Below are 80,930 nucleotides of genomic sequence, written 5' to 3' on the forward strand. Positions count from 1 at the left end.
ACCGGACTGACCGCCGACGAGTCCCGCGCCCTGTTCATCCTGGCCGCGCAGGGCGCCCACGCCGCCCTCGGCCTCGACGCCGCGCTCGGTTCCGCGCTGCGCAAGGTGATGGCCGCGCTGCCCGCGCCCTACCGCCCGGCCGCCGAGGTGACCTCCCGGCGCATCCTCGTCGACGCCACCCGCTGGAAGGGCGGGCCCCAACCCGCCGTGGATCTGGACGTGTTGCAGGACGCGGTCTTCGCCGACCGGCGGCTGCGGCTGCGCTACCGGCACAGCGGGGCGAAGGACCCGAGCACCTACACCGTCGACCCGTACGGCCTCGTCTCCAAGGCCGGTGTCTGGTACCTCGTCGCCGACCGCAGGGCCCGCCCCCGCCTCTTCCGCGCCGACCGTGTGCACGCGGCGACCCTCCTGCCCGACCCGGTGAAGCGACGTCCGGGCGTCGAACTCGCCGACGCCTGGGAGGAGTTGCGCCGCCAGGTGGAGGAACGCCCCGGCGGGCTCGACGTCACCGTCCGCGTCCGCCGCTCCCGCCTCGACATGTTCGTCCGCCTCAACGCCTCCTCCCTCGCCCGACTCCCCGAGGACGACGGGGAGAAGGAGTGGGTGACGGTCCACCTGTCGTACGGCGTCGTGCGCGAGGCGCGTCAACTGCTCCAGTTCGCGGACGCGTTGGAGGTCGTGTCGCCGCCGGAGGTGCGCGCCGAGGTCGCCGCGGCGGCTGCCTCTGTCACGGAGCTGTACCAGCGAGCAGGCGGCCCATCCGAGTGAACTCGCAGGTCAGCGGCTTCTCTTGAAGCGTCCTTTGCCGGACGCACAGGCGTGGGACAGGGCGCCCCAAAGCATCCCCTAAACGGCGTTGATTGGCTGCCCGCCTCAACACTCCCTCATCGTTTTTGGAGTTGTTTCTCATGAAGCGTGTACGGCTCGTCCCCGCCGTGGCCCTGCTGGTCCTCTCGCCCCTGGCCCTGGCGGCCTGCGGCTCGGGCGACTCGTCGTCGTCCGGCTCGGGCAGCGGCAACTCCGGCTCCACGCAGTCCTGTTCGGCCTCCGGCATGCCCACGGGCAATGCCACGGCACGCCCCAGCGGCTCCCCCTCCGGCGCGCCCACGGGCGCCGCGGCCTCGGGCCGGCCCACGGGCATGCCGACCGGCAACGCCTCGGGGATGCCGACGGGCGCACCCGGCGGAGGGGGCGGAGCGGGCGGCCAGGGCGGCGGCCCCGGTGGCGGGTGCGGGGGCGGTCCGGGCGGTGGCGGGATGAGCGGGGCCCCGCAGCAGGGCTGACCGCGCGCCCGCACGGCAGGGGCGGCCCGTCCGGACACCGGGCGCGCCGCCCCTGACGTATGTCCGGGTACCGGTTTCTCAGCCGAGCCAGTGGCGGCGGCCGACGCTGATCAACCGCATCTGACGTTCGGCGAGTTGGGCCACGCGCTCGCGCTCCTCGGCCGGCTCCTCCAGCGCCTCCAGGAAGAGCGAGGCGGTGATGAGCATCTGGTCGACATAGAGGTGGGCCAGCATCAGCAGGTCCTCCTCGGGCCATCCCGCCGACTCCGGGTCCTTGGCGAGTTCGGCCTTCACCTCCTCGGCGAACCGGGCGAGTTGCTCCCGGATCTCCTCCCGGACCGGCTGGACCCCACCGTGCCGTTCGCGGGCGATGAAGCGCACGTGGGCCGGGTGCGAGTCCACGTGGTGGGCGATCAACTCGACGGCGCGGGTGATGCGTTGGGCGCTGTCGGTGGGGGCCACCGTCTGCCGGATCATCGGGTGCAGGCTGCCCAGCGCCTCCTCGACGAGTGCGACCCCGAGGTCGGCCGTGGAGCGGAAGTGCCGGTAGAAGGCGGTCGGGGCGACGCCCACCGCCCGGGTGACCTCGCGCAGGCCGAGACTGCTCAGGCTCTGCTCCTCCAGCAGTCCCAACGCGGCGTCCAGCAACGCCTGTCGGGTCTTCTGCTTCTGTGCCTGCCGGATGCCGAGGGTGTGACTCATGTCATCCAGTTAACAACTGTTCTCCGTATTTTAAAAGCCGTCGGACGGGATAGACTCAAGTTCAGTGAACAAGTGTTACTACAACCGTTCACCGAAACGTAACGAGAGTCGTCCCGGACATCTCGGAGGGGGATTCATCCCATGCTGTTCCTCGTCGTAGCGCTCCTGCTGTTCGGCGTCGTGGTGGGCACCGTGGCCCACGCGCCGCTGGCCTTCACCGCCGTCGCCGCCGCGGTCATCGCCGTATGGCTGGGCATCTTCGCGCTCCGTGAGCGGCACGGCCGCCGCGGCCGTCCGTCCGCCAACTGACCGTCCGCAGCCGCCCGTCGGCCGCCCGACCCACCGCCCGCCCGATCATCGGGAGCTGAACTTCCATGCAACTCACCGCACCGGCACGCGGCACCACCACCGCCGTCAAGCCCACCGGCCGGCGTGACGCCGACGGCATGGCCGTCGCGTCCTTCATCCTCGGCCTCGTCGGCCTGCTCGTGCTCAACGTCTTCCTCGGCCCGATCGCCATCGCCCTGGCCGGCGCGGCGCTGTGGCGCGGCACCGCCCGTCGCGGACGTGCCTTCCTCGGCCTCGGCCTCGGCATCGCCGATCTGCTGGTCCTCGTCGCCTTCATGCAGCTGGACAGCACCGTCTCCTGGAGCTTCTAGGAGACGGGTCGGGTCCCGTCGAGGCGCCCGCCCCTCCGGGGTGCGCACCGGGGCCCGTAGAATCGGCGTCACCATGGCATACCTCGACCACGCCGCGACCACCCCGATGCTTCCCGAGGCAGTCGAGGCGATGACGGCCCACCTGAGCATCACGGGCAACGCCTCCTCCCTCCACGCGTCCGGCCGCACGGCCCGCCGTACGGTCGAAGAGGCCCGGGAGACCCTCGCCGAGGCGCTCGGCGCGCGACCCAGCGAGGTCGTGTTCACCTCCGGCGGCACCGAGGCCGACAACCTCGCGGTGAAGGGCCTGTACTGGTCCCGCCGCGACGCCGACCCGGCCCGCACCCGGGTGCTGGCAAGCCCCGTCGAGCACCACGCCGTCCTGGACGCCGTCCACTGGCTGGGCGAGCACGAGGGCGTCACCGTCGAGTACCTCCCTGTCGACTCCTACGGCCGCGTCCACCCCGAGGTGCTGCGCGAGGCGATCGCCCGCAACCCCGACGACGTCGCCCTGGCGACCGTGATGTGGGCCAACAACGAGATCGGAACGGTCCTGCCGGTCCGCGAACTCGCCGACGTGGCAGGAGAGTTCGGGGTCCCCCTGCACGCCGACGCGGTGCAGGCCTTCGGCCAGGTCCCGGTCGACTTCGCCGCCTCCGGACTCGCCGCGGCCACCGTCTCCGGCCACAAGATCGGCGGGCCGTACGGCATCGGGGCCCTGCTGCTGGGCCGCGAGTACACCCCCGTGCCCGTCCTGCACGGCGGCGGCCAGGAACGCCATGTCCGCTCCGGCACCCTCGACGTCCCCGCCATCGCCTCCTTCGCGGTCGCCGGCCGCCTCGCCGCCGAACAGCGCGAGTGGTTCGCCCGCGAGATCGGCGCCCTGCGCGACGACCTCGTCACGGCCGTCCGTACGGCGGTCCCGGACGCGATCCTCGGCGGCGACCCGGTGCACCGGCTGCCGGCCAACGCCCACTTCACGTTCCCCGGCTGCGAGGGCGACTCCCTGCTGCTCCTGCTCGACGCCCAGGGCATCGAGTGCTCCACCGGCTCCGCCTGCACCGCGGGCGTCGCCCAGCCCAGCCACGTCCTGCTCGCCACCGGCACCGATCCGGACCTCGCCCGCGGCACCCTGCGCTTCTCCCTCGGCCACACCTCCACGGAGGCCGATGTGGAGGCCGTGGCCAAGGCGATCGGCCCGGCGGTCGAGCGGGCCCGCGCCGCCGGACTGACCTGACCCGGGGACGGACAAAACCGGGGAGAGCCCGTCAGGTGCTCTCCCCGGTCTTGTCCGTCCGGCGTCCATGGGGGAGGCCGACGCCGGACCTCGGACGACCTTGCCGTGAGCGGGACTAGCCGTCCGTGGCGGAGGCGCTGGGGGTCGCCGTCGCGGTGGAGTCGTCCGTCGCGGAGGCGGAGGCACTCGCGGACGCGCTCGCGCTCGCACTGGCCGTGGCCGTGGAGTCGGTGCTGTCGGTGGTGCTCGTGCCGGTCACCATGAGGGAGGCCATCATGCCCTCGTCCTCGTGCTGTAGGAGATGGCAGTGGAGCATGTACATATAGGTGTCGTCGGCGAAGTCGGTGAACTCCATGGCGATCTTGATCGAACCGCCGCCGACCACCTCGTAGGTGTCGTACCAGCCGAGCTGGACCCCGGTCGGGTCCTCGCCGTTGACGGCGATCAACTGGTAGGGCACGTCGTGCAGATGGAACGAGTGCTCCAGCTGGGTGGCGTTCTGGATCGTCCAGATCTCCTTCGCGCCGACCGTCGTGCTGATCATCGCCATCGCGGCCATGGTCGTACCGATGGCCCCGTCGATCTCCATGTTGGCGCCGCTCTGGCTGAGCGTGATCGTGCGGGCGGTGAAGTCGCTCGTGTCGTAGCGGTCGATGGTGTTGAGCGTGGTGGGCAGGTCGGCCGGGGTGTCGGTGCCACTGGCCGTCACCGCGAGGACGTCGTACGTGCCGCTGCCGCCGCGGATCCAGCCGGTGGTGATCACGGCCTGGAGGGTCGCGTCCGCGGTGAGGTCCATGACGAACTCGGCCCGGGCGCCGGCCACCAGACGGATCGTGGTCACCTCGGTTGCCTCGGTCAGATAGCCCTGGTCGGTGCTGATCTGGGTGAGCGTGCCGCCGTCGCTGCGCTGGAGCACGATGATGTCGGACGGCGAGGCGTTCAGCGCGCGGAACCGGGTCCGGGTCTTCGTGGCGGTGAAACCCAGCGTGGTGGAGTCCACGTTGGTCCCGTTGAGCAGGAGGGGGAAGGTGGTGGTGCTCAGCCGGTAGCCGGCCGCGTCGTACTTGATGTCTCCGCCGGTGTCCACGGCGAGGGACTGGAAGATGAGCGGGACGTCGTCGACGCCGTAGTCGCTGGGCAGCGCGGCGGACGCGTCCGAGGAGTCCTCGACGATGATCATCCCGGCCAGGCCGTGCACGGCCTGCTTGGCGGTGGTGCCCAGGGCGTGCGGGTGGTACCAGAGGGTGGTGGCCGGGTCCTTGACGGTGAACGTGGGCGACCAGGTCGTGCCGTCGGCGAAGGCGACCTGCGGGCCGCCGTCCATCTTCGCCGGCACATGGGCGCCGTGGAAGTGGACGGTCGTGTCCTCGCCGATGTCGTTGGTGATGTTGAGCAGGACCGTGTCGCCGTTCGTCCACTTCAGGGTGGGGCCGAGGAAGTCCTGGTTGTAGCCCATCGTCTTGCTGGTGACGCCCGAGATCACCTCGTGGGTGCCGGTCTTGGCCTCCAGCGTGAACGTGGTGACCCCGCCGGAGGTGGTGCCCTCCAGGAGGTCCGGGACGACCAGGGTGCTGTCCGCCGCGGACGCCTTGTTCTTCGCCGCGTCGTTCAGCAGCGAGAAGGCGCCTCCGGCCGCGGCGACCGCCGCGATACCTGCCCCGGCCATGCCGCCGAGGAACTTGCGCCGGTGCAGGCCCTTGCCCCGGGCCGCACTGTCCTTGCCGTGGTCGCGCTTCTCCGCCGCGCTCTTGCGGTGGTTGCCCTTGGTGTCTCTGTTCTGATCCGACGCGGGCTCGCTGGTGTGTGTCATGCGCCAGAGATTTGGCCTAAGGGCTGTGTAAGGACTGGGCGACACTTAGTGGTCAGCAGGGCAAGCTGTGAAAGGTGAGCGTGCCCGCTCTCTCCCCAACTCCCCTGGACGCTCTGCCGAGTTGGCGTGCCCCAGGTCACTTTCGGGGCAGGGGACGCATCGGACACCGCCGTGACTGAAACGACTCATAGCCAGAGCGTGGTGTGACCTGGGTCACGCTTGTGTCCGGTGTGCCCGCGTTACGAGGTTCATGTACCGGTCCCAGTCCCAGTACCGCCCCGGGTCCGTGTGATCGGTCCCCGGCACCTCCACATGACCGATGACATGGTCCCGGTCGACGGGGATGCCGTACCGCCCGCATATCTGTGCCGTCAGCCGCGCGGAGGCCGCGTACATCGCGTCGGTGAACGACGACCTCCGGTCCACGAAGCCCTCGTGCTCGATGCCGACACTGCGTTCGTTGTACTCCCTGTTCCCCGCGTGGAAGGCCACGTCCAGCTCGCGGATCATCTGCGTGACGGCCCCCTCCTTACGGACGATGTAGTGCGCCGCCGCCTGGTGGGCGGGGTCCTGGAAGGCCTTCACCGCGCTGTCGTAGCCGCCCTGGGTGACGTGGACGATCACCCGGTCTATCGCGTAGTCGTCAGGACGGTCGGCCCGCCGGTAGTTCGCCGACGAGGCCGCCACCCAGGTCGCGCCCCCGAAGTCGACCGCGCCCGGCGTCCGAGGCTTCTCCACGCCCGGCATCCGCCACCACAGCCGCGACAGCTCGTCCCGCGCCAGCACCGCCGTCCCCACGGCCGCCGCGGCCCCGCCGATCAGCAGAGCGCGCCGCCCGAGCCGCCGCCCCGCCGCTTCTCCGTCGTCTTTCGTCTCCCCCATGTGATCGTCAACGGATACTCGCGGGTCCCGGTTCCCGATGCCCCGTACTCTGGAGGGGTTATGACTGAGACCTCCTCGCAGCGCCCCCGCCCGCTTCGCGTACTCGCCGCCATGTCAGGCGGAGTCGACTCCGCCGTGGCCGCCGCCCGGGCCGCCGAAGCCGGCCACGACGTGACCGGCGTCCACCTCGCGCTCTCCGCGAACCCCCAATCGTTCCGCACGGGCGCGCGTGGCTGTTGCACCATCGAGGACTCACGGGACGCCCGCCGTGCCGCCGATGTCATCGGCATCCCGTTCTACGTCTGGGACCTCGCCGACCGCTTCCGCGAGGACGTCGTCGAGGACTTCGTCGCCGAGTACGAGGCCGGCCGCACCCCGAACCCCTGTCTGCGCTGCAACGAGAAGATCAAGTTCGCCGCGCTCCTCGACAAGGCGCTCGCCCTCGGCTTCGACGCCGTCTGCACCGGCCACTACGCCCAGGTGATCGTCAACGAGGACGGCAGCCGCGAACTGCACCGCGCCTCCGACATGGCCAAGGACCAGTCCTACGTCCTCGGCGTCCTGGACGAGAGGCAGCTCGCGCACGCCCTCTTCCCGCTCGGCGACACCGTGACGACGAAGGACGAGATCCGCGCGGAGGCCGAGCGCCGCGGCCTCGCGGTCGCCAAGAAGCCCGACTCGCACGACATCTGCTTCATCGCCGACGGCGACACCCAGGGCTTCCTCGCAGGCCGCCTGGGCAAGGCCGAGGGCGCCATCGTCGACGAGTCCGGCGAGGTCATCGGCTCGCACGAGGGCGCGTACGGCTTCACCATCGGCCAGCGCAAGGGCCTGCGCATCGGCACCCCGGCCGCCGACGGCAAGCCGCGCTACGTCCTGGACATCTCCCCGGTCGACAACACCGTGACGGTCGGCCCGGCCGCCTCCCTGGACGTCAGCGGCCTGACCGCCGTCCGCCCCCGCTGGTGCGGCACGGCCCCCACCGGCCCCGGCACCTACACCGCCCAGCTCCGCGCCCACGGCGGCGAGACCGAGGTCACCGCCGAACTCGTCGACGGCACCCTGGAGGTGTCCTTCAGCGAGCCGGTGCGGGGCGTGGCCCCCGGGCAGGCGATCGTGCTCTACGACGGCACGCGCGTGGTGGGGTCGGCGACGATCGCGACGACCACGCGCGCGGCCACGGCGATGGCCTGACCCGCACGGCTGATGCCGGGCCCGGCCGTGGCCAAGTGGGGCCGGTGCGCGGCTAGTCGGAGAAGAACTCCATGAGCAGCGGTGCCAGGACGGTCGGGTCCACCATGTGGGTCTGGCCGTCCAGGACGCGGTACGTCCCGTCCTGCGCCACGTCCGCCGCCTGCCGCGCGGCCTGACGCATCCACTCCGGGCTCGCGCCGCCCGCGATCGTGAGCACCGGGACGGACAGGGACGCCAGCCGCTCTACCGGGACCAGACCGTCTCCCAGGGCCGCGTCGTCGTAGGCGAGGGTGGGGGCGATCGCCTCCATGCCGGGCCACATGGGGGAGCGGCGGGCGCCCTCGATCATCTCCGGGGGCGCGCCCGTCAGCGCCATGAACAGCTCCACGGCGTCGCCCCGGCGGTCCTCGGCGAGGAGTTCCGTCAGCCGCTCGGTGTACTCGGCGCGCTCCTTGGCACCGCTGCTGTCGAGGGCGAACGGCGGCTCGTAGAGGGCGACTTCGGTCACCGCCAGGCCGCTCGCCGCCGCGTGCACGGCAAGGGCGGCGCCCGAGGAGTGGCCGTAGAGCGCGGCGCTGCCGCCCACGGCGTCGATCAGCGCCGCGATGTCCTCGACCTCACGGGCCACGGCGAACGGCGCCGTGTCGCCGCTCGCGCCCCGGCCCCGACGGTCGTACGGGACCGCCCCGAACCGGTGCGCGAGCTGCGCGGCGAGCGGCAGCAGCCCGTCGCCCGTGGTCATCGCGCCACCGACCAGGACGACGGGCGAACCCTCACCGATGCGTTCGTACGCGATGGCGGTGCCGTCGCGCGAAACAGTCTTCTTGTCCATGGAACGGAGACTGCCGCACGCGAGGGAACTAATCGGTCACAACACTTCTACTTCGTAGAAGCAGAGGTGGTCCTTGATCTGCGCGACGTCCGGCTTGGGCTCGGGGTAGGCCCACACCAGGTCGGTCGCGTCGGGGAGGGACCAGTAGGACGCGTCCCCCTTGAAGGGGCAGTGGGTGTGGGTCTCGGAGGGGGTCAGGAGGTCCAGGCGCACGTCCTCCGGAGGGAGGTAGTAGCGCACGGGACAGCCCGTCTCCTTCAGGATCAGGGGGCGGTCGCTCTCCGCCAGCACCTGGTCGCCGTGGACGACGCGTACGCGGCGGTCGCCCTGCTCGATCGTGATCGTGTGTCCGTCAGCCATACCGGAGAAGCACTCGCGGGCCCCTGGTTCTTCCCGCGTACGGTGACGACATGAAGATCTGCGTGTTTCTCTCCGCCGCCGACCTGGACGAGCGCTACACCCGCCCCGCGCGGGAGTTCGCGGAACTGCTGGGCAAGGGCGGGCACACTCCCCCACTGCCTTGAGGGCGTGGGGGGACCCCCAGTGTGGGGCGGCTCCGAGTCCGGGCTGATGAAGGTGGTCGCCGACGGCGTCCAGGCGGCCGGCGGACGGCTCGTGGGCGTCTCGGTGACCTTCCTGGCGGCGTCCGCGCGGGCGGACGCCGACGAGATGGTGATCGCGGCCGACCTCGCCGAACGCAAGCGGCTGCTCCTGGAGAAGTCCGACGCCGTGGTGATCATGGTGGGCGGCACCGGGACGCTGGACGAGGCGACGGACATCCTGGAGCTGAAGAAGCACGGCCACACCGACAAGCCGGTGGTACTGCTCAACACGGCGGGCTTCTACGACGGCCTCAAGACCCAGTTCCAGCGCATGGAGGACGAGGGGTTCCTGCCCGTCCCGCTCACCGACCTGGTGTTCTTCGCCGAGGAGCCGGTCGGGGCGCTGGCCTACCTCGAGGAGTCGTTCGGCACACCGTGATGCGAGCATGGCGGGCATGGCTACACATGTGATCACCGGGGCCGGTTCCGGCATCGGCGCGGCCGTCGCCCGCCGGCTGCACGCGCGCGGGGACGACCTCGTGCTGCACGCGCGCGACGCGGGCCGCGCGAAGGAACTGGCGGCGGAGTACCCCGGGGCGAGCACCCTGGTGGGCGACCTGGCGGACCCGGACAAGCTCAGCTGGGCGTTCTCGCACCAGAGCCTGCCCGACCGGGTGGACACGCTGCTGCACATCGCCGGGGTCGTCGACCTCGGCCCGGTGGGCGAGCTGACCCCGAAGACCTGGCGCCACCAGCTCAACGTCAACCTCGTCGCCCCCGCGGAACTGACCCGCCACCTCCTGCCCCAACTCCGCCTGTCCGGCGGCCACGTCCTCTTCGTGAACTCCGGCGCGGGTCTGCGCGCGAGCGCCGACTGGTCCGCCTACGCCGCCTCCAAGCACGGCCTCAAGGCCCTCGCGGACTCCCTCCGCCAGGAGGAACACCCCAACGGCGTCCGCGTCACCTCCGTCTACCCCGGCCGCACCGCCAGCCCCATGCAGGCCAAGGTCCACCAACAGGAGGGCAAGGCGTACGACGCGGCCCAGTGGATCGACCCGGAGTCGGTCGCGACGACGATCCTCATGGCGATCGACCTGCCGGGGGACGCGGAGGTCAACGACCTGACGGTGCGACCGGGCCGCTAAGAAGGCCCTTTCGGGGGCGGGGTGGGGGTCTGGGGCGCAGCCCCCAGGGGCGCTGCCACACCCCCGGAGGGTTCCGTAGTCTTCCGGGGTGAGCAACAACAGCCAGTTCAGCTTCGGTGCCGCCACCGGTGTCGGTTCCCTGCCCGGTGGTGACGCCCGTGAGGCCGCCCGGACCGCCACCGGGGCCTTCGAGGACTTCCCGTTCCTGCCCGAGCTGCCCGCCCGGGGCCCCGGCGCGGACATGATCGGCCGGACCGCGGGACTCCTCGTCGAGGTGTACGCGCGCGTGGAGCCCAGCGGGTGGCGGGTCGGCGACCGTCCGGGCCGGGACACCAAGCGGGCGTGGGCCTGGCTGGGAGAGGACCTCGACGCCCTGGAGGAGTTCACCCAGGGGTACGAGGGCCCCCTCAAGGTGCAGGCCGTAGGACCCTGGACCCTCGCCGCCGGCCTGGAGCTGAGGAACGGCGAGTCCGCGCTCTCCGACCTCGGCGCCAGCCGGGACCTCGCCGGCTCGCTCGCCGAGGGCCTGCGTAACCACCTCGCCGACGTCCAGCGCCGCGTCCCCGGCGCCCAGATCGTCCTCCAGCTCGACGAACCCTCCCTCATGGCCGTCCTGCGCGGCCACGTCAGATCGGCCAGCGGCTACCGCACCCACCGCGCCGTGGACCGCCAACTCGTCGAGGACACGCTCCGCGAGGTCATCGGCGTGCACGGGAGCGGCCCGGTCGTCGTCCACTCCTGCGCCCCCGACGTCCCGTTCGCCCTGCTGCGCCGCGCGGGCGCCGCCGGGGTCTCCTTCGACTTCTCCCTCCTCACCGAGCGTGACGACGACGTGATCGGCGAGACGGTCGAGGCCGGCACCCGGCTCTTCGCCGGTGTCGTGCCGGGCACGGACACCGCATTGTCAGACCCTGCCGGTAGCGTCATGGGTGTCAGGACGCTGTGGCGCAGGCTGGGGCTGCGACCGGGACTTCTCGCGGAGGCGGTCACCATCACCCCGTCGTGCGGACTCGCGGGGGCTTCTCCGGAGTACGCGCGCCATGCCCTCGCCCACTGCGTCCGGGCGGCGAGATCCCTCGCGGACAACCCTGAGTGACGGAAGGACAACACGGTGGCCGGCGACAGGCAAGCGGAGACGGCGGTGCCCGCAGAGGCACGGGAGAAGCACGCGCAGCTCGCTGAGCAGATCGAGGAGCACCGCTTCCGGTACTACGTGAACGACGCACCGGTCGTCAGCGACGCGGAGTTCGACAAACTCCTGCGCGCCCTGGAGGCGCTGGAGGAGGAGTACCCCGAGCTGCGGACGCCGGACTCCCCGACCCAGAAGGTCTCCGGGGCCTACGAGACGGAGTTCACGTCCGTCGTCCACCGCTCCCGCATGCTCTCCCTGGACAACGCCTTCGACGACCTGGAGCTGGCGGCCTGGGCCGAGCGCGTCCAGAAGGACATCGGCACCCCTGACTACCACTTCCTGTGCGAGCTGAAGGTCGACGGCCTCGCGGTCAACCTGACGTATGAGCACGGCCGCCTCACGCGCGCGGCGACCCGCGGTGACGGCCGCACGGGCGAGGACATCACGCCCAACGTCCGCACGATCGCGGAGATCCCGGACCGCCTCACCGGCGACCGCGTCCCCGGCCTGGTGGAGATCCGCGGCGAGGTCTACTTCCCGATGGAGAAGTTCGAGGAGCTGAACGCTCGGCTGGTCGAGGCCGGAGACAAGCCCTTCGCCAACCCCCGTAACGCGGCGGCGGGTTCACTCCGCCAGAAGGACCCCCGCGTCACCGCCACCCGCCCTCTGCACATGGTCGTGCACGGCATCGGCGCCCTGGAGGACTTCACCCCCCTCACCCGCCTCTCCGAGGCCTACGACCTGCTGAAGACCTGGGGCCTGCCGACCTCCCCGTACAACAAGGTGGTCGACGACCTCGACGCCGTAAGGGAGTTCATCCGGTACTACGGCGAGAACCGCCACTCCGTGGCGCACGAGATCGACGGCGTGGTCGTCAAGCTCGACGAGATCCCCCTCCAGGGACGGCTCGGTTCCACCTCCCGCGCCCCGCGCTGGGCGATCGCGTGGAAGTACGCGCCCGAGGAGGTCAACACCAAGCTTCTCAACATCCGCGTGGGCGTGGGCCGTACGGGCCGGGTCACCCCGTACGCCCAGGTCGAGCCGGTGACGGTGGCGGGCTCGGAGGTCGAGTTCGCGACGCTGCACAACCAGGAGGTCGTCAAGGCCAAGGGCGTCCTCATCGGCGACACGGTGGTGCTGCGCAAGGCCGGTGACGTGATCCCGGAGATCCTCGGCCCGGTCGCCGACCTGCGGGACGGCAGCGAGCGGGAGTTCGTGATGCCGACCGAGTGCCCCGAGTGCGGTACCGCGCTGCGGCCGATGAAGGAGGGAGACATCGACCTCCGCTGCCCGAACGCCCGCACCTGCCCCGCCCAGTTGAGAGAGCGGCTCTTCTACCTCGCGGGCCGCAAGGCGCTGGACATCGACCACTTCGGCTATGTGTCGGCCGCCGCCCTCACCCAGCCCCTGGAGCCGGCCGACCCGCCGCTGAAGAACGAGGGAGACCTGTTCGACCTCACCATCGAGCAGCTGCTGCCCATCAAGGCGTACGTCCTCGACCAGAACAGCGGGCTGCCCAAGCGCGATCCGAACACCGGCGAGGAGAAGATCGTCACGGTCTTCGCCAACCAGCAGGGCGAGCCCAAGAAGAACGCGCTGGCGATGCTGGAGACCATCGCCGCCGCCAAGGACCGTCCGCTCGCCCGCATCCTCACCGGCCTGTCGATCCGTCATGTCGGCCCGGTCGCGGCCGAGGCGCTGGCCCGCGCGTTCCGGTCGATCGACCGCATCGAGCAGGCGAGCGAGAAGGAGCTGGCGGACACCGACGGCGTCGGCGGGATCATCGCCGCCTCCCTCAAGGAGTGGTTCGCCGAGGACTGGCACCAGCAGATCCTGCGCAAGTGGCGGGCGGCCGGGGTCCGGATGGAGGACGAGGGGTCCGGCGAGGACGAGGGCCCGCGCCCGCTCGAAGGCCTGACCGTGGTGGTCACCGGCACCCTCGAACACTTCACCCGGGACGGGGCGAAGGACGCCCTCCAGAGCCGCGGAGCGAAAGTGACCGGTTCTGTTTCGAAGAAGACGTCTTTCGTCGTCGTAGGTGACAATCCTGGTTCCAAGTACGACAAGGCGATGCAGGTCAAGGTGCCTGTTCTGAACGAGGACGGCTTCACCGTCCTGTTGGAGCAGGGCCCCGAGGCCGCCGCCGAAGTCGCGCTTCCGGTCGAGGAGTAGCGAGGAGCAGCGGTTGAAGGTCACCCGATCGGCGCATACCAGATGCATACGGGTGGCCGGGTCGCATTCGGGCAACCGTCTACGACCGCTGCCCGTGGAAGCCTTCTGCGGCCTACTGTTGAGGTGTGCACCTGCCGTGCCCAGCTGCGGTTGGGGCAACCCCCTGCTCTTGGTGAGCAGGGGGAGGGGATTTCCAAACACGGTGCCGTTGACGGAAGTCGGGCAGCGGACCGCGTGGCGTGGGCACCGCCGGCTGTGAGAGGGACGGGAATGGAACCGACCGAGAGCGCCCCCCCGGACTCACTGCTGCGCCGGGTCACCGGCGCCTGGCGGGAGAGCCGTTGGGGAGCGCGACCCGTGGAGCGTCCGGGCGCCCAGCCGCGCGCCACCGGACAGTACTCCACACCGGACGCGCGCCACTCCGTACCACTGACCTCCGACCCGACCGCCGGACTCCCCGGCGGCGAGTCCGGGCGGCATCCGAGCTGGCCCGCGCTGCCGACGGGGGTGGTGGCCGCGGCGGGCTTCGTCCTCGGCGCCGGCTTCTTCCGGGCGTTCACCGGCGACCACGCGCTCTTCCCGTCCGGCACGGTCGGCTGGTCGCTGGCCGTCCTGACCGGCATCATCGTCGGCCACCTGGTCGCCCTCGGCCGCGCCCGCTGGTGGGGCGGCACCGGCTCGGGCGCCGCCCTCACCCTCGGCGTCCTGCTGCTCTACGGCTGGGTCGCCGCCGGCATGGTCAGCCTCACCGTCGTCGTCCTGGTCGGCATAGCCCGCCGCAACCGCTGGCGCCAGGGCGTGCTGCACGGCGCGGTGGACATCCTCGGCATCGCCGCCGGCGCCCTCGTGCTGGGCTCCTTCGGCCGGGTGCCGTCGGTCGAGAAGCCGTGGAACCCCGCCAGTTGGACGGTCTACACCGCCCCCGAAGTGGTCCTCGTCGCCGTCGCGTACCTCGCCGTGACCCGCACCCTGCTCTGGTACCTGCACGCCCCGCGCAACGGCGGACTGCCCACCGTCGCCCGCACCGCCCTGCTCCGACAGGGACTGGTCGCCGTGGCCCTGCTCGGCATCGCACCGCTCATCTGCGTGGTCGCCATGGCCCAGCCGGTGCTGCTGCCGCTCTTCTCGATCCCGCTCATCGCCCTCGACTCCACCCTGTGGATGGCCCGCGCCAGGGCCGAGGAGCAGCTGCGCGACCCGCTCACCGGGCTGCCCAACCGGCAGTGGCTCCTGGAGCGCATCTGGACCGCCCTGGACGACGCCGAGCGCATCGGCGCCAAGGCCGCCCTCATGCTCATCGACCTCGACCGGTTCCGGTCGGTCAACGACACCCTGGGCCATCTCGCCGGTGACCGGCTGCTGTTGCAGATCGCCGACCGGCTGCGGGTGGCGCTGCCGCGCGGGGCGGAGGCCGCGCGGCTCGGCGGTGACGAGTTCGCCGTCCTGCTGCCCGTCGCCGACTCCACCACGTCCGCGACCCGGGTCGCCCGCAACCTCGTCGCCGCGCTCAGCTCCCCGCTCGACCTCGACGGGCTCACCCTCGTCCTGGAGGCCAGCGCGGGCGTCGCCGTCTTCCCCGACCACGCCCTCGACGCCGAGGGACTGCTGCGCCGGGCGGACGTCGCGATGTACCAGGCGAAGCGGGACCGTACGGGCGTAGAGGTCTACGAGTCCAAGCGGGACTCCAACACCCCGGACCGGCTCGGTCTGTTGGGGGATCTGCGGCGTGCCCTCGACGCGCACGAGGTGCAGCTGCACTACCAGCCGAAGGTCCGTTTCGACGGTCAGGTCGCCGGGCTGGAGGCGCTGGTGCGGTGGGTGCATCCGGAGCGCGGGAAGGTGCCGCCGGACGAGTTCATAGCGATCGCCGAGTCGTCCGGGCTGATGCCGCATCTCACCGAGTACGTGCTCGACACCGCCCTCGCCCAGGTCGCCAGGTGGAGGGCCCAGGGGCTGTTCGTGCCGGTCGCGGTGAACGTCTCGCCCCGCGATGTGCACACGCCCGGGTTCGCGGGGTCCGTCGCCGCGCGGCTCGCCCGGCACGGTGTCCCCGCGGGGTCGCTCCAGCTGGAGATCACCGAACACGTCCTCCTGGAGGACCCCCAGCGCGCCGCCGACACCCTCAACGGACTGACCGGGCACGGCGTGAAGATGTCGCTCGACGACTTCGGCACGGGGTATTCGTCGCTGGTGCATCTGCGGCGCCTGCCGGTCAGCGAGCTGAAGATCGACCGGTCGTTCGTGGCGCGGCTGGCGGTGGACACCGAGGACGCGGAGATCGTCCGGTGCACCGTCGATCTCGCGCACTCCCTCGGGCTGCTGGTCGTGGCCGAGGGGGTCGAGGACGACGAGACGTGGGAGCGGTTGCGGGATCTCGGGTGTGACGCCGTGCAGGGGTGGCTCGTCGCCGCGGCGATGCCTCCCGAGGACATGACGGCGTGGCTGCGGGCGCGGGGGTCCCGGGGGTGGCAACGGCCGCGCGCCGCGCTGCCCGCGGCCCTGCCGTCGGCCGCGGCCGACGATCCGGGCCGGATCGGGTGAGGTGTCCGGTGCGGGCCCTCTGCGGCCGGTCGCGCCCACGCGGCGGAGCCGCCCATGGACACATCCCGCGCCCCTGACGCGGGTCAGCTGGCCCGCGTCGTGAAGTGACTGATCAGTAGCGCCAGGCGCTCCTCGTGTGCGCCCTCCGGCAGCCGGCCACTGCGCATCAGCGTCACCAGACCGTGCAGGCCCGCCCAGTACGTCTCCGTCAGCAGGGCCGGGTCCTCGCCCTTCGCCGCGATCGGTTCGACCGCCTTGAACAGTTCGCCGAACGCCTCCTGAAGCGGCGCCGGTGCCTCCGGGGTCGCGAACGGCAGGTCGACGATGTGGGTGAACATCGCGTCGTAGAGCGCGGGGCGGCGGCGGGCGAACGAGGTGTACGACTCGCCCACCGCGGTCAGCGCCTCCCGTGTGCCCCGCGCCGCGGCGCGGGCCGTGCGCATCTCGGCCGCGAACTCCTCGCAGCCCTGGACCGCGACCGCGGCCATGATGGCGCCCTTGTCCTTGAAGTGGCTGTAGAGGACGGGCTGGCTGTACTCGATCTCGGCTGCCAGGCGGCGGGTCGTCACCGCGTCCCAGCCCTCCGTCTCGGCGAGTTCCCGTGCGGCCGAGACGATCAGCCGCTCCCGTTCCGCCCGCTCGCGCTCCCGGCGCGTCTGAATCGTCATGCCCTGGATTCTAGCACCGCTAGCGTTCCTGTCGTCGCTCTGCTAGCTTTGCTCTTGTCGCTAGCGCCGCTAGCGAACGAGACGGGAGAAGTGGCATGACCATCACCGCGTACACCCTGGCTATCGCGCTCGACCTGTTCTGCCTGTTCCTCGGCTACCGCTTCCTGTTCCGGCCCGGCCCCGCCGCCGCCGGGTACGGAGTGCCGGCCGATCCCGCCGGTGACGCCGGCGCCTACCTCACGATCAAGGGCGTCCGGGACGGCACGCTGGGCCTAGTCGGCCTCGCGCTGCTGGCCTTCGCCGGGGCGCATGCCGAGGCCTGGTTCATGCTCTGCGTCGCGGTCGTCCCGTTCGGCGACACCGCCATAGTGCTGCGGCACGGCGGAGCGAAAGCCGTGGCGTTCGGGATCCACTTCGCCACGGCGATCGTTGTACTGATCAGTGCCGTCCTGCTCTTCCTCGCCTGAGCCGTGCTCCTCCGGCTCTTCCCGCTCCTTCGACTCCTCCGGCTCTTCCGACTCTTCCGAACGGGGTTCCGAAATGTCGCTGCTCGTACCGAAGTCCGGTGAGTCCGGTCAGCCCGGTCAGTCCGGCGAGTCGGTGATCGTCCGTGATGCCGAGGCCGAGGTGGTGGGCCGGGCGCCGACCACCGTGAAGCTCCTCGCGGACAGCAGCGCGACCGGCGGCGCGCTGTCCACGCAGCGCGTCACCCTCACGGGGGGAGCGGACGGCGCGAAACCGCACTGGCACGGAAAGTCCGCCGAGATGTTCTTCCTGCTCGACGGCGCCGCCGAGATCCTCTCCGGCGACCAGGTCGTCACCGCGGGCCCCGGCGACCTGGTCGTCGTACCGCCCGGCCTGCCCCATGCCTTCGCCGCCGCGCCCGGTGCCGACGCCGACCTCCTCATCGTCCTGACCCCCGGCGTCGAGCGCTTCGAGTACTTCCGCCACCTGCAACGCATCGCCCTCGGAGAGGTCGGCCCGGAGAGCCTCCTGGAGGTGCAGGAGCTGTACGACAACCACTTCACGAAGAGCGTGGCGTGGGACGCGCGGAACCGGTGACCGGTCTCCCGGGGAAACCGTTTAACGGCTGAGGGTCCCCGCCCCATAGGATTGGGGACTGGCGTCACATTTCCGCCTGCCACACACCACACACACTCACCCCAGAGGAACGCCGCATGCCTGGCATCACGCGCGAGGAGGTCGCCCACCTCGCCCGGCTGGCGCGTCTGGAGCTGAAGCCCGAAGAGCTCGAGCACTTCGCGGGACAGCTGGACGACATCATCGGCGCGGTCGCCCGCGTCAGCGAGGTCGCCGACCAAGACGTACCGCCGACCTCCCACCCGCTGCCGCTGACGAACGTCATGCGCGCGGACGAGGTCCGTCCCTCGCTCACCCCCGAGCAGGCGCTCTCCGGCGCCCCGGCCCAGGAACAGCAGCGTTTCAAGGTGCCGCAGATCCTGGGGGAGGACTAGAACATCATGACGGACAGCAACATCATCAAGCTCACCGCAGCCGAGATCGCCGGGAAGATCGCCGCGGGCGACCTCACGGCGGTCCAGGTCACCGAGGCCCACCTGGCCCGGATCGAGGCCGTGGACGAGAAGGTGCACGCCTTCCTGCACGTCGACCGCGAGGGCGCCCTCGCGCAGGCCCGAGCCGTCGACGAGAAGCGGGCCAGGGGCGAGCAGCTCGGTCCGCTGGCCGGCGTACCGCTCGCGCTCAAGGACATCTTCACCACCGAGGGCATCCCGACCACGGTCGGCTCCAAGATCCTCGAAGGCTGGATCCCGCCGTACGACGCGACGGTCACGAAGCGGCTGAAGGCGGCCGACGTCGTTATCCTCGGCAAGACCAACATGGACGAGTTCGCCATGGGGTCGTCGACGGAGAACAGCGCGTACGGCCCGACCGGCAACCCCTGGGACCTCACCCGGATCCCCGGCGGCTCCGGCGGCGGTTCCTCCGCCGCGCTCGCCTCCTACCAGTCGCCGCTCGCGATCGGCACCGACACCGGCGGCTCCATCCGCCAGCCGGCCGCCGTCACCGGCACGGTCGGCGTCAAGCCGACGTACGGCGCGGTCTCCCGCTACGGCATGGTCGCCTTCTCCTCGTCCCTCGACCAGGGCGGGCCCTGCGCCCGTACGGTCCTGGACGCGGCGCTGCTGCACGAGGTCATCGCCGGACACGACCCGCTCGACTCGACGTCCATCGACGCCCCGGTCCCGCCGGTCGTCGAGGCCGCCCGCAACGGCAGCGTGCGGGGCATGCGCGTCGGCGTCGTCAAGCAGTTCCGCGGCGAGGGCTACCAGGCCGGCGTCATCCAGCGCTTCGACGAGGCCGTCGAGGTCCTGAAGGAACTGGGCGCCGAGATCGTCGAGCTGGACTGCCCGTCCTTCGACCTCGCCCTGTCGGCGTACTACCTGATCGCGCCCTCCGAGTGCTCCTCCAACCTCGCCCGCTTCGACGGCCTGCGCTACGGCCTCCGGGTCGGCGACGACGGCACCCACTCGGCCGAAGAGGTCACCTCGCTCACCCGTGAGGCGGGCTTCGGCCCCGAGGTCAAGCGCCGCATCATGCTCGGCACGTACGCGCTCAGCTCCGGCTACTACGACGCGTACTACGGCAGCGCCCAGAAGGTCCGTACGCTCATCACCCGCGACTTCGAGAAGTCGTTCGAGAGCGTCGACGTGATCGTCTCCCCGACCACGCCGACCACCGCCTTCCCGATCGGCGAGCGCGCCGACGACCCGATGGCGATGTACCTCGCGGACCTGTGCACCATCCCGACCAACCTCGCGGGCAACTCGGCCATGTCGCTGCCCTGCGGCCTCGCGCCGGAGGACGGCCTCCCGGTCGGGCTCCAGATCATCGCCCCGGCGCTGAAGGACGACCGGCTTTACAAGGTCGGCGCCGCCGTCGAGGCCGCCTTCGTGGAAAAGTGGGGCCACCCGCTGCTTGAGGAGGCACCGTCGCTGTGAGCAACGCACTGTCGAAGGCCAAGGGCTTCAAGAAGTCCAAGTCCGGCACCTATGTGTCCATCGCCACCACCGCGTTCGGCGCGCTGGGCGTCGCCAAGCAGATCAAGAAGGCGCGCACCGAGCACGACACGCTCCGTCTGATCGACGCCACGGTCTCCGCCGTCGCGATCGTCACCGGCCTCGCCATCCTGTACCGCGAGCTGAAGCGGCTGGGCGACGACGACGTCCTGCTGGGCTGAGAGGGAAAGTTCACCGTGACCACCACGACCGACCTGGAGTCGTACGAGGACGCCCTTGCGTCGTACGACCCCGTCATGGGCCTTGAGGTCCATGTCGAACTCGGCACCAAGACCAAGATGTTCTGCGGCTGTTCGACCGAGCTGGGCGCCGAGCCCAACTCGCAGACCTGCCCGACCTGCCTCGGCATGCCCGGCGCCCTCCCGGTCGTCAACGCGATCGGCGTCGAATCCGCGATCAAGATCGGCCTCGCGCTGAACTGCGAGATCGCCGAGTGGTGCCGCTTCGCCCGGAAGAACTACTTCTATCCGGACATGCCGAAGAACTTCCAGACCTCCCAGTACGACGAGCCGATCGCCTTCGACGGCTACCTCGACGTACAGCTGGAGGACGGCGAGACCTTCCGGGTGCAGATCGAGCGCGCCCACATGGAGGAGGACACCGGCAAGTCGCTGCACGTCGGCGGCGCGACGGGCCGTATCCACGGCGCCTCGCACTCGCTGCTCGACTACAACCGCGCCGGCATCCCCCTCATCGAGATCGTCACCAAGCCGATCGAGGGCGCCGGTGAGCGCGCTCCCGAGGTCGCCAAGGCGTACGTCGCCGAGCTGCGCGAGCTGATCCGGGCGCTCGGGGTCTCCGAGGCCCGCATGGAGCAGGGCCAGATGCGCTGCGACGTGAACCTGTCGCTGCGCCCGCACGGCCGGGAGAAGTTCGGCACCCGCAGCGAGACGAAGAACGTCAACTCGCTGCGTTCCGTGGAGCGCGCCGCCCGTTACGAGATCCAGCGCCACGCCGCGGTGCTGAACTCCGGCGGCACGATCATCCAGGAGACCCGCCACTTCCACGAGGACACCGGGTCGACGACCTCGGGCCGCGTGAAGGAGGAGGCGGAGGACTACCGGTACTTCCCGGAGCCCGACCTGGTGCCGGTGGCTCCCTCGCGCGCGTGGGTCGAGGAGATCCGCGCCGGACTGCCCGAGCAGCCGCTCGCCCGCCGCAACCGGCTGAGCGAGGAGTGGGGGATCACCGCGTTCGACATGCAGTCGATCCTCAACGCCGGTGCCATCGACCCGATCGTCGCCACGATCGACGCCGGTGCCGACGCGGCCTCCGCCCGCAAGTGGTGGATGGGTGAACTCGCCCGCAGCGCCAACGAGTCCGGCAAGGCGCTCGACGAGCTGCCCATCACGCCGGAGCAGGTCGCCCGGGTCACCGCCCTGGTCACCGCGGGCGACCTGAACGACAAGCTGGCCCGCCAGGTCATCGAGGGCGTCCTCGCCGGCGAGGGCACCCCGGACGAGGTCGTCGAGAAGCGCGGCCTGAAGGTCGTCTCGGACGACGGCGCCCTCACCACCGCCGTCCAGGAGGCCATCGCCGGCAACCCGGGCGTCGCCGACAAGATCCGCGGCGGCAAGGTGGCCGCGGTCGGCGCCCTGGTCGGCGCGGTCATGAAGGCCACCCGCGGCCAGGCCGACGCGGCCCGCGTCAAGGAACTCATCCTGGAGCAACTGGGCGTCAGCGAAGGCTGAGGCAGTACGCCGTGCACGGCCCCGGAGACTCGCTCTCCGGGGCCGTTCCCGTCACACCCGGCGGCCCACGACCCGGGTGAAGCCGAGGAGCCGCCCCTGGTCGGCCTTCACCAGTTCCACCGAGTCACGGGCCATGTCCGCCATCCACGTGTACGGACTCTCCTCGGCGCACACCTCGCTCCACAGCAGCCAGTCCTTCCAGCCGTCGGGCTGCCAGTCGGCCGTCTCGACCTCCACGGTGCCGCCGCGGATCCAGTGGCGGCGCCACCAGGCGGGGGAGTGGAACGCCCAGAAGCCGGGGTCCCAGAAGGGCCTGAGGTGCTCCGGGGGTGCGTCGCCCGCCAGTTCCTCCCGGAGGGCGGGCATGACGACCCCGATCCGGCCACCCGGCTTCAACAGCCGTGTCAGGGTGGGCAGATAGAGGTCGGCGGTGCCGAAGTACTGATAGGCGTCGATCGACACGATCGCGTCGAACGTGCCCTCCCCGAAGGGGATGTCGTGCGCCTCCACCCGGAGGGGGAGCACACGGTCGGAGACACCTGCCTCGGCGATCCGTACGGCGTTCTCGTCCGGTTTCACCCACAGGTCGGCGGCGGTGACCTGGAGGCCGTACTCCTTGGCGAGGAAGACCGAGGTCATGGCGCGTCCGCAGCCCAGGTCCAGGACACGGGCGCCCGGCGGCAGGGTGTCCAGGCCGAGGGCCGGGGCCACCCATTCCAGGAGCCACAGGGCGTGCGGGCCCATCTGGTTCTCGATGGTCCAGCGGGCGTCGTAGGTGTTGCTGCGCGGGTAGTCGGGATGGGTCAGGCGCGTGGTCAGGCCGGTGTCGGACATCGGTGAACGGGGTCCTCCGGTTCTGCGTAGGTTGCTGTGAGGAAGCAACGAGATTGTGGAGGGCGTCGGTTGGCCGCGCATCAGGTTTCTCGGGCGGAGGCGCTGCCCCCGCCCGCCATGGACGGACGCGGGGATTCCGAGACGCCGGACGCCGAGGACGCGGCGCTGGACGCGCGCCGGGCCCGCTGGACGGCCGCGCTGACCGGGGCCGTGCTGGCCCTCGCCGGGGTGGCCGCGGCGGCGCTGCGGGCGAGCGGGTCCGCGCCGGCGCTCGTCCCGGCCGCCTATGCCCTCGGCGCCGCGGTGTGCGGGCTCGCGTCCGTGCTCGGGTCCAGGGGCCGTACCAGGCGGGCGCTGTGGCTGCTGGTCGTCGGGGCGATGGTGATGGCACTGGGCGACCAGTTCGACTGAGGCGGTGCCCAAGGCGGCAGCCAGGGCTACAGAGTTGCCGTTACTGTCCTGTGATCTGGCTCCCACTCCCGTGATGGAGCGCACGAACGTCGTAAACGATCATTTTCTGCTGCAAGAGTGGGCCTCGTACTGCTCATGCGTTCTTTGCGGGCTGTTCATCCCTTGAACGAATTCTCCCGGTCAAAGATCCACAAATCACCATCCCCGGGAGCACGTTCGTGGCAGCCCTTGCACACTGGTGTGTTCGGCACCGCCTCGTCGCCGTCCTGCTGTGGCTCGTCGCGTTCGGCGGGGTCACCGCGGCCGCCGCGGTCACCGGCTCGGCGTACTCGAACGACTACGAGGCCCCCGGCACCGAGTCGGGCCGCGCCACCCAACTGCTCAAGGAGAGCTTCCCGGGGCTCGGCGGCGACAGCGACACCGTCGTCTGGCGCACCTCCCCCGGCTCCGTCCGCGCCGCCGACGTCGAACAGACCATGACCGAGGCCCTGGACAGGATCGCCAACCTGCCCGGGATCGCCTCCGTGGTCAGCCCCTACGACGGCCAGGGCGCGGGCCGGATCAGCGCCGACGGACGCACCGCGTACGCGACCGTCACCTTCGCGCACCAGGCCGAGGACATCGACAAGGCGGAGGCGCAGGCGGTCGTGAGCGCGGCCAAGGCCGCCCGGACAGGCGGGCTCCAGGTCGAGCTGGGCGGCAGCGCCATCGCGCTCACCGAGTCGTCGAGCGGGCACACCGCCGAGATCGTCGGGGTCGTGGTCGCCGCCCTCGTGCTGTTCCTCGCCTTCGGCTCGCTCGCCGCGTCCCTCCTGCCCATCGGCACCGCCCTGGTGAGCGTCGGCACCGCGTACGGGGCGATCGTCCTGCTCGGGCACATGATGACCGTCGCCGACTTCGCGCCCATGCTCGGCATGCTGATCGGGCTCGGCGTCGGCATCGACTACGCCCTGTTCATCGTGACCCGGCACCGGCGCGGGCTGAAACGCGGGCTGTCCGTCACCGAGGCGGTCACCAACGCGGTCGTCACCACCGGCCGCGCGGTCGTCTTCGCGGGCGCCACGGTGTGCATCGCCCTCCTGGGGATGCTGATCCTGCGCCTCGGCTTCCTCAACGGGGTCGCGATCGCCGCCTCGCTGACCGTGGTGCTCACCGTCGCGGCCTCCGTGACGCTTCTCCCGGCCCTGCTGTCCCTCATCGGCCCCCGCGCCCTCAGCCGCCGCGAACGGCGCAGGCTGGCCGAGCACGGGCCCCAGCCGGAGCTGCCCACCGGCCTCGCCGCCCGCTGGTCCGCGTTCGTCGAGCGCCGGCCCAAACTCCTCGGCACCCTCGCCCTGATCGTCATGGCCGTCCTCGCCCTGCCGACCCTCTCGCTCCACCTGGGCACCTCCGACCAGGGCAACGACCCCAAGACATCGACCACCCGCCAGGCCTACGACCTCCTCGCCGGGGGCACCTCCCGCTCGAAGAGTGGGGGAGGCTTCGGCCCCGGCATCAACGGCCCGCTCACCCTCGTCACCAGGATCGACGGCGCCGAGGACAAGCTCACCCTCGACAACCTCGACGCCACCCTCCGCACCACCGAGGGCGTCGCCTCCGTGACCCCGGTGACCTACGACAGCACCGGCTCCACCGGGTACTTCAGCGTCGTACCGGACTCCGCACCGCAGTCCCAGCGCACCAGCGACCTCGTCGACAGGCTGCGCACCGAGGTCCTGCCCCGGGCCGAGACCGGCACCTCCCTCGACATCCACGTCGGCGGCGTGACGGCCGGCTACGACGACTTCGCCGACGTCATCGTCGGCAAGCTCCCGCTGTTCGTCGGGGTCGTCATCTCGCTCGGCTGTGTGCTGCTCCTGCTCGCCTTCCGGTCGATCGGCATCCCGCTCAAGGCCGCCGCGATGAACATCGCCGCCGTGGCCGCCGCCTTCGGGGTCGTCGTCGCGATCTTCCAGTGGGGCTGGGGGAGCGAGTTCCTCGGCCTGGGACGCGCCGGGCCCATCGAACCCTTCCTCCCCGTGATCATGGTGTCGGTCCTCTTCGGGCTCTCCATGGACTACCAGGTCTTCCTGGTCAGCCGGATGTACGAGGAATGGCTGGAAACCGGCGACAACCGCCGCGCCGTCCGCGTCGGCCTCGCCGAGACCAGCCGGGTGATCAACTCGGCCGCCGTCATCATGATCTCGGTCTTCCTCGCCTTCGTGCTCAGCGGCGACCGCGTGATCGCCATGTTCGGCATCGCGCTCGCGTCCGCCGTCGCCCTGGACGCCTTCGTGCTGCGCACCCTCCTGGTGCCCGCCCTCATGCACCTCCTGGGCGGTGCCAACTGGTGGCTGCCCCGCCGCCTCGACCGCGTCCTGCCCCGCATCAGCATCGAGCCCCCCGAGTGCCGCGCCGCCCATGAGAGGCTGGCCGCCGCGACGGACGCCGAGGTGGCGGACGTCCTGGCGAAGGAGCAGGAGCAGGATGTACGCGATACCCCTGGGTGACGACGGAGCCGAACTGCGTCCCCTGGAGCCGTGGCACGCCGAGGAGTTCCTCGCCCACCTGGACCGCGGCCGCGAGTTCATCGGGCAGTTCATCACCTTCGGCTCCAAGGCGACGGACGCCGACTCCGCGCGGGCCATGCTCCAGCGCTACGCCGACCTCCGCGCCGCCGACGAGGCGTCCCTGCACGGCATCTGGCTCGACGGAAAGCTCGTCGGCGGGGTCCTCTTCCTGAACTTCCACGCCGACCAGGGCAACTGCGAGGTCGGCTGCTGGCTGGAACCCGCCGCCGCCGGGCGCGGGCTGATCACCCGCGCGATGCCGGTTCTCATCGACTTCGCGATCGAGCGGCGGGGAATCCACCGCGTCGAATGGCACGCCGCCGCGGGGAATGAGAAGAGCCTGAATGTCGCGCGCCGCATGGGCATGACCAGGGACGCGGTCCTGCGCGAGTCACACGCCCACGGAGGCGTACGGCACGACATCGAGGTGTGGTCCGTGCTCGCACCCGAGTGGCGCGAGGCACGCGCGCGTGTCTCACACAGCGATCATTAAGGAACTTCTCAGACTTCACCCCTACCGTGCGCAGCATGGGTACCAAGACTGTTGACGAGGCCGCGAACGAGGCCACCGAGGTGAAGAGCGACGCGGAGACCGTCGACGTCACCAAGACCGACGACGAAGTGACCGCGCGGGAGGCGGATCACCAGGCGGAGAACGCCGAGACCGAGGACGACCTCACCGAGGAGGAGTACGCGGCCGAGCTCGCGAAGCTCCACCAGGAGGAGGGCCCCACCGGCGTCGGCCAGGGCGCCGCGGCGGTCGTCTCCGCCGCGCTCGGCTTCATCTCCCTCTCCGGCGGCTGGATCGGCAGCGTCGCCGCCGCCCGCGAGACCCTCGTGGGCCAGCTCCACACCGCCTCCACCGCGAGCGTGGGCACCCAGATCAAGGAGGTCTACGGCGACGCCTGGCACACCACCGCGCTGTGGGCCGGCATCTTCGCCCTGGTCGCCGCGCTCGTCGGTGTCGGGGCCCTCATCCGGCCCGCGTTCGGCACCCCGGGCAAGCCGCAGGCCACGTGGATCAAGTCGGTCGCGTGGGCGGGCGTCGCCCTCGGTGTCGTAGGACTGCTCCTGGCCGTCCTCAAGTACACCGACGTCCTGCTCAGCCTGCCGTCGGCCAGCTGACGACCGGAACACGTCACCGCACGTCATCAGGGGCCTCAGGCTCTTCGTAAGCACCTTACGAAGAGCCTGAGGCCCCTTACGTGCGTCTAAGGCCCGCCCGCCGCCGCAAGATGCGGAACTCTCCCGATGTGGCGGACCCCCCTGGGAGACGAAGGTAGGGGCATCGCAGAAAGCGAAGCCGAAAAACCGCCTCTTCCAAGGGACTTCAGATGTACGAGTACGAACTCCACCAGATCCGTTCCGCCGAGCTGCGCCGCGAGGCCGCGGACGAGCGGCTGGCCCGCGAGGCCCTGCGCGGCGCCCGCGCCGCCCGCCGCGAGCAGGCCCGGCAGGCCGCCGAGAGCGAGGTGCATACCGAACGCCCCCGCAGGCACCTGTTCGCCCGCGCGTGGTGAACGGTCCGGCACGGGAGGGCGGCGGCGCTCTCCTGTCCGCGGTCGCCCTCCCGTCGGGCGCCCTGCCGAAAACCGGTGCCGCGTTGTCAGAGCCGCGTGACATGCTCGGGGCCGTGGAGACCAGGTCCGTCAGTCCCGTCTTCGTCGGCCGCGCCGATGAACTGGACACGCTGAACGAAGCGCTCGCCCGCGCCGCCGCGGGCGAGCCGCAGGCGTTGCTGCTGGGCGGCGAGGCCGGCGTCGGCAAGACCCGGCTCGTCGAGGAGTTCGCCACCGCCGCCTGCCGGCAGGGCGCCGTCGTCGCCCTCGGCGGCTGCGTCGAGATCGGCGCCGACGGACTGCCCTTCGCCCCGTTCTCCACCGCCCTGCGCGCCCTGCGCCGCGCGCTGCCCGAGGAGCTGACGGCGGCGGCATCCGGCCAGGAGGAGGAACTCGCCCGACTGCTCCCCGAGTTGGCCGAGACGGCCACCCTTCAGCGGACCCGCCGGCACGACGAGGAGGGCATGGCCCGCCTCTTCGAACTCACCGCGCGCCTCCTGGAGCGCGTCGCCGCCGACCGCACGGTCGTCGTCGCCCTGGAGGACCTGCACTGGGCCGACGCCTCCACCCGCCACCTCCTCGCCTACCTCTTCCGCACCCTGCGCACCGGCCGCCTCCTCGTCCTCGCCACCTACCGCGCCGACGACATCCACCGCCGCCATCCGCTGCGCCCCCTGCTCGCCGAACTCGACCGGCTCCGCACCGTCCGCCGGATCGAGCTGAGCCGCTTCAACCGGCAGGAGGTCGGCCGCCAGATCGCCGGCATCCGCGCAGCCGAACCGGACCCCGCCCAGGTCGACGAGATCTTCGAACGCTCCGACGGCAACGCCTTCTTCGTCGAGGAACTCGCCGTCGCCGCCCACGACGGCTGCCGCTCCAGCCTCACCGACTCCCTGCGCGACCTGCTCCTCGTCCGGGTCGAGTCACTCCCCGAGAGCGCCCAGCGGGTCGCCCGGATCGTCGCCGAGGGCGGCTCCACCGTCGAGTACCGCCTGCTCGCCGCCGTCGCCGGGCTCGCCGAGGACGACCTCATCGAGGCGCTCCGGGCCGCCGTCGGCGCCAACATCCTCCAGGCCGCACCCGGCGACGACGGCTACCGCTTCCGCCACTCCCTGGTCCGCGAGGCCGTCGGCGACGACCTGCTGCCCGGCGAGCGCTCCCGCATCAACCGCCGCTACGCCGAGGTCCTGGAGGCCGACCCGACGCTCGTCCCCGCCGACCAGCGCGTCATGCGCCTGGCGAGCTACTGGTACCACGCCCATGACGCCGCCAAGGCCCTCCCCGCCGTCCTGGACGCCTCCGTCGCCGCCCGCGGCCGGCACGCCCACTCCGAGCAACTACGGCTCCTGGAGCGGGCGATGGAGCTGTGGGACACCGTCCCCGACGCCGTACGCGCGAGCCTGCGCCCCGTCGACTACACCGAGGTCTACCCTCCCTGCGGCTGCGACCCCGAGACCACACCCCTGCGCTACCTCGACCTGATGGCGGAGGCCGCCGTCGCCGGACGGCTGAGCGGGGAACGCGAGCGCGCCCTGAAGATCACCAAGCGGGCCCTGCACCTCCTGGAGGACGAGGAGGACCCGCTGCGGGCCGCCTGGTTCTGGGTGCAGCGCTCCGTCCTGGTCCGCTCCCAGGCCCGCGGTGACGGCTGGCCGGAACTCGCCGCCGCCCAGGAACTCGTCCGCGGACTCCCGCCCTCCGAAGTGCACGCGGAGGTGCTCGCCAAGGTCGCCGGCTGGTCCATGGTCCACGTCCCGGGCCCCGACGCCTACGTCGCCGCCGAGCGCGCTGTCGAGTACGCGCACATGGTCGGCGCCCGCGAGATCGAGATGGACGCCCGCCTCACCCTGGCCGGGCTCATGGTCGCCTCCGGCGACGTCGAGGCGGGCCTCGCCGAACTCGTCGACGTCAACGAACGCACGGTCGCCGAAGGCATCACCGTCGTCGCCGGCCGCAGCTATGTGAACCTCCCCTCCTCCCTCGAGACCGTCGGCCGCTCCCGCGAGGCCGTGCCCATCCTGGAGACCGGGCTCGCCTTCGCCCGGAAGTTCGGCCAGTTCGACAAAGAGGCCTGGATCTGGGGGAACCTCGCCGAATCCCTCTTCACCCTCGGCCGCTGGACCGAGGCCGCCGAGGCCGCCACCAAGGCCGAGCGGGTCGGCCAGAGCGCCCAGCCCCGCGGCTTCCACGCCCGGATCCACGCCGAACTCGCCCTGGCCCGCGGCGACATACCCGAGGCCGGCCGCCAACTGGCCGCCGCCCGCCGGCACTTCGGTACGCATGACGTGGCACCCCAGCACCACCAGCCCCTGGAGCGGATCGAGATCCAGATCGCCGCCGCCGAGGGCCGCGTCCTCGACGCCCGCGCCACCCTCGAACGCGTCCTGGACTCCGGCTTCCGCCCCGGCACCCAGTTCGGCGCCTGGCCGCTGCTCGTCACCGCCGCCATCGCCGAGACCCAGGCCGTCGGGCTGGCCCTCGCCGACCCCGGCCGCCCCAAGATCCTGGAGCGCATCCGGGAAGCCGCCAAGCCCGTCGCCACCAACGTCCCCGTCTGGCAGGCCCACGAGCGCTGGCTCCGCGCCGAACTCCTGCACGCCGAGGGCCGCGCCACCCCGGACGACTGGTCCGAGGCCGTCGCCGCCTTCGAACTCCTCGACCGCCCCTACGACCTCGCCCGCGTCCGCCACCGCCTGGCCGAGACCCTGCTCTCCGACCCGGCCGGAGACGACGACGAGCGGAATCGCGCCACCGAACTGCTCCGGCTCACCGCAGCCGTCGCCCAGCACCTCGGCGCCCGCCCCCTCGCCGACGCCGTCGCCCTGCTCGCCCAGCGGGCCCGGCTGACGCTCACGAAGGTCCCGGCGCGCAGAGCGGTCCCCGCCGATCCCGTCGAGGCGCTCGGCCTCACCAGCCGTGAGCGGGACGTCCTGCGGCTGGTCTCCGCCGGCCGCACCAACCGGCAGATCGCCGAGGAACTCTTCATCTCCCCGAAGACCGCGAGCGTCCACGTCTCGAACATCCTCGGCAAGCTCGGCGTCTCCGGCCGGGGAGAGGCCGCGGCCGTCGCCCACCGCCTGGGCCTCTTCCCGCCGGACCCGCTCACCGTGCGTTCCGCGGGATGAGTCGTACGCTGTAGGGGACCGGCACAGGGGAGGCGCCGTGTTCAACATGTTCGAGGAGTTGTTCTCACCGGGCCGCAAGCACACCCAGGACGAGGCCAACCGCCTGGAGATGACCAGAGTCGACGTCGCCGACGGAGACCCCGGGCGAGGGCCGATAGACCTGGAGTCGGGCAGGGTGGTCGTACGCCTGCCCGAACCCGAGGCCGAGCCTGCTGTCGAGCCCGAGGCTGAGCCGGCTGCTGAGCCGGAGTCCGCGGCTGAACCCGAGGCCGTTGCTGAACCTGAGGCCGTTGCTGGGCCCCGGTCCGAGCCCGCTGCTGACCCCGAGTCCTAGCCCGAGTCGGTTCAGGCGTCGGAGAGTCTGCTCGGTCGTCCGGGGTCGCTCCCTCGCCCGGACCCGGCACAGCGCGATCGCGCCTCCCGTGGCTACGACACCTGGATCTCCAGAATCCGGTCGTCGCCCGGCTTGGGCGTGCCGCGGCCGTCCGTGTTGCTGGTCATGAGCCACAGCTTGTCGCCGCCGGCGGAGACCACCGTGCGCAGGCGGCCGTACTCGCCGGTGAGGAAGGCCTGTGGGGCGGCGGAGGTCCTGGTGCCGTCCAGGGGGATGCGCCAGAGGCGTTGGCCCTTGAGGCTCGCCATCCAGATGGAGTCCTCGGCGTAGGCGATGCCGCTGGGGGAGGCGTCGTCGGTGTGCCACTGGGTGATCGGGTTGTGGTACTTCGGGTTGTTCCCCTTGCCCTCCGCGTTCGGCCAGCCGTAGTCGTCGCCCGGCTTGATCGCGTTCAGCTCGTCCCAGGTGTCCTGGCCGAACTCCGAGGCGAACAGGCGCTGTTCGGGGTCCCAGGCGAGGCCCTGCACATTGCGGTGGCCGTACGTGTACACCGCGGAGTCCGGGAACGGATTGCCCGGTGCCGGATCGCCCTCCGGGGTCAGCCGCAGGATCTTGCCGCCGAGGGACTTCTTGTCCTGGGCCAGGCCCCGCTGACCGCTCTCGCCCGTACCCGCGTACAACATGCCGTCCGGGCCGAAGGCGATGCGGCCACCGTTGTGGATGTAGCCCTTGGGGATGCCCTTGAAGACGGTGTCGGGCGCCCCGAGCTGCTCGCCGGCGGGCTTCTCGGGTTCGTAGAGCATGCGGGCGATGCGGTTGTCCGAGGCGGTGGTGAAGTACGCGTAGATCATGTGGTCGGAGGCGTAGTCCGGGGAGAGCGCGATGCCGAGGAGGCCGCCCTCGCCGGCCGCGGACACCCCGGAGACCTGGCCCAGTTCGGTCTTCCTGCCGGTCGCCTCGGCGATCCGGGTGATCGTGCCGTCGTCGCGGGAGGAGACGAGAAGGTTCCCGTCGGGCAGCGGGGCGAGGCCCCACGGGGACTTCAGGCCCTCGGTGACCGTGCGCAGCACCTTGACCGTGCCCTTCGCGGGCGGGGTCTGCGCGGTGGCCTGCCGGGAGGGCGCCGACCCCGTCGCCGTACCGCTGCCGCCGGACGGCGCGCTCGTGCCGTCACCCGGAGACCCTCCACCGTCGGAGGAGCAGCCGCCCGTCAGCAGGAGCGCGGTCACGGCCAGGGCGGCCGACACGACTCGACGTTGCACGATCAGGTCCTTTCGACGGGCGGGTACCCACCCGTGGATACGGCGGGTTCTGGCGGCGGACTCACGGCCGGTCTCTGTGGCCGGTTCTCCTTTTCATACTCCGCCCGCCCCTCCCAGGTTCCCGATCACCACCCACCGACGCACGATCGAGCCGTCGGGCCCGGAGAACCGGGAGAAGCCCTGCACCCAAGGCAGGAGAAGCTCCCCGCCCCCCCGTGCCCCCTTCAGTCCCAAGACCCCAGCGCCCCCGGCAACCCCGCCACCTCCGCCAGATCCTCCGAGGTCAACCGCACCTCCGCCGCCCCGGCGTTCTCCGTCACCCACCGCTCCCGCTTGGTGCCCGGTACCGCCACCACGTGCGCTCCCTGGGCCAGCACCCACGCCAGGGCGATCTGGGCCGGGGTCACCTCCGGGCCGTGGCGGCGGGCGACGCGGCGCAGGCCGGCCACGATGGGCTGGTTGGCGGCGGTCATCTCGGCGGTGAAGCGGGGGTGGCGGGCGCGGACGTCGTCCGGTTCGAAGCCCTCGCCCGGGGTGAGGGTGCCGGTGAGGAAGCCGTTGCCCAGGGGCATCGCGGCCAGGAAGCCGATGCCGCGTGCCGTGCACCACGGGAGCAGCTCGTCCAGGGCCTCCGGGGACCACACCGACAGTTCGGCCTGTACCGCCGTCACCGGGAACACCTGTTGCACGCGCCGGAGTTGGCGGATCGTTCCGTCATGGAGGCGCGCCCCGGGGCGGCGGGCGGAGCGGGCGCCGACCGCGCAGAAGCCCAACGCCCGTACTTTTCCGGCCTGTACGAGGTCCGCCATCGCACCCCAGGTCTCCTCGACGGGGACCTCGGGGTCGGCGCGGTGCAGTTGGTAGAGGTCGATCACGTCCGTCTGGAGGCGGCGCAGTGACGCGTCACAGGCCCGTCTGACGTAGCCGGGGCGGCCGTTGGCCACGATGTGCTGCTCGCCGACCAGGAGGCCGACCTTGGTCGACACGAACGCGTCCGCGCGCCGCTCCTTCAACACCCGCCCCAACAACAGCTCGTTGGTGAACGGGCCGTACATGTCGGCGGTGTCCAGAAGCGTCACGCCCAGATCGAGCGCCCGGTGCACGGCCCTGACCGACTCGTCACCCCGTCGCCGCGACCCGCTGTACGCCCAGTTCATCGGCATGCAGCCGAGTCCGACGGCCCCCACAGCGAGCGCACCCGCACCGATCGTCCTGCGCTCCACCTGGTCGTGACCCTCCCTCTTCCGGCACCCCAACCTAACCTCTACGCGCGCGTGGCCCTGACATAGCCTCCTGAGCATGACTGTCGACGTATGGCTGCCCATCCCGCCGGAGGAGATCGAAGGGCTCCCCGAGGGGCCCAACTACCTGTTCTGGGACGGGGGTGAGGACGGCGACCAGGAGTTCCCCGGCGATCCCGCGGACTGCGTCCTCTACGTCGTGCCGTACATGAAGCGGCAGCCCGTGAAGACGCGGCCCCTGGAGCGGATGCGGAACCTGCGGGTCATCCAGACGCTCACCGCCGGGATCGACGACATGACCGCGAGCCTGTCGTCGATCGCCCCGGGTGTGCGGTTGTGCAACGCGCGGGGCGTGCACGAGGCGAGCACCGCCGAACTCGCGCTCGCGCTGACCCTGGCCTCGCTGCGCGGCATCCCAGGGTTCGTGCGGGCACAGCAACAGGAGCGCTGGCTGGGCGGATTCCACCCCGCGCTCGCCGACCGGTCCGTGCTGATCGTCGGCTACGGGGCGATCGGGTCCGCCATCGAGGACCGGCTCACTCCGTTCGAGCTCACGCGGGTGGCGCGGGTAGCGCGCTCCGCGCGTACCACCGCGCGCGGGCCCGTGCATCCGCTCGCCGAACTGCCCGCCCTGCTCCCGGAAGCGGACGTCGTCATCCTGTCGACGCCGCTCAACGAGACCACCCGGCACCTGGTCGACGCCGAGTTCCTGGCCCGGATGAAGGACGGGGCGCTGCTGGTCAACGTGGCCCGCGGTCCGGTCGTGGACACCAAGGCGCTGCTCGCGGAGCTGGAAAGCGGCCGTATCACCGCGGCGTTGGACGTCACCGACCCCGAACCCCTGCCTCCGGGGCACCCGTTGTGGCATGCGCCGGGGGTGCTGATCAGTCCGCACGTCGGCGGGCCCACCTCCGCGTTCCTGCCGCGGGCGAAGCGTCTGGTCGCCGACCAGTTGGGACGGTTCGTGAACCAGGAGCCGCTGCGCAACGTGATCCTTACGACGGGGCCGGCGGAGTAGTCGCAGCACGGGTTCATCCGCTTCCGGTACCCTCCGCGACCTTCCGGAAGCGGGGTGTGTACGTATCTCCGCTGGTCGTCACGGAGCGTAGAGGAACTATGTCCCTGAGTGACGAGACTGGTGTATCGTCCCGGCAGGGGCTGCGCCGCGGACCGTTCGGCGCCGGGGATGGACATTGCAGACTGTGAGGGGGGCGACGGGCGATGCACGGCCTATGGACGAGCGATCCGACGCGGCGGGGCCGCCGACGGCGACCCTGGCGCACCGCCGCGCACGGCCGCGGCCAGCACGCGGGCCACTGCGGTCATGGCGGCCACGGCGGACATCACGGCGGCCACAGCCCTCACCACCGCAGGCCCAACAGCCGCCGCAGGCACGCTCATCCAGCGCACCGGTGCCCGCGGGACCCGGGAGCGACACGGACCGGGTGGGGCCGGTGAGTTCCCCGCCGTCTTCGACGACCACCCTGAACGGGGCGCTCCGGCACCGGACTTCGCCGGGAGCGCGGCAGCCGTGCCGGCCGGGATCAGGCGGCGCGCGGAGCCTGGTCCAGCAACTCGTCCTGGCCCTGGTGTGCGCGGGATACACCGTCGGTTCCGCGCTCGACTGGGGCTCGCACCAAGTCGCCACGATCATGGGCGACTTCGGGCTCAGCGCTGCGGCCGGGACCGCGGCCGTCTCGTGTTTCCTCTACGCGCGCAACCGCCGTGTCCGCTTTCGACCCGCCTGGCTGCTGTTCTCGCTCTCCTCGACGATGGCGGCACTGGGCAACGGCGTCTGGGGGTGGTACGAGGTCGTGCTCGATCAGACCGTGCCCCGCTTCAGTTTCGCCGATCTGTTCTTCCTGTGCTTCGCGCCGCCCGCCATCGTCGGGCTCCTGGTGCTCGCCAAGAGGCCCGTCACGAAGGCCGGTTGGGTCTGTCTGGCGCTCGACGCCTGGCTGATCGGGGGCTCGCTGCTCACGCTGTCGTGGAGCCTCGCGCTGGCCCAGGCCGCCAAGTTCGACGGGCCGAGCGTGGCCTCCACCGCGCTGTCGCTGGCGTACCCGCTGCTCGACATCGCGCTCGTCAGCATGGTGCTCGCGCTGCACTTCCGGCGCTCCTCGGTCAACCGCACCGCGGTGAACACCGCGATCGGCGCGCTGGCCCTGACGGTGATGTGCGACGCCCTGTTCACCTCGCCGCTGCTCCACAACAGCTACCACTCGGGCCAGTTGCTCGACGCGGGCTGGTTCGCCGGCTCGCTGCTCCTCGCCTACGCCCCCTGGGCCGCGCCCCGGCACACCCGGTCCGAGGACGAGGGGCGCTCGCGTGTGGTGCACGAGCACCGGCCGGGACCGCGGGTCGGCATCCCCCAGGTCTCCGTGCCGGAGGTCTCCGCGCCGGGCGGCGAGCAGGTCGGCGGCGACCCCGGTCGCTATCCGGCCACCCGGCCCATCGCGAGTTCGCTGGGCGCGCTCACCCCGTATCTCGCCGCCGCCGTCTGCACGTTGGGGATTCTCTACAACGTCCTCAACGGCCGCAGCCCCGACCGCGTGGTGCTCATCACCGCGGGCTGCGTGGTGCTCGCCCTCGTGGTGCGCCAGGGCATCATGCTGCTCGACAACATCACCCTCACCCAGGAACTGGCGCAGCAGGAGAACCACTTCCGCTCCCTGGTGCAGGGTTCCAGCGACGTCATCATGATCGCCGCTCCGAACGGCATCCTCCGCTACGTCTCCCCGGCCGCGGCCGGTGTCTACGGCAAGGACGCGGAGGAGCTGGTCGGCACCGAGCTGGCCTCGCTGATCCACCCGGAGGACCTCGGCTGTGTGGTGCACGAGGTGCGCCGCTTCCTCACCGCCAACCCCCTCGACGAACCCACCACCCGCATCGAATGCCGCTTCCGCTCCGGCGGTGGAAGCGCCTCCCGTTCGGGCGGAGCCGAGAGCGGGGGAGGCTGGCTCAACGTCGAGTCGACGGTCAACCGCCACCACGGCGGCCTGATCTTCAACAGCCGGGACGTGACCGAACGGGTGCGCCTCCAGGCGCAGTTGCAGCACAACGCCGAGCACGACCCGCTCACCGACCTGCCCAACCGCGCGCTGTTCACCAAGCGCGTCCAGCAGGCCCTGTCCGGCCGCCGCTCCACCGACCGGGGCACGGCCGTGCTCTTCATCGACCTCGACGGCTTCAAGGCCGTCAACGACACCATCGGCCACCAGGCCGGTGACGAACTCCTCGTCCAGGCCGCCCACCGGCTCCAGTCGGCGGTCCGGCACGGCGACACCGCGTCCCGGCTCGGAGGCGATGAGTTCGCGGCCCTGATCGTCGGCGACGGCACCCGGGACCGCTCCGCCCGCGAGCGGCACATCATGGAGCTCGCCGACCGCCTGAGGATCACCCTGTCCCAGCCGTACCTCATCGACGGCAACGATGTCCGCGTCGCGGCCTCCATCGGCGTCGCCTTCGCCGAACCGGGCCTGGGCGCGGGGGAGTTGCTGCGCAACGCGGACCTCGCGATGTACCGCGCCAAGGGCGCGGGCAAGGGCCGCGTCGAGCTGTACGCACCGCAGATGCAGCAGGACGTCGTCCGGAAGGCGGAGCTGGCCACGCGGCTGCGGGCCGCACTGCACGACGGCGAGTTCGCGCTGCTGCATCAGCCCGTGGTGTCGCTGGTGGACGGCCGGATCGCGTCGGTGTCCACCCAGGCGCGCTGGCGCTCCTCGCAGGGGGTGCTGTTCACGCCGGCCGAGTTCCTGCGGGTGGCCGAGGACAGCGACAAGACCGCCGAGCTGGGGCGCTGGATGCTGGAGGAGGCCGTGGAACAGGCCGCCGAGCGGACCGCGACCGGGCTGGCCGTGCCGGTGGCCGTCAGGATGAGTGCGCGGCGGGTGCTGGACCGGTCGATGCCGCTGGGTTCCATCGAGGCGCTGCTGACCCGGCACGGGCTGCCGTCGGGGTCGCTGGTGATCGAGCTGTCCGACACCGATCCACGGGTCTCCCTGGACGAGCTGGAGCGCCGGCTGACCGCGCTCAGGCGGCTCGGCGTCCGGATCGCCCTCGACGGGTTCGGGAGCGGCTACGCGGCCATCACGACGCTCCGGCGGCTCCCCGTCGACGTACTGAAACTGGACCGCAGTCTGGTCGAGGGCGTCGTCGAGTCCGCGCGGCTGCACAAGATCACCAGCGGGCTGCTGCGGATCGCCTGCGATCTCGGGCTCCAGTCCGTCGCCGACGGGGTCGATCTGCCGGAGCAGGTGGTCGCCCTGCGCGCGATGGGCTGTACGCACGGACAGGGCATGGCCTTCTCCGGGCCGCTCGACGAGTACCGGCTGCGCCGGGCCCTGGCGCGCGGGAACTACCCGGTGCCGCACGGCCCGGCCGAACCCGCGTTCGCCGGGGTGTACACCAGTGGTGTGCCCGCGGTTTTCGGTGGCGGAACGGCCCTCCGTTCACATAATGAGACTCCCGTCCCACCCACTTGACAGTGGATGCGTGCCGGGGGGAGGGTCATTGCCATGCGCACCCGAATTCTCGTACTTGGAAAGCGCGTCGGCTGAAGCTGGTGACGTCCGGACGGACCCGGAACTCCCAGCGACCGCACCCGGCGCGCTCCCCTCGCTTGCCTCACGGCACGAGGGGTTTTTTGTTGCACAGGCACCAGTCGTGCAGCAGTAGAACCCCGCACAAACCTCGCAAAAACCCTCAGCATCGAGAAGAGAATGACGATGACCGAGCAGGCCACCGGGGCCCATCCGCAGCCGCGGCCCCGATCCGGAGGACAGCAGTCCGCCCCCGAGCACGTCACGGGCGCGCAGTCCCTCATCCGCTCTCTTGAGGAAGTCGGGGCCGACACGGTATTCGGCATCCCCGGGGGCACCATCCTGCCGGCGTACGACCCGCTGATGGACTCCACGCGAGTGCGCCACGTGCTGGTCCGCCACGAGCAGGGCGCCGGCCACGCGGCCACCGGTTACGCGCAGGCCACCGGCAAGGTCGGGGTGTGCATGGCCACTTCCGGGCCGGGCGCCACCAACCTGGTCACCCCCATCGCGGACGCGAACATGGACTCCGTGCCGCTGGTCGCGATCACCGGGCAGGTCGTCTCCGCCGCGATCGGCACGGACGCCTTCCAGGAGGCGGACATCGTCGGCATCACCATGCCGATCACCAAGCACAGCTTCCTGGTCACCAAGGCGGAGGACATCCCCCGGGCGATCGCCCAGGCCTTCCACATCGCCTCCACCGGCCGCCCCGGCCCGGTCCTGGTCGACATCCCCAAGGACATCCTCCAGGCCAAGACCACCTTCTCCTGGCCGCCGGTCATGGACCTGCCCGGCTACCGCCCGGTGACCAAGCCGCACGCCAAGCAGATCCGCGAGGCCGCCAAGCTGATCACCTCCGCGAAGCGGCCCGTCCTCTACGTCGGCGGCGGTGTCCTCAAGGCACACGCCACCGCCGAGCTGAAGGTCCTCGCAGAACTCACCGGAGCGCCCGTCACCACCACCCTGATGGCGCTCGGCGCATTCCCCGACAGTCACGAGCTGCACGTGGGAATGCCGGGCATGCACGGTGCGGTCACCGCCGTCACCGCGTTGCAGAAGGCCGACCTGATCGTCGCCCTCGGAGCCCGCTTCGACGACCGCGTCACCGGCAAGCTGGACAGCTTCGCGCCCTTCGCGAAGATCGTCCACGCCGACATCGACCCGGCCGAGATCGGCAAGAACCGCGCCGCCGACGTGCCGATCGTCGGGGACGCCCGCGAGGTCATCGCCGACCTCGTCCAGGCCGTCCAGAAGGAGCACAGCGAAGGGCACACCGGCGACTACAGCGCCTGGTGGAACGACCTCAACCGCTGGCGCGAGACCTACCCGCTCGGCTACGAGCAGCCCGACAACGGCTCGCTCTCCCCGCAGCAGGTCATCGAGCGCATCGGCCAACTCGCCCCGGAGGGAACGATCTTCGCCGCGGGCGTCGGCCAGCACCAGATGTGGGCCGCGCACTACATCCAGTACGAGAAGCCCGCGACCTGGCTCAACTCCGGCGGCGCCGGGACCATGGGCTACGCGGTCCCGGCCGCCATGGGCGCCAAGGCCGGCGCCCCGGACCGGACGGTCTGGGCGATCGACGGCGACGGCTGCTTCCAGATGACCAACCAGGAACTCACCACCTGCGCCCTGAACAACATCCCGATCAAGGTCGCCATCATCAACAACGGCGCCCTCGGCATGGTCCGCCAGTGGCAGACCCTGTTCTACAACCAGCGCTACTCCAACACCGTGCTGCACAGCGGCCCGGAGGCGGACGGCAAGCAGCCGAGCGCCGGCACGCGCATCCCCGACTTCGTCAAGCTGGCGGAGGCGATGGGGTGTTACGCGATCCGCTGCGAGTCCCCCGACGACCTGGACAAGGTCATCGAGGAGGCGAACTCCATCAACGACCGCCCCGTCGTGATCGACTTCATCGTCCACGAGGACGCCATGGTGTGGCCGATGGTCGCCGCCGGCACCTCGAACGACGAGGTCATGTTCGCCCGCGACGTCCGCCCCGACTTCGGCGACAACGAAGACGACTGAGCGAGAGAGACGAAAGAGAAATGTCCAAGCACACGCTCTCGGTCCTGGTCGAGAACAAGCCGGGTGTCCTCGCCCGGATCACCGCCCTGTTCTCGCGGCGCGGCTTCAACATCGACTCCCTCGCCGTCGGTGTCACCGAGCACCCCGACATCTCCCGCATCACGATCGTGGTGAACGTGATCGAGGCACTCCCGCTCGAACAGGTCACCAAGCAGCTCAACAAGCTCGTCAACGTGCTGAAGATCGTCGAACTGGAGGCGGGTTCCGCGGTTCAGCGCGAACTCGTTCTGGTGAAGGTGCGCGCCGACAACGAGACGCGCTCCCAGATCGTCGAGATCGTCCAGCTGTTCCGCGCCAAGACCGTCGACGTCTCTCCGGAGGCCGTCACCGTCGAGGCCACCGGCTCCAGCGACAAGCTGTCCGCGATGCTCAAGATGCTGGAGCCGTACGGCATCAAGGAGCTGGTCCAGTCCGGCACGATCGCCATCGGCCGCGGCGCCCGCTCCATCACCGACCGCTCACTGCGCGCGCTCGACCGCTCCGCGTAGCACCGTCTGCGGGCGGCCCCGGCCGCCCGCATTCCGAGACCCCCGGACTTCGATTCCGCCCCCCGTCATACGGTGGGACGCAACACCTGCACACCAAGGAGAGAACCCAAAGTGGCCGAGCTGTTCTACGACGCCGACGCCGACCTGTCCATCATCCAGGGCCGCAAGGTCGCGGTCATCGGCTACGGCAGCCAGGGCCACGCCCACGCGCTGTCGCTCCGTGACTCGGGTGTCGACGTCCGGGTCGGTCTGCACGAGGGCTCCAAGTCCAAGGCGAAGGCCGAGGAGCAGGGCCTGCGCGTGGTGACCCCCTCCGAGGCCGCCGCCGAGGCCGACGTCATCATGATCCTGGTCCCGGACCCGATCCAGGCCCAGGTCTACGAGGAGTCCATCAAGGACAACCTCAAGGACGGCGACGCGCTGTTCTTCGGCCACGGCCTGAACATCCGCTTCGACTTCATCAAGCCGCCGGCCGGCGTCGACGTCTGCATGGTCGCCCCCAAGGGCCCGGGCCACCTGGTGCGCCGCCAGTACGAGGAGGGCCGCGGCGTTCCGTGTATCGCGGCCGTCGAGCAGGACGCGACCGGCAACGGCTTCGCGCTCGCGCTGTCGTACGCGAAGGGCATCGGCGGTACCCGCGCCGGCGTCATCAAGACGACCTTCACCGAGGAGACCGAGACCGACCTGTTCGGTGAGCAGGCCGTCCTCTGCGGTGGTACGGCCGCGCTGGTCAAGGCCGGTTTCGAGACGCTGACCGAGGCCGGTTACCAGCCGGAGATCGCGTACTTCGAGTGCCTGCACGAGCTGAAGCTCATCGTCGACCTCATGTACGAGGGCGGCCTGGAGAAGATGCGCTGGTCGATCTCCGAGACCGCTGAGTGGGGCGACTACGTCACCGGTCCGCGGATCATCACGGACGAGACCAAGGCCACGATGAAGCAGGTCCTCGCGGAGATCCAGGACGGCACGTTCGCGCGTGAGTGGATGGCCGAGTACCACGGTGGCCTGAAGAAGTACAACGAGTACAAGCAGAAGGACTCCGAGTCCCTGCTGGAGACCACCGGCAAGCAGCTCCGCAAGCTGATGAGCTGGGTCGACGAAGAGGCGTAAGTCCTGCGGCACAGGGGCTGGAGCGAACGCTCCGGCCCCTTTGTCCAACCCGTCCAGCCACGGACGGGTGATCCTTCCGCAGAGGCGTAAGACGCCCCTCGCCGCGCCACTACACTGCCGTACTAATACGCGTCAGGCCCACAGCGTCGTGCGTCTCCACGCGGCCCCATAGCGACACCGAGGAATGGCAGGCACACCCCCGCGCCGCCCGGCACGCACTCTCGCCGCACCGGACGAAGGCCCTGGTAGCTCCGCTACGAGAACCTTCGTCCGGCACACCGAGAGCACGCACCGAACGACGCGGGAGCGCACCCGACATTCCCCGGCGCCGCTGCCTCCACCGCCTGCGGCCGTCGGGACGGCCGTCCGCACGCAATGGACTTGTGAGGACTCACGTGAGCTCGAAACCTGTCGTACTCATCGCTGAAGAGCTGTCGCCCGCGACGGTGGACGCCCTCGGCCCGGACTTCGAGATCCGGCACTGCAACGGCGCCGACCGAGCCGAACTGCTCCCCGCGATCGCCGACGTCGACGCGATCCTGATTCGCTCGGCCACCAAGGTCGACGCCGAAGCGGTCGCCGCCGCACGGAAGTTGAAGGTCGTCGCACGAGCCGGCGTCGGCCTGGACAACGTCGACGTCTCCGCCGCCACCAAGGCCGGCGTGATGGTCGTCAACGCACCCACCTCGAACATCGTCACCGCCGCCGAGCTCGCCTGCGGTCTGCTGCTGGCGACCGCCCGCCACATCCCGCAGGCCAACGCGGCGCTGAAGAACGGCGAGTGGAAGCGCAGCAAGTACACGGGCGTCGAGCTCGCCGAGAAGACCCTCGGCGTCGTCGGCCTCGGCCGCATCGGCGCGCTGGTCGCGCAGCGCATGTCCGCGTTCGGCATGAAGGTCGTGGCCTACGACCCCTACGTCCAGCCTGCACGGGCCGCGCAGATGGGCGTGAAGGTCCTGTCCCTGGACGAGCTGCTCGAGGTCTCCGACTTCATCACCGTGCACCTCCCCAAGACCCCGGAGACGGTCGGTCTGATCGGCGACGAGGCGCTGCGCAAGGTCAAGCCGACCGTCCGCATCGTCAACGCCGCGCGCGGCGGGATCGTCGACGAGGAGGCGCTGTACTCCGCGCTCAAGGAGGGCCGCGTCGCCGGCGCCGGCCTCGACGTGTACGCGAAGGAGCCCTGCACGGACTCCCCGCTGTTCGAGTTCGACCAGGTCGTCTCCACCCCGCACCTCGGCGCCTCCACGGACGAGGCCCAGGAGAAGGCCGGTGTCTCGGTCGCCAAGTCGGTGCGCCTCGCGCTCGCCGGCGAGCTCGTCCCCGACGCGGTGAACGTCCAGGGCGGCGTCATCGCCGAGGACGTCAAGCCCGGCCTCCCGCTCGCCGAGAAGCTCGGCCGCATCTTCACCGCGCTCGCGGGCGAGGTCGCGGTCCGCCTCGACGTCGAGGTCTACGGCGAGATCACCCAGCACGACGTCAAGGTGCTCGAACTCTCCGCGCTCAAGGGCGTGTTCGAGGACGTCGTCGCCGAGACCGTGTCGTACGTCAACGCCCCGCTGTTCGCGCAGGAGCGCGGCGTCGAGGTGCGGCTGACGACCAGCTCGGAGTCCGCCGACCACCGCAACGTCGTCACCGTGCGCGGCACGCTCGGCAGCGGCGAGGAGGTCGCGGTCTCCGGCACGCTCGCCGGCCCCAAGAACCTCCAGAAGATCGTCGCGGTCGGGGACTACGACGTCGACCTCGCCCTCGCCGACCACATGGTGGTGCTGCGGTACGAGGACCGTCCGGGCGTGGTCGGCACGGTCGGCCGGGTCTTCGGCGAGGCCGGGATCAACATCGCCGGTATGCAGGTGTCGCGGTCGGTCGCGGGCGGCGAGGCGCTGGCCGTCCTGACCGTCGATGACACGGTCGCGGCGAACGTGCTGGCGGAGGTGGCCGAGGAGATCGGCGCGACGTCCGCCCGCTCGGTGAACCTGGTCTGAGGTTCCTGACGTTTCACGAGAACGCCGGGCGGGTCGAGGAGTTGATCCTCGACCCGCCCGGCGTTTCTGTGTGGCAGGGGGTCACGCCTCCGCCTTCTGATCCTCCGTCACCACCGGTTCGGGCACCGGGACCTGGACGCCCCGCAGGGTCCGCGCCGCCGCGAACGCGGCCCCCAGCAGCAGCACCGCCCCCGCGATCGCCGCCCCGTGCATGCCGTCGGTGAAGGCGTCCCGGGCGGTGGCGCGCAGGGCGTCTCCCGTGCGCCCCGGCAGCTGGTGGGCGACGGCCAGGGCGCCGCCGAGGGTCTCGTGGGCCGGGGCGGGGGCCGTGGCGGGGATGCCGTGGCGGTAGATCGCCGTACCGATGGAGCCGAGGACGGCCATGCCGAGGGCGCCGCCGAACTCCGAGCCCGTCTCCATCAGGGAGGACGCGACGCCGGCCTTGCCGACCGGGGCGCTGCCCATCGCGAGGTCCATGATCAGGGACATCACCACGACGATCCCGGAGGCGAGGACACCGGCGGCGGCCAGTGCCTGCCAGAGGGAGTCGGTGCCGGTGAGGGCGAGCAGGACGTAGCCGCAGGCGGCGACGGTGAAGCCGGACGCGACGACGTGGGCGCGGTCGACTCCCTTCTGGACCAGGGTCGTTGCGAGCGGGGCCGCCATGCCGATCGGGACCGAGGGGAGCAGCGCCCACAGGGCCGCCTCCATCGCGCTCTTGCCGAGCACGGACTGAAGGTACTGGGTGGTGAAGAAGGCCGAGCCGAGCATCCCGAAGGCGGAGAGGAGGTTGAGGACGAGGGAGGGCCCGAAGCCCCGGCCGCGGAAGAGGGTCGGGTCGATCATCGGGGACGCGGTCGTGCGCTGGCGGTGGACGAAGAGGGCGGCGAAGAGCAGGCCGACGGTGACCGAGACGACGTACTGCGGGTGCCAGCCCTCGGAGGGGATCTCCTTGAGGCCGTAGATCACGGGCAGGACGGCGGCCATCGACAGCGGGACGCTCGGCCAGTCGAAGCGGCCGGGGGCCGGGTTCCTGGACTCCGGGAGCAGGAACGGGCCGAGGAGCAGCAGCAGCGCCATCGCGGGCAGGTTGACCAGGAAGACCGAGCCCCACCAGAAGTACTGGACGAGGACACCGCTCATCACCGAGCCGAGGGCGATGCCGCCGGTCATCACGCCGGACCACAGACCGATCGCCTTCGCGCGCTGGCCGGGGTCGGTGAACATCGTGCGCAGCAGCGCCATCGTCGACGGCATCAGGGTCGCGCCGCCGATGCCGAGGACCGCGCGGGCGGCGATGAGGGTCTCGGCGCTGGTCGCGTAGGCCGCGATGACGGAGGCGGTACCGAAGGCGGCGGCGCCGATCAGGAGGAGCCTGCGGTAGCCGATGCGGTCACCGAGCGAGCCCATCGTCATCAGCAGGCCGGCCAGGACGAAGGCGTAGATGTCGAAGATCCACAGCTGCTGGGTGCCGCTGGGCTCCAGGTCCGCGCTGATCGCCGGGATGGCGAAGTAGAGGACGGAGACGTCCATCGAGACCAGGAGCAGGGGGAGCATCAGGACGCCGAGAGCGGTCCATTCGCGGCGTCCGGCCCGGGAGTTCGGGGTGCTCGGAGGGTTCGGCGAGTGCGTCGGGTTCGTCATGACAGCGAATGTACGCACGTCTTAAACGCTTGTCTAGAACGATTGTATAAGTCATGCGTCTAGGACGTCTGTATGGAATCGGCGGTACGGTGGGAGGCATGGGACACCGTGAGGATCTGCTCGAAGGCGCGAAGCGCTGCCTGCTGGCGAAGGGCTTCGCGCGCACGACGGCGCGCGACATCGTGAAGGAGTCGGGGACGAACCTCGCGTCCATCGGCTACCACTACGGTTCGAAGGACGCACTGCTCGCGCAGGCGTACGTCTCGCTCGTCGAGCAGACGTCCGACGCCTTCGAGGGGCGCGACGGCGCTCCGGCCGCCGGGGCCGAGGGGGAGCCCGGTTCGCTGGAGCGGTTCCGCTGGGTGTGGTCGAACATCGTCGCCACCATGCGGGAACCGGAGTCGTTGTGGCGGCTCAGCATGGAGGTCATGACCCTCGAACTCCCCGAAGTGCGCGAGCACTTGTCGGCCGCGCAGCGGGAGGGCGGGCGGGGTCTCGTAGCCCTCCTGATGGGCGTGCCGGAGGAGGAGGTCACCGACGAGACGGCGGACACGCTCGGCCGCTTCTACCTCACCCTGATGACCGGGCTCATCGCCCAGTGGACGTTCGACCCGAAGACCGCGCCGGACGGGGAGGCGCTGACGGAGGGGCTGCGGCAGGTGGTGGAGGGGGTCCGGAAGTCACCGTGACACGGCGGGAGTTCGCCGGTCGCGCAGGGCCGGTGCCAGGGCGGTCAGCATCAGCAGGGCGGTCAGGGTGAAGGCCCAGGGGTAGCCGGTGGGACCGGCGACGAGGCCGAAAGCCGCCGCGCCCACGCCCATTCCGCCGTCGTAGGCGAGGTTCCACAGGGCGCTGACCGTGCCGTAGGAGGCGGCGGAGGTGCGGGCGTACATCACGGTGAGGGTGGCGTTCTGGGCGACGCCGAAGCCCGCGCCGAAGAGGGTTGTGCCCGCGATGACCGCCACCGGATCGGCGGTCGGGGCGATGACGAGGACACCCGCCGCCGACAGGAGCAGGCCGGGGAGGACCAGGCGCGCGCTGCCGTGGCGGTCGCCGTGGCGGCCCGCGAGCCAGCGGGTCAGGGTCGAGGCGGCGGTCTGCGTGAACAGGGCCGCCGCGACGACACCGGCGGACGCCGACGGTACGGCCAGCGGCAGGAAGGTGACCACGATGCCGGCGGCGGTGGCGGTGGCCGCGAAGACGAGGACCGGGCGGAGCAGCGCGCCGGTGCGCAACCCCCGTACGACGCCCACGGGTTGCTCGGAACGGTCCGCGCGGTCGGGCAGACCGAGGACGGAGAAGACGGCGGCCAGCGCGGCGAGGCCACCGGCGACGGCGACCGGGCCGTAGCCCACGTGCCGGGCCAGCCACAGCCCGAGGGGCAGCGCGACCAGCGACGGCACGCCGGACACGACACCCACCAACGCGAGCCCCTCACCCCGCCGTTGGTCCGGAATCAACGACGCGGTGAGGGCGCCGCCCGCGACGATCGTCAGCGCGAAACCGAGCCCGCGCACGAAGCACACCGCGACGATCCACGCCGCGTCCCCGGACACGGTCAGCGCCAACGCCGGTGCCCCGAGCAGGAACAGCCCCACGATCAGGGTCAGCCGATACCCGAACCGCGCGACCAGCCGGGGCGTACCCAGCTCCCCGAGCACCGTCGCCAGCATCAACGAGCCGGTCGCGAGCCCCGCCGCACCCCCGCCGCCCCGCTCCGCGGCATACGCCGGTACGACCGACAGCAGCAGGAAGAAGCTGAGACTGGCGCCGACCATGCTGACGAAGCGGAGGAGGAGGGGACGGGTCAGAAGAGACGGCCGGGCGGGCGAAATGGCCTCGGGGGAAGGGGTGTTGGGGGTGGCGGGCGTGCCGGGGTCCGGGTTGTCGGGGGTGCGGCCGGTCGTCATGACACCGACAGTAGGGGGCGGGCGGGGTGCCGGGGAGGGCCTCGGCGGGGGCACCGGCGAGCGCGGCCTCGGCGAAGTCCGGGGTGTCTGTGAGGGCCGAGTGCGGTGTGCGTTCCGATGCGCGGCTGTACTGCGGGAACAAGGTAGGGGCGAAGGGGTATGCCGACCGGTCGTACCGTTCCGCGACGCGGGGGCAGTTGAACGGGACCTTCAGCTGGTTCCAGTGCTGGGGCCACGTGTGCTGAAGCCGATTCCCGGCTGGCGTCCAAGTCCCGTGCGGGGGAGCCGACTTGAGCGGCGCGACGCGCAGCTGGCGGTGCGTCCACGGCGTCGGGCGCGCAGCCGGCGGGGCGTCCACGGCGTCGGTGAGCGCGTCGCGGGTCGAGGTTGAGCATCGGCATCGGCATGCCATGCCAGGGCAGGCAGTTGATCACCCGTCAGCCGTGCCTACAGCCGCGCCCTCTTCAACCCCATGTGCAGCAACAGCCGGTCCTCCCCGTCGTCCAGGTCCAGCCCCGTCAGCTGCTCCACCCGCGACAACCGGTAGTACAGCGTCTGCCGGTGGATGCCCAACTCCGCTGCGGTGCGCCCCGCTTGGCCCGCGCGGTCGAGGTACACCTCGGCGGTGCGGGCCAGTTCGTGGTGGGCGGGGGAGAGGAGGGGGGCCACGGCCGGGTCGTGGGCGGAGTCCGGGGGGAGGGAGGTCAACAGGCGGTACGGGCCGATGTCGGACCAGTCGGCGATCGGGGCGAGGCGGGGTTCCGCCAGGGCCGCGCGGGCCGCCGACGTGCATTCCTGCCAGGTGGTGGCGAGGTCGGTGAGGCCGGTGCGGGGGCGGCCGATGCCGGCCGCTCGGGCGCCGTCCTTCAGGAGGCGGGTCGCCGTCGCCTCCGCCGGGGAGCGGACGTCCACGGAGCGCAGGCGTACCAGGACCGCCAGGCACTGTTCCGTCGTGCCCCACGGCACCGTGCACAGCGCGGTCGCGTGCGGCACCGTACGGGCCGACGGGGCATCGTCCGGATCGGCGGACGGCCAGGGGGCGACGCACACCAGCGCGTACGGTCCGTCGCCGCGCGTGCCGAGGGCCGTCCGCAGGGCCGCCACCGCCATGTCCCCCTGCCAGCCGCGCTCGGCGGTCAGCACCGCCCGCAGTTCCCGGCTGAGATCCGCCCCGTGCTGCGCCTCGTCCGCGAGCAGCGCGCCGATGCGGGCGGCCACCTCCATCGCGGCGTCCAGTTGCGCCGCGGTGGGGCCCGGATCGTCGTCCAGGAGCCAGACGTAGCCGAGGACGACACCCCGATGGCGTACGGGCAGGCAGACGCGCCCGCGGTAGACGCCCGCCTCGGGGGTCGGCGGGATGCGGACCGGGCCGGTGGCGCGCGTGATGCCGAAGCCCTCGAACCAGGTGCGGATCGCCGCCGTGGAGCGCCGGGTCAGGATCGAGCGGGTGCGGACCGGGTCGAGCGCGGACGGATCCAGGTCGCCCTCGCCGTCGTAGGCCCCGAAGGCGATCAGCTCGAAGTCGCGGTTCTCCAGGGTCGCGGGGGCGCCGAGGAGCTCCGAGATCTCGTCCACGAGTTCCTGGTAGTCGCCGGTGGAATCGGATGTCACCCGGGCATTCTCCCGCATTCTCGCCGTGCCTTCATACATCTGTCTGAGATCCGCGGCACGGATGCGTGACAGCTGTCGATGGCCGACGATCGGAGAGATCCCTAGGTTTCACGGTGGTTCTCCGTATGTCCCACTGCTTGGAGGTGCCCCGTGCTGGGTCCCGTGATACTCGCCGCCTCGCGCAGCGATCAGATGCGCCGGCTGATCTCGGCGGCGCCGGTGACCAAGCAGGTCGTCGACCGCTTCATCCCCGGTGAGACGGTGGACGAGATCGTGCCGATCGTCCAGGACCTCACCGCCAAGGGTCTTGAGCTGACGATGGACGTCGTCGGCGAGGACATCACCACCCCCGAGCAGGCAGCCGCCGCCCGCGACGCCTATCTGACGCTCGTCGACCGGCTCAGGGAACTCGAACTGGGTACCCGGGCCGAGATGTCGATCAAGCTCTCCATGTTCGGGCAGGCCCTGCCCGGCGGCCACGAGCTGGCGCTCGCCAACGTCCGGCCCGTCGTCGAGGCCGCCGCCGCGATCGGCACGACCGTCACGCTCGACGCCGAGGACCACACCACCCTCGACTCGATGTTCGCGATCCACGAGGGGCTGCGGAAGGACTTCCCGCAGACCGGCTGCGTCATCCAGGCCTACCTCTTCCGCACCGAGTCCGACGCCCGCCGCCTCGCCGAGGCCGGCAGCCGCGTCCGGCTGGTGAAGGGCGCGTACAAGGAGCCCGCCGAGGTCGCCTACCAGCAGAAGCACGAGATCGACAAGGCGTACGTCCGGACCCTGCGCATCCTGATGGAGGGCGAGGGCTACCCGATGATCGGCTCCCACGACCCGCGCCTGATCTCCATCGGCCAGGAACTCGCCCGCCGCGCGGGCCGCAAGCTCGACGAGTACGAGTTCCAGATGCTCTACGGCATCCGCGGCGACGAGCACCTGCGGCTCGCCGCCGAGGGCCACCGCATGCGCGTCTACACCGCCTACGGCACCGACTGGTACGGCTACTTCATGCGCCGCCTGGCCGAGAAGCCGGCGAACCTCCGCTTCTTCGCCCGCAGCATGCTGACCCGGGGCTGAGAGATGACGTACGCATCGAGGTTCCTCCCCTTCTTCGCACGCACCGCCCTCGCCCAGGACTGACCCCGACACCCGCTCACCCACAAGGAGTTACGGATCTCATGGACGCTGTGACCCAGGTCCCCACCCCCGTCAACGAGCCGGTGCACGGCTACGCGCCCGGCTCTCCCGAGCGCGCCCGCCTTGAGGTCAAGCTCAAGGAACTGGCCGAGAACCCGATCGACCTGCCGATGACCATCGGCGGCGAGCGGCGGATGGGCGGCGGCGAACGCGTCGACGTCGTCCAGCCGCACAACCACAAGGCCCGCATCGGCACGTACGCCAACGCCACCCAGGCCGACGCCCAGGACGCGATCGACGCGGCCCTCGCCGCCGCGCCCGCCTGGCGCGCGATGTCCTTCGACGACCGCGCCGCGATCATCCTGCGCGCCGCCGAACTGCTCTCCGGCCCGTGGCGCGAGACCCTCGCCGCGTCCACCATGCTCGGCCAGTCCAAGACCGCCCAGCAGGCCGAGATCGACTGCCCCTGCGAGCTCGTCGACTTCTGGCGCTTCAACGTCAAGTACGCCCGCGACCTGCTCGCCGAGCAGCCCCCGGCGAACTCCCCGGGCGTCTGGAACCGCCTCGACCACCGCCCGCTCGAAGGCTTCGTCTACGCGATCACGCCCTTCAACTTCACCGCCATCGCGGGCAACCTGCCGACCGCGCCCGCGCTCATGGGCAATGTGGTGGTGTGGAAGCCGAGCCCGACGCAGACCCACTCCGCCGTCCTGCTCATGCAGCTCCTGGAGGAGGCGGGTCTCCCCAAGGGCGTCATCAACCTCGTCACCGGTGACGGCATCGAGGTGTCGAAGGTCGCCCTGGAACACCGCGACCTGGCCGGCATCCACTTCACCGGCTCGACCAAGACCTTCCAGTACCTGTGGAAGACGGTCGGCAACAACATCGAGAAGTACCGCTCGTACCCGCGTCTGGTCGGCGAGACCGGCGGCAAGGACTTCGTCGTCGCCCACCCGAGCGCGGACCGCGCGGTGCTGAAGACGGCGCTGACCCGGGGTGCCTTCGAGTACCAGGGCCAGAAGTGCTCCGCGACCTCCCGGGCCTACATCCCGGCCTCCATCTGGAACTCCGGTTTCAAGGAGGAGTTCGCGACCGAGGTCGACTACCTGAGCATGGGTGACGTCACCGACCTGTCGAACTTCATCGGCGCGGTCATCGACGAGCGCTCCTTCGCCAAGAACAAGGCGGCCATCGACCGCGCGAAGGCCGACCCCACCTGCACGATCGTCGCGGGCGGTTCCTACGACGACTCGGTCGGCTACTTCGTCCGCCCGACGGTCGTCGAGTGCAGCGACCCGGCCAACGAGGTCTTCACGACGGAGTACTTCGGCCCGTTCCTCGCCGTGCACGTCTACGACGACGAGAACTACGACGAGATGCTGACCCAGATGGAGTCGGTCTCCGACTACGCGCTGACGGGCTCGGTCATCTCCAACGACCGTGCGGCGGCGGCCCACACGATGGAGCGGCTCCGCTACGCGGCCGGCAACTTCTACATCAACGACAAGTCGACCGGCGCGGTCGTCGGCCAGCAGCCCTTCGGCGGCGGCCGCTCCTCCGGCACCAACGACAAGGCCGGCGCCCCGCAGAACCTGATGCGCTGGACCCTGACCCGCGCCATCAAGGAGACCCTGGTGGCCCCGACGGACTACACGTACCCGCACATGGGCTGACACACAGGCAGGTGACACGAGGGGCCGGGCGGTTGCCCGGCCCCTCGTGTTTCCCCGAATGGGCCGGGCCGGTGAGCCCCCGTCTGGTGATACTGACCCGGTGACCATCCGTATGCGCACCGCCCACACGGCCGACCTCACCCCGGCCGACCTCCGTGCCGCCCGTGACCTGCTGGACGCGGCCTTCGCCGGGGACCTGACCGACCAGGACTGGGAGCACGGCCTCGGCGGCGTCCACGCGCTGCTCGCCGACGACACCGGGCTTCTCGCGCACGGCTCGGTCGTCATGCGCCGGGTGAGGTACCGGGGGCGGTGGCTGCGGGTCGGATACGTGGAGGGCGTCGGCGTACGGCCCGATGCCCGGCGGCGGGGGTACGGCGGGCTCGTCATGGCCGAGCTGGAGCGGATCGTCGACCACGGCTACGACGTCGGGCTGCTCGGCGCCAGTGACGACGGGGCCCGGCTCTACACCGCGCGCGGCTGGCGGCTGTGGGGCGGCAGGATCTCCGCGCTCGGGCCGGACGGCATCGTCCATCTGCCCGAGGAGGAGGACAGCACCTATGTCAGACCCGCGCTCGCCGGGCCGCTCGACCTCGGCGAGGACCTCCTCTTCGACTGGCGTGACGGGGATGTGCTCTGAGGATGCTCAGGCCGCCGAAATCCAGAAATCGCAGGTCAGGGGCGTGTGGCCCGTTTCACCGTCTCAGATAGTAGGAAGTCCGAGTAATTGTGGAGACAGATGCGCGGTCCTGTCCTAGCTTTGTAGGAGCCGAACGTCTCGCTGGACCAAGCGAATGACGGTCGTGAGCCGGACACCGTGCAGGCAACCCCTGCGGTCCGCCGCTCCCCGTTTCTTCCGGGGGTACCTTCCACGCCCACGCCCTTCAGGCAGTGGGGAAGTCCCGCAACCCCCTCTCCGCACTCCAGGACTGATCGAAGGAGTCGATTCTCCATGGCCGAGACGACCACCCGCCGCCGAGTCCGCCACGTGTCCCGCACGAGCGACTCCGAGCGCAAGAACGCCGCAGCCGCCCTCCAGCGCGCCCTCGACCGCCGGGACAACGGCGGCGAGACCGGCCACTGAGCCACCGCAGCGCCCGTCAGGCCCGACGGAGCACGCCCACCAGCCGGGAGCCGCGCCCGCACGGGGTGCGGCGCGGTCTCAGTGACCGCGCCGCACCTCGAAGTGGTCGATGCGCCTGCCGTTCCCGTCCAGCGCCGAGACCTTGAGCCGGGGCGTACCGCCGCTCTCCGCCTCCACGGAGAGCAGTGAGAAGCCCCCGTAGCGCACCCGCGACCACTCCACCGTCTCCGCCTCGGTGTGCCGGTCCTTCTCCCACCGCACGGTGTCGACCGTCCCGTGCCGGGTGACGTGCCCCTCGTAGCTCTCCTTGACGCCCGCCGGGAACCCGTAGAGATCGCGCCCGCCGCCGCCCGCCGTGACGTAGACGATCCCGTCCCGCGTCGGATCGGTGGACGCGCCGATCGGTACGGCCCGGCCGACCGCGTTGTCCCGGATCGCGTCGGTCCGCTCGTAGACGTGGTTGTGGCCGTTGATCACCAGGTCCACCTGATGCTTCGCGAACAGCGGCAGCCACTCGGCGCGCACCCCGCCGTCGGAGGCGTGCGAGGAGGTCGAGTAGGCGCAGTGGTGGAAGAAGACGACGACGAAGTCGACCCCCTTCGTCGCCCGCAGCTCACGCAGTCTGCCGTCCAGCCACGCCGTCTGCTTCCCGCCCGAGTGGCCGAGGTTGGCGGTGATCTCGTACGACACGTCGTTCGCGTCGAGCGCCACGACGCCGACGTTGCCGTAGACGAAGGAGTACACGCCCGGCGCGCGCGTCGGGTCGAAGCCGTTCTCCGGGAGGGACCAGCGGGCGAGTTGACCGCCGTAGCCGTCGGGGGAGTACCAGGCCTCCATGTCGTGGTTGCCGGTCGTCACCATCCACGGGACGGAGCGGGAGACGGGCTCGTTCTGCTTGAGGAACAGGTCCCAGTACGTCGGGTCGTAGCCGTCCGTCTTCTTGCCCAGGCCGTTGCTGTCGGCGTAGCAGATGTCACCGGCGTGGAGGTGGAAGGCGGGGTTCTCGCGCAGGACGACGTGGTCGTTGGCGGCGGCCGCGTTGCTCACGCCCTGGTCGCCGAAGGCCGTGAACACGAACCTCTCGGGGTTCGCCGGGGCCGTACGGAAGGTGCCGATCGTCGAGCGGTGGGCCGGTGCGGCCGGGTCGAAGCCCTCGTGGCCGACGCCGTAGTAGTACGTCGTGCCGGGGTGGAGGCCGTCGAGGGCCGCGTGGACGTAGTACTGCTCGACGGCGGGGCGTATGCCCGTCAGCCCCGGGGTGTGCAGGTCGCGGATCTCGGCCGTGATGATGCGACTCAGGTCGTCCGGCCTCAGCCCCACCCGTACGTACGGCTTCCTGACCGCGAACGGGACCTGCCAGGAGATCCGTATCGCGGTCTTCGGGTCGGCGCCGAAGGCGAGATGGCGGCCGAAGGGGACGACCGCCGTGCCGGGGACCTTGGAGGTCGCGGGGGAGGGGAGCGCCGACTTGCCGCCGGCGGACGCCCGGCCCGCGCAGCCCGCGAGCAGCCCGCCCGCCGCCACCGCGCCCGCCGACACCAGCGCGCGGCGCCGGGACAGCTTCGTGCGCAGGTACTCGTACTGCTCGGCCATGCTCATCCGGACCGCGAGGCGTTCCGGGATACCGACGTCGGGTACGGGAGGTTCGGGGGGTGTCCCCCCGATAAGCGCAGTCATGTCGATGAAGTTCCCAGTGGACCTCAACGGGGGCCATGCGTAAGGGTGAACGTACGTCGAACGGCCGACGCCGGCGGCGCCGGGGGCGTCCGCATCATGGACACCCGGTGTCATTCCATGGGACGCGGAGTACGGTGGCGGGCATGTCTCCCAGCATCGATCTCGCAGTGATTCCCGGTGACGGCATCGGTCAGGAAGTCGTGGCCGAAGGTCTGAAAGTCCTCTCCGCCGTCCTTCCGCAGGATGTGAAGCTGGAGACCAAGGAGTTCGATTTCGGCGCCAAGCGCTACCACGCGACCGGTGAGACCCTCACCGACGCCGACCTGGCCGCGCTGAAGCAGCACGACGCGATCCTGCTGGGCGCGATCGGTGACCCGTCCGTCCCGTCCGGGGTCCTTGAGCGCGGCTTCCTGCTGAAGCTCCGCTTCGCCTTCGATCACCACGTCAACCTGCGGCCGTCGAAGCTGCTCCCGGGTGTGGCGACCCCCCTCGCCGGTGAGCCGGAGATCGACTTCGTCGTCGTCCGCGAGGGCACCGAGGGCCCGTACACCGGCAACGGCGGCACCATCCGCAAGGGCACCGAGCACGAGGTCGCCACCGAGGTCTCCGTCAACACGGCCTTCGGTGTCGAGCGCGTCGTCCGGGACGCCTTCGCCCGCGCCCAGGCCCGCCCCCGCAAGAAGCTCACGCTGGTCCACAAGAACAACGTGCTGACCTTCGCGGGCCACCTGTGGACGAACGTCTTCAACAAGGTCGCGGCCGAGTTCCCCGAGGTCACCACCGACTACATCCACGTGGACGCGGCGACGATCTACCTCGTCACCGACCCCGCCCGCTTCGACGTGATCGTCACCGACAACCTCTTCGGCGACATCATCACCGACCTCGCCGCGGCCGTCTCCGGCGGCATCGGCGTCGCCGCGAGCGGGAACATCAACCCGTCCGGCGAGTTCCCCTCGATGTTCGAGCCCGTGCACGGCTCCGCGCCCGACATCGCGGGCCAGGGCAAGGCCGACCCCACCGCCACGGTCCTGTCCGTCGCCCTCCTCCTGCGCCACCTCGGCTACGAGTCCGAGGCCGTCCGCATCGAGGACGCCGTCTCCGCCGACCTCGCGGACCGCACCGGCAAGCCCGCCCGCAGCACCACCGAGATCGGTGACGCGCTGGCCGTACGAGTAGCCGGCTGATCCTCCCCCAGAGTCCGAAGGGTCTGGGGGGACGACCCCCAGGCCCTCGAGAAACTCTCGAAGGATTTCGGAGCCGCCGGGTCGCAACCGCACCCGGCGGCTTTTCTTACGTCCCCGCCGGGTGCCACCATCATCCCTGGGTCGCAGTCACGCCGTTTTCTTCCACGGTCCACCACGCGCGATAATCGAACGCGGAGCCGCGGAATGAGGGAATGCTCGGACGTCCTAACACTGGCCACTGGCAGGCGAGGGCGTGAGCGCGGCCCGTCACACACAACCGGTGAAGGACAACCACTCATGACGACGCCCACGACGATCGAGCTGAAGCCCTCGGCCTCGCCACTTTCCGCCGCCGAGCGCGACGCGATCCTGGCGAACCCCGGGTTCGGCCGCCACTTCACCGATCACATGGTGATGATCAAGTGGACCGAGGGCCGCGGCTGGCACGACGGCCAGCTCGTGCCCTACGGCCCGCTCTCCCTCGACCCGGCGAACATGACCCTGCACTACGCGCAGGAGATCTTCGAGGGCCTCAAGGCCTACCGGCAGGCCGACGGCTCCGTCGCCACCTTCCGCCCCGAGAAGAACGCCCGCCGCTTCCAGATCTCCGCCCGCCGCCTCGGCATGCCCGAGCTGCCGGTCGAGACGTTCATCGAGGCCTGTGACGTGCTGGTCCAGCAGGACCGCGACTGGGTCCCGGCGCACGGCGGCGAGGAGTCCCTCTACCTGCGCCCGTTCATGATCGCGACCGAGGTCGGCCTGGGCGTGAAGCCCGCCAACGAGTACCTCTTCCTGGTCATCGCCTCCCCGGCCGGCGCCTACTTCCCCGGCGGCGTGAAGCCCGTCTCCATCTGGGTCTCCGAGGACCACGTCCGCGCCGTCCCCGGCGGCATGGGCGACGCCAAGACCGGCGGCAACTACGCGGCCTCCCTCCTCGCCCAGGCCGAGGCCGCCGAGCAGGGCTGCGCCCAGGTCTGCTACCTCGACGCGGTCGAGCGCCAGTGGGTCGAGGAACTCGGCGGCATGAACCTGTACTTCGTCTACGGCGACCGGATCGTCACCCCCACCCTCACCGGCTCGATCCTGGAGGGCGTCACCCGCGACTCCCTCCTCACCCTCGCCCGCGACCTCGGCTACACCGCCGAGGAGGGCCGGATCTCCATCGAGCAGTGGCAGCGCGACTCCGAGAACGGCACCCTGACCGAGGTCTTCGCCTGCGGCACGGCCGCGGTCATCACCCCGGTCGGCACGGTCAAGCGCACCGGCGCCGAGTGGCAGCAGGCCGCGGGCGAGCCCGGCGAGGTCACGCTCCGCCTGCGCGGCGCGCTCCTCGACATCCAGCGGGGCGACGCCGTCGACAAGCACGGGTGGATGCACCGCCTGGGCTGAACTCCCCAGGACGCCGTACGGAGTTGATGCCGTGCGGAGCCGATCCCGTACGCAGTTGATGAAGAAGCCCGTCCCTGTCCCGGGACGGGCTTCGCCGTGACAAGGCGGGTCGCCGGGCGGACACAGGCAGAGGGGGCCTTCGTCCAGGATCTCTACAGCGGGTGGCTGGTCGCTCCCGTCGGTACTGGTTCGACCGGGAGGTACGCGCGCCGGCCTTCGGCCCAGACGGTGTGGCCCGTGCGCCGGTCGAGCGCGCCCACGAGGTCCGGCTGACCACCCGCGTACCGCGCCCTCCGCGCCCTCGATCCGACCCGGATCACCGAGGGCCCGGTCCGCTACGACACCGCGGAGGCCCGCTGGCTCTCCGACGTGGACGAGGCGATCTCCCCCTGAACCGTCGGACGCCGCCCGAGGACCAGATACGCGGCACCCCCGACCGCCCCCGACAACAGGAAACTGCAGTCCACCCCGCCCGTCAGCGACAGCAGCGGCCCCTCGTACGACGGCAGTGACACCGCCAGTAGACCGACCCCCGCGCCCACCGCCCAGGAGACCGTCGCCGGGATGTTCCAGCCCGCCCGGAACCAGTAGACGCCGCCGTGGGAGCGGCGGTTGAAGACCTGGAGGGCGTCCGCGTCGTAGACACCACGGCAGCGCACGAAGCCGATGAGCGTGATCACCGCCCAGGGTGTGCCGATCGCCGTGAGGAGCAGCACGAAGGACGTCATCGCGGACTGGGCGTTCCAGGCGTAGTGCCCGGCGAAGACGCAGAGCATCGCGACGACCGCGACCGTGCAGGTGGCCCGCGCCCGGGACGCGCGGGGCAGGATCGCGTCCAGGTCGAGGCCCATGGAGTAGAGCATCAGGCCCGCGTTGCCGACGGACCCCGCGGAGGCGGCGAGCAGCAGCGGGACGAGGTACCAGCCGGGGGAGGCCTGGACCAGCGGGCCCGCGTAGTCGAGGGCCGCGTGGGCCGCGTACGCCGTGAAGGTGCCGAAGAGCTGGGGGACCAGGAGCCCGGCGATCAGGCCGAGCCAGGTCGCGTGCAGCACCCGGCGTGAGGTGTGGCGGGCCGGGGAGATGTAGCGCGTGTAGTCGCCGAGGAGCGTGATGAAGGCGATCGGCCCGGACAGTCCCGCCGCGACCGTCGCCAGACACCAGGTCGGCCAGAACCCGCCCAGCAGATACCCGCCCGCCTCCGGCAGCGCGCCGGTCGTGAAGTGCGGGGCGTACGCGATCACGCCGACCACCAGCAGCGCGGTCATGCCGATGGACAGGACGCGGGACATGGCGAGCAGCACCCGGTAGCCGTAGACCGCGCCCGCGACGGTCGCCGCCGCGAGCACCGCGTAGACGAGGGCGTACGACACCCCGTCCGCCGGCAGCCCGAACAGCCGCCCGAGCACGCCCACCATCACATCGCCGCCGATCCACACGGTCAGCGCGGTGTAGCCGAGGGCGAGAAGCAGGCCGACGACCGAGCCGACCAGCCGCCCCCGCACGCCGAACTGGGCGCCGGAGGACGTCGAGAGGTTCGTCGCGGTGCGCAGCGAGACCAGGGCGAGCGGGGCCGTGAACAGGGTGCCGACCACCGTGCCCGCGACGATCGAGCTGACCGACGCCCACCAGCCGAGGCCGAACGACGGCGGCAGCCAGCCGAAGATGATCACGCCGAGGCAGAGGTTGGAGCCGAGCAGGATCGACATGAGATCGCGCGGACCGCTGGTGCGTTCCACATCGGGGACGGTGTCGACTCCGCGCTGTTCTATCGGCATGGTGGGCCCACCTCTTTCTTAGAGTGACGTTCAATGTGAACCGAGCGAAGGTGGCGCGTCAACCGTTTCGGAGATGGGTTTTACGGTTTAGAGTGATGTTCTAAAGGAGGAACACGGGATGCGACTGACCCCCACGGAACGCGACCGGCTGCTGCTCTTCTCGGCCGCCGAACTGGCCCGCGCCCGCAAGGCGCGCGGCCTGAGACTCAACGTGCCGGAGGCCACCGCGCTCATCGCGGACACGGTCTGCGAGGCGGCCCGCGACGGCCGGCGGCTGGCCGAGGCCATCGAGCGCGCCCGCTCCGTGCTCGGCCCCGACGACGTCCTCCCGGGCGTCGCCGACGTCGTCACCGAGGTGCATGTCGAGGCCGTCTTCGACGACGGCTCACGGCTCGCGGTGGTCTCCGACCCGATCGGCCGAGGACTGGCCGGAGACGCCCCGGGCGCCCTGCTCCCGGGACCCGTGCACGCCGAACCCGAGGCCGTCGTCCGCGTCACGGTCACCAACACCGCGACCGTCCCCGTCTCCGTGACCTCTCACTTCCACTTCTTCGAGGCCAACCCGCGCCTCGACTTCCCCCGCGCCGAGGCCTACGGCATGCGCCTCGCCGTCCCCGCCGGGTCCTCCGTCCGCTTCGGTCCGGGCGAGACCGCCGACGTCGGCCTGCTGCCGATCGGCGGCGAGCGGATCGCGATCGGCTTCGCGGGCCTCGTGGACGGCCCGCTGGACGCGCCGGGCGCCAAGGGCGAGGCCCTGCGCCGGGCAAGTGCCTGCGGCTACCTGGGAGTCGAACTGTGAACCCGTACGAGTACGCCGCCACCCACGGCCCCCGCGCGGGCGACCGCGTCCGCCTCGGCGACTCGGGGCTGACGATCCGCGTGGAGTCCGACTCGCAGCGCTACGGCGACGAGTTCCTCGCCGGGTTCGGCAAGACCGCCCGCGACGGACTGCACCTCAAGGCCGCCGCCGTACGGGACACCTGCGACGTGGTCATCAGCAATGTCGTCGTGATCGACGCGGCGCAGGGCATCCGCAAGGTGTCCATCGGGATCAGGGAGGGGCGGATCTGTTCCGTCGGGCGGGCCGGCAATCCCGACACCCTCGACGGTGTGGACGTCGTCGTCGGCACCGGCACGTCCATCGTGTCCGGCGAGGGGCTCATCGCCACCGCCGGCGCGGTCGACACCCACGTCCATCTCCTCTCGCCGCGCATCATGGAGGCCTCCCTCGCCTCCGGGGTGACCACGATCATCGGCCAGGAGTTCGGCCCGGTGTGGGGCGTCGGCGTCAACTCGCCCTGGGCGCTGCGCCACGCGTTCAACGCCTTCGACGCCTGGCCGGTCAACATCGGCTTCCTGGGCCGGGGTTCGTCCTCCTCGGACGCCCCGCTGATCGAGGCCCTCGCGGAGGGCGGCGCCTCGGGGTTCAAGGTGCACGAGGACATGGGCGCCCACACCCGCGCGCTGGACACGGCGTTGCGGGTCGCCGAGGAGCACGACGTCCAAGTCGCCCTGCACAGCGACGGGTTGAACGAGTGCCTGTCCGTCGAGGACACCCTGCGCGTCCTGGAGGGCCGGACGATCCACGCCTTCCACATCGAGGGCTGCGGCGGCGGACACGTCCCGAACGTGCTGAAGATGGCCGGAGTCGCCAACGTCATCGGCTCCTCCACCAACCCCACCCTCCCCTTCGGCCGGGACGCGGTCGCCGAGCACTACGGCATGATCGTCTCCGTCCACGACCTGAAGACCGACCTGCCCGGCGACGCCGCCATGGCCCGCGACCGCATCCGCGCCGGGACGATGGGCGCCGAGGACGTGCTGCACGACCTGGGCGCGATCGGCATCACCTCGTCCGACGCGCAGGGCATGGGCCGCGCGGGCGAGACCGTGCGCCGTACGTTCGCGATGGCCGGGAAGATGAAGGCCGAACTCGGCGCCCCGGACGAGCACGACAACGAACGCGTCCTGCGCTACATCGCCAAGCTGACCATCAACCCCGCGATCGCGCACGGACTTTCGCACGAGGTCGGCTCCCTCGAAGTCGGCAAGCTCGCCGACATCGTGCTGTGGCGCCCCGAGTACTTCGGTGCGAAACCACAGCTCGTCCTGAAGTCCGGGTTCCCGGCCTACGGCGTGGTCGGCGACCCGAACGCGGCGACCGACACCTGCGAACCCCTCGTCCTGGGACCCCAGTTCGGCGCCCACGGCACCACGCCCGCCGACATCTCCGTGGCCTTCGTCGCCCAGGCCGCCCTGGACCAGGGCAACGACTCGATGCCGACTCGCCGCAGGCGCGTGGCGGTGCGCGGCACCCGGGGCATCGGCCCCGCCGACCTGCGGCTCAACTCCCGTACCGGAGCGGTCGATGTGGACCAGGAGACCGGCCTGGTCACCCTCGACGGCGAACCCCTCCGCTCCGAGCCCGCCGACTCGGTCTCCCTCAACCGCCTCTACTTCCTCTAGCACCACGAGACTTGGGACTTCTGATGAGCTTCCGTATGCCCCCCGAGTGGGCCCCGCACGAGCGCACCTGGATGGCCTGGCCCGGACCCAACCCGACCTTCACCAACGACGAGGAGCTGGCGGAGGCCCGGACCGCCTGGGCGGCCGTGGCCCGTGCCGTGCGCCGCTTCGAACCGGTGACGATGGTGCACGGCCCGGGGCAGGGAGAGTCCGCGCGAGCACTGCTCGGCCCGGACGTCGACCTGGTCGAACGGGAGCTGGACGACGCGTGGATGCGGGACATCGGCCCCACCTTCGTCACCGACGGCAAGGGTGAACTGGCCGCCGTGGACTGGACGTTCAACGGCTGGGGCGGCCAGGACTGGGCCCGCTGGGAGCACGACTCCAAGATCGCCCGCCATGTCGCGGACCTCACCGGGGCACCGGTCCTCGGCAGCGCCCTCGTCAACGAGGGCGGCGCGATCCACGTCGACGGCCAGGGCACGGTCCTGCTCACCGAGACCGTCCAGCTCGGCGCCGGCCGCAACCCCGGCTGGACACGCGAGCGGGTCGAGGCGGAGATCCACGCCAAGCTCGGCACCAGCAAGGCCATCTGGCTCCCGCACGGCCTCACCGGCGACTACGGCGTCTACGGCACCCAGGGCCATGTCGACATCGTCGCCGCCTTCGCCGCGCCCGGCACCGTCCTGGTCCACAGCCAGCGCGACCCGGCCCACCCCGACCACGCCCGCTCGCAGGAGTACCTCGCCCTCCTCCGCGCCCAGACCGACGCGAAGGGCCGCCGTCTTCAGGTCGTCGAGGTCCCGGCCCCGACCGTCCTCAAGGACGAGGACGGCGACTGGGTCGACTACTCCTACATCAACCACTACCTCTGCAACGGCGGGGTCGTCCTCTGCGCCTTCGACGACCCGAACGACGAGATCGCGGCCGGTATCTTCCGCCGCCTGTTCCCGGAGCGGACGGTCACCCTGGTGGACGCCCGTACGATCTTCGCGGGCGGTGGAGGCATCCACTGCATCACCCAGCAGCAGCCGAAGGTCTAGGGACCCGGCCGGAGGGAGTCGGACGATGGCCGGTGCGCGGAAGAACGCGCCGCCGCGCGAGGACGTGCTCGCCGCCGCCATGGGCATGATCGCCGAACGCGGTCTGGAGCGGCTCACCATGGCGGCGCTCGGCCGCGAGGTCGGCATGAGCAGCGGCCATCTCCTCTACTACTTCCACTCCAAGGACGAACTCCTGCTCCAGGCCCTGGAGTGGAGTGAGGGCAGGCTCGGCGCCGAGCGGGGCCGCCTGCTCACCCGCACCGGGGCGACGGTCCGCGCACGCGTCGACGCGTACGTCGACCTGTACGTCCCCGACGGCCACCGCGACCCGCACTGGACGCTGTGGCTGGAGGTCTGGAACCGCTCGCAGAACGCCGACGCCGATGCCCGCGACCGCCAGGCCGCGATCGAGGGCGTCTGGCACCGCGACCTCGTGGCGCTGATCGCCGAGGGCGTCTCACGGGGTGAGTTCCGGGCCGTCGACCCGGACCGGTTCGCGTCCCGGCTGCGGGCTCTCCTCGACGGTTTCTCCATCCATGTGGCGATCGGGCTGCGGGGCACGGACCGGGAGCGAGTCCTCGACCACGTGAGGGAGTTCCTGGACGAGGGGCTTCTCCCGGACGCGTGACCTTCCGTCCCGGTCGTGCACCGGGCGAGTTGATCAACCGACTGTTCGCATCATGAGACGGACGGTGAGCGTCGAGGCGGTCTGTGCCAGACTGCCTCCGTGCTCTCGTTCGCCACGATTATTGGCAGCAGGCGCGCCGGTCCGCAGTGACCGCCTCGTACGACCAGGTACGGGCGGCCATCGTCGTCCTCGACCCGCGCGCAGACCTCTCGCACCCGCGAGGGGTTTTTCGCTTTTCTGGCCCACCTTCAGCCGGGAGCGCAGCGCGAGGGATCATTGGGGGACGGTGGAGCCGGTCATTCCGGTACAGACCGAGATCCAGATTCTCAGGAGCCAGAGACCATGACGGAACCCAGCGAACTCGACGATTCGTTCCACGTCTTCGACACGACCCTGCGTGACGGCGCGCAGCGGGAGGGCATCAACCTCACCGTCGCGGACAAGCTGGCCATCGCACGGCACCTGGACGACTTCGGCGTTGGCTTCATCGAGGGCGGCTGGCCGGGCGCCAACCCGCGGGACACCGAGTTCTTCGCCCGCGCCCAGCAGGAGATCGACTTCAAGCACGCCAAGCTCGTGGCCTTCGGCGCCACCCGGCGAGCGGGCGCGAAGGCGGCGGAGGACCCGCAGGTCAAGGCGCTCCTGGACGCCGGTACCGAGGTCATCTGCCTCGTCGCGAAGTCCCACGACCGCCATGTCGAACTGGCCCTGCGCACGACCCTCGACGAGAACCTGGAGATGGTCCGCGACACCGTCTCCCACCTGGTCGCCCAGGGCCGCCGCGTCTTCGTCGACTGCGAGCACTTCTTCGACGGCTACCGCGCCAACCCCGCGTACGCGAAGGCGGTCGTACGGTCCGCCGCCGAGGCCGGTGCCTCCGTCGTCATCCTCTGCGACACCAACGGCGGGATGCTCCCGGCGCAGATCCAGGCGGTCGTCGCCACGGTCCTCGCCGACACCGGCGCCCGGCTCGGCATCCACACCCAGGACGACACCGGCTGCGCGGTCGCCAACACCCTCGCCGCCGTCGACGCGGGCGCGACCCACGTCCAGTGCACGGCGAACGGCTACGGCGAGCGCGTCGGCAACGCCAACCTCTTCCCCGTCGTCGCGGCCCTGGAGCTGAAGTACGGCAAGAAGGTCCTCCCCGACGGCAAGCTCCGCGAGATGACCCGCATCTCGCACGCCATCGCCGAGGTGGTGAACCTGACCCCCTCCACCCACCAGCCCTACGTGGGCGTCTCGGCCTTCGCCCACAAGGCGGGCCTGCACGCCTCCGCGATCAAGGTCGACCCCGACCTGTACCAGCACATCGACCCCGAGCAGGTCGGCAACACCATGCGGATGCTGGTCTCCGACATGGCCGGCCGCGCGTCGATCGAGCTGAAGGGCAAAGAGCTCGGCATCGACATCAGCGGCGACCGCGAGCTGGTGGGCCGCGTGGTGGAGCGCGTGAAGGAACGCGAGCTCAAGGGCTACACCTACGAGGCGGCGGACGCGAGCTTCGAGCTGCTGCTCCGTGCCGAGGCGGAGGGCAGGGCCCGCTCCTACTTCGAGGTCGAGTCCTGGCGCGCGATCGTCGAGGACCGCCCCGACGGCACCCACGCCAACGAGGCCACGGTCAAACTCTTCGCCAAGGGCGAGCGCATCGTGGCCACCGCCGAGGGCAACGGCCCCGTCCACGCCCTCGACCGAGCCCTGCGCGTAGCCCTGGAGAAGATCTACCCCCAGCTCGCCAAGCTGGAGCTCGTCGACTACAAGGTCCGCATCCTCGAGGGCAAGCACGGCACGTCCTCCACGACCCGAGTCCTCATCGCCACGTCGGACGGCTCGGCGGAATGGTCGACGGTAGGCGTGGCGGACAACGTCATCGCCGCGTCCTGGCAGGCCCTGGAGGACGCGTACACGTACGGCTTGCTGAAGGCGGGCGTAGAGCCGGCCGAGTGACAAGTGCCGCAGGAAGGGCTGCAATCCAGCCCTTCCTGCGTGTGTTCCCTTCAGCCCCTCCGGCGTTTGAGGAGCGGGGGTCCAGGGGGCGGAGCCCCCTGGCGGGGCCCGGGGCGGAGCCCCGGAAGGATGGGACGGGTAGGGGCGGCGGGGGCGAAAACTACTGCAGATGCCACTTCTGGTTACCGGCCCCCGTGCACGTCCAGATCTGCGCCCGAGTCCCATTCGCAGACGTATTCCCCGTGACATCAAGGCACTTGTTGGCCGCGGTGTTCACCACATCACCGGTACTCGCGTTGTACGACCACTGCTGCGCAGCGGTCCCATTGCAGTCGTACAACTGCACCTTCGCCCCATCCGCAGTCGAAGCCGACGTCACATCAAGGCACTTGCCCAACGCCCGCACCGTCCCGTCCGTCCCCACGGTCCACTGCTGCGCGGTCGAGGAGTTGCAGTCGTAGAGCTGCACGGCCGTGCCGTTGGCGGTCGAACCCCCGGCCACGTCGAGGCACTTGCTCGCGAGACCGACGAACGCCCCGGTCCGGCTACCGCCCCCGGCCTGCGTCCCCGCCCAGGTGAACGTCGCGGACGTCTTCCCCGCCAACGAGTAAGTCGCGTGCTGGCCACCCCAGTTGATGGTCACCGTCTTCGCCGTGGACGCGTCGTTGTACGCGATCAGCGCCTTTGAACCGTCCGGGTTGCGCCACGCCACGTTCGGCACGTTCGTGGACGCCGTGGAAGCGATCCGCTGGGCTCCCGGCCGGACGAACTTCGTCAACTGGCCCATCGTGTAGTACTCGACGGTGTAGTCGACGGTCCCGCTCGCGCCGTCCCCGTTGTGCACGGTGATGAGCCCGGTGCAGGTACCGCACCCGCCGTTGTGCGGCCCCATGTTCTGGTCCACGGCGAGCGACCACTTGGTCACCGACTTCGCCCAGTTCCGGGTGTAGTCGATGATGTTGTTCATGTCCTCGCGCTGCTGGTTGGCGATCCAGGTGCCTCCGGAGTGCTCGGTGCCGAAGGCGTCCAGCGTCGGGTACTGGTTGTGCACGGTGGTCTGCTTGGTGACGTCACCGCCGTAGCCGTGCCAGGCGATCCCGCCGAAGTTCGGGTTGGACCGCACCGCCGCGTCGTCCACGGTCTGGGCCGCGTAGGAGTCGTAGACGTCCCAGTTCCAGTCGTGCGCCAGCACCTTCGTCGTCAGGCCGGACGCGTTGAGCTTCGGGAGCAGCTCGCTCTTCGTGAAGTAGGCGAGCCCGGAGGCGTTCCAGCTCATCGACGGATACCCGGAGCAGCACGTCGGCTCGTTCTGAGCGGTCACGTAGGAGACGGGGACGCCCTGGGCCTTGTACGCCTGGAGGTACTTGACGAAGTAGTCGGCGTAGGCGCCGTAGTCCTCGGCCTTCAGCCAGCCCCCGTTGAGCGAGCCGCTGTCCTTCATCCACGCAGGTGCCGTCCATGGCGAGGCCATGACAGTCAGAGAGGGGTTGAGGCTCAGCGCCTGCTTGGTGAGCGGCACGACGTCGGCCAGGTCGTGCGCGATCGAGAAGGAGGTGAGGTTCGGGTCGGTCTGCCCGGCCGGCACGTCGTCGTACGAGTAGCCGTAGCGGGCGAGGTCGGACGCGCCCATCGGGTTGCGCAGGAACGAGAGCCCGATCCCGTCGGTCGGCGAGAACAGCTTGGTCATGGTCGCGTTGCGGGTCGCCGTCGACAGCGCGCCGCTGCTGTTCATCAGCCAGGCGGCCGTGTCGGTGAAGGACGCGCCGCCGCCGGTGAAGGTCTGGTAGCGGGTGTTCTCGTCGACGGTGATGTTCTCGCCGCTGCCGCCCGTCCCGGACGAGAAGGCGAACGGGGTCTGGGCCTGGAGGCCGCGTGTGACATGGCGTCCGGCGGCGTCGTCGGTGGTGGTGAGCCAGGCGGTGACCTGTTCACCGGCCGCGTGTGCGGGGGGTACGGCCGCGGTGAAGCCGGCCACGGAGAGCAGTCCGGCAAGGAGCAGCCGGGCCGTGCGGGGGGTTCTCCTGGACATGGTTGCGTTAGCCCTTCCTGACGAGACGTCTTGACGGGTCTGCGGGCCGTTAGTTAACTCACGGCGTGATCTAAGCCATGAGTGAACTGTGCGAACCAGAGTGAACCAGAGCCCCTGAGCCGAGGGAAGGTCCATGCCAAGAACCGCCCTGCTCGTTTCCACCGCCCTGTGCGCCGCGCTGCTGACACCGGCCGCCGTCTCCCAGGCGGCGGCAGCCGCCGATCCAGCCCCCACGCCCGTCGACCGCTTCGAGGGCGAGGTGCCCTTCGCGAGCCAGCCCGCCGAGGGCATCTTCACCTGGGGCGGTGACACCGACGACCCGCCCCAACTCGCCCTGACCGCGAGACCCGACGCCCCCGAGGGCGCGAAGGTTCTCTCCGGGACGTACGACATCAGCGGCTACGGCGGCTTCAGCCACGACTACGCCGCGACCGAACCCGGCCATGACTGGTCCGCGCACCAGGGCATCCGCTTCTGGTGGGACGGCCAGAACACCGGCAAGGCCACCAACTTCGAGATCAAGGACGGCGGAGCGAACGGCGAGGCCTCCGAGCTGTGGACGACGTCCTTCACGGACAATTTCACCGGCTGGAAGCAGATCGAGATCCCGTTCACCGACTTCGTCTACCGCACGGACTACCAGCCCGTCGGCGGCATCGACCACGTCCTCGGCCTCACCCAGATGTGGGGCTACGCGGTCACCCTCCCCGTCGGCATCCATGGTCAGTTCGCCATGGACGACGTCGAGTTGTACGGCAAGGCCGACCAGTCCCTGCGCGCCTCCGTCACCACCGACTCGGCCGTCTACCCGGTCAAGGAGGGCGGTACGGCAGCGGTCAAGGTCACCGTCTCCACCACCGGCGCCGTCCCGCTCGACGACCCGGTGACCGTCGCCTACACGTCCGACGGCGGCACCGCGACCTCCGGCAAGGACTACACCCCGGTCTCCGGCACCCTCACCTTCCCGGCGGGTACCGCGTCCGGCGCCACCCAGACCGTCAAGGTCCGCACGCTGAAGGACAGATCGGCCGAGAACGCCGAGACGATCCCGCTGAAGCTCACGGTCACCGGCGCCAAGGCCCCGACCGAGAACCCGCAGGTCGTCGTCGACGCGCACGGACTGCCGTACCTGGACAGCAAGTTGCCCATCAAGAAGCGGGTCGCCGACCTCGTCAAGCGCATGTCGCTGGAGGAGAAGGCCGGGCAGATGACCCAGGCCGAGCGCGGCGCGATGAGCACCCCGGGCGACATCGCCTCCTACGGCCTCGGCTCCCTGCTCTCCGGCGGCGGCTCGACCCCGACGCCCAACACGGCCGCGGCCTGGGCGAAGATGATCGACTCGTTCCAACTCCGGGCGCAGGCAACCCGGTTCCAGATCCCGCTGATCTACGGCGTCGACGCGGTGCACGGCCACAACAACCTGGCCGGCGCCACGATCATGCCGCACAACATCGGCATCGGCGCCACCCGCGACCCCCAACTCGCCGAGAAGACAGGCGATGTGACGGCCAGTGAGGTCCGCTCGACCGGCGTCCCGTGGGACTTCGCCCCCTGCCTCTGCGTCACCCGTGACGAACGCTGGGGCCGCTCCTACGAGTCCTTCGGCGAGGACCCGGCGCTCGTCCAATCCATGGAGACGGTGATCCAGGGTCTCCAAGGCGCCGCGAACGGAAAGCAGTTGAAGGACGACGACAAGGTCCTCGCCACCGCCAAGCACTTCGTCGGCGACGGCGGCACCGCGTACGGCTCCTCCACCACGGGCACGTACACGATCGACCAGGGCGTCACCACCGTCACCCGGCAGCAGCTGGAGGCCATCCACCTCGCCCCGTACCAGACGGCGGTCGACCGGGGCATCGGCACGGTCATGCCGTCCTACTCCTCGCTCGACATCGTCGGCGACGGCCTCGGCCCGGTGAAGATGCACGCCCGCGCCGACATGATCAACGGCGTCCTCAAGAAGCGCATGGGCTTCGACGGCTTCGTCATCAGCGACTGGAACGCCATCGACCAGCTCCCCGGCGACTACGCCTCGCACGTCGACACGGCGGTCAACGCGGGCGTCGACATGATGATGGTCCCGTACACGTACAAGGACTTCACCTCGATGCTCATCGCCGAGGCGAAGGCGGGCCACGTCAGCGAGAAGCGGATCGACGACGCCGTGTCGCGCATCCTCACCCAGAAGTTCAAGCTCGGCCTCTTCGAGAAGCCGTACGCCGACACGAGCAACGCCTCGAAGATCGGCTCGGCCTCGCACCGGGCGGTGGCCCGGCAGGCGGCGGCGGAGTCGCAGGTGCTGCTGAAGAACGCGGGCAACGTGCTGCCGCTGAAGAAGTCGCAGAAGGTCTACGTCGCCGGTTCCAACGCCGACGACCTCGGCAACCAGACCGGCGGCTGGACCATCACCTGGCAGGGCGCGTCCGGCACCAACACCACCGGCACGACGATCCTCCAGGGGATGAGGAACGCCGGCGGGAACGTCACCTACTCCAAGGACGCGTCCGCCTCGACCAGCGGTTACGACGTCGGCGTGGTCGTCGTCGGCGAGACCCCCTACGCCGAGGGAGTCGGGGACGTCGGCAACGGCAACGACCTGACCCTCACCCCGGCCGACCAGGCAGCCGTGGACAAGGTGTGCGCGGCGATGAAGTGCGCGGTGCTGGTCGTCTCCGGGCGCCCGCAGGTGCTCGGCGGCCAACTCCCCGAGATCGACGCCCTGGTGGCCTCCTGGCTGCCCGGCACCGAGGGCGACGGAGTGGCCGACGTCCTCTACGGCAAGCGCTCCTTCACCGGCCAACTCCCGGTCACCTGGCCGAAGTCGGAGGCCCAGCTGCCGATCAACGTCGGTGACACGTCGTACGATCCGCAGTTCCCCTACGGCTGGGGACTGACGACGCTGACGAAGACGCCGACGGGTGGCACGGCCGCTCTGAAGGCGCTGGAGTCAGCGGCGGCGCACACCAGGTCGGCGGCGACCGGCAAGGTGCTCGTCACCAGGGCGCGGCTGCTCGTGCAGGCGAAGGTGGGACAGAACGTGACGGCGGCGGTGTCGAAGCCGTTCGCCGACGCGGACCATCTGCTGCTGACGGGCAAGTACGCGGCGGCCGTGAAGAAGCTGGAGGAGGCGTACCGGGCGGCGTAGCGACTGCCCCGTGTTCTCCCCGCACCCCCCGTGGCCTCAACGGCACGGGGGGTGCGGTGAGTTGACGGGGAGTTCCACCGTGACGCGGAGGCCGCCCTCGGGGCGCGGGGTGAGGGTGAGGGTGCCGTCGTGGGCGGCGGTGATGGTCTCGACGATGGCCAGGCCGAGGCCGACCCCCGCGTGGTCGGTGTGGAGGCGTCCGGTGCCGCGCTTGAAGGGCTCGGTGAGGGTCGAGACCTGGTGGGGGGTGAGGACGTCGCCGGTGTTCTCGACCGTGAGGACGGCGGACTCGGGGCCGACGGTGGTGGTCACCCGGACCGTGCCCCGGTCGGGGAGGTTGTGGACGATCGCGTTCTGCACGAGGTTCGTGGTGAGTTGGAGCAGGAGGGGCTGGGAGCCGCGGGTGGGGGTGATGTCGCCGCCCGTCTCGATGCCGACGCCGTGCTTCTCCGCGAGGGGGAGGAGCGTCTCGGTGGCTTCCTCCGCGACCAGGGACAGATCGACGGGTTCGCGGGTGAAGGACCGCTGGTGGGCGCGGCTGAGCAGGAGCAGGGCCTCGGTGGCCCGGATCGCCCGGGTGTTCACGGTGTGGAGGCGGTCGATGATCTCGCCGGTGTCCTGGTCCGGGTCGGCGCGGGCCAGGTCGAGGAGGGTCTTCGAGATCGCGAGCGGGGTGCGCAGTTCGTGGGAGGCGTTGGCGGCGAAGCGCTGCTGTTCGGAGACATGGGCTTCGAGCCGGGCGAGCATCGTGTCGAAGGCGTCGGCGAGTTCGCGGAACTCGTCGTTGCGGCCCGGGAGGTGGATGCGGTGGGACAGCGAACCGTCCGTGGCCGTGCGGGTGGCGTCCGTGATGCGGGTCAGCGGGGCGAGCATGCGCCCGGCCAGGAGCCACCCGCCGACCAGCCCGAACACCAGCAGGAACGCGAGTACACCGGCCGCTCTCGGCGCGAAGATGCCCAGCAGGACGGACTGGACGGGGAAGACCCCGGTGGGCCTGTCGTCGGGGTTGATGAGCATCGCCCGGTTGGGCACATAGCGGAGGAGGAACGCCCACACCGCCCCGAGCAGCAAGGTGCCCGCCACCATGAGGAACCCGGCATAGCTGAGGGTGAGTTTGAGGCGGACGCTCATCCCGGGCGCCCTATCCACGGTCTTCTCCGTCGGCTCCGGGCTGCGTCTCGATGCGGTAGCCGACGCCCGGCACCGTGGCGATGATCCAGGGTTCGCCGAGCCGCTTGCGCAGCGCCGAGACGGTGATGCGTACGGCGTTGGTGAACGGATCGGCGTTCTCGTCCCAGGCCCGCTCCAGGAGTTCCTCGGCGCTGACCACGCCGCCCTCGGCTCCGACGAGGACGTCGAGCACGGCGAACTGCTTCCTGGTCAGCGCGATGTAGCGGCCGTCGCGGTAGACCTCCCGGCGGAACGGGTCGACGCGCAGCCCCGCCAACTCCCGCACCGGCGGCCGGTTGTGGGCGCGTCTGCGGTCCAACGCCCTGAGCCGGAGCGCGAGTTCCTGGAGTTCGAAGGGCTTCGTGAGGTAGTCGTCGGCGCCGAGCTCGAACCCGCTGGTCTTGTCGTCGAGCCGGTCGGCGGCGGTGAGCATGAGGATCGGCATCCCGCTGCCGGAGGCGACGATGCGCTTGGCGACCTCGTCACCGGAGGGGCCGGGGATGTCGCGGTCGAGGACGGCGATGTCGTAGGAGTTGACGCTCAGCAGCTCCAGCGCGGTGTCCCCGTCACCGGCGATGTCGGCCGCGATCGCCGCCAGCCGCAGGCCGTCGCGGATGGCCTCGGCCAGATAGGGCTCGTCCTCGACGATCAGCACACGCATGGGTTCGATGGTAGGAGTCGGCACCTATCGTCCGCGTATCGAAAACGCCATACGCGCAGGCAACACCGGGCCGCCTTGGCTGACGGGGTGACGATCCCCCGGATACCTCTCGCACCCTGGAAGCGCGGCCCGCTGCTCGCGGCGCTGGCCCTGCTGCTCGGGCTGGTCATGGCGCTGCACGCCCGGATTCCGAACGTCGGGGGATTCGGCAGCCTCGTCGAGAACCTCCTGCCGTGGTGCGGCGTGTGCGTGCCGGTGCTGCTGGCCGGGGCGGTGTGGCGCCGCTCCGCCTCCGCCGTGGTCGCGCTGGTGCTGCCGGTCACGGTGTGGGTGAGCCTCTTCGGCGGGCTGCTGCTCACCGACAGGTCCCACCCCGGCGGCGACCTCACCGCGGTCAGCCACAACGTCGGCGCGGGCAACTCCGACCCGGACGGCACCGCCCGCGAACTGGCCGCGTCCGGCGCGGAGTTGCTCGCCCTGGAGGAGCTGACCGACCAGGCACGGGGCGCGTACGAGAAGGGTCTCGCGACGGCGTACCCGTACCACGTGGTCCGGGGCACGGTCGGCCTGTGGAGCAAGCTGCCGCTCTCGGACACGCGGGCGGTGGACGTGGTGCGCGGCGATGCCGGGCCGCTGGCGAGGACCAAGTTGCCGGAGTCGGCGGCGGAGGCCGCGGACGGGGTGCGGGCACTGCGCACCACGGTGGCCACGGCCCACGGGCCGCTCGCGGTCTACGTCGTGCACCTGGGTTCCGTGCGGGTGATGCCCCGGCACGGCTTCTGGACGGACTCGCGCGACTTCGGCGCCCGCGCGCTCACCAAGGCGGTGACGGCCGAGCGGAACAAGCGGATGGTCCTCCTCGGCGACCTGAACGGCACCACGGACGACCGCGCCTTCCACGGCCTGACCTCCCAGCTGACCTCGGCACAGAAGACGGCCGGCAAAGGCTTCGGGTTCACCTGGCCCGCGGCCTTCCCGGTCGCGCGGATCGACCAGATCCTGGTACGAGGGGTGCGGGCGCGGAGTGCGTGGGTGCTGCCGGCCACCGGGAGCGACCACCTGCCGGTGGCGGCGCGGATCAGCTGGTGATGAGCGGCGGCCGGCGGGCGGACACGGGTGGGCCGACCGAGGAGACCCGCTTCGGGTAGCGTCGAATCATGAAGGCTGTGATCCGGACCCGAAGCCTCCCGGGGCTGCTGCTGGCCCTGCTGCTCGCCGCCCTGACGATGGCGTCCCCGGCCGCCGCGGACACCGGCGTCTCGACGATCGGGCAGGCCCTGCGCGAGGGACCGGTCTACGTCGACCCGGCGTCGTCCGGGCTGTCGTCCGCCGACGCGCTCGCGCAGCGGATCAAGAAGGCGGACAAGCCGGTGTTCATCGCGGTCCTCCCCGCCGGCTACCCCACGGCGAACCTCTTCAGGGACCTCCGCACCGCCACCGGCATCACCGGCCTCTACGCGATCCGCCTCGGCGACCGTTTCGACGCCCGCGCCGACTCCTCCGTCCTGTCGAACACGGCCGTGAAGAACCTGGTCGGCAGCGTGCAGGGCGAGGACGCGAAGACCCAGCTCGCCGACTTCACCGACCGGGCGCTCGCCAGTATGGGAGGCTCGGCGCCCGCGTCCTGGGGCGGCTCGTCGGACGGCGGCGGGGGAGTCTCCGGTACGGCGCTGATCGTCGCGGGCGGGGTGCTGGTGGCCGGTGGCGTGGGGGCGTACACCCTGGTACGCCGCGGCCGTCGCCGCCGCGAGGAGGAACAGCGGGCGGCGCTCGACAAGCTGCGGGTGGTCGTGGACGAGGACATCACGGCCTTCGGCGAGGAACTGGACCGCCTCGAATTCCACCCGGCCGAGCCCGGCGCCGACGACGCGATGCGCGCGGACTACGAACGCGCCCTGGACGCCTACGAACAGGCCAAGACGTACATGGCGGCGGCCACGAAACCCGAGGACGTCCGGTCGGTCACCCAGGCGCTAGAGGACGGCCGCTTCTCGCTCGCCCAGCTCGCCGCCCGCCGCGAGCACCGCCCGCTGCCCGAGCGCCGGGCGCCCTGCTTCTTCGACCCGCGCCACGGCCCCTCGGTCGCCGACGCCACCTGGACCCCGCCGGGCGGCGCCTCCCGCGAGGTGCCGGTCTGCGCGGCCGACCAGGCCCGTCTCGCCGACGGCCGGGACCCGATGATCCGCGAGGTCGACACCGACTACGGCCGCCGCCCGTACTGGGACGCCGGCCCCGCCTACGGCCCCTGGGCGGGCGGCTACTTCGGCGGCGGCCTCCTCCCGGGCCTCCTCGTCGGCACCGTCCTCGGCAGCATGATGGCCACCCCGTCCTACGCCTCCGACTACGGCACCGGCTACGGCGACTTCGGCACGGGCGGCTTCGACGGCGGCGACGTCTCCGGCGCGAACTTCGACCCGAGCGACTTCGGCGGAGACTTCGGCGGAGGCGGCGACTTCGGAGGCGGCGGAGACGGGGGAGGCGGCGGAGACTTCGGCGGAGGCTTCTGAAGATCGGCTCCTCGGATACCCGCCACGGCGGGCGTGACAAGCCCCCACCGGCCCGCAGCCGGTCAACTGGCCGCGAGCCGCTCCATCAACGCCCCCGCCAACTCCAGCACCCCCCGCTCGGTCGCACTCAGCGAAGCCAGCGCCTCCGCCAGCCACACATCCCGCTCACCCATGTCCTGATCGAGGGCCTCCCGCCCCGCCGCAGTCAACGTGAGCACGGACTGCCGCCGGTCCACCGCACTCGGTTCCCGCAAGATCAACCCCTCCGCCTCCAGCTCGCCGAAGACCCGGGTCAGCGACTGCGGACGCTGCCGCTCCGCCGCGGCGATCTCACCCGGCGTCGCGGAGTGATGCCGGTGCAGATGCCCCAGCACGATCAGCTGGTTCGGGGTGAGCCCGGCCTCGTTGCCGCGCTCCTGCCGCAACCGCCGGTTCAGCCGTACGACGCCACGACGAATCCGGACGGCTTCGGAGAGGTGATCCATACCGGATATCGTAAGCGGAAACTTACTATCCAGAGTCCTTGCATCTGGCTATTCTCGGCACAGTGACCGCCAAACTAATACGCAACGCGTACGAAGCGGCCCTGACGATGACCGCCGTGCTGCTCTGCTGGGGCGGAGCCCTCTGGCTGGAGGGTGCCGCCGGACTCCACACCGACGTGCTCGTCCTCGCGGTCGCGCTGACCCTCACCCTGGCCTCCAGCCAGCGCACCGCGGACACCCGCCGCCGCCTCACCGCCCTCGTGCTGCTGCCCGCCACCGCCGGTGCCTCGATCTTCGTCGGCCGCCTCATCAGCTCGCACTACGCCCTCGGCGCCGCCGTCTACACGGCGGGCATGGCGCTGGCGATCTGGATCCGCCGCTACGGCCCCGCCGCCACCAAGGCCGGCACCCTCATCGCCCTCCCGCTCGTCACCCTCCTCGTCGTCCCCGGCCCCGCACTGCCGGCCAAGGCGCAGAGCGGACTGGTCACGTGGGCCTGGGCGGCGCTGATCGGGGCGGTCGCGTGCGCCGTGGTGTGGCTCGTGCAGGGGCTGGGGGACCGGTACGGACCCCAGGACGGGCGTATGCGGGCCGCCCTCGAACAACCCCGGCGCCGCTCCCGCCTCCACCCCCGCCCCAGCACCCGCATGGCGTTGCAGATGGCGGCCGGTATCGCCGCCGCCTTCGTCCTCGGGAATCTCCTCTTCGACGACCACTGGCCCTGGGTGGTCCTCACCGCGTACGTCGCCGCGAGCGGCAACCGCGGCCGAACGGACGTCCTGCGCAAGGGACTCGAACGCCTCGCCGGAGCCACCGTGGGCACGCTCCTGGCCGCGGGCGTCGCGGCGGCCGGGGTCACCGGGCACACGGCCGTGGCGCTCATGTTCACCGTCCTGGCGGTGGCGTTGTGGCTGCGCCCCCTCAACTACGCCTACTGGGCGGCCGGAATGACCTGCGCCCTCTCCCTCCTCCTCGGCTACTTCGGCCAGGACGCCCTGAGCCTGCTGCCCATCCGCCTCGAAGGGATCGCGGTCGGCGCGATGCTGTCGGTGGCGTCGGCGTGGTGGCTGCTGCCGGTGCCGCGCGCCCGCCGCCGTCAGCCGGTCCTCGGCACCACGAGCCCCGTCTCGTAGGCCGTCACCACGGCCTGCGTACGGTCCCGCAGCCCCAGTTTCGACAGGATGCGGCTGACGTGGGTCTTCACGGTCTCCTCGCCGACGTGCAGCCGCGCGGCGAGTTCCGGGTTGGACAGCCCCTCCGCGAGCAGCCGCAGCACGTCGGTCTCGCGCGGGGTGAGCACGTCCAGCCTCCCCCGCGTGGGCGCCTTCGGGCGCAGCCGCGCGAACTCGGCGATGAGCCGCCGGGTGATCCCGGGCGCGAGCAGCGCCTCACCGGCGGCCACGACCCGGACCGCGTCGAAGAGCCGTTCCGCCGTCACGTCCTTCAGCAGGAACCCGCTCGCACCGGCGGCGAGCGCGTCGTAGACATGCTCGTCGAGGTCGAAGGTGGTCAGCACCAACACCCGCGGCACGACAGGGCAGTTCTGGAGTCGCGCGGTGGCCTCGATGCCGTCCATGACCGGCATCCGTACGTCCATCAGCACCACGTCCGGCGACTCCTCCCGGCACACGCGCACCGCCTCCGCGCCGTCCCGCGCGGTGCCCACGACGGTGAAGTCGGCCTGGGTGGCGAGGAGTCCGGCGTAGCCGATCCGGACGATCTCGTGGTCGTCGGCCACGACGATCCGGATGCTCATGGCAGCGCCACCGCCTCCGCCGACGTCACGGGCAGCCGCGCCTCGACCAGGAAACCGCCGCCGGGAGCGGGCCCGGTGCGCAGCGTCCCGCCGACCGTCGCGGCCCGCTCACGCATCCCGAGCAGCCCGTGACCGGAGGGGGCGGCGGTGGCCCCCGGCCCGTTGTCGCGCACCCGCAGCGCCAAGTCCGCTTCCCCGTACCGGAGTTCTACGTCCACGGCCGCGCCCGGCGCATGTCGGCGGGCGTTGGTGAGGGCCTCCTGGACGATGCGGTAGGCGGTGACCTCGATACCGGGGTCCAGCGGGGTGATGGGGCCGCTGACGATGAGGCGGGTGCTGGAGCCGGCCGCGTCGCGTGACGCGTCGACGAGGTCGAGGAGCTGGCCGAGGCCGGGCTGGGGGTGGCGTTGGACTCCGGTGTCGGCGTCCTCCCGCAGCACCCCCAGCAGCCGCCGCATCTCGGTCAGCGCGGTGCGCGCGGTGTCCCCGATGGCGAGCAGCCGGGTGGCGCCGTCGGCGGGGAGACCGGGGGTGGTGAGCCGGGCGGTCTCGGCCTGGACGGCGATCATCGAGATGTGGTGCGCGACGACATCGTGCAACTCCCGTGCGATGCGCGCCCGTTCACCCCGTGCGGCGTGTTCGAGGAGGGTGTCCTCGAAGGCCTGTTCCGTGGCGCTGTGCGCCTGGGCCGTGCTGCGCACGTGGTGGGTGATGCCGGTGGCCGCGGCGGCGGAGGCAAGGGTCGCCACCAGGACGGCGACGATCCGGGTCGGTTGCTCGTGACTGCCGAGGGCGATCGCGACGTAGGGGAGGACCAGCAGCCCGCCGAGGCGGGTGGCTCCGGCGCGGCCCAGCACGTACACGCAGACCAGCTGGGCCGCGACCCCGCCGACGGTGAGGATGCCGAACGGCACGAGGGACAGCACACAGGCCGTACTGACGGCGACGGCGGTGGCATTGCGCGCGGGCCCCGCGGACCCTAGGACCAGGGCGAGGGGAAGGGTGGAGGCGAGGGCGAGCAGCAGGAGGGCGGCGAACCCGGCGCCCAAGCCGGCGCTGCGGAGCAGCACTTCGGAGACCGCGAGAACACCCAGGACACCAGAGGCGACGAGATTCCCCGGCCCGCTTCTCTCCACAGCCACCCCCTCAGTGTGCCGACCCCCGTCCGGTCCTGCGTCCCCCGCGTGAGGGACCTCCCGGGTGTGACGACGTACCGCACCGGCCGCCCCTAGCCTCCCTCACCATGAGCCACGCAACCATCGAAGTCCGTGATCTGCGCAAGCGGTTCGGGCGGACGCTCGCGGTCGACGGTCTGTCCTTCACGGTCGAACCCGGCACGGTGACCGGCTTCGTCGGGCCCAACGGCGCCGGGAAGTCCACCACCATGCGTTCCCTGCTCGGCCTGGACGCCCCCGACGAGGGTCACGCACTGATCGGCGGCCGGCCCTACCACGCCCTGCGCACCCCGCTGTTGGAGGTCGGCGCCCTCCTGGACGCCGCCGCCCTGCACCCCGCCCGCCGGGGCCGCGACCACCTCCGCTGGCTGGCCCACTCCCACGGCATCCCGATGCGCCGCGTGGACGACGTCCTCGAACAGGTCGGCATGGAGGCGGCGTCCCGGCGGCGGGCGGGCGGCTACTCCCTCGGGATGCGCCAACGCCTCGGCATAGCAGTCGCGTTGCTCGGCGATCCGGCCGTGCTGCTGCTCGACGAACCGGTCAACGGCCTTGATCCCGAAGGGATTCAGTGGATACGCGGGCTCCTCCGGCAGCTCGCCGCCGAGGGCCGCGCGATCCTCGTCTCCAGCCACCTCATGAGCGAACTGGAGGACACCGCCGACCACTTGGTGGTCATCGGCCGGGGCCGGCTGATCGCCGACACGGCCGTCGCCGACCTCCTCGCGGCGGCCTCCAGCGACCGGGTACGGCTGCGCACGAGCAGTCGTACGGAGGCGATGGAGCTGCTGGCGCGGGAGGGCGGCACGGTGGCCGTGACCGGCCGCGACACCCTCACCGTCACCGGACTGCCCGCCGAACGGATCGTGGAGCTGCTCTCCACCTTCCGCGTGCCCTTCGCCGAAGTGGGCGCACACCGGGCGACGTTGGAGGAGGCGTACATGGAACTGACCAGAGACGCGGTCGAGTTCACGTCGACGGGCGCCGACACGGACGAGGTGACCCGCTGATGACGACGACACCCACGCGGACGGTCTCCCCGTACCGCTCGGCGCTCCACCCCGCCCGCGCGGACTTCGGGCGGCTGCTGCGCGCGGAGTGGGCGAAGTTCTGGACGGTCCGGGCCTGGCTGCTGGTGCTGGCGGTCGGGGCCGTGGTCACGGTGCTGGTCTGCCAGCTGGGCGTGACCGGCTCCAGTGTCAGCGGCGGTCCCGCGGTCGTCCTCGGGCCGGGCGGCGAGGTCGTCAAAGACGCCTTCCGCTTCGAGCACCGGCCGCTGACCGGGGACGGCACGATCACGGCCCGCGTCACCGGCATCGAGTCGGCGTCCGGCGGGGCCCTGGAGCCCTGGACGAAGGCCGGGATCATCGTCAAGGCGAGCATGAAGCAGGGCTCTTCGTACGCGGCGGTGATGACGACCCCCGCGCACGGGGTCCGCATGCAGTGGAACTTCACCCATGACACGGCGGGCCCGAGCAGCGACCTCGCGAAGGCGCCTCAGTGGCTGCGGCTGAAAAGGCTGGGGGGAAAACTAACCGGCTATGCGTCGGTGAACGGTGAGAAATGGACACGGCTCGGGGAGGTGGGGGTCGGGGGGCTGCCGAGGACGGTGCAGGTGGGGCTCTTCCTGGCGACCCCCGCCCGTGACGTCGTGCACCGGGGCTTCGGCGGTTCGAGTGCGGTGTCCGGCGGCGGCCGGGCCACCGGCACCTACGACCACCTGACCCTCCAGGGCACGTCGACGGCCACCGGCTGGACGGCCACGGACATCGGCGCCCCCGCCCCGGGCGGCCCACCGGGACCCGCCCGGCCGGGCGCGTCGACGGTGACCCCGGCCGGCACCTACACCCTCACCGGCCAGGGGGACATCGCCCCCGACGAGAACGACCCCGACATGGTCCAGATGAGCTTCCAGGGCGTCGTCATGGGCCTCCTGTTCATGGCCGCCCTCGGCACGCTCTTCGTGACGACCGAATACAAGCGGGGCCTGATCCGTACGACGTTCACCGCGACCCCGTCGCGGCTGAGGGTACTGGCGGCGAAGACGACGGTGATCGCGACGGTCACCTTCGCAACAGGCCTGCCGGCCACGGCAGTCGGCTTCACCTGGGCCCAGAAGACCCTGCGCTCGAACGGCTTCGGGCCCCCCGATTTCCCCGACCTCTCCCTCCTGGAGCAGCCGGCCCTCAGGGCGGTCGTGGGCAGCGCGGCCCTGCTCTCCCTCGTGGCGGTCCTGGCGCTGGCCCTGGGCGTGGTGCTGCGGAACAGCGCGGGCACGATCGCGACGGTGGTGGCCCTGGTCCTGCTCCCGCAGATCCTGTCCTTCGCCTTCCCGCTCCCCGCCGCGCAGTGGCTGCTGCGCGTCACACCGGCGGCGGCCTTCGCGATCCAGCAGGGCGTCACCCGCTACCCGCAGGTGCAGCACAACTGCCTCCCGGAGAGCGGCTGTTACCCCCTCACCCCGTACCACGGCCTGGCGGTCCTGGCCGCGTACGCCCTGGCCGCGCTCCTGCTGGCGGCCTGGACCACAAGAAGGCGGGACGCGTGAGCCGCCCGGGTTCCCTCCACGCCGAATGGACCAAACTCCGTACGCTGCCCAGCACATGGTGGCTTCTGACGGCAACGGTCGTCCTGACCGCGGCGGTGGGCACGGTGGCGGTCTCGTCGTCCGCGACCCGGCCGGACGATCCGGTCCGAGTGAGCCTCACCGGCGTCCAGTTGAGCCAGTCCCTCTGTCTGGTCCTGGGCGCGCTGTCGATGGGCGCGGAGTACGGCACGGGCACGATCCGCACCACGCTCACGGCGATGCCCGGACGATGGCGCGTACTGCTGTCGAAGGCGCTGGCCCTGTCCGCGCTGACGGCGGCGGCGGGCTCACTGGCGGTCCTGTCCACCCTGGCCCTGGCCCACCTGACCCTCCCGCTCCCCACGAACGGCACGACCCTCCGAGCGGCGACGGGTTCGATCGTCATCCTCGTCCTGGTGACACTCCTGGGCCTGTCCCTGGCGACCCTGCTCCGCGACACGGCAGGAGCGATCACCCTGGGCCTCGGCATCCTCTACGTGATCCCGATCCTGTCCCACCTGGTCAACTCGCCCACCTGGCAACACCGCCTGCAACGCTGGACCCCCATGCCGGCGGCCCTCTCCATCCAGGCGACAAAAAACCTGGAGGGCCTTGCGATCGCTCCCTGGCCGGGACTGGGGGTACTGACGGCGTACGCGATGGCCTTCCTGGCGGTAGCCGGAGCAGCACTCAGAACGAGGGACGCGTGACCCCACCGAGGAACCCGGCCCAAGCCCCAGGAGAAACAGCGAACTCACCACCGGCCGGCACCTTGGAGTCACGGACGTGGACGGCGGAGGGATGAGCGGCAACCTCGACGCAATCGCAGCCCTCGCTGCTGCTGTAGCTGGACTTCCGCCAGTCGTAGGCGACTTCGACGCAGTTGCCGCCTTCGTTGCTGCTGTAGCTGGACTTGAACCACGCCAACTGCTGCCGTGCTGCGGTGTTCATTGCTCTCCTAGCGGACGCGGCCGAGGAATTCCGTCCAAGTGCCGGGTGAGACGGTGAGCATGGGACCGGCCGGGACCTTGGAGTCACGGACGTGGACGGCGGAGGGGTGAGCGGCAACCTCGACGCAATCGCCGCCCTCGCTGCTGCTGTAGCTGGACTTCCGCCAGTCGTAGGCGACTTCGACGCAGTTGCCGCCTTCGTTGCTGCTGTAGCTGGACTTGAACCACGC

General features: G+C 71.0%; 70 protein-coding genes and 1 pseudogene (1 of these 71 running past the window's edge). 49 read left to right on the forward strand and 22 right to left on the reverse strand.

All coding sequences use genetic code 11. From position 1 onward, the window contains the following. Together ACIRB1_RS38525 and ACIRB1_RS38530 are read left to right on the forward strand one after the other, a co-directional pair. On the forward strand, positions 1-771 hold the 3' portion of the coding sequence (locus ACIRB1_RS38525) for a helix-turn-helix transcriptional regulator (protein ID WP_403468806.1). The gene continues 207 nt to the left of window position 1, outside the view; 771 of the gene's 978 nt are visible here — the last part of the coding sequence; its start codon lies beyond the left edge, outside the window; it ends in the stop codon at positions 769-771. A gap of 140 nt (positions 772-911) precedes the next feature. Then, positions 912-1,286: a hypothetical protein gene (locus ACIRB1_RS38530; RefSeq protein WP_352182372.1), complete on the forward strand. Its 375-nt coding sequence runs from the start codon at positions 912-914 to the stop codon at positions 1,284-1,286. Positions 1,287-1,364: 78 nt separating this feature from the next. Here ACIRB1_RS38530 and ACIRB1_RS38535 read toward each other — a convergent pair whose 3' ends face one another. Further along, positions 1,365-1,988 (reverse strand): TetR family transcriptional regulator, encoded by a 624-nt coding sequence (locus ACIRB1_RS38535; protein WP_352182371.1) that lies wholly within the window; start codon positions 1,986-1,988, stop codon positions 1,365-1,367. 141 nt (positions 1,989-2,129) lie between these two features. Here ACIRB1_RS38535 and ACIRB1_RS38540 point away from each other — a divergent pair, with 141 nt between their 5' ends. From ACIRB1_RS38540 to ACIRB1_RS38550, 3 genes are all read left to right on the forward strand, one after another. Beyond that, on the forward strand, positions 2,130-2,297 hold the full coding sequence (locus tag ACIRB1_RS38540) for a hypothetical protein (RefSeq protein ID WP_266772804.1): 168 nt from the start codon (positions 2,130-2,132) through the stop codon (positions 2,295-2,297). Between the two features lie 65 nt (positions 2,298-2,362). Next, the gene (locus ACIRB1_RS38545) at positions 2,363-2,647 is read left to right on the forward strand and encodes a DUF4190 domain-containing protein (RefSeq protein WP_352182370.1); all 285 of its coding nucleotides are present in this window, start codon (positions 2,363-2,365) and stop codon (positions 2,645-2,647) included. Positions 2,648-2,720: 73 nt separating this feature from the next. Beyond that, positions 2,721-3,884, forward strand: a complete 1,164-nt coding sequence (locus tag ACIRB1_RS38550; RefSeq protein ID WP_403468807.1) for a cysteine desulfurase family protein — start codon at positions 2,721-2,723, stop codon at positions 3,882-3,884. Between the two features lie 115 nt (positions 3,885-3,999). Here the strand turns inward: ACIRB1_RS38550 and ACIRB1_RS38555 are convergent, their stop codons facing one another. Further along, positions 4,000-5,694 carry a multicopper oxidase family protein gene (locus tag ACIRB1_RS38555; protein WP_403468808.1) on the reverse strand — a complete coding sequence of 565 codons (1,695 nt, stop codon included), beginning with the start codon at positions 5,692-5,694 and terminating at the stop codon, positions 4,000-4,002. A 213-nt stretch (positions 5,695-5,907) separates the two neighbouring features. Further along, positions 5,908-6,576 carry an N-acetylmuramoyl-L-alanine amidase gene (locus tag ACIRB1_RS38560; protein ID WP_352182367.1) on the reverse strand — a complete coding sequence of 223 codons (669 nt, stop codon included), beginning with the start codon at positions 6,574-6,576 and terminating at the stop codon, positions 5,908-5,910. Positions 6,577-6,636: 60 nt separating this feature from the next. Here ACIRB1_RS38560 and mnmA point away from each other — a divergent pair, with 60 nt between their 5' ends. Further along, positions 6,637-7,770 carry a tRNA 2-thiouridine(34) synthase MnmA gene (gene mnmA, locus ACIRB1_RS38565; protein WP_352182366.1) on the forward strand — a complete coding sequence of 378 codons (1,134 nt, stop codon included), beginning with the start codon at positions 6,637-6,639 and terminating at the stop codon, positions 7,768-7,770. Positions 7,771-7,822: 52 nt separating this feature from the next. On the opposite strand, the gene ACIRB1_RS38570 is transcribed toward mnmA, so the two are convergent. Then, positions 7,823-8,602 carry an alpha/beta fold hydrolase gene (locus ACIRB1_RS38570; protein ID WP_403468809.1) on the reverse strand — a complete coding sequence of 260 codons (780 nt, stop codon included), beginning with the start codon at positions 8,600-8,602 and terminating at the stop codon, positions 7,823-7,825. Between the two features lie 36 nt (positions 8,603-8,638). After that, entirely contained in the window at positions 8,639-8,962 is a 324-nt protein-coding gene (locus tag ACIRB1_RS38575; protein ID WP_352182364.1) for a DUF427 domain-containing protein, read from the reverse strand. A gap of 50 nt (positions 8,963-9,012) precedes the next feature. On the opposite strand from ACIRB1_RS38575, the pseudogene ACIRB1_RS38580 reads away from it, so the two are divergent. The 5 genes and pseudogenes from ACIRB1_RS38580 (at position 9,013) to ACIRB1_RS38600 (ending at position 16,134) form a co-directional block, all read left to right on the forward strand. Continuing rightward, a pseudogene (locus tag ACIRB1_RS38580) lies at positions 9,013-9,583 on the forward strand (TIGR00730 family Rossman fold protein). A 7-nt stretch (positions 9,584-9,590) separates the two neighbouring features. Beyond that, positions 9,591-10,289, forward strand: coding sequence for an SDR family oxidoreductase (locus tag ACIRB1_RS38585; RefSeq protein ID WP_403468810.1), 699 nt, complete (start codon positions 9,591-9,593; stop codon positions 10,287-10,289). 88 nt (positions 10,290-10,377) lie between these two features. Further along, positions 10,378-11,385: a methionine synthase gene (locus tag ACIRB1_RS38590; RefSeq protein ID WP_403468811.1), complete on the forward strand. Its 1,008-nt coding sequence runs from the start codon at positions 10,378-10,380 to the stop codon at positions 11,383-11,385. A 15-nt stretch (positions 11,386-11,400) separates the two neighbouring features. Continuing rightward, a complete protein-coding gene (gene ligA, locus ACIRB1_RS38595; protein ID WP_403468812.1) occupies positions 11,401-13,593 on the forward strand; it encodes an NAD-dependent DNA ligase LigA in 2,193 nt (730 codons plus the stop codon). 270 nt (positions 13,594-13,863) lie between these two features. Next, positions 13,864-16,134 (forward strand): bifunctional diguanylate cyclase/phosphodiesterase, encoded by a 2,271-nt coding sequence (locus tag ACIRB1_RS38600; RefSeq protein WP_352182359.1) that lies wholly within the window; start codon positions 13,864-13,866, stop codon positions 16,132-16,134. A gap of 83 nt (positions 16,135-16,217) precedes the next feature. On the opposite strand, the gene ACIRB1_RS38605 is transcribed toward ACIRB1_RS38600, so the two are convergent. Next, the gene (locus ACIRB1_RS38605; protein ID WP_352182358.1) at positions 16,218-16,802 is read right to left on the reverse strand and encodes a TetR/AcrR family transcriptional regulator; all 585 of its coding nucleotides are present in this window, start codon (positions 16,800-16,802) and stop codon (positions 16,218-16,220) included. Between the two features lie 95 nt (positions 16,803-16,897). Between ACIRB1_RS38605 and ACIRB1_RS38610 the strand changes: the two genes are divergently transcribed. The 6 genes from ACIRB1_RS38610 to gatB all read left to right on the forward strand — a co-directional run bounded on the left by ACIRB1_RS38610 (position 16,898) and on the right by gatB (position 21,552). After that, entirely contained in the window at positions 16,898-17,269 is a 372-nt protein-coding gene (locus tag ACIRB1_RS38610; protein ID WP_403468813.1) for a DUF4267 domain-containing protein, read from the forward strand. A 73-nt stretch (positions 17,270-17,342) separates the two neighbouring features. Then, complete coding sequence (locus ACIRB1_RS38615; protein ID WP_403468814.1) at positions 17,343-17,864, forward strand: cupin domain-containing protein; 522 nt, start codon at positions 17,343-17,345, stop codon at positions 17,862-17,864. A 116-nt stretch (positions 17,865-17,980) separates the two neighbouring features. Further along, positions 17,981-18,277, forward strand: coding sequence for an Asp-tRNA(Asn)/Glu-tRNA(Gln) amidotransferase subunit GatC (gene gatC / locus ACIRB1_RS38620; protein WP_007384860.1), 297 nt, complete (start codon positions 17,981-17,983; stop codon positions 18,275-18,277). 6 nt (positions 18,278-18,283) lie between these two features. Next, a complete protein-coding gene (gene gatA, locus ACIRB1_RS38625) occupies positions 18,284-19,783 on the forward strand; it encodes an Asp-tRNA(Asn)/Glu-tRNA(Gln) amidotransferase subunit GatA (protein WP_403468815.1) in 1,500 nt (499 codons plus the stop codon). Beyond that, complete coding sequence (locus tag ACIRB1_RS38630; RefSeq protein WP_019068646.1) at positions 19,780-20,022, forward strand: hypothetical protein; 243 nt, start codon at positions 19,780-19,782, stop codon at positions 20,020-20,022. Before gatA ends, ACIRB1_RS38630 begins: the two co-directional genes overlap by 4 nt. Before the next feature lie 15 nt (positions 20,023-20,037). Then, a complete protein-coding gene (gene gatB / locus ACIRB1_RS38635) occupies positions 20,038-21,552 on the forward strand; it encodes an Asp-tRNA(Asn)/Glu-tRNA(Gln) amidotransferase subunit GatB (RefSeq protein ID WP_403468816.1) in 1,515 nt (504 codons plus the stop codon). A 51-nt stretch (positions 21,553-21,603) separates the two neighbouring features. Here gatB and ACIRB1_RS38640 read toward each other — a convergent pair whose 3' ends face one another. Continuing rightward, positions 21,604-22,386, reverse strand: coding sequence for an SAM-dependent methyltransferase (locus tag ACIRB1_RS38640; protein ID WP_403468817.1), 783 nt, complete (start codon positions 22,384-22,386; stop codon positions 21,604-21,606). Positions 22,387-22,503: 117 nt separating this feature from the next. On the opposite strand from ACIRB1_RS38640, the gene ACIRB1_RS38645 reads away from it, so the two are divergent. The 7 genes from ACIRB1_RS38645 (at position 22,504) to ACIRB1_RS38675 (ending at position 30,364) form a co-directional block, all read left to right on the forward strand. Then, complete coding sequence (locus ACIRB1_RS38645; RefSeq protein WP_403468872.1) at positions 22,504-22,797, forward strand: hypothetical protein; 294 nt, start codon at positions 22,504-22,506, stop codon at positions 22,795-22,797. Between the two features lie 218 nt (positions 22,798-23,015). Then, positions 23,016-25,286, forward strand: a complete 2,271-nt coding sequence (locus tag ACIRB1_RS38650) for an MMPL family transporter (protein WP_403468818.1) — start codon at positions 23,016-23,018, stop codon at positions 25,284-25,286. Further along, positions 25,264-25,839, forward strand: a complete 576-nt coding sequence (locus tag ACIRB1_RS38655) for a GNAT family N-acetyltransferase (protein ID WP_403468819.1) — start codon at positions 25,264-25,266, stop codon at positions 25,837-25,839. Before ACIRB1_RS38650 ends, ACIRB1_RS38655 begins: the two co-directional genes overlap by 23 nt. 35 nt (positions 25,840-25,874) lie before the next feature. Continuing rightward, on the forward strand, positions 25,875-26,471 hold the full coding sequence (locus ACIRB1_RS38660; protein ID WP_403468820.1) for a hypothetical protein: 597 nt from the start codon (positions 25,875-25,877) through the stop codon (positions 26,469-26,471). Positions 26,472-26,680: 209 nt separating this feature from the next. Further along, positions 26,681-26,866: a hypothetical protein gene (locus ACIRB1_RS38665; RefSeq protein ID WP_403468821.1), complete on the forward strand. Its 186-nt coding sequence runs from the start codon at positions 26,681-26,683 to the stop codon at positions 26,864-26,866. Between the two features lie 101 nt (positions 26,867-26,967). Next, on the forward strand, positions 26,968-30,030 hold the full coding sequence (locus ACIRB1_RS38670; RefSeq protein WP_403468873.1) for an AAA family ATPase: 3,063 nt from the start codon (positions 26,968-26,970) through the stop codon (positions 30,028-30,030). A gap of 46 nt (positions 30,031-30,076) precedes the next feature. Continuing rightward, complete coding sequence (locus ACIRB1_RS38675; RefSeq protein ID WP_403468874.1) at positions 30,077-30,364, forward strand: DUF6191 domain-containing protein; 288 nt, start codon at positions 30,077-30,079, stop codon at positions 30,362-30,364. A 92-nt stretch (positions 30,365-30,456) separates the two neighbouring features. Here ACIRB1_RS38675 and ACIRB1_RS38680 read toward each other — a convergent pair whose 3' ends face one another. Both ACIRB1_RS38680 and ACIRB1_RS38685 read right to left on the reverse strand, forming a co-directional pair. Further along, the gene (locus ACIRB1_RS38680; protein ID WP_403468875.1) at positions 30,457-31,632 is read right to left on the reverse strand and encodes a PQQ-dependent sugar dehydrogenase; all 1,176 of its coding nucleotides are present in this window, start codon (positions 31,630-31,632) and stop codon (positions 30,457-30,459) included. Between the two features lie 218 nt (positions 31,633-31,850). Continuing rightward, positions 31,851-32,849 (reverse strand): aldo/keto reductase, encoded by a 999-nt coding sequence (locus ACIRB1_RS38685; RefSeq protein ID WP_403468822.1) that lies wholly within the window; start codon positions 32,847-32,849, stop codon positions 31,851-31,853. Positions 32,850-32,925: 76 nt separating this feature from the next. Here ACIRB1_RS38685 and ACIRB1_RS38690 point away from each other — a divergent pair, with 76 nt between their 5' ends. The 6 genes from ACIRB1_RS38690 to serA all read left to right on the forward strand — a co-directional run bounded on the left by ACIRB1_RS38690 (position 32,926) and on the right by serA (position 43,085). Further along, positions 32,926-33,885 carry a 2-hydroxyacid dehydrogenase gene (locus ACIRB1_RS38690; RefSeq protein WP_403468823.1) on the forward strand — a complete coding sequence of 320 codons (960 nt, stop codon included), beginning with the start codon at positions 32,926-32,928 and terminating at the stop codon, positions 33,883-33,885. Between the two features lie 436 nt (positions 33,886-34,321). After that, entirely contained in the window at positions 34,322-37,351 is a 3,030-nt protein-coding gene (locus ACIRB1_RS38695) for a putative bifunctional diguanylate cyclase/phosphodiesterase (protein WP_403468824.1), read from the forward strand. 243 nt (positions 37,352-37,594) lie between these two features. Beyond that, complete coding sequence (locus ACIRB1_RS38700; RefSeq protein WP_403468825.1) at positions 37,595-39,442, forward strand: acetolactate synthase large subunit; 1,848 nt, start codon at positions 37,595-37,597, stop codon at positions 39,440-39,442. Between the two features lie 20 nt (positions 39,443-39,462). Beyond that, complete coding sequence (ilvN, locus tag ACIRB1_RS38705; RefSeq protein WP_019058577.1) at positions 39,463-39,990, forward strand: acetolactate synthase small subunit; 528 nt, start codon at positions 39,463-39,465, stop codon at positions 39,988-39,990. 111 nt (positions 39,991-40,101) lie between these two features. Continuing rightward, positions 40,102-41,100 carry a ketol-acid reductoisomerase gene (gene ilvC / locus ACIRB1_RS38710; RefSeq protein WP_352182343.1) on the forward strand — a complete coding sequence of 333 codons (999 nt, stop codon included), beginning with the start codon at positions 40,102-40,104 and terminating at the stop codon, positions 41,098-41,100. A gap of 395 nt (positions 41,101-41,495) precedes the next feature. Continuing rightward, positions 41,496-43,085 carry a phosphoglycerate dehydrogenase gene (gene serA, locus ACIRB1_RS38715; RefSeq protein ID WP_352182342.1) on the forward strand — a complete coding sequence of 530 codons (1,590 nt, stop codon included), beginning with the start codon at positions 41,496-41,498 and terminating at the stop codon, positions 43,083-43,085. 81 nt (positions 43,086-43,166) lie between these two features. Here the strand turns inward: serA and ACIRB1_RS38720 are convergent, their stop codons facing one another. After that, on the reverse strand, positions 43,167-44,729 hold the full coding sequence (locus tag ACIRB1_RS38720; protein WP_403468826.1) for an MFS transporter: 1,563 nt from the start codon (positions 44,727-44,729) through the stop codon (positions 43,167-43,169). Between the two features lie 98 nt (positions 44,730-44,827). On the opposite strand from ACIRB1_RS38720, the gene ACIRB1_RS38725 reads away from it, so the two are divergent. Beyond that, positions 44,828-45,418 (forward strand): TetR/AcrR family transcriptional regulator, encoded by a 591-nt coding sequence (locus ACIRB1_RS38725; protein ID WP_403468827.1) that lies wholly within the window; start codon positions 44,828-44,830, stop codon positions 45,416-45,418. On the opposite strand, the gene ACIRB1_RS38730 is transcribed toward ACIRB1_RS38725, so the two are convergent. Beyond that, a complete protein-coding gene (locus ACIRB1_RS38730) occupies positions 45,410-46,639 on the reverse strand; it encodes an MFS transporter (RefSeq protein ID WP_403468828.1) in 1,230 nt (409 codons plus the stop codon). The genes ACIRB1_RS38725 and ACIRB1_RS38730 overlap by 9 nt on opposite strands. Positions 46,640-47,086: 447 nt before the next feature. Further along, on the reverse strand, positions 47,087-48,268 hold the full coding sequence (locus ACIRB1_RS38735) for a PucR family transcriptional regulator (protein WP_403468829.1): 1,182 nt from the start codon (positions 48,266-48,268) through the stop codon (positions 47,087-47,089). Positions 48,269-48,400: 132 nt separating this feature from the next. Between ACIRB1_RS38735 and ACIRB1_RS38740 the strand changes: the two genes are divergently transcribed. From ACIRB1_RS38740 to ACIRB1_RS38755, 4 genes are all read left to right on the forward strand, one after another. Continuing rightward, entirely contained in the window at positions 48,401-49,327 is a 927-nt protein-coding gene (locus ACIRB1_RS38740) for a proline dehydrogenase family protein (RefSeq protein ID WP_403468830.1), read from the forward strand. Positions 49,328-49,428: 101 nt separating this feature from the next. Further along, the gene (gene pruA, locus ACIRB1_RS38745) at positions 49,429-51,060 is read left to right on the forward strand and encodes an L-glutamate gamma-semialdehyde dehydrogenase (protein WP_352182336.1); all 1,632 of its coding nucleotides are present in this window, start codon (positions 49,429-49,431) and stop codon (positions 51,058-51,060) included. Positions 51,061-51,160: 100 nt separating this feature from the next. Further along, the gene (locus tag ACIRB1_RS38750; protein WP_403468831.1) at positions 51,161-51,700 is read left to right on the forward strand and encodes a GNAT family N-acetyltransferase; all 540 of its coding nucleotides are present in this window, start codon (positions 51,161-51,163) and stop codon (positions 51,698-51,700) included. Positions 51,701-52,012: 312 nt separating this feature from the next. Continuing rightward, the gene (locus ACIRB1_RS38755; RefSeq protein WP_352182334.1) at positions 52,013-52,144 is read left to right on the forward strand and encodes a hypothetical protein; all 132 of its coding nucleotides are present in this window, start codon (positions 52,013-52,015) and stop codon (positions 52,142-52,144) included. A 78-nt stretch (positions 52,145-52,222) separates the two neighbouring features. Here ACIRB1_RS38755 and ACIRB1_RS38760 read toward each other — a convergent pair whose 3' ends face one another. After that, positions 52,223-53,821, reverse strand: a complete 1,599-nt coding sequence (locus ACIRB1_RS38760; RefSeq protein ID WP_403468832.1) for a fibronectin type III domain-containing protein — start codon at positions 53,819-53,821, stop codon at positions 52,223-52,225. Between the two features lie 143 nt (positions 53,822-53,964). Here ACIRB1_RS38760 and ACIRB1_RS38765 point away from each other — a divergent pair, with 143 nt between their 5' ends. Together ACIRB1_RS38765 and ACIRB1_RS38770 are read left to right on the forward strand one after the other, a co-directional pair. Next, positions 53,965-55,008: a 3-isopropylmalate dehydrogenase gene (locus tag ACIRB1_RS38765; RefSeq protein WP_352182332.1), complete on the forward strand. Its 1,044-nt coding sequence runs from the start codon at positions 53,965-53,967 to the stop codon at positions 55,006-55,008. A gap of 297 nt (positions 55,009-55,305) precedes the next feature. Then, a complete protein-coding gene (locus ACIRB1_RS38770; RefSeq protein ID WP_352182331.1) occupies positions 55,306-56,397 on the forward strand; it encodes a branched-chain amino acid aminotransferase in 1,092 nt (363 codons plus the stop codon). Between the two features lie 335 nt (positions 56,398-56,732). Here the strand turns inward: ACIRB1_RS38770 and ACIRB1_RS38775 are convergent, their stop codons facing one another. Continuing rightward, positions 56,733-58,172, reverse strand: coding sequence for a cytosine permease (locus ACIRB1_RS38775; protein ID WP_403468833.1), 1,440 nt, complete (start codon positions 58,170-58,172; stop codon positions 56,733-56,735). A 118-nt stretch (positions 58,173-58,290) separates the two neighbouring features. On the opposite strand from ACIRB1_RS38775, the gene ureA reads away from it, so the two are divergent. The 5 genes from ureA (at position 58,291) to cimA (ending at position 64,256) form a co-directional block, all read left to right on the forward strand. After that, positions 58,291-58,971: an urease subunit gamma gene (gene ureA, locus ACIRB1_RS38780; RefSeq protein WP_403468835.1), complete on the forward strand. Its 681-nt coding sequence runs from the start codon at positions 58,291-58,293 to the stop codon at positions 58,969-58,971. Continuing rightward, positions 58,968-60,638 carry an urease subunit alpha gene (locus ACIRB1_RS38785; RefSeq protein WP_403468836.1) on the forward strand — a complete coding sequence of 557 codons (1,671 nt, stop codon included), beginning with the start codon at positions 58,968-58,970 and terminating at the stop codon, positions 60,636-60,638. Before ureA ends, ACIRB1_RS38785 begins: the two co-directional genes overlap by 4 nt. 23 nt (positions 60,639-60,661) lie before the next feature. After that, entirely contained in the window at positions 60,662-61,681 is a 1,020-nt protein-coding gene (locus ACIRB1_RS38790) for an agmatine deiminase family protein (RefSeq protein ID WP_352182327.1), read from the forward strand. 25 nt (positions 61,682-61,706) lie between these two features. After that, on the forward strand, positions 61,707-62,309 hold the full coding sequence (locus ACIRB1_RS38795; protein ID WP_352182326.1) for a TetR/AcrR family transcriptional regulator: 603 nt from the start codon (positions 61,707-61,709) through the stop codon (positions 62,307-62,309). Positions 62,310-62,651: 342 nt separating this feature from the next. Beyond that, entirely contained in the window at positions 62,652-64,256 is a 1,605-nt protein-coding gene (cimA, locus tag ACIRB1_RS38800) for a citramalate synthase (RefSeq protein WP_352182325.1), read from the forward strand. A 160-nt stretch (positions 64,257-64,416) separates the two neighbouring features. On the opposite strand, the gene ACIRB1_RS38805 is transcribed toward cimA, so the two are convergent. Then, positions 64,417-66,285, reverse strand: coding sequence for a ricin-type beta-trefoil lectin domain protein (locus tag ACIRB1_RS38805; protein ID WP_403468837.1), 1,869 nt, complete (start codon positions 66,283-66,285; stop codon positions 64,417-64,419). A gap of 133 nt (positions 66,286-66,418) precedes the next feature. Here ACIRB1_RS38805 and ACIRB1_RS38810 point away from each other — a divergent pair, with 133 nt between their 5' ends. After that, the gene (locus tag ACIRB1_RS38810) at positions 66,419-69,430 is read left to right on the forward strand and encodes a glycoside hydrolase family 3 protein (protein ID WP_403468838.1); all 3,012 of its coding nucleotides are present in this window, start codon (positions 66,419-66,421) and stop codon (positions 69,428-69,430) included. Between the two features lie 36 nt (positions 69,431-69,466). Here ACIRB1_RS38810 and ACIRB1_RS38815 read toward each other — a convergent pair whose 3' ends face one another. Both ACIRB1_RS38815 and ACIRB1_RS38820 read right to left on the reverse strand, forming a co-directional pair. Further along, positions 69,467-70,561 carry a sensor histidine kinase gene (locus tag ACIRB1_RS38815; RefSeq protein WP_403468839.1) on the reverse strand — a complete coding sequence of 365 codons (1,095 nt, stop codon included), beginning with the start codon at positions 70,559-70,561 and terminating at the stop codon, positions 69,467-69,469. Positions 70,562-70,571: 10 nt separating this feature from the next. Further along, the gene (locus tag ACIRB1_RS38820; protein ID WP_352182322.1) at positions 70,572-71,261 is read right to left on the reverse strand and encodes a response regulator transcription factor; all 690 of its coding nucleotides are present in this window, start codon (positions 71,259-71,261) and stop codon (positions 70,572-70,574) included. Between the two features lie 87 nt (positions 71,262-71,348). Between ACIRB1_RS38820 and ACIRB1_RS38825 the strand changes: the two genes are divergently transcribed. Continuing rightward, positions 71,349-72,350, forward strand: coding sequence for an endonuclease/exonuclease/phosphatase family protein (locus ACIRB1_RS38825; RefSeq protein ID WP_403468840.1), 1,002 nt, complete (start codon positions 71,349-71,351; stop codon positions 72,348-72,350). A 68-nt stretch (positions 72,351-72,418) separates the two neighbouring features. Continuing rightward, entirely contained in the window at positions 72,419-73,768 is a 1,350-nt protein-coding gene (locus ACIRB1_RS38830) for a hypothetical protein (RefSeq protein WP_403468841.1), read from the forward strand. 62 nt (positions 73,769-73,830) lie between these two features. On the opposite strand, the gene ACIRB1_RS38835 is transcribed toward ACIRB1_RS38830, so the two are convergent. After that, a complete protein-coding gene (locus ACIRB1_RS38835) occupies positions 73,831-74,253 on the reverse strand; it encodes a MarR family winged helix-turn-helix transcriptional regulator (protein ID WP_403468842.1) in 423 nt (140 codons plus the stop codon). Between the two features lie 62 nt (positions 74,254-74,315). Between ACIRB1_RS38835 and ACIRB1_RS38840 the strand changes: the two genes are divergently transcribed. Then, positions 74,316-75,386 carry an FUSC family protein gene (locus ACIRB1_RS38840; RefSeq protein ID WP_403468843.1) on the forward strand — a complete coding sequence of 357 codons (1,071 nt, stop codon included), beginning with the start codon at positions 74,316-74,318 and terminating at the stop codon, positions 75,384-75,386. Here ACIRB1_RS38840 and ACIRB1_RS38845 read toward each other — a convergent pair. Then, on the reverse strand, positions 75,350-76,009 hold the full coding sequence (locus tag ACIRB1_RS38845; RefSeq protein ID WP_352182317.1) for a response regulator transcription factor: 660 nt from the start codon (positions 76,007-76,009) through the stop codon (positions 75,350-75,352). The genes ACIRB1_RS38840 and ACIRB1_RS38845 overlap by 37 nt on opposite strands. Further along, entirely contained in the window at positions 76,006-77,151 is a 1,146-nt protein-coding gene (locus tag ACIRB1_RS38850; protein ID WP_403468844.1) for a sensor histidine kinase, read from the reverse strand. Before ACIRB1_RS38850 ends, ACIRB1_RS38845 begins: the two co-directional genes overlap by 4 nt. 101 nt (positions 77,152-77,252) lie before the next feature. On the opposite strand from ACIRB1_RS38850, the gene ACIRB1_RS38855 reads away from it, so the two are divergent. The 3 genes from ACIRB1_RS38855 to ACIRB1_RS38865 are packed head-to-tail and all read left to right on the forward strand — an operon-like array spanning position 77,253 to position 80,460. Next, on the forward strand, positions 77,253-78,194 hold the full coding sequence (locus tag ACIRB1_RS38855) for an ABC transporter ATP-binding protein (RefSeq protein WP_403468846.1): 942 nt from the start codon (positions 77,253-77,255) through the stop codon (positions 78,192-78,194). After that, positions 78,194-79,732, forward strand: a complete 1,539-nt coding sequence (locus tag ACIRB1_RS38860; protein WP_403468847.1) for a hypothetical protein — start codon at positions 78,194-78,196, stop codon at positions 79,730-79,732. Before ACIRB1_RS38855 ends, ACIRB1_RS38860 begins: the two co-directional genes overlap by 1 nt. Further along, positions 79,729-80,460, forward strand: a complete 732-nt coding sequence (locus ACIRB1_RS38865) for an ABC transporter permease (RefSeq protein ID WP_352182314.1) — start codon at positions 79,729-79,731, stop codon at positions 80,458-80,460. Before ACIRB1_RS38860 ends, ACIRB1_RS38865 begins: the two co-directional genes overlap by 4 nt. Here ACIRB1_RS38865 and ACIRB1_RS38870 read toward each other — a convergent pair. Further along, entirely contained in the window at positions 80,441-80,701 is a 261-nt protein-coding gene (locus ACIRB1_RS38870; protein ID WP_403468848.1) for a DUF397 domain-containing protein, read from the reverse strand. The two genes, ACIRB1_RS38865 and ACIRB1_RS38870, sit on opposite strands and share 20 nt — an antisense overlap. 7 nt (positions 80,702-80,708) lie before the next feature. Continuing rightward, positions 80,709-80,930 (reverse strand): DUF397 domain-containing protein (locus tag ACIRB1_RS38875; RefSeq protein ID WP_403468849.1); only part of this gene is annotated, 222 nt, incomplete at its 5' end.

Source organism: Streptomyces sp. NPDC096013 (assembly GCF_044763565.1).
Classification (GTDB): domain Bacteria; phylum Actinomycetota; class Actinomycetes; order Streptomycetales; family Streptomycetaceae; genus Streptomyces.

Bases quoted from the DNA above. Each gene is read 5' to 3' on its own strand.
- ACIRB1_RS38640 (WP_403468817.1), bottom strand. From the start codon at position 22,386: ATGTCCGACACCGGCCTGACCACGCGCCTGACCCATCCCGACTACCCG.
- ACIRB1_RS38815 (WP_403468839.1), bottom strand. From the start codon at position 70,561: ATGAGCGTCCGCCTCAAACTCACCCTCAGCTATGCCGGGTTCCTCATG.
- ACIRB1_RS38560 (WP_352182367.1), bottom strand. From the start codon at position 6,576: ATGGGGGAGACGAAAGACGACGGAGAAGCGGCGGGGCGGCGGCTCGGG.
- ACIRB1_RS38700 (WP_403468825.1), top strand. From the start codon at position 37,595: ATGACCGAGCAGGCCACCGGGGCCCATCCGCAGCCGCGGCCCCGATCC.
- cimA (WP_352182325.1), top strand. From the start codon at position 62,652: ATGACGGAACCCAGCGAACTCGACGATTCGTTCCACGTCTTCGACACG.
- ACIRB1_RS38605 (WP_352182358.1), bottom strand. From the start codon at position 16,802: ATGACGATTCAGACGCGCCGGGAGCGCGAGCGGGCGGAACGGGAGCGG.
- gatC (WP_007384860.1), top strand. From the start codon at position 17,981: ATGCCTGGCATCACGCGCGAGGAGGTCGCCCACCTCGCCCGGCTGGCG.
- ACIRB1_RS38845 (WP_352182317.1), bottom strand. From the start codon at position 76,009: ATGAGCATCCGGATCGTCGTGGCCGACGACCACGAGATCGTCCGGATC.
- ACIRB1_RS38855 (WP_403468846.1), top strand. From the start codon at position 77,253: ATGAGCCACGCAACCATCGAAGTCCGTGATCTGCGCAAGCGGTTCGGG.
- ACIRB1_RS38770 (WP_352182331.1), top strand. From the start codon at position 55,306: ATGACGACGCCCACGACGATCGAGCTGAAGCCCTCGGCCTCGCCACTT.
- ACIRB1_RS38645 (WP_403468872.1), top strand. From the start codon at position 22,504: ATGGACGGACGCGGGGATTCCGAGACGCCGGACGCCGAGGACGCGGCG.
- ACIRB1_RS38535 (WP_352182371.1), bottom strand. From the start codon at position 1,988: ATGAGTCACACCCTCGGCATCCGGCAGGCACAGAAGCAGAAGACCCGA.
- ACIRB1_RS38670 (WP_403468873.1), top strand. From the start codon at position 26,968: ATGCTCGGGGCCGTGGAGACCAGGTCCGTCAGTCCCGTCTTCGTCGGC.
- ACIRB1_RS38730 (WP_403468828.1), bottom strand. From the start codon at position 46,639: ATGACGACCGGCCGCACCCCCGACAACCCGGACCCCGGCACGCCCGCC.
- ilvN (WP_019058577.1), top strand. From the start codon at position 39,463: ATGTCCAAGCACACGCTCTCGGTCCTGGTCGAGAACAAGCCGGGTGTC.
- ACIRB1_RS38610 (WP_403468813.1), top strand. From the start codon at position 16,898: ATGACCATCACCGCGTACACCCTGGCTATCGCGCTCGACCTGTTCTGC.
- ACIRB1_RS38860 (WP_403468847.1), top strand. From the start codon at position 78,194: ATGACGACGACACCCACGCGGACGGTCTCCCCGTACCGCTCGGCGCTC.
- ACIRB1_RS38550 (WP_403468807.1), top strand. From the start codon at position 2,721: ATGGCATACCTCGACCACGCCGCGACCACCCCGATGCTTCCCGAGGCA.
- ACIRB1_RS38760 (WP_403468832.1), bottom strand. From the start codon at position 53,821: ATGACTGCGCTTATCGGGGGGACACCCCCCGAACCTCCCGTACCCGAC.
- ACIRB1_RS38660 (WP_403468820.1), top strand. From the start codon at position 25,875: ATGGGTACCAAGACTGTTGACGAGGCCGCGAACGAGGCCACCGAGGTG.
- ACIRB1_RS38720 (WP_403468826.1), bottom strand. From the start codon at position 44,729: ATGACGAACCCGACGCACTCGCCGAACCCTCCGAGCACCCCGAACTCC.
- pruA (WP_352182336.1), top strand. From the start codon at position 49,429: ATGGACGCTGTGACCCAGGTCCCCACCCCCGTCAACGAGCCGGTGCAC.
- ACIRB1_RS38755 (WP_352182334.1), top strand. From the start codon at position 52,013: ATGGCCGAGACGACCACCCGCCGCCGAGTCCGCCACGTGTCCCGCACG.
- ACIRB1_RS38690 (WP_403468823.1), top strand. From the start codon at position 32,926: ATGACTGTCGACGTATGGCTGCCCATCCCGCCGGAGGAGATCGAAGGG.
- ACIRB1_RS38675 (WP_403468874.1), top strand. From the start codon at position 30,077: ATGTTCGAGGAGTTGTTCTCACCGGGCCGCAAGCACACCCAGGACGAG.
- mnmA (WP_352182366.1), top strand. From the start codon at position 6,637: ATGACTGAGACCTCCTCGCAGCGCCCCCGCCCGCTTCGCGTACTCGCC.
- ACIRB1_RS38585 (WP_403468810.1), top strand. From the start codon at position 9,591: ATGGCGGGCATGGCTACACATGTGATCACCGGGGCCGGTTCCGGCATC.
- ACIRB1_RS38810 (WP_403468838.1), top strand. From the start codon at position 66,419: ATGCCAAGAACCGCCCTGCTCGTTTCCACCGCCCTGTGCGCCGCGCTG.
- ACIRB1_RS38530 (WP_352182372.1), top strand. From the start codon at position 912: ATGAAGCGTGTACGGCTCGTCCCCGCCGTGGCCCTGCTGGTCCTCTCG.
- ureA (WP_403468835.1), top strand. From the start codon at position 58,291: ATGCGACTGACCCCCACGGAACGCGACCGGCTGCTGCTCTTCTCGGCC.
- ACIRB1_RS38540 (WP_266772804.1), top strand. From the start codon at position 2,130: ATGCTGTTCCTCGTCGTAGCGCTCCTGCTGTTCGGCGTCGTGGTGGGC.
- ACIRB1_RS38835 (WP_403468842.1), bottom strand. From the start codon at position 74,253: ATGGATCACCTCTCCGAAGCCGTCCGGATTCGTCGTGGCGTCGTACGG.
- ACIRB1_RS38765 (WP_352182332.1), top strand. From the start codon at position 53,965: ATGTCTCCCAGCATCGATCTCGCAGTGATTCCCGGTGACGGCATCGGT.
- ACIRB1_RS38555 (WP_403468808.1), bottom strand. From the start codon at position 5,694: ATGACACACACCAGCGAGCCCGCGTCGGATCAGAACAGAGACACCAAG.
- ACIRB1_RS38870 (WP_403468848.1), bottom strand. From the start codon at position 80,701: ATGAACACCGCAGCACGGCAGCAGTTGGCGTGGTTCAAGTCCAGCTAC.
- ACIRB1_RS38725 (WP_403468827.1), top strand. From the start codon at position 44,828: ATGGGACACCGTGAGGATCTGCTCGAAGGCGCGAAGCGCTGCCTGCTG.
- ACIRB1_RS38570 (WP_403468809.1), bottom strand. From the start codon at position 8,602: ATGGACAAGAAGACTGTTTCGCGCGACGGCACCGCCATCGCGTACGAA.
- ACIRB1_RS38775 (WP_403468833.1), bottom strand. From the start codon at position 58,172: ATGCCGATAGAACAGCGCGGAGTCGACACCGTCCCCGATGTGGAACGC.
- ACIRB1_RS38820 (WP_352182322.1), bottom strand. From the start codon at position 71,261: ATGCGTGTGCTGATCGTCGAGGACGAGCCCTATCTGGCCGAGGCCATC.
- ACIRB1_RS38805 (WP_403468837.1), bottom strand. From the start codon at position 66,285: ATGTCCAGGAGAACCCCCCGCACGGCCCGGCTGCTCCTTGCCGGACTG.
- ACIRB1_RS38575 (WP_352182364.1), bottom strand. From the start codon at position 8,962: ATGGCTGACGGACACACGATCACGATCGAGCAGGGCGACCGCCGCGTA.
- gatA (WP_403468815.1), top strand. From the start codon at position 18,284: ATGACGGACAGCAACATCATCAAGCTCACCGCAGCCGAGATCGCCGGG.
- ACIRB1_RS38655 (WP_403468819.1), top strand. From the start codon at position 25,264: ATGTACGCGATACCCCTGGGTGACGACGGAGCCGAACTGCGTCCCCTG.
- ACIRB1_RS38795 (WP_352182326.1), top strand. From the start codon at position 61,707: ATGGCCGGTGCGCGGAAGAACGCGCCGCCGCGCGAGGACGTGCTCGCC.
- ACIRB1_RS38545 (WP_352182370.1), top strand. From the start codon at position 2,363: ATGCAACTCACCGCACCGGCACGCGGCACCACCACCGCCGTCAAGCCC.
- ACIRB1_RS38615 (WP_403468814.1), top strand. From the start codon at position 17,343: ATGTCGCTGCTCGTACCGAAGTCCGGTGAGTCCGGTCAGCCCGGTCAG.
- ACIRB1_RS38735 (WP_403468829.1), bottom strand. From the start codon at position 48,268: ATGCGGGAGAATGCCCGGGTGACATCCGATTCCACCGGCGACTACCAG.
- ACIRB1_RS38830 (WP_403468841.1), top strand. From the start codon at position 72,419: ATGAAGGCTGTGATCCGGACCCGAAGCCTCCCGGGGCTGCTGCTGGCC.
- ACIRB1_RS38790 (WP_352182327.1), top strand. From the start codon at position 60,662: ATGAGCTTCCGTATGCCCCCCGAGTGGGCCCCGCACGAGCGCACCTGG.
- ACIRB1_RS38600 (WP_352182359.1), top strand. From the start codon at position 13,864: ATGGAACCGACCGAGAGCGCCCCCCCGGACTCACTGCTGCGCCGGGTC.
- ACIRB1_RS38665 (WP_403468821.1), top strand. From the start codon at position 26,681: ATGTACGAGTACGAACTCCACCAGATCCGTTCCGCCGAGCTGCGCCGC.